General features: G+C 38.0%; 110 protein-coding genes and 2 pseudogenes (2 of these 112 cut by a window edge). 57 read left to right on the top strand and 55 right to left on the bottom strand.

Going from position 1 to position 115,343, the window contains the following annotated elements; translation table 11 throughout:
• From RF53_RS10790 to RF53_RS10775, 5 genes are all read right to left on the bottom strand, one after another.
• Positions 1-1,113, bottom strand: the beginning of a protein-coding gene (locus tag RF53_RS10790; protein ID WP_039037647.1) for a hypothetical protein. Its footprint begins 1,137 nt before the window's first position; the window shows 1,113 of its 2,250 coding nt (coding positions 1-1,113); its start codon is at positions 1,111-1,113; its stop codon lies off the left edge, out of view.
• A 98-nt stretch (positions 1,114-1,211) separates the two neighbouring features.
• On the bottom strand, positions 1,212-1,376 hold the full coding sequence (locus RF53_RS19450) for a hypothetical protein (RefSeq protein ID WP_160289074.1): 165 nt from the start codon (positions 1,374-1,376) through the stop codon (positions 1,212-1,214).
• Between the two features lie 421 nt (positions 1,377-1,797).
• Positions 1,798-1,989 carry a hypothetical protein gene (locus RF53_RS10780; protein WP_039037645.1) on the bottom strand — a complete coding sequence of 64 codons (192 nt, stop codon included), beginning with the start codon at positions 1,987-1,989 and terminating at the stop codon, positions 1,798-1,800.
• Positions 1,989-2,141: a hypothetical protein gene (locus RF53_RS19445; RefSeq protein WP_160289073.1), complete on the bottom strand. Its 153-nt coding sequence runs from the start codon at positions 2,139-2,141 to the stop codon at positions 1,989-1,991. Before RF53_RS19445 ends, RF53_RS10780 begins: the two co-directional genes overlap by 1 nt.
• Before the next feature lie 202 nt (positions 2,142-2,343).
• Positions 2,344-2,994: a hypothetical protein gene (locus tag RF53_RS10775; protein WP_039037644.1), complete on the bottom strand. Its 651-nt coding sequence runs from the start codon at positions 2,992-2,994 to the stop codon at positions 2,344-2,346.
• Between the two features lie 177 nt (positions 2,995-3,171).
• Here RF53_RS10775 and RF53_RS10770 point away from each other — a divergent pair, with 177 nt between their 5' ends.
• The 7 genes from RF53_RS10770 to RF53_RS10740 all read left to right on the top strand — a co-directional run bounded on the left by RF53_RS10770 (position 3,172) and on the right by RF53_RS10740 (position 5,255).
• The gene (locus RF53_RS10770) at positions 3,172-3,393 is read left to right on the top strand and encodes a hypothetical protein (RefSeq protein WP_039037643.1); all 222 of its coding nucleotides are present in this window, start codon (positions 3,172-3,174) and stop codon (positions 3,391-3,393) included.
• A 4-nt stretch (positions 3,394-3,397) separates the two neighbouring features.
• Positions 3,398-3,661, top strand: coding sequence for a hypothetical protein (locus RF53_RS10765; protein ID WP_039037642.1), 264 nt, complete (start codon positions 3,398-3,400; stop codon positions 3,659-3,661).
• Positions 3,662-3,982: a hypothetical protein gene (locus tag RF53_RS10760; RefSeq protein ID WP_039037641.1), complete on the top strand. Its 321-nt coding sequence runs from the start codon at positions 3,662-3,664 to the stop codon at positions 3,980-3,982.
• Positions 3,983-4,001: 19 nt separating this feature from the next.
• A complete protein-coding gene (locus RF53_RS19440) occupies positions 4,002-4,151 on the top strand; it encodes a hypothetical protein (RefSeq protein ID WP_160289072.1) in 150 nt (49 codons plus the stop codon).
• Positions 4,141-4,311 (top strand): hypothetical protein, encoded by a 171-nt coding sequence (locus RF53_RS19435; protein WP_160289071.1) that lies wholly within the window; start codon positions 4,141-4,143, stop codon positions 4,309-4,311. Before RF53_RS19440 ends, RF53_RS19435 begins: the two co-directional genes overlap by 11 nt.
• Entirely contained in the window at positions 4,301-4,540 is a 240-nt protein-coding gene (locus tag RF53_RS10750) for a hypothetical protein (RefSeq protein ID WP_039037639.1), read from the top strand. Before RF53_RS19435 ends, RF53_RS10750 begins: the two co-directional genes overlap by 11 nt.
• 268 nt (positions 4,541-4,808) lie before the next feature.
• The gene (locus RF53_RS10740) at positions 4,809-5,255 is read left to right on the top strand and encodes a hypothetical protein (RefSeq protein ID WP_039037637.1); all 447 of its coding nucleotides are present in this window, start codon (positions 4,809-4,811) and stop codon (positions 5,253-5,255) included.
• 303 nt (positions 5,256-5,558) lie between these two features.
• Here the strand turns inward: RF53_RS10740 and RF53_RS10735 are convergent, their stop codons facing one another.
• The 10 genes and pseudogenes from RF53_RS10735 to dnaK all read right to left on the bottom strand — a co-directional run bounded on the left by RF53_RS10735 (position 5,559) and on the right by dnaK (position 15,880).
• Positions 5,559-7,667 carry a hypothetical protein gene (locus RF53_RS10735; RefSeq protein WP_039037636.1) on the bottom strand — a complete coding sequence of 703 codons (2,109 nt, stop codon included), beginning with the start codon at positions 7,665-7,667 and terminating at the stop codon, positions 5,559-5,561.
• Between the two features lie 393 nt (positions 7,668-8,060).
• A complete protein-coding gene (locus tag RF53_RS10730; RefSeq protein WP_160289070.1) occupies positions 8,061-9,620 on the bottom strand; it encodes a recombinase family protein in 1,560 nt (519 codons plus the stop codon).
• A 69-nt stretch (positions 9,621-9,689) separates the two neighbouring features.
• A pseudogene (locus RF53_RS10725) lies at positions 9,690-10,151 on the bottom strand (SLC13 family permease); the annotation flags it as partial.
• Positions 10,152-10,355: 204 nt separating this feature from the next.
• Entirely contained in the window at positions 10,356-10,619 is a 264-nt protein-coding gene (locus tag RF53_RS10720; protein ID WP_008127470.1) for a CBU_0592 family membrane protein, read from the bottom strand.
• Between the two features lie 149 nt (positions 10,620-10,768).
• On the bottom strand, positions 10,769-11,020 hold the full coding sequence (locus RF53_RS19610) for a hypothetical protein (protein WP_008127468.1): 252 nt from the start codon (positions 11,018-11,020) through the stop codon (positions 10,769-10,771).
• 110 nt (positions 11,021-11,130) lie between these two features.
• On the bottom strand, positions 11,131-11,508 hold the full coding sequence (locus RF53_RS10710) for a response regulator (protein ID WP_006791700.1): 378 nt from the start codon (positions 11,506-11,508) through the stop codon (positions 11,131-11,133).
• A 56-nt stretch (positions 11,509-11,564) separates the two neighbouring features.
• Positions 11,565-11,969: a DUF1761 domain-containing protein gene (locus tag RF53_RS10705; RefSeq protein WP_039037633.1), complete on the bottom strand. Its 405-nt coding sequence runs from the start codon at positions 11,967-11,969 to the stop codon at positions 11,565-11,567.
• A 104-nt stretch (positions 11,970-12,073) separates the two neighbouring features.
• On the bottom strand, positions 12,074-12,535 hold the full coding sequence (ybaK, locus tag RF53_RS10700; protein WP_039037632.1) for a Cys-tRNA(Pro) deacylase: 462 nt from the start codon (positions 12,533-12,535) through the stop codon (positions 12,074-12,076).
• Between the two features lie 87 nt (positions 12,536-12,622).
• Positions 12,623-13,762, bottom strand: coding sequence for a molecular chaperone DnaJ (dnaJ, locus tag RF53_RS10695; RefSeq protein WP_006791697.1), 1,140 nt, complete (start codon positions 13,760-13,762; stop codon positions 12,623-12,625).
• 201 nt (positions 13,763-13,963) lie between these two features.
• Positions 13,964-15,880 carry a molecular chaperone DnaK gene (gene dnaK, locus RF53_RS10690; RefSeq protein ID WP_008126292.1) on the bottom strand — a complete coding sequence of 639 codons (1,917 nt, stop codon included), beginning with the start codon at positions 15,878-15,880 and terminating at the stop codon, positions 13,964-13,966.
• Between the two features lie 248 nt (positions 15,881-16,128).
• On the opposite strand from dnaK, the gene RF53_RS10685 reads away from it, so the two are divergent.
• The 4 genes from RF53_RS10685 (at position 16,129) to RF53_RS10670 (ending at position 20,883) form a co-directional block, all read left to right on the top strand.
• Positions 16,129-16,944 carry a thioesterase family protein gene (locus RF53_RS10685; protein ID WP_006791695.1) on the top strand — a complete coding sequence of 272 codons (816 nt, stop codon included), beginning with the start codon at positions 16,129-16,131 and terminating at the stop codon, positions 16,942-16,944.
• Between the two features lie 512 nt (positions 16,945-17,456).
• Positions 17,457-18,623: a paraquat-inducible protein A gene (locus tag RF53_RS10680; RefSeq protein WP_235420624.1), complete on the top strand. Its 1,167-nt coding sequence runs from the start codon at positions 17,457-17,459 to the stop codon at positions 18,621-18,623.
• Complete coding sequence (pqiB, locus tag RF53_RS10675) at positions 18,620-20,275, top strand: intermembrane transport protein PqiB (RefSeq protein WP_010556724.1); 1,656 nt, start codon at positions 18,620-18,622, stop codon at positions 20,273-20,275. The genes RF53_RS10680 and pqiB overlap by 4 nt, the downstream gene beginning before the upstream one ends.
• A complete protein-coding gene (locus RF53_RS10670; RefSeq protein ID WP_039037631.1) occupies positions 20,275-20,883 on the top strand; it encodes a PqiC family protein in 609 nt (202 codons plus the stop codon). The genes pqiB and RF53_RS10670 overlap by 1 nt, the downstream gene beginning before the upstream one ends.
• Before the next feature lie 342 nt (positions 20,884-21,225).
• On the opposite strand, the gene RF53_RS10665 is transcribed toward RF53_RS10670, so the two are convergent.
• Positions 21,226-24,111 (bottom strand): insulinase family protein, encoded by a 2,886-nt coding sequence (locus RF53_RS10665; protein ID WP_039037630.1) that lies wholly within the window; start codon positions 24,109-24,111, stop codon positions 21,226-21,228.
• A gap of 170 nt (positions 24,112-24,281) precedes the next feature.
• Here RF53_RS10665 and RF53_RS10660 point away from each other — a divergent pair, with 170 nt between their 5' ends.
• Positions 24,282-24,698: an MAPEG family protein gene (locus RF53_RS10660; protein WP_006791688.1), complete on the top strand. Its 417-nt coding sequence runs from the start codon at positions 24,282-24,284 to the stop codon at positions 24,696-24,698.
• Positions 24,699-24,750: 52 nt separating this feature from the next.
• Here the strand turns inward: RF53_RS10660 and RF53_RS10655 are convergent, their stop codons facing one another.
• Positions 24,751-25,500, bottom strand: a complete 750-nt coding sequence (locus RF53_RS10655; RefSeq protein ID WP_039037629.1) for a peptidylprolyl isomerase — start codon at positions 25,498-25,500, stop codon at positions 24,751-24,753.
• Positions 25,501-25,721: 221 nt separating this feature from the next.
• Between RF53_RS10655 and RF53_RS19515 the strand changes: the two genes are divergently transcribed.
• A complete protein-coding gene (locus RF53_RS19515) occupies positions 25,722-25,892 on the top strand; it encodes a hypothetical protein (protein ID WP_006791686.1) in 171 nt (56 codons plus the stop codon).
• 92 nt (positions 25,893-25,984) lie between these two features.
• Positions 25,985-27,610 (top strand): bifunctional UDP-sugar hydrolase/5'-nucleotidase UshA, encoded by a 1,626-nt coding sequence (gene ushA / locus RF53_RS10650; RefSeq protein WP_039037628.1) that lies wholly within the window; start codon positions 25,985-25,987, stop codon positions 27,608-27,610.
• 26 nt (positions 27,611-27,636) lie between these two features.
• Here the strand turns inward: ushA and RF53_RS10645 are convergent, their stop codons facing one another.
• Positions 27,637-28,581, bottom strand: coding sequence for a hypothetical protein (locus RF53_RS10645; protein WP_039037627.1), 945 nt, complete (start codon positions 28,579-28,581; stop codon positions 27,637-27,639).
• Entirely contained in the window at positions 28,574-29,470 is an 897-nt protein-coding gene (locus RF53_RS10640; RefSeq protein WP_039037626.1) for a hypothetical protein, read from the bottom strand. Before RF53_RS10640 ends, RF53_RS10645 begins: the two co-directional genes overlap by 8 nt.
• Before the next feature lie 219 nt (positions 29,471-29,689).
• On the opposite strand from RF53_RS10640, the gene RF53_RS10635 reads away from it, so the two are divergent.
• On the top strand, positions 29,690-30,541 hold the full coding sequence (locus tag RF53_RS10635) for a S1/P1 nuclease (RefSeq protein ID WP_039037625.1): 852 nt from the start codon (positions 29,690-29,692) through the stop codon (positions 30,539-30,541).
• Between the two features lie 303 nt (positions 30,542-30,844).
• A complete protein-coding gene (locus RF53_RS10630; protein WP_039037624.1) occupies positions 30,845-33,964 on the top strand; it encodes a TonB-dependent receptor in 3,120 nt (1,039 codons plus the stop codon).
• Between the two features lie 54 nt (positions 33,965-34,018).
• On the opposite strand, the gene RF53_RS10625 is transcribed toward RF53_RS10630, so the two are convergent.
• Complete coding sequence (locus tag RF53_RS10625; RefSeq protein WP_039037680.1) at positions 34,019-34,450, bottom strand: MarR family winged helix-turn-helix transcriptional regulator; 432 nt, start codon at positions 34,448-34,450, stop codon at positions 34,019-34,021.
• A 144-nt stretch (positions 34,451-34,594) separates the two neighbouring features.
• On the opposite strand from RF53_RS10625, the gene hmgA reads away from it, so the two are divergent.
• Together hmgA and maiA are read left to right on the top strand one after the other, a co-directional pair.
• The gene (hmgA, locus tag RF53_RS10620) at positions 34,595-35,896 is read left to right on the top strand and encodes a homogentisate 1,2-dioxygenase (protein WP_039037623.1); all 1,302 of its coding nucleotides are present in this window, start codon (positions 34,595-34,597) and stop codon (positions 35,894-35,896) included.
• Between the two features lie 2 nt (positions 35,897-35,898).
• Positions 35,899-36,525, top strand: coding sequence for a maleylacetoacetate isomerase (gene maiA / locus RF53_RS10615; RefSeq protein WP_039037622.1), 627 nt, complete (start codon positions 35,899-35,901; stop codon positions 36,523-36,525).
• Positions 36,526-36,537: 12 nt separating this feature from the next.
• Here the strand turns inward: maiA and RF53_RS10610 are convergent, their stop codons facing one another.
• Complete coding sequence (locus tag RF53_RS10610) at positions 36,538-36,771, bottom strand: TIGR02647 family protein (protein WP_006791677.1); 234 nt, start codon at positions 36,769-36,771, stop codon at positions 36,538-36,540.
• Positions 36,772-36,877: 106 nt separating this feature from the next.
• Here RF53_RS10610 and RF53_RS10605 point away from each other — a divergent pair, with 106 nt between their 5' ends.
• Together RF53_RS10605 and RF53_RS10600 are read left to right on the top strand one after the other, a co-directional pair.
• Positions 36,878-37,180: a DUF1496 domain-containing protein gene (locus RF53_RS10605; RefSeq protein ID WP_010556738.1), complete on the top strand. Its 303-nt coding sequence runs from the start codon at positions 36,878-36,880 to the stop codon at positions 37,178-37,180.
• Between the two features lie 54 nt (positions 37,181-37,234).
• The gene (locus RF53_RS10600) at positions 37,235-37,543 is read left to right on the top strand and encodes a VF530 family DNA-binding protein (RefSeq protein ID WP_039037621.1); all 309 of its coding nucleotides are present in this window, start codon (positions 37,235-37,237) and stop codon (positions 37,541-37,543) included.
• Between the two features lie 44 nt (positions 37,544-37,587).
• On the opposite strand, the gene RF53_RS10595 is transcribed toward RF53_RS10600, so the two are convergent.
• Complete coding sequence (locus RF53_RS10595; protein WP_039037620.1) at positions 37,588-39,207, bottom strand: diacylglycerol kinase family protein; 1,620 nt, start codon at positions 39,205-39,207, stop codon at positions 37,588-37,590.
• A 509-nt stretch (positions 39,208-39,716) separates the two neighbouring features.
• Between RF53_RS10595 and RF53_RS10590 the strand changes: the two genes are divergently transcribed.
• From RF53_RS10590 to RF53_RS10565, 6 genes are all read left to right on the top strand, one after another.
• Entirely contained in the window at positions 39,717-40,241 is a 525-nt protein-coding gene (locus RF53_RS10590; protein ID WP_006791673.1) for a sigma-70 family RNA polymerase sigma factor, read from the top strand.
• Entirely contained in the window at positions 40,238-40,921 is a 684-nt protein-coding gene (locus RF53_RS10585) for an anti-sigma factor (protein ID WP_039037619.1), read from the top strand. Before RF53_RS10590 ends, RF53_RS10585 begins: the two co-directional genes overlap by 4 nt.
• A 126-nt stretch (positions 40,922-41,047) precedes the next feature.
• Positions 41,048-42,640: a DUF4331 domain-containing protein gene (locus RF53_RS10580; RefSeq protein WP_039037618.1), complete on the top strand. Its 1,593-nt coding sequence runs from the start codon at positions 41,048-41,050 to the stop codon at positions 42,638-42,640.
• An 11-nt stretch (positions 42,641-42,651) separates the two neighbouring features.
• Entirely contained in the window at positions 42,652-43,155 is a 504-nt protein-coding gene (locus tag RF53_RS10575; protein WP_039037617.1) for an Ig-like domain-containing protein, read from the top strand.
• A 42-nt stretch (positions 43,156-43,197) separates the two neighbouring features.
• A complete protein-coding gene (locus RF53_RS10570) occupies positions 43,198-44,205 on the top strand; it encodes a tetratricopeptide repeat protein (RefSeq protein WP_039037616.1) in 1,008 nt (335 codons plus the stop codon).
• A 5-nt stretch (positions 44,206-44,210) separates the two neighbouring features.
• A complete protein-coding gene (locus RF53_RS10565) occupies positions 44,211-45,311 on the top strand; it encodes a HupE/UreJ family protein (protein WP_039037615.1) in 1,101 nt (366 codons plus the stop codon).
• A gap of 293 nt (positions 45,312-45,604) precedes the next feature.
• Here RF53_RS10565 and RF53_RS10560 read toward each other — a convergent pair whose 3' ends face one another.
• From RF53_RS10560 to RF53_RS10530, 7 genes are all read right to left on the bottom strand, one after another.
• Positions 45,605-46,219, bottom strand: coding sequence for a TetR/AcrR family transcriptional regulator (locus RF53_RS10560; protein WP_039037614.1), 615 nt, complete (start codon positions 46,217-46,219; stop codon positions 45,605-45,607).
• A gap of 149 nt (positions 46,220-46,368) precedes the next feature.
• Positions 46,369-47,775: an efflux transporter outer membrane subunit gene (locus RF53_RS10555; RefSeq protein ID WP_039037613.1), complete on the bottom strand. Its 1,407-nt coding sequence runs from the start codon at positions 47,773-47,775 to the stop codon at positions 46,369-46,371.
• Positions 47,775-50,906: an efflux RND transporter permease subunit gene (locus RF53_RS10550; RefSeq protein ID WP_039037612.1), complete on the bottom strand. Its 3,132-nt coding sequence runs from the start codon at positions 50,904-50,906 to the stop codon at positions 47,775-47,777. Before RF53_RS10550 ends, RF53_RS10555 begins: the two co-directional genes overlap by 1 nt.
• Before the next feature lie 12 nt (positions 50,907-50,918).
• Positions 50,919-52,076: an efflux RND transporter periplasmic adaptor subunit gene (locus RF53_RS10545; RefSeq protein ID WP_039037611.1), complete on the bottom strand. Its 1,158-nt coding sequence runs from the start codon at positions 52,074-52,076 to the stop codon at positions 50,919-50,921.
• Between the two features lie 459 nt (positions 52,077-52,535).
• On the bottom strand, positions 52,536-53,813 hold the full coding sequence (locus RF53_RS10540) for a hemolysin family protein (protein WP_039037610.1): 1,278 nt from the start codon (positions 53,811-53,813) through the stop codon (positions 52,536-52,538).
• Positions 53,814-53,946: 133 nt separating this feature from the next.
• Entirely contained in the window at positions 53,947-54,648 is a 702-nt protein-coding gene (locus RF53_RS10535; protein ID WP_039037609.1) for a transporter substrate-binding domain-containing protein, read from the bottom strand.
• 122 nt (positions 54,649-54,770) lie between these two features.
• Positions 54,771-55,880 carry an arginase family protein gene (locus tag RF53_RS10530; protein WP_039037608.1) on the bottom strand — a complete coding sequence of 370 codons (1,110 nt, stop codon included), beginning with the start codon at positions 55,878-55,880 and terminating at the stop codon, positions 54,771-54,773.
• Between the two features lie 445 nt (positions 55,881-56,325).
• Here RF53_RS10530 and udp point away from each other — a divergent pair, with 445 nt between their 5' ends.
• Positions 56,326-57,081, top strand: a complete 756-nt coding sequence (gene udp / locus RF53_RS10525; protein WP_010556752.1) for a uridine phosphorylase — start codon at positions 56,326-56,328, stop codon at positions 57,079-57,081.
• Between the two features lie 62 nt (positions 57,082-57,143).
• Here udp and cdd read toward each other — a convergent pair whose 3' ends face one another.
• Both cdd and ppc read right to left on the bottom strand, forming a co-directional pair.
• Positions 57,144-58,070, bottom strand: coding sequence for a cytidine deaminase (cdd, locus tag RF53_RS10520; protein ID WP_039037607.1), 927 nt, complete (start codon positions 58,068-58,070; stop codon positions 57,144-57,146).
• Positions 58,071-58,501: 431 nt separating this feature from the next.
• Positions 58,502-61,147 carry a phosphoenolpyruvate carboxylase gene (gene ppc / locus RF53_RS10515; protein ID WP_006791658.1) on the bottom strand — a complete coding sequence of 882 codons (2,646 nt, stop codon included), beginning with the start codon at positions 61,145-61,147 and terminating at the stop codon, positions 58,502-58,504.
• A 120-nt stretch (positions 61,148-61,267) separates the two neighbouring features.
• Here ppc and RF53_RS10510 point away from each other — a divergent pair, with 120 nt between their 5' ends.
• The 6 genes from RF53_RS10510 (at position 61,268) to RF53_RS10485 (ending at position 65,665) form a co-directional block, all read left to right on the top strand.
• Positions 61,268-61,666 (top strand): thiol-disulfide oxidoreductase DCC family protein, encoded by a 399-nt coding sequence (locus RF53_RS10510; protein ID WP_039037606.1) that lies wholly within the window; start codon positions 61,268-61,270, stop codon positions 61,664-61,666.
• On the top strand, positions 61,663-62,391 hold the full coding sequence (locus tag RF53_RS10505) for an SDR family NAD(P)-dependent oxidoreductase (RefSeq protein WP_039037605.1): 729 nt from the start codon (positions 61,663-61,665) through the stop codon (positions 62,389-62,391). Before RF53_RS10510 ends, RF53_RS10505 begins: the two co-directional genes overlap by 4 nt.
• Before the next feature lie 9 nt (positions 62,392-62,400).
• Positions 62,401-63,009 (top strand): flavin reductase family protein, encoded by a 609-nt coding sequence (locus tag RF53_RS10500; protein WP_006791655.1) that lies wholly within the window; start codon positions 62,401-62,403, stop codon positions 63,007-63,009.
• Between the two features lie 153 nt (positions 63,010-63,162).
• On the top strand, positions 63,163-64,383 hold the full coding sequence (locus tag RF53_RS10495) for a M24 family metallopeptidase (protein ID WP_039037604.1): 1,221 nt from the start codon (positions 63,163-63,165) through the stop codon (positions 64,381-64,383).
• A 107-nt stretch (positions 64,384-64,490) separates the two neighbouring features.
• Positions 64,491-65,150 carry a DsbA family oxidoreductase gene (locus tag RF53_RS10490; RefSeq protein WP_006791653.1) on the top strand — a complete coding sequence of 220 codons (660 nt, stop codon included), beginning with the start codon at positions 64,491-64,493 and terminating at the stop codon, positions 65,148-65,150.
• A 167-nt stretch (positions 65,151-65,317) separates the two neighbouring features.
• On the top strand, positions 65,318-65,665 hold the full coding sequence (locus RF53_RS10485) for an energy transducer TonB (RefSeq protein ID WP_006791652.1): 348 nt from the start codon (positions 65,318-65,320) through the stop codon (positions 65,663-65,665).
• Between the two features lie 79 nt (positions 65,666-65,744).
• Here the strand turns inward: RF53_RS10485 and RF53_RS10480 are convergent, their stop codons facing one another.
• From RF53_RS10480 to RF53_RS10455, 6 genes are all read right to left on the bottom strand, one after another.
• Positions 65,745-66,023, bottom strand: a complete 279-nt coding sequence (locus RF53_RS10480; RefSeq protein ID WP_004588770.1) for a peptidylprolyl isomerase — start codon at positions 66,021-66,023, stop codon at positions 65,745-65,747.
• 69 nt (positions 66,024-66,092) lie between these two features.
• Positions 66,093-66,515 carry a thiol-disulfide oxidoreductase DCC family protein gene (locus RF53_RS10475; RefSeq protein WP_039037603.1) on the bottom strand — a complete coding sequence of 141 codons (423 nt, stop codon included), beginning with the start codon at positions 66,513-66,515 and terminating at the stop codon, positions 66,093-66,095.
• A gap of 18 nt (positions 66,516-66,533) precedes the next feature.
• Complete coding sequence (locus RF53_RS10470) at positions 66,534-67,058, bottom strand: response regulator transcription factor (RefSeq protein ID WP_039037602.1); 525 nt, start codon at positions 67,056-67,058, stop codon at positions 66,534-66,536.
• Positions 67,055-68,293: an ATP-binding protein gene (locus RF53_RS10465; protein WP_200888048.1), complete on the bottom strand. Its 1,239-nt coding sequence runs from the start codon at positions 68,291-68,293 to the stop codon at positions 67,055-67,057. Before RF53_RS10465 ends, RF53_RS10470 begins: the two co-directional genes overlap by 4 nt.
• A gap of 54 nt (positions 68,294-68,347) precedes the next feature.
• Positions 68,348-68,755, bottom strand: coding sequence for a nuclear transport factor 2 family protein (locus RF53_RS10460; RefSeq protein ID WP_039037600.1), 408 nt, complete (start codon positions 68,753-68,755; stop codon positions 68,348-68,350).
• 8 nt (positions 68,756-68,763) lie between these two features.
• On the bottom strand, positions 68,764-70,068 hold the full coding sequence (locus tag RF53_RS10455) for a metal-dependent hydrolase family protein (protein WP_039037599.1): 1,305 nt from the start codon (positions 70,066-70,068) through the stop codon (positions 68,764-68,766).
• A gap of 153 nt (positions 70,069-70,221) precedes the next feature.
• On the opposite strand from RF53_RS10455, the gene RF53_RS10450 reads away from it, so the two are divergent.
• Both RF53_RS10450 and gloA2 read left to right on the top strand, forming a co-directional pair.
• Positions 70,222-71,295: a ketoacyl-ACP synthase III gene (locus RF53_RS10450; RefSeq protein WP_039037598.1), complete on the top strand. Its 1,074-nt coding sequence runs from the start codon at positions 70,222-70,224 to the stop codon at positions 71,293-71,295.
• A gap of 68 nt (positions 71,296-71,363) precedes the next feature.
• Entirely contained in the window at positions 71,364-71,750 is a 387-nt protein-coding gene (gloA2, locus tag RF53_RS10445) for an SMU1112c/YaeR family gloxylase I-like metalloprotein (RefSeq protein WP_039037597.1), read from the top strand.
• A 31-nt stretch (positions 71,751-71,781) separates the two neighbouring features.
• Here the strand turns inward: gloA2 and RF53_RS10440 are convergent, their stop codons facing one another.
• Positions 71,782-73,146, bottom strand: coding sequence for a leucyl aminopeptidase family protein (locus RF53_RS10440; protein WP_039037679.1), 1,365 nt, complete (start codon positions 73,144-73,146; stop codon positions 71,782-71,784).
• Positions 73,147-73,234: 88 nt separating this feature from the next.
• Complete coding sequence (locus RF53_RS10435) at positions 73,235-73,657, bottom strand: hypothetical protein (protein WP_033018928.1); 423 nt, start codon at positions 73,655-73,657, stop codon at positions 73,235-73,237.
• 102 nt (positions 73,658-73,759) lie between these two features.
• Here RF53_RS10435 and RF53_RS19250 point away from each other — a divergent pair, with 102 nt between their 5' ends.
• The 3 genes from RF53_RS19250 (at position 73,760) to RF53_RS10425 (ending at position 78,365) form a co-directional block, all read left to right on the top strand.
• On the top strand, positions 73,760-73,930 hold the full coding sequence (locus RF53_RS19250) for an oxidoreductase-like domain-containing protein (protein WP_006791642.1): 171 nt from the start codon (positions 73,760-73,762) through the stop codon (positions 73,928-73,930).
• Positions 73,931-74,260: 330 nt separating this feature from the next.
• Positions 74,261-76,843 carry a TonB-dependent receptor plug domain-containing protein gene (locus RF53_RS10430; protein WP_039037596.1) on the top strand — a complete coding sequence of 861 codons (2,583 nt, stop codon included), beginning with the start codon at positions 74,261-74,263 and terminating at the stop codon, positions 76,841-76,843.
• Between the two features lie 85 nt (positions 76,844-76,928).
• Positions 76,929-78,365: a tetratricopeptide repeat-containing sulfotransferase family protein gene (locus tag RF53_RS10425; RefSeq protein ID WP_039037595.1), complete on the top strand. Its 1,437-nt coding sequence runs from the start codon at positions 76,929-76,931 to the stop codon at positions 78,363-78,365.
• Here RF53_RS10425 and RF53_RS10420 read toward each other — a convergent pair.
• Complete coding sequence (locus RF53_RS10420; RefSeq protein WP_039037594.1) at positions 78,337-79,251, bottom strand: alpha/beta fold hydrolase; 915 nt, start codon at positions 79,249-79,251, stop codon at positions 78,337-78,339. The genes RF53_RS10425 and RF53_RS10420 overlap by 29 nt on opposite strands.
• Before the next feature lie 128 nt (positions 79,252-79,379).
• On the opposite strand from RF53_RS10420, the gene rlmF reads away from it, so the two are divergent.
• Both rlmF and ltaE read left to right on the top strand, forming a co-directional pair.
• The gene (gene rlmF, locus RF53_RS10415; protein WP_039037593.1) at positions 79,380-80,312 is read left to right on the top strand and encodes a 23S rRNA (adenine(1618)-N(6))-methyltransferase RlmF; all 933 of its coding nucleotides are present in this window, start codon (positions 79,380-79,382) and stop codon (positions 80,310-80,312) included.
• An 18-nt stretch (positions 80,313-80,330) separates the two neighbouring features.
• Positions 80,331-81,335, top strand: a complete 1,005-nt coding sequence (ltaE, locus tag RF53_RS10410; RefSeq protein WP_010556772.1) for a low-specificity L-threonine aldolase — start codon at positions 80,331-80,333, stop codon at positions 81,333-81,335.
• On the opposite strand, the gene RF53_RS10405 is transcribed toward ltaE, so the two are convergent.
• From RF53_RS10405 to RF53_RS10385, 5 genes are all read right to left on the bottom strand, one after another.
• Positions 81,318-81,902, bottom strand: a complete 585-nt coding sequence (locus tag RF53_RS10405) for a thymidine kinase (protein WP_006791636.1) — start codon at positions 81,900-81,902, stop codon at positions 81,318-81,320. The genes ltaE and RF53_RS10405 overlap by 18 nt on opposite strands.
• Positions 81,903-81,994: 92 nt before the next feature.
• Entirely contained in the window at positions 81,995-82,804 is an 810-nt protein-coding gene (locus RF53_RS10400) for a hypothetical protein (RefSeq protein WP_039037592.1), read from the bottom strand.
• A gap of 73 nt (positions 82,805-82,877) precedes the next feature.
• A complete protein-coding gene (locus RF53_RS10395) occupies positions 82,878-83,348 on the bottom strand; it encodes a methylated-DNA--[protein]-cysteine S-methyltransferase (protein ID WP_039037591.1) in 471 nt (156 codons plus the stop codon).
• Positions 83,345-84,700 carry a DNA-3-methyladenine glycosylase 2 family protein gene (locus RF53_RS10390; RefSeq protein ID WP_039037678.1) on the bottom strand — a complete coding sequence of 452 codons (1,356 nt, stop codon included), beginning with the start codon at positions 84,698-84,700 and terminating at the stop codon, positions 83,345-83,347. The genes RF53_RS10395 and RF53_RS10390 overlap by 4 nt, the downstream gene beginning before the upstream one ends.
• 77 nt (positions 84,701-84,777) lie before the next feature.
• Positions 84,778-85,260 carry a GNAT family N-acetyltransferase gene (locus RF53_RS10385; RefSeq protein WP_008126160.1) on the bottom strand — a complete coding sequence of 161 codons (483 nt, stop codon included), beginning with the start codon at positions 85,258-85,260 and terminating at the stop codon, positions 84,778-84,780.
• Positions 85,261-85,710: 450 nt separating this feature from the next.
• Between RF53_RS10385 and bfr (RF53_RS10380) the strand changes: the two genes are divergently transcribed.
• Both bfr (RF53_RS10380) and bfr (RF53_RS10375) read left to right on the top strand, forming a co-directional pair.
• Complete coding sequence (gene bfr, locus RF53_RS10380; protein WP_006791631.1) at positions 85,711-86,181, top strand: bacterioferritin; 471 nt, start codon at positions 85,711-85,713, stop codon at positions 86,179-86,181.
• Between the two features lie 14 nt (positions 86,182-86,195).
• Positions 86,196-86,660, top strand: a complete 465-nt coding sequence (gene bfr, locus RF53_RS10375; RefSeq protein ID WP_006791630.1) for a bacterioferritin — start codon at positions 86,196-86,198, stop codon at positions 86,658-86,660.
• 67 nt (positions 86,661-86,727) lie between these two features.
• Here the strand turns inward: bfr (RF53_RS10375) and RF53_RS19245 are convergent, their stop codons facing one another.
• The 4 genes from RF53_RS19245 to RF53_RS10360 form a co-directional block, all read right to left on the bottom strand.
• A complete protein-coding gene (locus RF53_RS19245; RefSeq protein ID WP_006791629.1) occupies positions 86,728-86,922 on the bottom strand; it encodes a (2Fe-2S)-binding protein in 195 nt (64 codons plus the stop codon).
• Positions 86,923-87,331: 409 nt separating this feature from the next.
• Positions 87,332-87,874 (bottom strand): DUF6436 domain-containing protein, encoded by a 543-nt coding sequence (locus RF53_RS10370; protein WP_052242890.1) that lies wholly within the window; start codon positions 87,872-87,874, stop codon positions 87,332-87,334.
• The gene (locus RF53_RS10365; RefSeq protein WP_039037590.1) at positions 87,840-89,306 is read right to left on the bottom strand and encodes a methyl-accepting chemotaxis protein; all 1,467 of its coding nucleotides are present in this window, start codon (positions 89,304-89,306) and stop codon (positions 87,840-87,842) included. The genes RF53_RS10370 and RF53_RS10365 overlap by 35 nt, the downstream gene beginning before the upstream one ends.
• 132 nt (positions 89,307-89,438) lie before the next feature.
• Positions 89,439-89,990: an isochorismatase family protein gene (locus tag RF53_RS10360; protein WP_006791626.1), complete on the bottom strand. Its 552-nt coding sequence runs from the start codon at positions 89,988-89,990 to the stop codon at positions 89,439-89,441.
• A 209-nt stretch (positions 89,991-90,199) separates the two neighbouring features.
• Here RF53_RS10360 and RF53_RS10355 point away from each other — a divergent pair, with 209 nt between their 5' ends.
• Positions 90,200-94,657: an EAL domain-containing protein gene (locus RF53_RS10355; protein ID WP_052242889.1), complete on the top strand. Its 4,458-nt coding sequence runs from the start codon at positions 90,200-90,202 to the stop codon at positions 94,655-94,657.
• 327 nt (positions 94,658-94,984) lie between these two features.
• On the opposite strand, the gene RF53_RS10350 is transcribed toward RF53_RS10355, so the two are convergent.
• Positions 94,985-95,878, bottom strand: a complete 894-nt coding sequence (locus RF53_RS10350; protein ID WP_006791624.1) for a cation diffusion facilitator family transporter — start codon at positions 95,876-95,878, stop codon at positions 94,985-94,987.
• 217 nt (positions 95,879-96,095) lie between these two features.
• On the opposite strand from RF53_RS10350, the gene RF53_RS10345 reads away from it, so the two are divergent.
• The 3 genes from RF53_RS10345 to RF53_RS10335 all read left to right on the top strand — a co-directional run bounded on the left by RF53_RS10345 (position 96,096) and on the right by RF53_RS10335 (position 99,087).
• A complete protein-coding gene (locus RF53_RS10345; RefSeq protein WP_039037588.1) occupies positions 96,096-97,538 on the top strand; it encodes a sensor domain-containing diguanylate cyclase in 1,443 nt (480 codons plus the stop codon).
• Positions 97,539-97,657: 119 nt separating this feature from the next.
• Positions 97,658-98,611 carry a slipin family protein gene (locus tag RF53_RS10340; protein ID WP_006791622.1) on the top strand — a complete coding sequence of 318 codons (954 nt, stop codon included), beginning with the start codon at positions 97,658-97,660 and terminating at the stop codon, positions 98,609-98,611.
• A gap of 17 nt (positions 98,612-98,628) precedes the next feature.
• Positions 98,629-99,087: an NfeD family protein gene (locus RF53_RS10335; protein WP_006791621.1), complete on the top strand. Its 459-nt coding sequence runs from the start codon at positions 98,629-98,631 to the stop codon at positions 99,085-99,087.
• Between the two features lie 12 nt (positions 99,088-99,099).
• On the opposite strand, the gene RF53_RS10330 is transcribed toward RF53_RS10335, so the two are convergent.
• On the bottom strand, positions 99,100-99,972 hold the full coding sequence (locus RF53_RS10330) for an SMP-30/gluconolactonase/LRE family protein (protein WP_039037587.1): 873 nt from the start codon (positions 99,970-99,972) through the stop codon (positions 99,100-99,102).
• Between the two features lie 484 nt (positions 99,973-100,456).
• Between RF53_RS10330 and RF53_RS10325 the strand changes: the two genes are divergently transcribed.
• From RF53_RS10325 to RF53_RS10310, 4 genes are all read left to right on the top strand, one after another.
• Positions 100,457-101,296 carry a patatin-like phospholipase family protein gene (locus RF53_RS10325; protein ID WP_039037586.1) on the top strand — a complete coding sequence of 280 codons (840 nt, stop codon included), beginning with the start codon at positions 100,457-100,459 and terminating at the stop codon, positions 101,294-101,296.
• 58 nt (positions 101,297-101,354) lie between these two features.
• Positions 101,355-101,576 (top strand): hypothetical protein, encoded by a 222-nt coding sequence (locus RF53_RS10320; RefSeq protein ID WP_006791618.1) that lies wholly within the window; start codon positions 101,355-101,357, stop codon positions 101,574-101,576.
• Between the two features lie 166 nt (positions 101,577-101,742).
• Positions 101,743-103,770 carry a hybrid sensor histidine kinase/response regulator gene (locus RF53_RS10315; RefSeq protein WP_039037585.1) on the top strand — a complete coding sequence of 676 codons (2,028 nt, stop codon included), beginning with the start codon at positions 101,743-101,745 and terminating at the stop codon, positions 103,768-103,770.
• A gap of 32 nt (positions 103,771-103,802) precedes the next feature.
• Positions 103,803-104,042: a hypothetical protein gene (locus tag RF53_RS10310; RefSeq protein WP_039037584.1), complete on the top strand. Its 240-nt coding sequence runs from the start codon at positions 103,803-103,805 to the stop codon at positions 104,040-104,042.
• A gap of 114 nt (positions 104,043-104,156) precedes the next feature.
• Here RF53_RS10310 and ahpF read toward each other — a convergent pair whose 3' ends face one another.
• Positions 104,157-105,740, bottom strand: a complete 1,584-nt coding sequence (gene ahpF / locus RF53_RS10305; RefSeq protein WP_039037583.1) for an alkyl hydroperoxide reductase subunit F — start codon at positions 105,738-105,740, stop codon at positions 104,157-104,159.
• 153 nt (positions 105,741-105,893) lie between these two features.
• Positions 105,894-106,463, bottom strand: coding sequence for an alkyl hydroperoxide reductase subunit C (gene ahpC, locus RF53_RS10300; protein ID WP_004587118.1), 570 nt, complete (start codon positions 106,461-106,463; stop codon positions 105,894-105,896).
• 264 nt (positions 106,464-106,727) lie between these two features.
• On the opposite strand from ahpC, the gene RF53_RS10295 reads away from it, so the two are divergent.
• The 3 genes from RF53_RS10295 (at position 106,728) to RF53_RS10285 (ending at position 108,417) form a co-directional block, all read left to right on the top strand.
• The gene (locus tag RF53_RS10295) at positions 106,728-107,147 is read left to right on the top strand and encodes a DUF3429 domain-containing protein (protein WP_006791614.1); all 420 of its coding nucleotides are present in this window, start codon (positions 106,728-106,730) and stop codon (positions 107,145-107,147) included.
• A 67-nt stretch (positions 107,148-107,214) separates the two neighbouring features.
• Complete coding sequence (locus tag RF53_RS10290; RefSeq protein WP_006791613.1) at positions 107,215-107,598, top strand: hypothetical protein; 384 nt, start codon at positions 107,215-107,217, stop codon at positions 107,596-107,598.
• Positions 107,599-107,604: 6 nt separating this feature from the next.
• A complete protein-coding gene (locus RF53_RS10285; RefSeq protein ID WP_039037582.1) occupies positions 107,605-108,417 on the top strand; it encodes a class I SAM-dependent methyltransferase in 813 nt (270 codons plus the stop codon).
• Here the strand turns inward: RF53_RS10285 and RF53_RS10280 are convergent.
• Positions 108,414-110,018, bottom strand: a complete 1,605-nt coding sequence (locus RF53_RS10280; RefSeq protein WP_039037581.1) for a GMC family oxidoreductase — start codon at positions 110,016-110,018, stop codon at positions 108,414-108,416. The genes RF53_RS10285 and RF53_RS10280 overlap by 4 nt on opposite strands.
• A gap of 94 nt (positions 110,019-110,112) precedes the next feature.
• On the opposite strand from RF53_RS10280, the pseudogene RF53_RS19690 reads away from it, so the two are divergent.
• From RF53_RS19690 to RF53_RS10260, 4 genes and pseudogenes are all read left to right on the top strand, one after another.
• Positions 110,113-111,144: pseudogene (locus RF53_RS19690) on the top strand (AraC family transcriptional regulator ligand-binding domain-containing protein).
• Positions 111,145-111,146: 2 nt separating this feature from the next.
• On the top strand, positions 111,147-112,142 hold the full coding sequence (locus tag RF53_RS10270) for a Gfo/Idh/MocA family protein (protein ID WP_039037580.1): 996 nt from the start codon (positions 111,147-111,149) through the stop codon (positions 112,140-112,142).
• A 470-nt stretch (positions 112,143-112,612) separates the two neighbouring features.
• Positions 112,613-113,356, top strand: a complete 744-nt coding sequence (locus RF53_RS10265) for a FadR/GntR family transcriptional regulator (RefSeq protein WP_006791608.1) — start codon at positions 112,613-112,615, stop codon at positions 113,354-113,356.
• Positions 113,357-113,562: 206 nt separating this feature from the next.
• Entirely contained in the window at positions 113,563-114,420 is an 858-nt protein-coding gene (locus RF53_RS10260; RefSeq protein WP_039037579.1) for an EamA family transporter, read from the top strand.
• A 37-nt stretch (positions 114,421-114,457) separates the two neighbouring features.
• Here the strand turns inward: RF53_RS10260 and RF53_RS10255 are convergent, their stop codons facing one another.
• Positions 114,458-115,343, bottom strand: partial view of an MFS transporter gene (locus tag RF53_RS10255; protein WP_006791606.1) — the 3' portion only. The gene runs 317 nt beyond the window's last position; the window shows 886 of its 1,203 coding nt (coding positions 318-1,203); the start codon falls outside the window, past its right edge — the gene reads right to left on this strand; its stop codon occupies positions 114,458-114,460.

Genomic DNA, 115,343 nt, shown 5'->3' with positions numbered 1-115,343 from the left:
ACCATCTTTACCATACATGAACTTTTTCCCACGATTTTCACTGTCATAAGTAAGCATGGTGTAATCGTATTTTACACCCTCTTTCAGCCAACAATAAACCGCGCTAGTATCCCCTTTCACATTTTCAGATAGTACATAAACGTGTTTAAAATTATCTAAAAGGTTTTTAGATAATTTTGTAAGTTGTTCGATTGTGTATAAACCTTTTTTATTTTTAACGATTCTTAAAAAAACATCATTGTTCACTTCTTTTTCAACTATGTTCGCCATTTTTTTAAGCTCATTATTAAACTTAGTGTTAGTGTTAGTAGCGTCTTGACATTCAATCATTTTAATTATCTGATCGAACTTTGGCGATTTATCATTCAATTTTAGTACTGTTCCATTTTCGTCATTTTTTACAAGTTCTGCATTGAAACATGACTTAACAAGTTCAATAGCTTTGATATGATGATCAACAAACGGTTTAGATATTAAATAAGGTGTAATATCATCGTCTAAAACTAGTAAGTCATTGTTGTTTGATAGTGCATCAAAGTTAATAAGTCTTACAGCAACGTTAGTAACCAATACACAAGCACCTGTGTTAGATTGTAGTTTCAATTCACCCATGACATTTTGAAACATTGAATCTACTGTTTCTCCTTTATCCGCACCTTTAGAACTAACCATTTTTACACGGTTTAATAGTGCTTTTAATTTTTCAACTTTTTCAGCCACTTTTTCACAATGTGCAACTTTAAGTTTATTTACACCAGCATTAATATAATTTTGGATCTCGTTTAATAATTCCTCTGAACGTTCAACCTGTGCTTCAATTGAATGTGTTCCGTAAACTACAACACCACCAGCAAGCATAGTTTTAATGGTTTCTTTGAGCATCATCGTGGTCTTGCCTACACCTACGCCACCATCAATTAATTGTAGTTTTTCGCGTTGGTTTTTTTCTACATAAATATTACTGTTAGCAGAAGTGTTAACAATAGTGTTTTGAAGAGAGCTTTTAACTACCTTGGCTGGGGCGTTAAGCTCTTTTTTTATGCCTTCAAAAAATACGTCCAGTTCTCCATTCTCATTTAATTTAAAGTATTCAATAGTGTTTACTAATTTCATTTGTGTTTACCTGTTTTTACCCTCCATCGGATAATTAATTATTATGCTGCCCCATCAAGGGATATTATTTTTAAATTCTCTTTTTTGTCGCTGGTGGTTTAGCCTAACGATTCAACCTTTTTTATTGCTCTTAAAATAGTTGGAACGCTTGTATTGAACTTTTTAGCAAGCTCTGTTTTATTATATTGTCCACTGTCCCAAAGCTGTTTAAGCTTCAATAAGTTGTTTAAATCCTTAAATAAATGTATTCTTTGCTTTGTCATTTTCGTTACCTATTAAGTAGTTTTTATTTTTTAAAAAAAGCACTTTTTTGTGCTGTTACTAATATATATAAGAGTTTTTTCGTGTTTTACAAAAACCCTTAGAATATTTTTAAATAAGCATTTAAATCAATAACTTAGAATCAAAAATATTTTCCCACTGTACAATTAATAGTCGACAAACGTTATTTAACCCTGTTTTTTGTGGAATCAACGCAAAATCAAACTGTAAAGGGGGTAAGTAAACACTAACATGCCCGTATTTACTGGGCTGTAGAGCGGTAAATAATCCCTTATAATTCATGCGCTTGCCATTTATTATACAGGAGATGTTGATACATAGGTGAATTATAACAGGTGTATATAACCAAAAGTTATAAAAACAACGAATACTTAATTTTAGACATAAAAAACCTGTGTAGTGTTACACAAGGTTTTTGAACCATTCATCAATTGTTTGTTCATCTTTGGTCACAGTCAATTTTTTATAAAGGTTTTGTAGTTTCTGTTTCTCATCATCCAGCAGCGTTTGTACATGGTCGCGTAGGGTTAAGGCAATCTTATTTTTAACATCGTGTGGTAAATCTAAATCGAATAGTTTATTTAAGTTCTTCATTATTCTGTAACCTCTATTAACTTAGCTATAAATGCTTGATTAATTTTATCTTTTTCAGTTTTAACAACCTCCTGAACCGCTTGATCAAACAGTTCAATAATGGTTTCTTTTTGTGTATGGTCTATCAATAATTCTTCTAGTTCTTTGTTCATTTTTACACCTTTTTAATTATAAAAAAAAACCCTGTGCATTATCACTACACAGGGGTTTTCATTTATTTTTTTCTTGGGACAATTCGCAATAAATCCAATAATATTTATCATAAATAATAATGAATTGGTTTCTTTCATTTTATCAATTTAACCTTATGCATAAAAAGCTTGTTTGATTATTCAGACAAGCTTTTTTTATGCATCATACAAACCCTAGTTTATTAATATTCTGTGCAGTTTCTAAAAATATTTTACATTTATCTTTATTGTCATGAAAATAATCAACGTCTTTATTATAAACTGTTGCTGGTGGTTTCAATTTAATATTCTTAATTATTAATTTATTATCCAGTAACTTATAATCAAAACTCGCAATATTGTACATCAAAATAGGGAATTTAGCCGATAGTAAAACACTATTCTTAGGTGCATCTATCATATTATTAATCGAATATTCACTTAATTTTTCAGCTATTCCATGAACAATAGATTCTAAAGCTTCTTGTAGTGTTACATGATGAATCATTGAATATTGCTTTGAACGTTTTATTAATGTTACTTTCTCTTTTTTATTAAACTCAACTTGAATAAACAGATCGTTAACTGGTTTAATCTCAGTCAATAATTTTTCTTTAATCTTCGTGTATTCGTTTAATACTTTTGAATTAACCTTGCTTTTATACTCTTTATTTTTCTTACAATAATTTTCAAGATAATGTAAAAACTGTCCACTATTCTTTGTTTTAATATTCGTATAATCGTGCTTTGCAATACTCAACATCATTAAATAATCATCAATTAATATTGTGTTTAAGTCTTCTTTTACTTGCTGGTTCTTATTCTTCTTAATCATTTTGTTACCTTTCTTTTTTGTGTGAGGGAAAATATTCCTTATACAACTATTTATATACTTTTTTATTGCTACTAACTGCTCCACTTATTCAACGTTAAAATAAAACTGACATAAATAATAATAAGAAGATTATTAATAAAGATAATCAAAGAATAATTAATAATAGGTAACAAAATTATGTTTATTGAAGATGAACAAGAAGTATTAGCAACACAAGCAACACCACAAAAAGAAGTTGAAAAAACTATTCATGCACGATTAAAACTAACAGATCGTGAACGTGAGATTTTACGGTTGTACATGGCAGACAATTTAATTACACGTTCAAACCTAGTGTACAACACGATTATTAAACGTGAACTAGAGAAGATTAATCAAGATTTACAATACGGGTTGTAAAATTATGGATTTATTAAAATTAAGAAGGGACATTGAAACAGGTTTATCGAATATTCTTGAGGGTGAAACACTTTCAAAATCATTGTTAGAGAAAACTATCAACACAATGTTTGAACGTGTTCTAGATACTCACGAACAAGAAAAATCAAAAGTTTTCAATGCTATGGCAGAAGATTCTAAAACCATTCAAAAACTAGATAGTGAGATTGCAGCACTAGAATTAATGATTAGTGAAGAAGAGAATTTATTAAACAAAATGGGTGAATAAATGAGTATTTTTACAGAAAGTGGAGAACTTACAAAAGATTTTAAAATCAAGTCTCAAGCACTCTTTAATCAACTATGTGAAGAACACGTACTACCCGCAATTAATGAAGACATTAAAAATATTCAACACGTTTTTATTAATGAAGATGTAGAAAGCCGCAAAGATAAAATTAAAGAGTTTAAGAAAAAACTTGACGATAAAATAAAAGCTAGACGTGTTTTAAAAACAAAAAATAAAGCTGGTGGCATTCCTACAGATCATGAAAAAACTATTCTACCTGAAAGTGTGAATGAAGGTAAAAAAGTGTGGTTTAAATTATAAAAAATATAAAGTTAGTATTATGGAAAATGAAAAATTAATAGAACTCTTACACCAATACAAAGAGAGTTTAAAGCAAAAGATTTTATTCTGTGAGAGTTCTAAAGAAACACTAGAACAACTACTCGAAGAATTAGAAAAATTATTAAATGGTGTTGAACATGAACGATAATAAATTAAAACAGATTTATGAATTTTTAAAAGCTGAACAAGAAAAATCAACTTTTCTTTCAAAGGAAGATTTACAAGAAGAGATTCAAAAAATACAGAAAATCAAAGAACAGATTTTAGAGAATAATAATAAATTAAATAGGTTTGGTTATGCAGAATAACAAAGGTAAAAAAGAATACGTTTTAAATAAGGTTTGTACTTATTTTCAACACGATCTACATAATAACGATGAAGCAACACGAGCAATTAAAGCTATCTTACTAGGTTTAAATACTAGTGTAACAGTTGAACAAGTTTGTGCAGATTATGAGAGACAATTCGGTAACGATCAACCATTCAGCTTTAACGTATTTAAACTGACTGACATTATTTTAACCCTTACAGAATAGGGTTAAGATAATGTACATGAACGCACAAAACAATAGATTACGATTCTATGCAAAAGATGAAACGAACCATGCCAATTTGAACAACCTATACGATCAGTACGTTCAAAGTTATTCAAAACAAGCGACTGTTACATTAATATTAAATCGCTATGGCCTGAGATTAGATCATACTGTATTGAACATTGCAATTGATCAAAAAACTTCAAAATACTTGATTTTAGAACATTTATTTTATTTTCTAAAAGCACAATTCCGATAGGTAAACAAAATGAACATACACACAAAACAACTTAATATTCCTATTAATGAATCTTTGCATTTGTTCACAGACCATTATTTAAACATGGTTCGATACAACATGCTTTATTCACTACCAGCTATTTTAGATTTAATGTTAAGCCATTATCAATTAATGAAGAAAACAGACGGTACTTATTACACCACCAGCGATATTTTTACACCAAGCGAACTAGAAATGATGATTCACAATTCGAAATTTGTTAATCATAAATCTACACATGATAAAATCGTTGCATTTTTTAACAAAGTGAACGATGAAGTTTTGAAAAATACTGCAAAGTTACCAGCAATACAGACATTGTATAAACTTGATGATGGTTCAACCACTTACGAACCTATGAGAAATGATAAGGGTGAATTATTAAACATGGTTGAATGGCATCTATGGAAGAAAGCAGAACCTAAAAAAGAATAAAAAAAATCCCCTTGATAACTATGTCAGCTATTATCAAGGGGATTCAAAACAAAAAAATCATACAACAATCAATATTGCATAGTATTATTTATGATAATAAATTTGCCATTAATTAGCATTCAATCAACGAATGGTTGAATGATTGGTGTATAAATGATGTATGATCGCACCAGTTACCAGCATTCAATCAACGAATGAAAGCACCATAAATAATAGTGTAGGGTTTTCCTTTCAATGTCCCTCGTTTTCTTATGCAACATTAACCATCATGACAGCTGAATCATGATGGTTTTTTTGTGCCTTTTAAAAAGGATTATTGCTAAGGTTGTTACGAATATAATAATCATCATTGTACACAATCGGCAATGGTGCAACGATTGTTTGATTATTGTTTGCAACGTTGATGTTACTAAACGAATTATTGCCACCAGCTTTAGTACTAGGATTAAGCACCTTTTTAGCTACTTTTTTATAATCCTGTTTGTTCATTGGTACTTCATTCACAAGATACACACTATTAATATTTTCTCTTAAACTCGTTCTACCACTATCAATTGATTGTAAATCATTATTTTTAATAGATTTTTTATCATTTTTAAGTGGTGTATTGTCGTCAGTCCAAGGCATTTTAAAATCAAGATCAAGAGATGGTAGTTTTAAACTATTCTTAAAACTGTTCATCATGTTGTCTAAACCTTTCATACTATCGTTAAAAATGTCTGTGATCTGTTCACCAATCCATTCAAAGGCTGTGATCAATCCGTCTGTTATTATTCCCACTGGATTTAATTCAAAGATAGCTTTTGCTATTCCTTCAAAATCTCCATTCATAACGTTAGTAACCAATTCTGTGAACTTTTCCAATGGATAGGTTAGAGCGTTGTATAATCCCTCTGAATAGTTCTTTAACTCGTCACCCATTTTTCTAAAACTGTCACCGTCCAGTAAACCGAATGTAAGAAAATCAACCATACCGCCAAAATAATCAATGACAGCTTCACGTATCGAACCAGTTTTATTAAATGTGTCTAACGCAGATTCAACACCACTGTATAATGTACCTACTATAAGCGCTGGTAGCGCAATTCTAGATAATAAACGTGGGATAGCCTTACCAACATGCTTTAATGCACCTGTGAGTGGTTTCACAAGGTTTTTTAATAGTTTCTTAGGGTTTAGAACACCATCAAACACTTTACCTAGTATTGATCCGTTATCATCGTCTGAACTACTTGAAGATTTACCTTTAAGATCTCTTAATGCACCTAGCAATTTATCGTTATAAATCTCGTCTTCTCTGCGCCTTTCTTCTAATCCATTTACTAACGGTTCTAACTTTGTATTAATATTAATCAACTGTTCATTAATTGTACTAAAATCATCGTTCAAAGCAACTTGAACAGGTTCTTGTGACCGTGTACCAATATTCTGTACGTTGTCTAAAAAGCTTTCAATAGTTGATTGAATATTAATCAATTCATAATTTGCTTCTTCAAGTAGGTTTGAAAGTGAATCTACATCAAAAGAGCTATAATCTAGTTCAGGAATGATTGATTGATTATCGTTTACATTTACAATAGATGGTTCTCTACTATCGCTGGTGGTTGGTGTAGTTTTCAGGTTTTTTAAGTTATCGTTAATTGAAACTAGTTCATCATTGTTTAACTCTAATTCATTGATAATGTTATCATTGTCAACCGTAATTGAGATTGATTTATCATCGTTGGTAATAGATTTATCATTCTTGCTCGCAATTTCAGCTAATAATGCGTCTTGTTTTTTAGCACTTTTTTCGCGTTGCTGTAATAGCTCGAATAATTGATCCTCCATTCCACTTTGTAAATTGTATTTTTGTTCACGTTTTTGAGAAAAGTTCTCTTTAATTTTTCCACCAAAATAAGCCGCACCCATTGCAAGTAATGGACTATCATTTAACCCAGCAATAACGGCTGTAACGTCACCAAAATTATCAACTGTCTTACTCATAAATGCACTGAACTTGTTAGTATTAGTTCTTATGGTTTGTTCAGTTGTATCAATGTATTTTTGTAATTCAACACGTTGTTCATTATTTTGAACGTTTTTTGATAGTTCCCGCAATACGTCCAACTGTTGTAAATTATCGCGTTGTTCGTGTTTGCTTTGCTGTCTACTATTAACGTTTATGTCTTCTAGTTGGTCGAACAATTTTGAAGTTTCACCTGACATTACATCGCGCATACTGTCAGAATATTTTTTAATATTTAAACGATTATCCGTAAACTTTGTTTCATTGTCAGAACGTGCATTATTCTTAGCTAGTGCCTTAATAGTTGCTTCAAGGTTTTTAGATGATTGTAAAGTTTGTTCGTGTTGTTTTCGTTCTTCATCAAGCCGTTTTTTCTCATCTTGTGTTAAGTCCTGTATTGCCATTTTATAAATTCTCTTTTTATTATTGTTTTTGTTTTCAATATTTATCGAAAATGGCACTGCATAAATATTATTGTGAGGGTGAAAGAGGGTTACAACACAACTTGGTCACTGTCTGTTATTCAAAGTATGTAGCGATTGTTATAACGGTAATGTGCTTATTTGCATTTGCACTACCTGTCTGTTTAAACAACGTGAAGAATAATGAAGTTATTATTTTAGGGAACTATCCGAAGATGAATAGTGACTTTTGACTGTTGTACATAGTTCGTTCAACACGTGTTGTAACCCTTCCTAGAAAAAATGCAAAAAAAAACCTTACCTGAATAATCAAGTAAGGTTCTAAAAATTACTAACAACAACGTTAACACTCAAAGTAACATTGTGTACTATTATTTATGGTTCATCAAAGATAGGTAATGTACAGTTACTAGCCGTTACCATTGCACTAAACGTGTTAAATCGTTCTTCATTGTGCTTCATGCTTGGCAAGTATAATTTAGTTGTTAAGCCCGACTTAAAAACGATAGTTGCATTGCAGCCAATTTTGCCATCCTTTTGTAAATGAATAGATTTTACAAACTTTTTCAATATTCCATTCACTTTTATTTTATCGTCCTTCGTTGTTAATGGATGATCCACCAGCGTTCGCCACTCTGAAACATCATGTTGTAAAGGTTGTTCATGTTCATTAATAATTGATTCTATTCGCTTAATAGTGGCTTTACACTCTGCAAGATCCGTTAATAATGATTCATCATCCTCAAGAACCATGAACATTTTTTTTAATTTTGATAAACGTTTCTTTTCATCGTCTAAACTACTTTTTAATGAATCTATGTTAACCGTGTCTTGATTATTGTTTAGAATTGTCTCTATTGACACATGATTAAAAAACAACTTCAAACATGGTTCTATTATACTTTTATACTTGATTGCACCGTTGAAACACTTCTTACTTTGTGTGGTTACTCCTTGTGTCTTATTCTTACACCTTAAATAATAATCCTCCCTTTGTGAATGGTAAGCCGTCATGGTTGAACCGCATGTACAATAAGTCAGACCATAAAACACGTTTGATATACTTGGGGTCTCTCTTGTTCTACTATCCTTGAACGATTCCGCTACTATTTTAAAATCATTTAATTCTATCGCTGGTGGAAAGTAATCATCTATACACTGTATGATTTTTGTTCTACTTGAATCATAACGTAAAAATTGGCCTATTGCTTGACCTCTTAATAGTAAATGTTTAATCCTGTTTGCACTCACGTTTGCACGTTGTTTTGCACCAAGCTTAATACCATTATCGTTAAGGTGTCTTGCTATTGATAATACTGAATAACCTTGTTTTCTTAGTTCAAAAATTAATCTTAAATTATCTACATAATTGTTTAAAATATATTCACCATCCCTGTAATCTATCCAAAATGGTAAATGATTCGAACATTTTATTTTCTTGTTTGTCAGATTATTTTTGAACGTTTCTTTAATACGTTTGCTTTTCTGTTCACTCTCCATGTTTGCAAGGTGAAGAAAAATAGAGATCGTTAAATCATTACTGAATGAGCTTTTACTTTTCTTGGTTAATAATTCACCTGACATTTTTTGAACAATTAAATCAATGCCAGCTTTGAACATTCGATTTATAAGATCCCTTGAATCGTCAACCTCCATTCGTGTAAGTCTGTCTATACTTTCTAATACTAGTATTGGATTATTAATTAAACCTACTTCACAATCTTTTATAAATTGGCCTAGATTACCCGTAACACTGTTTGCACCTGAAAATGCACTTACACCAGCGTCACTTATTAAGGCTTTAAACTCTGCATTGTATCTTGATTCATAATCTTGAACAGTTTCTAAAATCTTACTCTGTCGATTCAATCCATCTCCTGTAAGTTGTTTCTCTGAACTCACCCTCGTATACACGTATAATGGTCTTTTTTTCATTGTTTTCATTAGATTATGAATACTTAGTTAATATTGCGTGTATTATAACACGTGGTAGCACTAATTAAACACAGCCGTAGCCGTGTTTGACATCCACATAGATAAAAATGCTGTTACTAACATCATTGCTAAAATTTGTAAGCTCGGTTTTTTACCCGCATATAACATAGTGGTTAACGCAATTCGTTTATGTAACCCCCAACGTTCCATAGCTATTGAGATTAAAAAACCACCCAAAAATAAAAATATAAGTGGGTGTGCATAAGTCGCTGCCGTAATTTTGATAGGCGCAATGTTTACAAGTGGCGTTATGACGAGCGGTAACAATGAAGTTGCAGGAATAGGAACAACCTCAGTCACCCACCAAGAGGCCATCCAAAATGTTAAACCTGCGGTTTTAAAGGCGGTATCAGATAGGCCATTTGGTGGATCTAATAAACAGGTTAGCATCATTACAATGGGCCCAAGCCAAAGCCACACGCTTCGTATAATAGGATGTGTTTGATTAATATTATTTAGGTTGCTTACCATCATCGCGCCAAAAGCTATTTAACAGTCGACACAGTAAAGAAGATAGTAAGGACTTGTCAAATGGATATCAGCCATAACCAAATTTGCATAGAGTTAAAGGCTTAGAGCATTTAGTAAGAGTGATAAGTGTAAGGCATCAAAAAATTAAGAAGGGCAATTTATAGAAACGCCGTAAACAAGAGGTCTACGGCGAACATATCAAAATTAACTAGTCGCTAATGCTGATCTATTTTTTATGTACTTATATAAACCAATTAATGAAGCAGCTATCCAAAATATCTCTATCACAAAGCTTGCTAAATTAAAGTTATAACAAAGGCTTATTAATAATAAAATCGCCCCTGTTAGGTTCATCATGTTGTACGTCAAGCTGGTTGGTGTTGTTTTACCTAATTGAAGTAGAAAAAACGAGCCAACAACTAAAAATGTGCCTGTCATACCGATGATGTCAAATAAGAGTGCTATCACGAAACTATCCTTTATCCATTTTTAAATAACCCAAAAAACTGGCCCATTCCATGGGGAGGGTATTTTTCATTCATTGAAACAGCAAAACCGGGCGATCATAGCAACAAAGCAGTTTCAAACAAGGCCATATGTCCGCATATGTTTTTAGCTTATTTAAATGTAACTTTTCCACCTATCATTTTGTAGGCAGGCGCGCCGCGGATTAGAGCAGGTCTTGCAAAAGCCCGCTCACAACTTGGGCAAATACACGGAATTTTTGTGAAGTCTTGAGATATACGCTCTTTAAAACACTTAACAAGCGCCCCCTTCCCCCCTTTGCGATATTTAAAAAGTTGCGTTTTGCATGACGAGCAAAAAATATCAACGGTTTTTATAGGGCCTTTTTTGTTTGGTTGTGCCAAAACACCTCCGTAATTAATAATTATATTTAAGGTTAAATAAGATAAGTTTAATGAGGTAGCCCGTAAATTAAAACAGCCGTAGTGACTAGAAAGTATTTTAACCGCCCAGTTCATGACTTATTGGCAGTAGCTAAAACATGGTTTAAGTGATCAGCGAGGCATTTAAGGCTAAAGGGCTTAACAATAATGCCTGAAACTTTAGCTGCGATTACATTTTTTATAGTTTTAGAATTATCTTCGCATGTCACCATCAAGACAGGGGTTGAGGTAAGCTGTTCGTCATTTCTTATTCTATTTAGTAAATCTTTACCGTCCATTTTGGGCATATATAAATCAGTGATGACCAAATCAAAAGACTGCTTTTTTAACAGTGTGAACGCCTGAATACCATCGGTCGCTTCAACAATATCAAGATAGTTTAGATTTCTAAGCATGTTAATTAATACATGTCGCATCAGTGGTATGTCATCAACAACAAGTATTTTCATATTATTTAGTTACCTGAATAAATAAAGAGATAGGCAATTTTTTGTTTATAAATCAATTATGGCCACCCGCCTAAAATTAATCCCATCAACGAAAATTGGCTTACATAGTAACCACTGTTTATCAAAAAAAGTTTTACTGGACGCTGCTCATAAAGATAACTTAAACCCAAAGAGCTGCTCACCCAAAATAAACCAATAGCAAAACCAGTCCCTACACTCAAACCCAAGCTCGACTCGTTACCTAAAAATATCGACAGTACAAATGCAGCCAAAAATGAAAGTAAAAACGTGCCAACACATACGCGTTTTTTATTAGCACTTTGCAAGTCAAGCTCGGTCAAGCCGCAACTTTCAAGCCAAGCTTGTCTAAATAATAAGTTTGAATACCAAACACTACTTAACGTAAACGACGAAAGCGCAGCAACCAGTATCGAAATAAAATTAATATCCGAAAAATTCATACAACACTGAAATTTCCTGAATCGTAACGTCTTTTTAATGTAGTTAATATTAACTAAAGCAGCAAATACTAAAGTGTAACCGACACATAAATAACTACAAACTATTAGAACAATGCAAACGTTGCTTTTGTTAACTCAGCTACATCGTCTATGGCTAACTTTAACTCCAAACCACGCTTACCGGCACTGACATATATAATTTCAAACTCACTAGCACTGCTGTGAATATATGTTTTAAGACGTTTTTTTTGTCCTATTGGGCTCACACCTCCAAGTATATAACCGGTACTTACATTTACTTTTTGAGGCGCGGCCAAGGCCACTTTTTTTGTTTTTGCCACTTTAGCAAGCTGTTTAAGATTAACTTGTTGAGATACGGGGGTGATGGCAACGATTAATTCACCTTCATGCGTTTCTAGTACAAGTGTTTTAAATACTTGCTCACTATTTAAATTGAGTTTTTCAACTGCCTCTAAACCATAGTGACCATAGTTTGCATCGTGCTGATAGCTCAGTATTTCGAACTTTATTTTTTGTTTTTCGAGCAGTGCGATAGCGGGTGTCATTGGGTTCTCACTTTTTTAGAGGTGTTAGCAAATTTAAAGCAAAAAAAACGGCGCTGTAAAGCACCGTTTTTTTAAACAACATAATTTTTACTTTGTTAAGTCATCAAAAAACTTTTTAACACCATCAAAAAAGCCTTGCTCTTTAGGACGGTTTTTTGAGCTATCTGTGCCCATGCTTTCTTCTAACTCTTTAAGTAGTTCACGTTGGCGCTCGTTAAGATTGACAGGTGTTTCAATAACTACCTTACAAATTAAATCACCTTGTGCGCCACTTCGTACAGACTTAACGCCTTTGCCACGCATACGGAACATTTTGCCGGTTTGCGTCTCTGACGGTATTTTAAGTTTTGCACGACCATCCAGTGTAGGTACTTGAATTTCACCGCCTAAACCAGATGTAGTAAAGCTAATAGGTACTTCACAATATAAATTGTTACCTTCACGCACAAATATATCGTGTTCTCTTACAGACACTTGTACGTATAAGTCACCCGCTGGTGCGCCATGTACTCCGGCTTCACCCTCACCCGATAAACGAATACGATCGCCTGTATCAACACCCGCTGGTATTTTCACCGACAACGTTTTAGTTTTTTCTACACGGCCTTGACCATGACAGCTGTTACAAGGGTCTGAAATAATTTGACCTTGTCCCTGACACGTAGGACATGTTTGCTGAACAGCAAAGAAACCTTGGCGCATTTGTACCTGGCCTGCACCATGACAGGTAGTACATGTTTTAGGTTTAGAACCCGCTTTTGCACCGCTTCCATCACAAGGATCACAACTTACCCATGTTGGTACTTTAATTTCAACTTCTTTACCACGAACCGCTTCTTCAAGCGTTAAATCCATGTTGTAACGTAAATCAGAACCGCGTTGCTGGCGAGATTGACGTCGGCCACCGCCGCCACCAAAAATGTCGCCAAACACATCGCCAAATACGTCACCAAAATCGCCATGGCCGCCACCAAAGCCGCCATGACCACCGCCACCGCCTTGTTCAAAGGCCGCGTGACCGTATTGGTCGTACATCTGGCGTTTTTGATCGTCAGTTAGAATTTCGTATGCTTCTTTTACTTCTTTGAACTTGGTCTCAAGCTCTTTATCGCCTGCGGTACGATCTGGATGATATTTCATCGCTAAGCGTTTATACGCTTTTTTTATGTCTCGCTCACTCGCATCTTTGCTTACGCCGAGGACTTCGTAATAATCGCGTTTTGACATATCTATCACACTACTCTTTCTATTTTGCAGCGTAAGCTGCGGGATAAACCGATAAATCTAATCGATTTATCATTGAATTATGAACCTTAAATACATGCAAAAGGCGCGACAAGCTATTGCTCGCGCGCCTCATTTGTTCATCCTAACCTAAACACCTAACCGAGTTAAGTGTTTTTGGTCAGTTAGAAGCGTCGGCAACAATTACTTGTCGTCTTTTACTTCTTCAAACTCTGCATCAACAACGTCATCATCTTGCTTAGCTGATTGTTGTTGCTCACCTGCGTCTGCTTGACCTTGCTGTGCTTTAGCTTGAGCAATTTCCATTAACTTTTGAGACTTTTCAGCAAGTGCTTGCGTTTTAGCTTCAATTTCGTCTTTGTTGTCGCTCTTAATTGCAGCTTCTAAGTCTACAACTGCCGCTTCAATCGCTTCTTTATCTTCACTTGGTAAAGCATCGCCCGCTTCTTCAACTTGCTTACGTGTACCGTGAACCATTGCATCTGCTTGGTTACGAACAGCTACAAGCTCTTCAAACTTTTTGTCTTCTTCAGCGTGCGCTTCTGCATCACGTACCATTTTTTCAACTTCTTCATCGCTTAAACCTGAAGACGCTTGAATAGTAATTTTTTGCTCTTTACCTGTGTCTTTATCTTTAGCAGATACATGTAAGATACCGTCAGCATCTACATCAAATGTTACTTCGATCTGTGGTGTACCACGTTGAGCAGGACGAATACCTTCAAGGTTAAATTGACCTAAAGATTTGTTGTCGCTTGAACGTTTACGCTCACCTTGTAACACATGGATGGTTACCGCAGACTGGTTATCTTCTGCTGTTGAGAACGTTTGTGATTTCTTAGTAGGAATCGTCGTGTTCTTCTCAATAAGCGCTGTCATTACAGAACCCATTGTTTCAATACCTAGAGACAATGGAGAAACGTCTAGTAATAGTACGTCTTTAACATCACCTGCTAGTACACCACCTTGGATTGCCGCGCCTACAGCTACAGCTTCATCAGGGTTAACGTCTTTACGTGGCTCTTTACCGAAGAAATCAGCAACTGTTTTTTGTACTAAAGGCATACGTGTTTGTCCACCAACAAGAATAATGTCGTTGATGTCGCCTACTGATAAATCAGAATCAGCAAGTGCACGTTTAAGCGGCTCTAGAGATTTAGTTACTAAATCTTCAACAAGTGACTCAAGCTTAGCGCGTGTTAGTTTCACGTTCATGTGCTTAGGACCTGTTGCATCAGCAGTTACGTACGGAAGGTTAACTTCTGTAGATTGTGCTGAAGAAAGTTCAATTTTTGCTTTTTCTGCTGCTTCTTTAACACGTTGCATTGCAAGTGGATCTGTTTTTAGATCTAAGCCTTGGTCTTTCTTAAACTCTGCTACTAAGTAGTTGATAACGCGGTTATCGAAATCTTCACCACCTAAGTGAGTATCACCATTTGTAGCTAGTACTTCAAATGTGTGCTCGCCTTCAACTTCATCAATTTCAATGATTGATAAGTCGAACGTACCACCACCTAAATCGTATACAGCAACAATGTTTTCGCCTTTGTTTTTGTCCATGCCGTAAGCTAGGGCAGCAGCAGTTGGCTCATTGATGATACGTTTAACTTCAAGACCGGCAATACGACCGGCATCTTTAGTTGCTTGACGTTGTGAATCGTTAAAGTATGCAGGTACTGTAATTACCGCTTCAGTTACTTCTTCACCTAAGAAGTCCTCTGCAGTTTTTTTCATTTTTTTCAGTACTTCAGCAGAAATTTGTGGTGCAGCGCGTTTTTCGCCGCCCGCTTCTACCCATGCATCGCCGTTATCAGCTTTAATGATTTTAAATGGCATAATGCCGATATCGCGTTGTACTTCTTCGTCTTCAAAACGACGACCAATTAAACGCTTAATTGCAAATAATGTGTTAGTAGGGTTAGTAACCGCTTGACGCTTAGCAGATTGACCTACTAATGTTTCACCGTCTTGCGTGTAAGCAATGATAGACGGGGTTGTGCGATCGCCTTCCGCGTTTTCTATAACACGTGCTTTGTCACCATCAAGTACTGCAACACAAGAGTTTGTAGTACCTAAATCGATTCCGATAATTTTACCCATGAAACTTCTCCAACTTCAAAATTCGTTATACGTTAATTCGTTCGATGACTAGTAAATAGGGATGCCCTAAAACTAATTCAACTGTAAAAATGAAAAAAAATTCATTTTTTATGATTTATTTACAAAATAACCCCAATAATTGTAAGGAATGATGATTTTTAGAGCGTTTGACACACCTTTAAATACTGGCCTGACCAGTTTGGTTGTGTTATAAATTTATTAAATTGCACTTTTAAAGGATATTTCCCATGCATTTTGACCAACTACTTGAGCAAGCCGCTAAAATAGGTCAATCAGATAAAATCGAACAATCCGCACTTACCATGCAATTTCCTGAAAATTGGTGCCAAGGAAGAACCGCTTTTGGTGGTTTATCAGCTGCATTGTTATATCAGGCTATTAGAGGCAAAGTGAATAATGACCGCCGACTTCTTTCATTAAGTACTAATTTTGTTGGGCCTTTACTCGCCGACACCCCTTTTTCACTTTATGTTGAAGTATTACGTGAGGGTAAAAACAGTACACAAGTACTGGCTAAAGCAATTCAAAATGAGCAAGTAGCCGTAATCGTGCAGGCTTGTTTTGCTAAAAATAGAGAGTCAGCTATTAATGTTCCTGTTTCAAAGTCGTTAGGTTTAAGCCCTGTTAACGAGCGTTATACGTTACCCTTTATAAAGGGCCAAATGCCTGAATTTTTTCAGCATGTGGATTTGTGCCCACAGCAAGGCGCAATGCCTTTTACAGGTGCAGACACATCTCATTTAGGTGGGTGGATGCGACTTAAACATACACCTGAAACCATTACAGAAGCGCATGTAATTGCACTAACCGATGCATGGCCGCCAACATTATTACAAATGTTTAAACAACCCGGACCAGCAAGTAGTATGTCGTGGTATTTAGAGTTTGTTCAGTCTCCCAATTTAACGCCTGGCGAGTGGCTTGGCTTTGAAGCAATTACGCATCACTCTAAAGATGGATATGGTTTAGAGGACGGGTGTATTTGGTCACAGTCAGGTGAGCTTATTGCTCTTACCCGCCAAACTGTGGCTGTGTTTGATTAGGGTCGGTTGAACTTTGCGGATTAAAATTCGTTCAAACTAGGAGGGCTATATAATAGCGGCGCGAGATTTGCTTCACGAGATTTGCAACCTAGTGGGCTCGATAACTGCTCCTGCATTACTCTACTGGCTTACATTCATGTAAGAATAAGTAAAAACTGAGTAACAAAGAGTAAATAGCCCCTAGGAAGCCCCCTTGGGAAGCGCCTGCTTGGCATTAATGCTACGTTCTCACCAATTTATGAGGAATAACCATACTAAATAGGCTCTTCCTTAATACTAATACAGACTCCTGCAAATTTAACCTTGAAAGGTCAACAGACCTTAGTATATAAAATGCAGGCCAATCAGATACTTTCTGGCTTGGCCTGTATTCAAAATTAACAGTTCGCGTTGTATTACAGCTTCAAATATTGCAAAATCAACTAAATGCATTATTGTTTGGTACTAAATTGCAAACTGTTTGCCCCTGCTGTGACCTGATCATAGATATACCAAGAATTATCGCTAAGCAAATGGCGATATGCCCGCATTGCCATCATAAATTATGCGAAGCCAACGTAAACCACGATAATCGCATAGTGGCGTTGAGCTTTAGTGCTTTGCTAATGCTATTAAGTAGTATGTTTTATCCTTTTTTATCCTTTAGTAGTAATGGTATAACCCAAACTATCACCCTCCCCGACGCAGCCCGAATATTATTCAATTACGATAGTGAATTGTTAGGCCTTTTTATTGATTTAAGCATTATTGCTTTACCAATGAGTTTATTAATTATTTTAATACCCCTTCATTTAGGTGTTTTAAAAACATTGCCACAAGGCATTGCGCGTAGATTACTTAAGTTTACTTTGGCACTTGAGCCATGGATTATGTCTGAGATATTTTTAATTGGTGTTTTAGTCAGCATGGTTAAAATTATGTCTTTGGCTGATATAAGCTTTGGGGCAAGTTTTTGGGCTTATGCTGGCTTTGTTATTTTATACATTGCCGCTTTAGTACACTTAAATCGTCCAAGGTTATGGGCTCAAATAAAACCAGTAAAAGTGTTAGAAGGTGCCGAGCACGCTAAACGTGCTATTGATGAAAATATTAAAGCCTGTCATGTGTGTCATCAGCTTTGTACTGGTAAGGTCTGCCAGCGATGCCACACCAAAACACATGTACGTAATCCTCATAGTGTTCAAAAAGCAACAGCTTGGCTCATCACATCTATTGTTTGCTATATACCAGCCAACGTATTGCCTATCATGAATACAACAAGCTTGGGTGATGAAACCCCGTCCACACTTATTGGTGGGGTTATTTTACTTTGGAAAAGTGGTTCTTATCCCATTGCTGCTATCATTTTTTTTGCGAGTGTTGTTGTTCCTTTAGCTAAAGCATTTGTACTAAGCTTTTTGTGTATTATGGTAACAAAACCTGCAAACAGGCATACAAAAAGTTACACTAGAATTTACCAACTCACTGAGTTTATTGGTAAATGGTCAATGATTGACGTTTTTGTTGTCGCCATTTTAGTGGCTTTAGTACAGCTAGGTAATTTAATGTCAGTTACACCAGGCTTAGGCATTGCATTTTTTACCGTTATGGTAATATGCCAAATGATGGCTGCTCATTCATTTGATCCACGCCTTTTATGGGATTCACCTAAAAATAAATCATCAGAGACTAAAACATGACCGAAACTGCCCAAGTAACAGATGAACCAAGAATCTCTGCTATCTGGATTATTCCAGCCATAGCGCTTTTTGTCGGCGTGTGGATGCTTTATCAATATCAAGCAAATAAAGGCCCCACTATATATATTGAGATGCCGCAAGCCGAGGGCATTATTGCGGGTAAAACAGAAATAAAAGTGCGCAGTGTAAAAATAGGGCAAATAGACAGCGTTCGTTTATCCGACTCCCAAGATAGTGTGATTGCACGGGCTCAAATAGATAAAAGCTATGAAGACTTACTCACCGACGACGCTAAAATATGGGTAGTGAAACCACGTATAGATGAAACCGGCATAAGTGGAATGAGTACTTTACTCTCTGGGGTATATTTAGAATTTGCACCGGGCGAAAGTAATACACTTAAAGAAAATTTCACCCTGCAAGAAGAACCTGCATTAATAGGCAAAGACGTGCAAGGTGGTCGCTTTAAACTACTTAGCTATAACGCAGAAGTACTTGATGTTAGTACCGGAATATTTTTTAAGAATTATAAAATTGGCCAAATAGAAACCGCCACATTTGATTGGGAAAACCAAGCAATGAAGTACGGTATATTTATAAAAGCGCCGTACCAAAACTTAATTACCAACAACTCAATTTTTTGGGTCAACGCCGGTATAGAAATTGATTTATCTGCTGATGGCATAAATATTAATACAGGCTCTTTAAGTAAGCTTTTAAAAGGCGGAATTTCAGTTGGCTTACCCGATAACCAAACACCGGGGGAAATAGCTAACGATGGCCACAATTTCTCACTTAGCCAAAGCTATAAAGAAGCACTAGAAGAACGCTTTTACGACTTTGACTATTACATAATAGATTTTGAACAATCAATTCGAGGGCTCAGATCCGGTGCCCCTGTTGAATATCGTGGTATTCGCATTGGTACAGTAGTTGAAGCGCCTGCAAACATAATTGTTAATGGCAAACCTGCTCACTTTAAAAGTGCAAACACGTCAGTACCTGTTCTTATAAAAATAGAGTACGGGCGTATTTATCACCACAGCGCAACAGCTAAAGACTTTTGGAAAGAAAGCTTAAAAGGCTGGATAGAAATTGGCATGCGCGCCTCTTTAAAGCCCGGAAATCTTTTAACTGGTGCAGTTTATGTTGATTTTGATATGTACCCCGATGCCCCAGAAGCGGAGTTTGAAAAACTGGGCCAGTATACCGTTTTTCCTAGTATATCGAGCGGAATTACCGTACTTGCCGACCAGGTTTCTGATGTATTAAACAAAGTTAATAATTTAAAAGTTGAAGAAAGCTTAGCCCAAATACAAGTTGCCTTTGCCGACTATCAGTCTCTTGCAAATGAAATGCGCACACTATTAAATGAAAAAGATACTCAAAATTTACCCGGTGATATAAATCGTAACTTTGCAAAAATGACCAAAAGCATGGAGCAATTTGAAGTGACCATGCGACAATTTGATAAAACAATGGCGAGTTATCAGGCTGGATCTGAATTTCATCATCAATTACAACAAACACTGCGTGAATTTAAGCGCTTAAGCGAAGAAATACAACCTTTGACACGCGGCTTAAATGAGCAACCAAACATGCTAATTTTTGACAAATCACTGCCTGCAGATCCAATACCAAGGAAGCAATAATGAAAACCCTATTAATCATAACAAGTTTGCTTTTAGTATTGTCGGGCTGTAGCTCAGCAATACAAAATGCGACTCAGTATTACCAATTTGAACAGCCTATTGATTCATCATCACGAAATGTTAGTGAAACCAACGCACAGTTGAGAGTGCAAACAGTTGTTTTAAGAGGCGCATTAAACAACTTAGGCATAGCGATGAAAATTGATAATAATCAAATCCATGCTGCAAATTATCATTTATGGGGCGAGTCTCCTGACGTTATGCTTACTGCCACTGCCCAACAAACTTTATTTAAAAATATGCCCTCTTGGATGGTTATTAAAGGGCTACCTGTAATAACCGAGCTTGATCAGCAAACATTTTATGAGCTTGAGTACGAAATTCACCATTTTAATGGTGATATGCAAGGCAATGCTGATATCTCTGGACTATGGCGCTTATATTATACTCACCCAGAAACCGGCCGCAGCTTGATTAGTGTGCATAACTTCTCACGCCTAGTGCCCATAAAAGACGACGGCTACGACGGTTTAGTAGCCACGCTTGAACAAACGTGGCTAAACATAAACTTAGATGTAGCCAAAGCAATAGAACAAGCACGACTTTAATAACCATATATATCAATGGCGGTTTTATCATCACTAATAACCGCCTTGCCTACCCTGTTAAAATCTAACTTTAATAATAGACACTAATAAACATTGTTATTATCTGTATCACCATTTGCAGCAACGCGTTTTTTATTCAGACTTCACCATGCTTACAGCACTACGTTCTCGTTGTAACTTAATGAACTTTGGAGTTATCCAATTACCTTACACATTAATAGCAGCATCGCTGGCTGTTATGAGTTTTAAAGCATGAGATAAGTACTTTGTAGATATTGAAATAAATAAAAAACCCCAATGTATCAGTACATTGGGGTTTATTTTTTGACTTATTTATCAATCTTATTTTTGTAACTTAATGCCATTGTAATAAGCATCAAGCGTAGTGATTTTGGTTTGATTAGGTAAATCAGCAAAGTCACTTTCAATAAACTTAGTACCACGCAGCTGGACATTTAAACGCGCTGCTTGTGGGTTTAGCATAGTTTGCTTGTAGTACTGTTTTATATCTGCAAGCGTTACTTTTTCTACTTCATTGATCAACTTTTGTTTTGAGTCAAAACTAAAGTTTTCTCGGTACCAATCGTTAATTAAAGGACCCATTTCATCATTTAAGTTTTTAGGTTGCTCTTTAAGTGACACCAAAGTCGCATTTTTAAGCTGTAAAAATGTGTCTTCTGTCATGTTATCAAGCTCTACCGCGTACTCTTTTTTGAACTGGTCGAAGCGAGCTTGTACTTCTTTAGGCCCTTTTACAGGGGTTTGTATGAACAAACCAACAGCAGAATAATCTTCGATTGAGCTTGCAATAGCACCTACTGCATAAGCGAGTTGTTCTTCAGTTCGCATTTTGTCAAATGCGATCGTCCTAAAATGATCCCGTAAAACAGCAGCTTGAGCCTTTTGTTTGTAACCCGGTATTGGGTGAACGGTCATATCAACCACAGCAACATCGGCTACATCTATATCCTTTTGTAATACTAACGTTTCACCCGGTTGCGGCAACCACGCTTTACTACGAGCAAACTCGCTCACAGTATGATTTTTAGGTAAAACGGCTGTTAACTCACCAGCTATTGACTCTATATCTTGCTGGTTATAATTACCGTAACTAAATACACGCAAGTCATTATTAGAGAATGTGGCTTCTTTTAACTTTGTAAGATCAGCAACAGTTAATGTTTTTGCGGTTTTGATTAATTCATCAGTATCAAAACTGCCTGTACGTGTTAGCTTAGAATAAGCACCAAACGCTTGAGCATAAGGAAATTGCTTTTGTTGATTCAATAAGTCACGCGTGTAACGGTCAATAGCTTGCTCGAACGCTTGCGAAGTAACCTCAACGTTTAATCCACTCAAAGCCTGTTTAAGCAATACATCTTGCTTATCAGTGAACCCATTAAGTGATAATACAAGCCCATTACTTGGTGCAAGTCTAACGCCCATACCGGCTACAGCAGCTTCAGTGCTTAATTGACTTTGCTGAATGTTATATAAATCTGCCCAAACAGAGTAAAGCACTTCAGCACTTATGTCGCTCAGACCCGGTTGTGTATTTATGTAAACCTCAACGAGCCCTTTAGGTTGCTCAGCAAATTTTTGACTTGCTTGACGCCATACTTTTACGCCCTGCTTATCGAAAACAAGCTCTGGGTGTTTTTGCTCTTTAAATTCAGCCGTTTTAATTGCAAAACTTTCAGGTAATAGATTATTAACACTAGGAAGCGCTAATTTAAACTCACTTGGCTTATTCCAGCTTGCTATTTCATCATCACTAATGTCATTTATGCGGTATTTGCCGTCGTAAAAGTATAATTGAGAGTCTGTTTCTTCTTGTTGTGAAATGTACCAAATTCGCAGTGAATCTGCGTTGAGCTGGTTTAGCACATCATTAACGGCGTCAGCATCAAACTTTGCATAGTGGTAAGGCGCGTTAATCGTGTGATTAAGCGGGTAAACTTGCATGCTGCCTGTTAGAGCACTCACATAGTTAAACTCGTCGCCCTTTTCTAAAAATTTAAATTGGTTATTAAGCGAGGTACGTATTTCGTTAAAGTACTTGCTATTAACCCCTTCTTTTTTTATTAAATCAATGTATTGCATAACCACTGCAACAATTGCTTCGCGGTTTTGCATACCTAAATCAGTAAGCTCAATATCGACCGTTAAGGCACCATAGTTTGCATATTGTGTTGGAGAGGCTGATGCCCCTAGCTGCGAAACCCAGCCCTTATCTCTTAGTATTTGTGCTGGGCTACCCGGCATTTCATTGCTTAATAAATATGAAACAAAACGGTTAGGTTTAACAGCAAACTCATCACTGTTGTTGGTAATTGTAAAATCAAGTTTTAACTGTTTTACATCTTCATTTGGCGAGTAAAATACGCGTTTACCGCCCGCTTTATCAAAATCTAAATTAGCAGTAACACTTGGCTTTTCGATGTTTTTATTTTTAATGTCAGCGAAGTATTTTTGCGCTTTTTGTTCCATATCGGCGATTGGCAAATTAGAAATAAGTGCGACTTTCATAATATTTGAAGAATAATATTTATTGTAAAAATCAACGGTTTCTTGATGAAGCGAACTACCTTCTTTATCGCCTAGTGTTTCTAGGTTACCAATTAAAAAGCGATTAGCTGGATGCTCGCCCATCATTTTACGCGCTAATTTAAATTGGCCAAAGAAGTCAAGTTCGCGGCGCATAGACCACTCAGCATTCACTGCGTTTTTTTCTTTTTCTGTGTATTCTGGGTATAACTTAGGGGCTTTAAAAAAGTCAGAAAAACGGTCGAGTCCTTCGTCAAACGCATCGCTGTTTATTTTGAACATGTAGTTTGTAATTTCGAGCCACGTGTAGGCGTTGTGCGCTCCGCCATTTTTGGTCATAAAATCTGAATACCCTTTTGTATCAGGGTAACGTTCTGTGCCTAAAAACAGCATATGCTCTAAGTAATGCGCCATACCCTGCTGAGACATAGGATCATGCAGTAAACCCACACCTACACTTAGTGAAGCAGCAGATTTTTCTGCGCTTGGATCAGACACTAAAATAACCTCAATTTCGTTAGCAAGCTTTAGTGTTTTATATTCTCTATTATCATTTGGGCTAACCACTAAAGTATCTGATAGTAACGAGGCTTGTGGCGAGGTTGCTACTGATGAAGATGTATTCGAGCAACCGCTGAGAACAGCGAGTGCGATGGCACTGAGACAAATAATTTTTTTCATTTTATTTCCATTAAAAGCATGATGCAAAAAAGGTTATGCTAATTCAAAAGCAGGTTTGATAATATAAACTAACACTTTGTACTGAATACTTTCTAGCAGTTAACGCTTTTTTGTGTAACACATTGTGAAAAATGTCTGCATACTGACTAAAACAATAACAAGGAACTACAATGGAAAAAATAATAATACTTGCCATGTTTGTGCAAGTCACCCTGTCTTTGGCTGTAATGATTATTATGGGGAGAAGACGCTTTGCAGCAGCTAAAAATAAACAGTTAAACTTAAACGATTTTGCAACGATGCGATTAGATAACGCAGGTGACCATGTAAGGGTTGCGGATAGAAACTTTACTAACCAGTTTGAAATACCCGTTTTATTTTACGCTGGTTGCTTGTTAGCTTTGCAATTAAACAGTGCAAGCGTTGTGGTTGCAATTTTGGCCTGCGTATTTGTAATAACACGCATATTACATAGCATTATTCATTTAGGATCAAATAACGTAAGAGCTCGATTTAACGTGTTTTTAATTGGCTGCGTGTCTGTATTTGCGATGTGGCTTGCGATGATTTGGCGGCTATTTATTTAATATAGGGCGCAGCTATATACTAGCTGCGCAGTTTATATTGCTCTGAATGAGGTTACTTCTTCTTTTTAAGGCGTGGAACAGCTAGTAAAAAAGCACCCAGTAACCATATTAGCGCTCCACCCGAGCTACCATCTGAGCTACCAGAGTTATCGGCATCAATCAGTGTATTTTCAACAACGGTCAATCCGGCTGCCGAATTAGGATCGTCATCTAATACAATAACGCTCTGGATTGTCACTAAATTAGCACTACTAATAGACACATCACTGCTCGCACATTGCTCTGTTGTTATATCGACTACCGGTGTTTCACCGCAATGAACAAGGGCCGCAATTTTATCAAGCGTTTCCTGACTTCCTGCTGTGATTTGTCCAAACACTGTAAAACCACCATTTTGCGTATCAAGTGCCGCACTTCCCCCGCTATTATTAGCCATATTAAAAAACCACTGGCTAGTAGCACTATTAGGGTTGCCCCCTAACTTAGCCATGGCAATAGTACCTTTAACATTAGAAAATACAGGTTCATTGATAACAGCAGGTTTAGTTGTTATTGGGTCAAGCGTGTCTGAAAATGTAAAACCACCGCCTTGAATTACAAAATTGTCTATTGAACGATGAATAACTGTTTCATTGTATGAGTCGTCTTGCACATAACTTAAAAAGTTTTCTACGGTTTTTGGTGTTTGCTGGTCAAATAAATTAATCTCAATTGTGCCTTGGCTAGTTTGCATTTCGACTATGGTTGCATGGCTAGCAAAGCTTAATGAAGCGAGCAATGAACACAGTAAACGTTTTTTCATGTTAGATCCTATTATTATAGTTATTTAAAAATAAGTTTTGTTTAGGTTAATGCTACACATTAAGAAAATCGATAGCATTAAGATAGTTGATACAAATTAGACCGTTCTGGTAACATTTCAATTACACAATATTAATTTATATTTTCTATGAATATGTAAACCGAGTAAATGTTTAACTTTGCTCATTGTTAATTATTAAATAACAGAGATAACGGATACACATGACACACACACCACACACAATTTGCGACTTTGGCCTACACAAAGGCGAAGCATACACCAAACTCCCAGCAAGCTTTTTAAATTGGATGGTTGCTACAAAACACGAAAAGTCACATTACGCTAGCCAAGAACTCAAACGCAGGGAAAATGCGGCTACGAGTCGTAATTAGCCAAAAATATAAATATCTGCCTTTTTTATATTTCAAACTAGTTTAAACTAGCCACCTACAACATTAAGTACAACTTAATACACAGGTATTTTATGCGCATAATTTTTATTTTTTCGATCATTTTGGGTGTACTGGGATGCACATCTGCCACAACTAATGAAAAAACATCTTCTACACAATACTTAACCGTTCTTCATACTAACGATAATCATGGTCGCTTTTGGCATAACGAAAAAGGCGAATACGGTATGGCTGCTCGCAAAACACTACTGGATCAATTACGTACTGAAGCGAAAATAAAAGGTCATGCAGTTTTACTGCTATCAGGTGGCGACATAAATACAGGTATACCAGAATCTGATTTACAGCATGCAGAGCCTGACTTTAAAGGGATGTCTTTACTCGGCTACGATGCAATGGCATTAGGTAATCATGAATTTGATAACCCACTTAGTGTTTTAGCCAAGCAACAAAACTGGGCTAACTTCCCTCTCTTATCGGCTAATATAGTGGAAAAGTCGTCAGGTAAGAACGCTTTTGACGCCTATAAAATATTTGAAAAAAATGGCTTAACTATTGCCGTGATAGGTTTAACTACAACCGATACAGCAAAAATAGGAAACCCTCAGTACATTGGTCAGTTAGAATTTAAAGACCCTGTTCCAGTAACAGCCAACCTAGCTAAAGAGATAAAAGCAAAATACAACCCAGACATTACTATTGCTGTTACTCACATGGGTCATTTTATTGATGCTAAACATGGCATAAACGCACCGGGCGATGTAACACTTGCTCGCTCATTGCCTGCTAATACGCTTGATATGATCATAGGTGGCCACTCACAAGAGCCTGTGTGTATGGCATCAGAAAATGTAAACGATGATAGTTTTAAACCTGGCTTAGCTTGTAATCCTGATCAGCAAAATGGCACGTGGATAATGCAAGCCCACGAGTGGGGAAAGTACGTTGGTAAGGCTGAGTTCAAATTAGAAAATGGTGAATTGAGCCTACTTGATTATAAATTAATGCCAGTTAATTTATATGTAGAAAAAACACAAGCTGACGGCACATTAAAAGAGGTACTTGCGAACGAATATATTACGCCAGACCCGTCATTAAAAGCGTTTTTAGCTAAATACCAAGCGATTGGTGCTAAACAAATTGAGGGGACTATTGGCTCTGTTGATGCAAGATTAGAAGGTGATAGAAACAAAGTACGCTATCAACAAACAAACCTTGCTCGCGTTATCATCCAAGCACAAATGAATGTGGTAGGTGCAGATTTTGGCTTGATCAGTGGCGGTGGTATTCGCAGCTCAATTGATGCTGGTGAAATAAGCTATAAAGACATATTAAAAGTTCACCCTTTTAAAAACCGTATAACGTATATGGATTGGCAAGGTGATGAACTATGGGACTACTTAAATACAGTAACAAGCTTCCCGGCAGACGCTGGTGCTTACTTGCAATATCACAAGCTTTCGTTTGAACGCAAAGATGGTAAGCTTACAAACGTATTTATTAACGGTAAACCGTTCGATAAAAGTAAAACATACCGCATGAGTTTAAATAGCTATAACGCATCGGGCGGTGATGGTTACCCAACTATAAATACGCTAGAGGGTTTTGTTAGCACTGACGAAACTGACGCCCAAGCACTTAAAACATTTATATCGCGACATAGTCCAATAAAAGCGGCTGAGTTTGCTCCTAAATAATCACTGATAACAATAGGGAGGTAAAATTACTTCCCTATTATTTCAATATTTCCCTTTGCAATATTTATGAGCCCGTAGCTGTGCAGACGAGAGCGAGAGCCTTCTCCATATGCTTTTGGAGGGTAATAAATTTCTTTTTCTTCAGGATGTTCATTCAAAACGTCGTCAAGCGAAGCCCTTATTTCACTCAACGTTTTTTCAAGGCTGTTATTGAAGTTCGGCCGTTTCCTTATCGTGTGCCCTAGTTCTGTTAAACGGTAAAAATACTTGTTGGCAAGTTCAATAAGCTCATCGGGTACATTTTTATTATGATTTAAAATGACATCACTATTAGCTGAACAATATTCAACAAGGGCTAGGTAAAAACACAATGGTTTATTAGCTAATTGAACGCTGTGCTCTTTATTATAACTATGTGAAAGTGTTTTATTGCGTAAATCAATTACGACCGCCAAAGGCATTGGCATTGATGCAGCAGAGTTAATACTCTTGTTTAAACTTACATTGTTTTTCTTACTGTCTACCACTTTTAACCACACAGCAACAAAGAGACTGATAAGTAAAAAAAACAAAAAAAAGATTTTATTACTAGGTGTCAAGTAATGCTCATCTACACTAAAAATAATATTCACAGGGCCTTCACTCGTCGCTAAGCTACTGATAAATTGCTTTGCCTTTAAATCGCTGTGAGCAATCTCGCCTGTACTGATATCGATGACACGCAAGTTACTCATTCTTAGATAACTATTTAGTGAGTCAATATAGCCAACTAAAGCATCTTTATTACCTGCATGCTTATACAGTTCATTTGGCAAATCGAGTAATGGTAAATCTAGTGCAATTTGTTTTTCTATTTGAAACTTTTGCTGCTCGCTAACACGCTCTGTTTTATTAATCATAGATATATAAAACACTAAAGAAAGCATTAAAAAAATACATGAGGACACTGCAGAAAATTTAAGCCTACTCATTATCTTCACCTATCTTAAAAACAGCTGTATTATTCTCACATTGCCAAAAGGGCGAAACATTTTGATAATAATGAAGTTCTTGGTCTTTAGACATAGCCATTAGGTGTTCTTGTACGGCACATAACAAATCTGTGTTGTTTTGTTGCATTTTCAAGTACCAACGTGTGCCTGTTATATTATTGCTTAATGGGGTGATATAGTTTTTCGAGAAACGGTCTTTATCGTTTTCTTTCCAAAACGACGCAATAATATCTACTTTACCGTTGGCTAATAAGTCTCGTAGTTCATTATGAGAGCTTGCGTACAATATATTTAAGTTTGCAATATTTATATCGAGATCTTTAAAGACCTGTTTTGGAAGAATATGCCCTGAGCGACTCGTTGGGTAATCAAGCAGCCCTATTTTTTTGTCTAAAAAATAAGATTTTGAAATAATTGGCTTTTCTTTTGAAGATATAAAAAATGCAGTGTAATCAGAAAAACCAACAACGGGCATATAATCATAGGTAGATTCAGCTTTAAAAGCCGCCATAATGTTGTTTTTTGCGAGTATAAGGTCTGCAATTCCTTTACCTACAAACTCTAAACTGTCTGATGTTTTATACCCCCAATACCCTACAACCACCCCGTACTGTTTAGCAACGACGTTATCATCACACAACTTCTGTGTAAGTTGCACTGCAATATTTTTAGAGGGTGTAAATACAATAAGCTCATTATCGTTTGCGGTCGCTGTTGTACGACATGTTGTTGATGTTTCAATAAGTACAGGAAAAACGAGTTCATCGTTATTTACAATTAATTGACCACACACCCAAGCAAAAACCATTACTATAAACAAAAATGTAACAATTGAAGTTTTATGCAATACCGTATTTTTAATATTCAAGCTAAAGACATCCTAAAATACATTACTTATTCATTTGAACAATTTTAATTACTTATTACAACAAGTAATTTTACCTATAGATGCTAAAGCACTGATTTATATTAATTATGAATAAGAAATTATGAATTTCATTGAGTCCTTCCTAATTTCAACAAAAGTAAGGACAATTGACCTTATTACAACGCAGCAACACCACTCCAAATTAATTAGGGAACCTTAATGCGTAGCAATGTAAAATATTCGATAACGTCAGCGCTTTTAATTGGTGCCATTTTTACAAGTAGCGATTCACTTGCTTGGGGCCAAAACGGTCACCGGGTTGTAGGTAAAATTGCTGAATCTCATATAACAGACACCACAAAGTCAGCTATTCAACCATTCTTAGCTGGTGAATCACTTGCACAGGTTTCAACTTGGCCTGACGAAATGCGCTCAAACCCGGGTAAATTTTGGCAAAAGCAATCTTCTCGTTGGCACTATATTAATGCCGCACCTAATAAGTCCTTCTCAATCAATCACGACCATACAAACAATAAAGAATCAGTTAGCAATATTCTTGAAGGCATCCACTACTCTATAAATACACTTAAAGATGAAAACAGCAGCCTAGATTCAAAGCAATTTAGTTTACGTTTTTTAGTTCACTTGGTTGGTGATAGCCATCAACCCTTCCATGCAGGAAGAAGCGAAGATAGAGGCGGAAACCGAATTAAAGTGTCGTTTTTTGGTCAAGATACAAACTTACACAGCTTGTGGGATACTAAATTAGTTGAAAACGAAAACTTATCATTTACTGAGTACGCGCAGTTTATAAACACTAACAACAGTGAACTAATTTCAGAATATTTAGAAAGCACACCAACTACCTGGGTTGAAGAGTCTCACAATTTAGCAAATACACTTTATAAATCTACAAATGAAGAAGTTGGTTACAGCTATGTTTATAAAAATACACCTATCGTAAAAACACGTCTGCTACAAGCAGGTGTTCGATTGGCTGGTTTGTTAAACGCTATGTTTGACCCTTCAGCTAAAGAGCTAGAAACAGCGTTAAAAAAAGTATCTATGTAATTTGTGACACATAAAACCTACACACGGGGATTTTTTGTAAAAGCTTGTTTTACATTTCACAAGTTTGTCATAAAACATCGGTAGTATGAGCTCGCTAATAGAGTGATTACTCAAAAAAAGGTAAAAAATAGTCAAAATTTGTACTATTTATTAAAAAAACATTGCAGTTGTATTTTATTTGTAACAAACAATTGGGGTACAATGGCGATGGTTTTTAAAATATAAACCTGCATTTAGTTTATTTTTTGAAAACCGAAAAATAAAAATATAAAAATTTAATTATTAACTACACGGGAAAATTAAATGAAAACTCAAATACGCAAAACGGCCCTATCACTTGCTATTGCAGCATGTGTTGGTGTTAGTGGCGCTGCAATTGCAAATGAAACAACATCTGCAATTAAAGGTCAAATCACTGGTCCTAACGGCAACCCTGCTGCTGGCACTAAAATTACAATTTTACACGTTCCTTCAGGCTCAGTTAAAACAACTGAAACTAATGATGCTGGTTACTTTACAGCTAAAGGCCTGCGTGTTGGTGGTCCATACAGAGTAGTTGTAGATTCTGACACTTATGCAGACCAAGAGTTCAATAATATTATTCTTAACATTGGTAACGATTACCCGGTAAATGCTTCTTTAGAGAATATCTCTAACATCGAGCAAATTGTAGTTACGGGTGCTCCTATCAGTGCTATGTCTGGTGGTACAGGTCCTGCGTCTACTTTTACGCTAACGGATCTTGAAAACCAACCAGCCATCAACCGTGATTTAAAAGATATCATCCGTATTGACCCACGTATCACAATTGATGATAGCCGTGGTTCAATCAACTGTGGTGGTGGTAACCCACGTTACAACAGCTTAACGCTTGACGGCGTTCGCATGAACGATAACTTCGGCTTAAGCTCAAACGGTTACCCTACTATCCGTGCCCCTTTCTCTTTCGACTCTATTGAACAAGTTTCAGCTGAACTAGCACCTTTTGACGTTCAATACGGTGGCTTTACATCGTGTAACATTAACGCTGTAACTAAATCTGGTGGCAACGACGTCCACGGTGGTGTTTTCTTCGATTACACAAACGATTCAATGAAAGGCGACGAAATTGAAGGTAATGAAGTTGATAACGGTAACTACACTGAAAAACGTTACGGTTTCAACGTAGGCCTTCCGCTTGTTGAAGATACATTATTCTTGTTCACTTCATACGAAAAACTTGAAGGTGTTCGCCAGTTTAATTACGACGGTCTTAGCAGTGGTAGTGTTACAGCTGATGACGTATCTCGTATTCAAAGTATTTCTCAATCAGTTTACGGCTACGATGCAGGCGGTATGCCATCAAGCATGCCTGTTGAAGATGAAAAAATCTTAGTAAAACTAGATTGGAACATCAACGAAGATCACCGTGCAAACTTAATTTATAACTACAACGACGGTAACACAATTTCTCAGTCTGATACTGGTTCTAGCCGCGTTTCTTTATCAAACCACTTCTACAATCAAAGTGCTGAGTTTACCTCGATTATCGGTTCTGTATATTCTGATTGGTCAGACGATTTTTCTACTGAAATTCGTTTAGGTAAATCAGAGCTAGATGCAACGGTTCAATCATTAGATGCTGCAAGCAGCTTTGGTGAAATGCAAATCCGCACTGATAATGGTGGTACGGTTTACATTGGTCCTGATGATTCTCGTCAATCAAACGATTTAGACTACGACACAACTACATTTAAAGTTGCCGGTACGTACTACCTAGATCAACACACTATTACTGCTGGTTACGAGTTTGAAGAGTTATCAGTTTTCAACTTATTCGTACAGCACACTCAAGGTGAGTACCGTTTCGATTCAATTGAAGACTTTGAAGCAGGTCAAGCAGCACGTATTTATTACAACAATGCTGCAGGTACTAACAACCCGAATGATGCGGCTGCAAGCTTTAAATATGCTCAACACACATTTTATGTACAAGACGAATACGCGTTTACTGACTTAGATGCAACAATTCAGTTTGGTTTACGTTACGACAAGTACACAAGTGACGACGTACCTAATTTTAACCAAAACTTCACAAGCCGTTATGGTTTCAGCAACCAGTCTACATTCGACGGTATTGACTTACTGCAACCACGTGTTGGCTTCCAATGGTATGCAACTGACGAACTTGAAGTTCGTGCTGGCTTAGGCTTGTTCTCTGGTGGTAACCCGAACGTATGGCTATCTAATTCGTATTCTAACGACGGTATTACAAACATTAGTACGCAGTTCCGTGGTGTAGATTTATTTAACACAGCTAACGTAAACGGCGGTACTCCTGGTTTTGACGTACCTCAAGAAATGTTCGATATTGTTGCAAACACTGAAATTGGTGTAGGCGATGCAACTGTTAATGCTGTAGACCCTGATTTTGAAATTCCTTCAGAGTGGAAATATTCACTTGGTGCTACATACACAACTGAAGACGAATACGTAATCTCTGTAGATTACTTATACTCGAAGAAAAAAGACGCTGCATTAATGCGTGATATCGCACTTCAAGATAGCGGTGAAACTACGTTTGATGGTCGCCCAATTTACGAGTCTATCGAAGGCCGTGGTAACGAATATTTATTAACTAATGTTAGTGGCGATAGCGGCGATTCTTCAGTTATCTCTGCAGCAGTTAGCAAAATGTTTGATAACGGCGTTAACTTCAGTTTTGGTTATGCATACACAGATGCAGACGATGTAAACCCAATGACTAGCTCTGTAGCCGGTTCTAACTATGGTAACATCGCGCTTACTAATCCAGGTAACCCAGGTGTTGCGTCTTCAGATTATGAAATTCCGCATCGTTTTACTATGACGCTTGGTTACAAACATGAGTTTGTAGATGGCTTTGAAACACGCTTTAACCTTTACGGTGAAGCATACAAAGGCCTACCTTACAGCTTCACGTTTGACGGAAGTGACCGTAATGTATGGGGCGATAACAACTGGAATGGTAACCGTCAGTTATTATACGTTCCACTTGAAAACGATCCTAACGTTGTATACGACATGTCTGCAGCTGAAATCAATGAGTTCAACGACTTCATTGCTTCTGAAGGGCTTAAACGTGGTGAAATCGCAGGTCGTAACCAACAAAATGCTGACTGGTTTGTTAAGTTTAACTTTAAAGTTACACAAGAATTACCAGGCTTTATGGAAGGTCATAAAGGTGAAGCATTCTTTGTAATCGACAACCTTACAAACATGCTAAATGATGACTGGGGCGTTCTTAAGAAAGGTCCTTTCGTAGGTGCAAGCATGATCTCAACATCTTTAGATGACCAAGGTCGTTACGTTTACTCAGGCTTTAACGGTAATAACGCTAATACTTCAGTACAAACTGGTGCTTCAGTATGGGAAATGCGTGTAGGTGTACGTTACACTTTCTAATCTAAATTGTTAGATTAGTTAAAATTATAAAAGCCCATCATTTGATGGGCTTTTTTATGCCTGTAATTTATTTTTTAGCTTATTAAGTACACTTACTAATAAACCTTGTTCATGCGTATTTAACGAAGCCAATAGTTCTTTTTCCCACTTTAACGCCTCGGGTACTATTTTTTTATACATATCTTTTCCAGCTTCACTTAATGAAAGTATGGCTGCGCGCTTATCCTCTGAATTAATTTGAGTCATTAGCAACTTTTTTTCTACTAATATTTTTATTGCACGCGACACGGTCGATTTATCCATATTTGCCTGCGTACATAAATTTTTGGCATTACTTTGACCAAATTGCGCTAAATTCGCCAAAATTCGCCATTGAGGTATCGTTAAGTCAAATTTGCTCTGGTATACCTTAGCAAGGTCATTACTTACCAAACTTGCTACATTAATTAGTTGATATGCTAAAAAAGTGTCTAAATCCAGTTTCATTGTTATCCCGTTAAATAGGTTTACTAGCTGTTCATTTATATTTACATACACATTCATTGAGCAATTTGAAATTACTCTCACTTGAGAGTATCTTAACTTAAATAAATAAAACATAAAACTAGCCTTCTCTCACAGGAGTCAGTAATGGCAGAACAGTTAAAGTACATGACCGGTTTTGGTAATGAGTTTGAAACCGAAGCGCTACCCGGTGCCTTGCCTATAGGGCAATTTACTCCTCAAAAAGTTAAGTACGATCTTTACACTGAACAATTTAGCTCTACAGCATTTACAGCGCCCCGAGCCGCAAATCGCAGAACATGGCTGTATCGGTTACGCCCTTCGGTAGTGCAAGGTGATTACACCGCTGTTGATAACGGCTTGATTCGAACTGCGCCTATAACTGAAGCCGTAACACCTCCGACTATGCTTCGCTGGAACCCCGTTGAAATTCCTACAAAGCCAACTGATTTTCTAGATGGACTCATAACAATGGCTGCTAACGGCAGTGCTAATGGGCAATCTGGCATCGGTATTCATGTTTATGTTGCTAACAAGTCTATGGTCGATCGCTACTTTTACAACGCTGACGGTGAAATGCTATTTGTACCCCAACAAGGCGAGCTACTCCTGCATACAGAATGCGGTAAGCTCTGTGTAAAACCAGGTGAAGTTGCAGTCATACCCCGAGGGATGAAGTTTTCTGTTGATTTAATACAATCAACAGCCCGTGGTTATATCTGCGAAAACTATGGTCATGCTTTAGAACTTGCAGAGCGAGGCCCGGTTGGTGCAAACGGCTATGCCAACGACCGTGACTTTCAATACCCAGTTGCAGCTTTTGAAGATAAAGAAGGTGATTTTGAACTGGTGTCAAAATTTAATGGTAACTTATTCAGCTGTGATATTAAGCATTCCCCTTTCGATGTTGTTGCATGGACAGGTAATAGCGCCCCTTATAAATACGATTTGTCGCGATTTAATGTAATGAATACAGTAAGCTTTGACCATCCGGATCCTTCTATATTCACCGTTTTAACCTCGCCATCAGCTACTGAAGGGATGGCTAATGTTGATTTTGTTATTTTTCCACCGCGTTGGATGGTTGCTGAAAACACGTTTCGTCCGCCCTACTATCATCGTAATATCATGAGTGAATTTATGGGGTTAATTGAAGGTGTATATGATGCAAAAGAGCATGGCTTTGTGCCAGGTGGCGCAAGTTTACATAATTGTATGTCTCCGCATGGACCTGAAGCGGATGTATTTGAAAAAGCATCTAATGCGGAACTGGTTCCACAAAAATACGAAAATACCTTAGCGTTTATGTTTGAATCACGTTATGTCATTTCACCAACTAAATACGCATTAGAAGGTAATGAGCGCCAACCAAATTACACAGATTGTTGGCGAACAATTAAAAAACACTATTCAGCCAACAAGGATTAATTATGAAGCTATACAGTTATTTTCGCTCATCAGCTGCATACCGAGTGCGTATTGCGTTAAACCTAAAAAAAATTGACCATGAGCTGGCAATTGTAAATCTTTTAAAATCAGAGCAGCTTGAGGAGGGTTACCTAGCACTAAACCCACAAGGGCTTTTACCAGCTCTTGAAACAGATGAAGGTGTACTTGGTCAATCATTAGCTATTTTAGAATGGCTTGATGAAACATACCCACAGTCACCATTAATTAGCGGCTCTGCTTGGCAAAAAGCCCAAATAAGAAACTTAAGTTTTGCAATAGCGTGTGATATTCACCCAGTGAATAATTTGCGAGTACTTAAGTATTTGTCGAATGAATTAAAAGTAGACGATGATGCTAAAAACACCTGGTACAAACATTGGGTTGAAGTAGGTTTTGATAAAATAGAAATACTACTTGGAGACGACGATTACTGTGTTGGAAACAAGCCAAGCCTTGCTGATGTTTGCTTGGTACCTCAGGTATTTAATGCTATTCGTTTTAATGTAGATATGAGTCGTTATCCAAAAATTGCAGCTATTTATGAACGATGTAATAAATTAGCTGCGTTTAATGATGCCGCACCGCAAAATCAACCCGATGCGACCTAAATACTGCTGAGCTTAACTTTTGAGCGCGCTATGAATAATCGTAACGTGCTCAATTAAATCTAAACCCAAATCCGTTAAGTAACCGCCATCTGGGCTATCTATAACGCCTTTATCGAATAATCGTTGTGCTGCTTCTATCAAGCTTGCTTCTGCGTCAGAATGTAATTTGATACCCTGCATTTTGCTATCAAGCGGAAACTTTGCAAGTAATGTGAATTCATCTATCATCAGCTGATTAAATTTCATGTGTGTGTACCTTTTATTGTTCTGTTTATTTTTTAGTGTGTAATATTACACTAGCATGTTTTTTAATATTACGTACTATTTTTAAAGTCAATTGTAGGAGAATATTATGCGCCCATTAATAATTCTATCCGCCTGTTTTTTAAGCTTATCACTCTCGTTATTTTGTAATGCCGAGCCGCATAACAGCCGCACTTTTGTGAACGCAAGTCAGTTAAATCAGCACCAAACAATGTGTTGGTACGACGACAAACGCTATAGTGAAGGCGCATTAATTAGCGTTGATACGTTCAATTTACTGTGCGGCGCCAAAAACCCAAACCAAAGCAATAGCGCATTAATGTGGCTTAAGCTCAATGAGCAAGGGAAAGTTATTTACCCAAATCGACCTAAAAAGATTACAGTGAAATAGCCTGCTTATTGTATTTAAGCTACAATAAGCACAGTTTAAATAAGCAGTATGGCTATGGATAATCAACCTAAAAACCCACTACATGGGATCACACTAGAACAAATATTGCTCGAGTTAGAGCAGAGACTTGGCTGGAAAACGCTGGGCGAACAAGTAAAAATTAAGTGTTTTACCGATGCACCAAGCATAAAATCTAGCTTAAAATTTTTACGTAAAACCCCGTGGGCCAGAGACAAAGTTGAAGCGTTATATATTCATACAATAAATAACAAACCACTTCGTAAACCTAAAAGTGCGCCTCGTAAAACAACAAACAAGGATCCAGATACAACTGACTTTGTTTGGCCATCAATAAAAAAGTAAAAATATAAAGGCGCAGTTTAATGCGCCTTTATATTTTAGTTTTGCTAAATTTCTTTACTGATCACATTAAGCGATGCTGGCTGTATTTCAACCACAAGCCTATTAGCCGTTTTCACCTCGCCATCAATGACATACTTAATCCCATTATCTGAAGATATTTCGACTTTTTTAGCATTTGTGTGTTGAGAGTTAATGGCTAAATGACTTTGCGTTATACTGCTAAACATAAGCTCGGCAATACTCAGTACCGTGGTGGAATTTTCTTTATTGGGTATAAGCCAATTTATATCAAGTAGCCCATCACTATGATTAGGCTGCCCTCCCCCTTGAGCAAGTAGCGTTGTAAACGGTGCTGCATTAGCAACAACAAAACTACTTGTTGTGATCATCATTGGGTCGTTATCATCCAATTTAACGTTGAGCTGTTGCGATTTTTGTTCAGAAAACGCCTGAAAAAACCCCGTTAAATAAGCGAGTTGCCCAAATTTATTTTTAAACTCGCGGTCAGCTTTTTCAATCATTGCATGTTCAAAACCTATCCCGGCTAAAAGTAGCATTAAATCGTCATTACAATATGCTGTATCTATTAACGTAGATTGACCATCAATAATTAAATCACACGCTTGCTCTACAGGTATAAATTTTGAACTTATTCCCATTAAAACGTGAGCAAGCGCATTAGCAGTCCCGAGCGGAATAATACCTAACTTACAGGGTGTATTAACTAATACGCTCGCAACTTCCGCTACTGTTCCGTCACCACCGCAAGCAATAACAATATCAGGATTTTCACCAAGCGCTTGTTTGGCAAGCTCTATACCATTAATGTCTGGGCTTGTGGTCATTACGGTTAAATCGTAATAAGTTGACAGGCGTGCAATTATAAATTGCTCTTTTTCTTGCCATATTTTTGTACCCGACACGGGATTTGCAATTAAAAATGCACGATTTTTAATTACTAATTCGCCACTTTTATGTCGCTTTGCTAGGTGGCGCAGTTGGCGTTTATTTAGATTAGCGGTTTCACGTGTTTCTTTAATTTGGGCAAGCACATCATGCACATCGGCATGTTTATTTTGACTAAGTAAGTAAGCAGCCATTACAAACACTGAACGTCCGCGGCCCAACGCACAATGCACAACCACTTTATTGTTTTTTTGGATTTGATGATGAATCCAATTTATTGCTTGGTTAAGCTGAGAGTGTGTTGGCACGCTATGATCAAGTACTGGAATATTTAAGTAGTTAATACGCTCTTGTGTCGAGCTCCACTCTAAACCGTCAAACTCACAAGTAACATCTAATATAGCGGTAATATTATTGCTTTTTAACGTGTCTATATCCGAGGGAAATAAGCGGCATGCTAAAAAAAGGTTATCGTTAATTTGCTGAATTGGTGGCACTTTATCATGCTTACGCGACCACGCGTTGTACACTTGCGCCCCCAATAAAAAAGGAATAAACGCCCAGCGTATGTAAAATGGAATAACGCCGTTTTCTCGCTTTCTGAAAATTTTACCTATATTAAAAATGTATGCCCCACTGACCAATGACAGTGATAGCGCGGTCCAGTAAAAAAATAACGAAAAATAAATTGAATGTATTTCCCACCCTATAAAAATAAGTACACACGCTAATATCAAATAACTAATTGCAGCCCACATAAAATCTCCATTTATATTTATTGCTATTCATTAATTAACAAACAGCTTTTATAATTGTATTTGCAATTTACAAGCCACAAAACGGTAAAGCATATGGCACCACTTTTTATTTATGTTATTGATATTTAGTAGCTATTTAAATACCGTCTTTTTTGGGTTGTATGGACTTTGCTCTTTTTACACAATGGGTGTGTTAATTTTTCACACGTATCATAGTAGTATCTAACTAAGTCTTAGCTCCATATTAGTAAATCTGACTCACCAAGCTAATTTATTTTAAGTGTAACTTAGGGGGACGACTCTGCTATAAACAAAAATCGGCTCAACCATCACAGTTGTTTTCCTCTGACATAGTTTTTAAACTCACAGAATCATACCAAATAATAAACTACAGATAGCCATTGCAAAAAAGAGCAAAAAGTATACTGTTGCAAGCTACTTAACTTTTTTGCATCCAAGTTCTAACCTCATACGTTTTTAAAAAGAGAATAAAAATAAATAGGATATTTATGGAAAACGATAATTTACTGTCTTTGTTATACGATACGTCGCAAGGCGATAAGCATGCATTTTCAACCTTGTATCAACAAACAAGCGGAAAGCTTTTTGCCATTAGCTTAAATATGCTTTCTAACAGAGCGCACGCCGAAGAAGTGTTGCAAGACGCATTCATTAAAATATGGCATAACGCTTCAGAATACAATGCTTCTAAAGGCACTGTCATAAGCTGGATGATAAGTATAGTAAGGTATAGAAGTCTGGATGCGTTGCGTTACAACAAAGTAAGAAAAGAGCAAACAATGGGAGATGATGACTTTGATATTCAGAGCGTCGATGTCAACTATGACGAAAATACTAAATTAGTAAACTGTATAGAGCAGCTTGAACCCCAGCAAAAGCAGGCCATTCATTTAGCTTACTATAAGGGGCTTAGTCACAGCGAGCTAGTAGACCATATAGAGTCGCCATTAGGCACAGTTAAAAGCTGGATCAGACGCGGGCTTACACAACTTCAGAGGTGTTTAACATTATGAATTATACAAAACCCGATCTGTTAGACGCGCTAGCAGGACAATATGTACTTGGCACACTCAAGGGGCTGGCACGAAAACGTTTTCAGCGCTTGTTACTTAGCTCAAGCAAAGCACGTGAGGCAATTTTTATGTGGGAGCAAAACCTTAATAATCTAGCAAGTGCAATCACACCACAAGCACCTAGCGATTCTGTTTGGGAAAACATTTTGCAAGGTATTGAGTCAAAAACAGTGCCTAGTCAAACAGTGGTGCAAACTAAGCCGTCGATTTGGCAGACATGGTCGTTTATAGCCACCGCCGCGTGTATTGTGTTGGCATTTTTAGTCATTCAACCGGCCAAAGAAGTGTCGCAATATCAGCAAATTGCACTCGTGCAAAACCAAGATAAACAGTCTTTATGGTTTATTGAAGTAAACGAAGAAGCATTAACTATTAAAGCCAGTAGTCAATTAGTTGCCCAAAGAGATAAAGATTATCAACTATGGATGATTTTAAAAGGGCAAGATTTACCTGTTTCGTTGGGTATATTACCTAAACAAGGCGGTAAATTTTTGCTAAAAGATAAACGCTTTAACGCTGACGATATCTCACTACTAGCAGTCAGTTTAGAGCCTTTAGGTGGTTCGCCAAACGGCTTACCTACCGAGGTACTTTATACAACCGAACTCGTGCTTCTTTAATCCCTTGTATGGCTGCTTATATAAGCAGCCATTTTTTATTTAAATAAAATTTAACTTTTTTGCATCCAATCTAAATTCCCCCCCGTTATTAGCTATGACTTCTATTTAAAACTAAAGGAAAAAGTCATGAAAGCTTTAACACCATCAATACTCGCAGTAGTAATATGTAGCACTTTTATTAGCGCACCAAGTAACGCATCAAGTCACCGAGAAGCGCCAAGTATTAGTCGCTTTCCGACCTTAGATTCTACCGACTTTTATGTATTTAATAGCTATGAACAAGGAAAAGAAGAGTACGTCACACTAATTGCAAACTATATTCCATTACAGGATGCCTACGGCGGCCCTAATTATTTTGCAATGGACCCAGATGCAACTTACAGCATACACATAGATAACGATGGCGATGCCGTTGAAGACATTACTTTTGCATTTGATTTCCAAAGCATGCTACCAAACGATAATCAAGGTGTGCAATTAGCTGTAGGCCCAGAAGGCAACCAGCGTACTGTTTCTGTGCCACTTAAAAATGTGGGTGGTGTATCAGCCGGTGATAATAGCGCAACTAATTTCAGTGAATCATATACTCTGAGTATGATTAATGGGCCGCAGCGCACAGGTGTTGCAACCTCATTAAATAATACCACTACGGGCACATCTACATTCAGTAAGCCACTTGATTATATTGGTAATAAAACATTTACCTCTAAAGCTGACTATCAAACTTACGCAGATCAATTTGTATATAATGTGTCAATCCCAGGTTGTGAAAGCATGGCACAAGTATTTGTTGGCCAAAGAAAAGATGCGTTTGTCGTTAACCTTGGTAAAACGTTCGATTTAGTAAACTACGTACCAGTAGAGGGCGACAGCGCTCCGGGTGCTGGTGATGCAGGTGGCTTCCCTGGAGGTATTACCCAATCGGCTGACAATGACGACCTTGCAGATAAAAACGTGACATCAATTGCTATTGAAGTACCAAAAAGCTGTATTGTAGGCGAAGGTAATGGCGTTATTGGTTCGTGGACCACTGCAAGTTTACCTCAAGCTCGCATACTAAACCCGAATGCTAAATTTGCTAATAATGCAGTTAATGGTGGTGCTCTTACTCAAGTATCGCGTTTAGGAAATCCACTTGTTAATGAGCTTGTTATTGGCATAAAGGATAAGGATACTTTCTCGACAGCACACCCTAAAGACGATGGACAGTTTTTAGATTATGTATCTCACCCAGCCCTTCCTGAACTTTTAAATATTTTATTCAAGGATGCAGTTAATACGACACTTGGCGCTAACCTCGAAACATTAGCCCCAACAAACTTTCCTCGTACCGATTTAATTACTGCATTTTTAACTGGTTTTGCTGGTGTTAATCAACAAGCAACCGTCACTCCCTCTGAAATGCTTCGTTTAAACACAAACATCGCGGCAACAGCGCAAAGTGAGCAGTCTGCATTTGGTGTTGCAGGAAACGATTTAGCTGGCTTTCCAAACGGCCGACGCCCTGGCGATGATGTTGTTGATATTGCTCTGCGCGTAGTAATGGGTCGTTTATGTCATCCTATTCCTGTTGCAGGCGAAGATACTGACCTAGGCTTGTGTACTCCCGAAGATGCAAGCGTTGGTACAGTACCATTTACCGATGGCGCACCTGTTGATGCAACAATGATGGACTCAACCTTTCCGTACTTAGCTACCCCACTTGCGGGCTCTAAATAAGGAGTAAACTAATGCAACACTTAAAAATAACGCATATAGGTATTCTGCTTAGCGCATTAACGCTGGGAGCGTGTAGCAATGATGACGACAATAAAAAGCCGTTGCCTGTGGTTAATACAGCGCCTTCAGTTAGCGACATCATGTTAACAACGCAAACGGAGGTAAATATTACCGACTCACTTACAGCCACAGATAAAGAAGGTGATTCACTTACTTATTCATTGGTCAGTGAGCCTTCATTAGGCATGGTAAATATTGACGCTGATGGCAACTTTACTTACACACCAAATAAAGAGGTTACGGGCACAGATAGCTTTACTTTTGGCGTATCTGATGGCGTTAACAGCCAAGTAAGTGCAATGGTTAATATCACTATTGAAGCTTTGCAAGTCGACTTTGCTCAGTTTACTAGCGATGCATTTAACCAAGCACCGAATGCAGAGCCACTCTCTGTAAATGGAAGAGAGTTTACAAATAAAGACACAGATATTAATAATTTAATTAGTAATCAGTAAATAAGCTGACTGGCCATGGATGGCTATTTTAAGGATACAAATATGAAATCACCTCTAGTAAACCTGATGATTACATTAAGCTTAGTGTGCTCATTTGAGCTTTTTGCAGCGGCTTATACACCTAATGACAACGACGTAATAGCAGTCACTAAATCGGATTTAACTGCCTCACTATCGATAAATGAAATAGAAAATCTAGTCAATAAAAGTCAATTCGTTGGACAAACGGAGCATATGCAAGGGGTACTCAAAAACAGGCTCGCAGAAATATACTTAAATGAGCCAACGCCACAGGTAGGCTATTTATATGCACGCGTTTTACAAAAAGAGCATTTGTTTAATGATGCGATAAACATTGCTAATAGTGTTTTAAAAATAACGCCTGATCACAGCAACACTCATCTATTGCTGGCTAATTTGTACATGACACAAGGCCAGTTTGAACTTGCTAAACAGCATTGCTTAGCACTAATAACAAGGGTAAGCACATTAACGGCCAGTACTTGTGTACTAGACGTGCAAAGTCAGCACGGTAATTTATTAAGAAGTTATCAATCTTTAGTAAAGCTAACGAACAATAAGCCTATTGGACTCAATACAAAACATGTCCTAGCTGAAATGAGCTTTAGATTACAAAACTACACAAACGCATTAAAGCACCTTGAAAATATAAATTTAGTAAACTCTCCAGTAAGCCTAATTGCTTTATGGGCAGACATACAACTGGGCTTAAACAAGCCACAGCAAGTGATAACCAAATTAAGTAATTTATTAAAAGAATCGCACGATCTAGAAGACGCGCTTTTGCTGCGCTTAGCCATCGCAGAAAAAAAACTAAACACAACACAATACAAATGGCAAAACGCCATGAAGCAACGAGTAAAGCTCAGAGAAATTCGCCACGACAGCTTTCACGCAAGTGACCTCGCCAACTATTATATTCACGTGCAGCCAAACAAATCTAAAGCCTTGTATTGGGCCAATATTAACTGGCAACAAGCTAAAATGAATATCGACCAAGCGCTGATTGTTCAAGCAAAAAGGATGTAAATGTTATGAGAATATTAATACGCGTATTTTCTATTATGTTGTTAAGCTTATTATTTTCAACAGCAGCTTTTGCGCACCAGTTAAGCACCGGCTACATTACGCTCAATAGCAATAATACAGCTCAATACAGCGGCAATTGGGAAATCAATGTTGCAGATTTAGAGCACGTTATAGCCCTCGACTTAGACCAAAACGCCAACATTACCTGGTCTGAAATAAAAGCAAAACGCGACTCAATTAACGCATTTATAAAAAACAATCTTATCGCAGAACAAAACGAACAAACTTGCGCACTCACTGTAAATAACAATTACCAGCTAAGTGAGCACTTTAATCAGCCTTACTTGGTATTACCTGTGTCATTTTCGTGTTTAACAAATAACGAGATTACGCTTAAGTATTCAGCCTTTTTTCAAGATGACGCAAATCACAAGGTCATTGTTAATGTGAATAACATAGCACGTGTGTTTAGTATAAATGAGCCTAGCCAAACCTTTAATACTAAGCAGTCGAGCTATTTAGCTACCTTTACAGAATATGTGTATCAGGGCGTATTACACATTTGGATAGGCATCGATCATATTTTATTTTTAATTGCGCTATTACTAACTTGTGTTTTAACCCGTGATAAAAACACCTGGCAGCCCATTAGCTCTAAAAAACACATTATCAAACACACTGCCTGGATTGTTACAGCATTTACGCTTGCTCATTCTATAACGCTTACAGCAACAGCGCTTGATTTAATATCTCTCAATACTCGCTGGGTTGAACTAATTATTGCAATTTCTGTATTGTTTGCAGCCCTCAATAATGTTTGGCCCGTTGTTTTGCGTTTAGGCTGGCTGACATTTGCTTTTGGGTTGCTTCACGGAATGGGATTTGCGAGTGTACTTGGTGAATTAGGTTTGTCGAGTAACTATCAATTAATGAGCATATTGGCATTTAATTTAGGGGTAGAGATAGGCCAACTAAGTATTTTATTAGTAGCGTTGCCTTTATTAATTGCATTTAGAAAAACCGCTTGGTACGTAAAATGGTTAATGCCAGTAGGGTCTATAGGTATCGCCGTTGTGGCTCTAAACTGGTCTATTGAACGCTTTTGAACATAATTATACCCATTCGCCTAATTAAGTAATCTATTTTGAAGATGGAAAAACGTCTTGATAGCTAGGAAAAGAATTCGCTATTTAGTTGTTATCGGCAATTGCTCCTGCATTGCTCTACCTTCTGCATTCATGCAGTCGTAAATGAGAGTTTTTTAACGTAAATAGCGAGGCGTTTAGCCCCACAAAATGATTAAGTATTATTGCGGGTTGGTATTAATTTAAACGGTTGTTAATACTATAAACCCGCTAAAATAGCGGGCATATAGTTTATGCATTTTAATAGCACTATTTTAATCTTCAAACGGCATTAACAACGTTTTCATCGCTGGGCGAAGCGCAATTAAAACTGTCTCTTCGGTAAGTTCGGGGTAAAGCACTTTTCGCAAAAGTAAGCCTGCCATTACTGAAAAAATAACATTAATACGGCTTTCTAGCTCTACCTCATCTATGTCTTTTATCACACTGCGTTCACTTATTAGCAATTGGCGCATTCTATTTCGCGCTTGCGTATCAGCATCACGTAATAGTTTAGCTACCTTTACGTTTCTACCAGCTTCAGCGAGCATTTCTAAATCAACCGCACATTCACCGGTATCCATATGCCTTTGAACGCCAATATTTAAACCGTTCAATAATACTGTGAGCGTATCTTCTGGTTGCCCTTCAAAATGCTCAAATATAGAAAACATTTCTTCCATATCTTTTTCAATAATACTTTCTATAATGGCTTCTTTACTTTCAAAGTAGTTATAAATATGCCCGGCACTCATTCCTGCTGTTCTGGATATTTCAGCCATACCTGCAGCATGAAAGCCTTTACGACGAAAGCATTCAGCCGCCGCAGTTAAAACCTGATCACGACGCGCTTTGGCTATCGCTGGATCTGTCTGTCTTTTAGTTTTCATACAAAGCTCCACTGCCAAGTGATTAGACTCGACAATAAGGCAAATACTTAATCATTTTGAAATACGCCTTTCACTCATAAATAAGTATTTAGCCCTATATAAATCTAGTTAATTAGCTGCAAAAAGGTGTTTACAGCTAAAACCCTTACTTAGTTGGTTTGATCGCTTTTCTCCCAGCCACCGCCCACTACTTTATACAGGCTAATTTGGCTAGCTAACAAAGCCTGTTGACCCAAAATTTGCTGTTGCTGTGCAGCGTACCAGCTGCGTTGTGCATCAAGGACTTGTAAATAGCTATCAACACCTTTATCGTAACGCGCCTTTGATAGCGAAAACGTAGACTTTCGGCTTTGTAGTAACATATCAAGTGCGCTTAATTGCGCTTGATAGCCTTCGTTGTCTGCTAACGCATCGGCGACTTCGCGAAATGCTTGCTGAATTTTTTGCTGATAAGTAACTACAGCAATTTGTTGGTCGGCCTTAGCAACATCTAGCTGAGCTTGGTTTCTGCCCATATTAAAAATAGGTAAAGTAACTGATGGAATAAAACTCCACGTACCCGAACCTGCATCAAATAAATCACTTAAAGCGTTAGAGGCAGTACCCGCATTAGCCGTTAAGCTAATACTGGGGTAAAAAGCAGCACGCGCTACACCAATGTTGGCATTAGCGGCCAATAACTGATGTTCTGCTGCTTTAATATCTGGGCGTTGAGTTAATAAATCAGAAGGTAAACCAACCGGTATTTTAGGCAACGCTAATAACGAGTCCAGCACCTTATTTGGCAGAAGCTCAGGACTTACTGGTTTTCCTACTAATAAATCAAGTGCGTTTTTATCGCGCTTTAATAAACGTTTATACGTTGCAATATCAACCTTTGCGCTGGCAACGGTACTTTTCAGTTGCTCTAACGTAATTTTAGATGCTGCGCCTAAATCAAAACTTTTTTGAGTAAGCCCAAGCGACGCTTGTTGCGATTTTAACGTTTCCTTAGCAAGCCCAAGTAACTGTTGATCGGTTGCATAATTAAGCCACGCATTAGCCAGCTCTGCTGCCAGCGACACTTGCGTACTGTATTGAGTAAGCTCAGTAGAGTATAAATTTTGCAGTGCTTGTTGAGTTTGGTTACGAACCTTACCCCATATATCTAATTCGTAAGAGGTAATACCTACAGTAGCACTGTATTGCGAGCTTATACTCGCCTCATCAGTACTTGTTAAACTGGCAGGCAGACGCTGGCGAGTGCCCGAACCATTAACATTTAAGGACGGATACAATACTGAGTTTTCTATTTGATACAACCCACGTACCCGCTGCACATTGAGCATCGCAATTTGCAGATCTTTGTTGTGCTCAAGGCTTTGACCTATAAGCACCTGTAATTTTTTATCGCTAAAAAACTGCTGCCACTTTAATGTGTTAACTGTGGCTTGCTCTGTTTGAGCTGAATACGTTTCGGGTACTGGCAGCGCCAAATCTTGCTGTTCAGGTGCCAACTGGCATCCACTTAAAGCAGCCAACGTAAGCACACTCAACGAAAAAGTTTTTATATGCATTATGCTGTCTCCTCGTTAGTGTTTTTTTCTTTTGCAGGGAATACACGGCGTACTAATACAAAAAACAGCGGCACAAAAACAACAACCAAAATAGAAGATGCGAGTGTTCCACCAATAATTGAAATGCCTAATGCGTTTTGCGCACCAGAGCCTGCACTTGATGCAATGGCGAGTGGAATAACACCACAAATAAAGGCCATTGAAGTCATTAAAATTGGGCGTAAACGCAGTCTTACTGCAGCCACAGCCGCTTCAACTAAATCAAGCCCTTCGTCCATTTTATGGATAGCAAATTCCACAATTAATATGGCATTTTTAGACGCTAACCCTATCGTAGTTAATAAGCCCACTTGCAAGTAAATATCGTTTGATAATCCGCTACCCAATGCAGCCATAGCAGCACCAAATATACCTAACGGAACAATCATCATAACCGCAAACGGTACCGACCAACTTTCATAAAGGGCCGCTAAACATAAAAATACAAATAACAACGACAAACCATACAATAAAGGTGCTTGCCCGCTGCTAGAGCGTTCTTGAAATGAAATACCGGTCCATTCAGACGAAATACCATTTGGCAGCTGTTTTACCAAGCGCTCCATTTCATCCATTGCTTGTCCTGTGCTGTAACCAGGTGCAGCGGTTCCTTGTATTTCCATTGCCGAAAAGCCATTGTAACGCTCTAAACGCGGCGAACCATAAGTCCAATAGGCCGTTGCAAAAGCAGAAAACGGAACCATATCACCCTCATTATTACGTACATACCACTTATTTAAATCTTCAGGCACCATTCGAGATTCAGCATCGCCTTGCATATATACTTTTTTAACACGCCCACGGTCAATGAAGTCATTTACATAACTACTACCCCAAGCCGTAGCAAGGGTGTTATTAATATCGGTTTGCGACACACCCAATGCTTGTGCTTTAGCTAAATCGGTATCGAGTTGTATTTCTGGCATATCTTCTTGACCATTAGGGCGTACACCAGCCAATATCGGGCTTTGGCTTGCTAAACCTAATAGTTGATTACGTGCTGCTAAAAGCGCATCGTGGCCCAAACCTACACGGTCTTGTAAAAATATATTAAAACCATTTGCTGTTCCCAGTTCTACAATTGCTGGTGGTGGAAAAGCAAACACAAACGCTTCTTTAATACTGGAAAAGTACCCCATAGCTTTACCTGCTACACCTTGCACAGATAAATCATCACGTTGGCGTTCATCCCAATGCTTAAGATTAACAAACCCTATTGCTGAGTTTTGGCCAGAACCTGCAAAGCTAAACCCGGTAACAGTAAAAATACCGTTTACTGCTTCAGATTGTTCGTTCAAGTAGTGGTTTTCTACTTTTTTAACCACTTCAAGTGTTTGCTCGGTTGTAGAACCCGCAGGTAACGAAACTTGGTTAAATAATATGCCTTGGTCTTCATCTGGTAAGAATGCGGTTGGTAAATTTGAAAACACATAAGCCATTCCACCTACAATTAAAAAGTATATAACAAGGTAGCGTTTAGCATGTTTGATCATACGGCTCACAAAGCTTTGCGCACCCGAATTTGTTTTGTCGAACCCGCGGTTAAACCCTGTAAAAAATTTACCAAATAGCGACTTATCATTATGAACATGGCTAGGCTTCAAAAGCGTTGCACACAGTGCCGGCGTAAGTATAAGCGCCACAAGTACCGATAAACCCATAGCAGAAACAAGGGTAATTGAGAACTGACGATAGATTATGCCCGTCGAGCCGCTAAAAAAGGCCATCGGAATAAATACAGCAGAAAGCACCATTGCAATACCAACAAGCGCGCCTTTAATTTCGTCCATTGATTTGCGGGTTGCATCAAGCGCTGAGAGTTTTTCTTCGGTCATCAGTCGCTCTACGTTTTCTACAACAACAATGGCATCATCAACTAGTAAACCGATGGCAAGCACCATGGCAAACATGGTCAATGTATTAATTGAGTAACCAAAAGTGTATAAAATACCAAACGTACCCAGCAATACCACTGGCACTGCAATTGTTGGAATAAGCGTTGCTCTAAAGTTTTGTAAAAACAAGTACATAACAACAAACACCAACACAACCGCTTCTATAAGCGTATGAATTACTTTTTCAATTGAAAGCGCCACAAACGGTGTAGTGTCGTAAGGCACAACCGCTTCAAGTCCCTCAGGAAAAAATGGCTCTAATTCGGCAATGGCATCTTTTACACCCTGCGCAGTATCAAGCGCGTTGGCGCCACTGGCCAATTTAATCCCTAAGCCAGAAGCTGGTTTTCCGTCATAACGCGCGACAACCCGGTAGCTTTCACCACCTAGCTCAACACGGGCAACATCACTCAACTTTACAAAAGAGCCATCTGCATTGGTTTTAACTAAAATATCTCTAAATTGCTCAGGAGTTTGTAAGCGGCTTTGCGCAGTTACAGTCGCGTTGAGTTGCTGTCCCGCCACCGCAGGCATAGCACCTAATTGCCCAGCCGACACTTGTGCATTTTGAGCACTGATAGATGCACTTATATCTGCAGGCGTTAATTTATAGTTTTGAAGCTTAGCCGGATCTAACCAAATACGCATTGCATACTGCGAGCCAAATAACTGTACTTCACCCACACCTTCAACACGCGAAACAATATCTTGCACGTTTGATGACACGTAGTCGCCAATATCAATGTTGGTCATGCTGCCATCTTTAGACATAAACGCATAAACCATCAAAAAGTTACGGGCTGACTTTGCAACCACAACACCTTGGCGCTGCACGGCTTCAGATAATAGTGGCGTTGCAGTAGCTAACTTGTTTTGTACTTGAACCTGAGCAATATCAGGGTCGGTTTCAGCGCTAAACGACAGTGTGAGCGTTGCTGAACCGCTAGACTCTGACGTTGACGACATGTATAACAAGCCATCTAAGCCTTTCATTTTTTGCTCTATCACTTGTGTAACAGTATCTTCGAGCGTACGCGCCGATGCACCTGGGTAGGTAGCCGTAATACTTATTGCTGGCGGCGCGATAGACGGATACTGCGCAATAGGTAAACTTTTAATTGCTAATATACCTGCTAGCATCACTACTATGGCAAGTACCCAAGCAAATATAGGTCTATCGATAAAAAATCGTGACATGTAAATTCTCCGTTATTGCGCTTTAGCAGTTTGAACTTCAGATAGGCTAACTGGTGCGCCCGGGCGAATTTTTTGTAGCCCTTCTACAATCAGTTTATCGCCTTCCATTACGCCATCGGTTACAAGCCAATTAGATCCAATGGTGCGGTCTGTTTTCAAAACGCGGCTCTCTACAGTATTGTTTTTGCTAACAACCATTGCGGTAGGTTCACCTTTCGAATTTCGACTAACACCGCGCTGTGGAACTAAAATAGCATCGTTTTTAACACCTTCAACAATTGAGGCGCGAGCATACATCCCTGGAAGTAGTAACTTTTCAGGGTTAGGAAATTTAGCGCGTAATGTAACCGAGCCTGTACTTGGGTCAACTGTCACCTCAGAAAACTGTAAAGTGCCTTTATGAGAATATAAAGAGCCATCTTCCATAGTGAGTTCAACATCGGTTTGACTGGTTGAATCCACACTTAGGTCGCCCGAAACAATCGCTTTTTTAAGCTTGGTTAATTCGCTACTCGACTGCGTTAAATCAATATAGATAGGATCAAGTTGTGTAACTGTTGCCAAAGAAGTGGCTTGGTTGGCACTTACTAACGCACCTACGGTGACATTCGATTTACTAATTTGCCCACTAATAGGCGAAGATACATGACTGTATTCTAAATTAATTTTTGAGGTTTGCAGCTGCGCTTGAGCAGTAAGGAGTTCTGCTTTTGCTTGCTTGTAGGCTGCATCAGCCTCATCGTAATCTTGCTGGCTAACCGCTTTAATTTTTAATAATTCACTATAACGAGACGCTTTAGCTTTACTGCTTGCAATGCTTGCTTCAGCGCGTGCAACAGCAGCTTCACTTGCCGCTAAGTTAGCCTCAAATGTAGCAGGGTTAATTTGATAAAGCGCTTGGCCTTTTTCTACTTGAGACCCCTCGGTAAATAAACGTGATTGCACAATACCGCTTACTTGCGGGCGTATTTCTGCAATTTGAAATGCACTAATACGTCCAGGCAACTCTTGCCTTAAAGTTAGCGATTGTTTTTTAAGCGTAATAACCCCTACCGGCACAGCTTTAGGAGCAGCTGCCTGCGACTGCTCTGTCACTTGGTCACAACCAGTCAACGCAACTGAACCTATGAGAATTGAAAATACAAATAAAGCGGTGCTAGAACGCTGCATGTCAAATACCTTTAATTTAGAGTGAACGATCATTCTAAATTAAATGTTAGTGAGAATACATCTTAATAAGCTGATCTTTACACAAAATTACACTCAACTATGCGACCTCATACTTAATCACCAAGTAATGTTAATAAGGCTTTTATAATAAATATTTGCACCTACAAGCTAACTATAGTGCTCAGCGCACTGTATTTTTTAAAAATAGAAAAGTACTTACGCAAAAACCTTCTTTGTTTAAATTAAAGCCTAAAAGTAGATAGTGAAAAGATTTAAATATTATATTTCAGTTAATTAGAGGTATGAGCCATTTAGCCAGATACCCATTAGGCTATAGCCAAATACAATTGTTGTAACAAACAATTTGATAAACTTTCATTAACAAAAAAGCCAAGGCGAACTTGGCTTTTTTATTCATGACGTGGTTAAGCATTTATAAAGTGATTAGGATGGCAAGCTTTAAACTAATCTAGATACAAGCAATTGCTCTACACGAATACCTTCAACATCAACCACTTCAAATTTAAAGCCCGCATAACTTATATGCTCAGCACGTTTAGGTATACGTTTCATGGTGTAAATTAAAAAGCCTGCCACCGTCTCAAAATGTATTTGCTCTGGGAACTCCTCTATATCAAGCACTTTAGCTAAATCGGTAATTGGCGTCAGTCCGTCAACTAACCACGAGCTTTTATCTCGCTCGATTATTAGTTCATCCCCCTGGTGAGTTATTAAATCTCCCATAAAGCCTTTCATTAAATCTTTTACAGTAACAATACCAACAAGCAGCGCGTATTCGTTTACTACAATAGCAAATGGTTTAGCGGCGCTTTTAAATGCATTTAACGCCTCTGATAAACTTAAGGTTTCTGGTAAGTAAAATACATCGGTATCAACTAATTCGTCATTGATGTTAGCAGCTTCACCTTTGAGCACTTGGCGTAAAATATCTTTTGATTCAACAGAGCCATGTAATTTGTCTAAGTTACCCGTCACAACTAAAAAATGATTGTGCGGGTGATCAATAATTTTGGTCGCAATGTCATTACTGCTTTCGTTTAAATCGAAGTACACAATTTGGTCACGCGGGGTCATTACGCTTGATAAAAAACGAGCTTCTAAATCAAACACATTACCTATTAAGTCATACTCTTGCTTTTGCAAACTACCATACTCAGCGCCAGCTTCCATCATGGCAACAATGTCTTCTGTGGTTACATTATCTTCACGCTCTGCGGGAACTTTAAACAGTCGCAGTACAAAGTTAGTCACGCCATTAAAAAACATCACTAAAGGCGTTAATGCAAATGTAACCCAGCGCATTATGTTAACGACCTTAACGGCGACAGCTTCTGGCATGATCATCGCTAATCGCTTTGGCATTAAATCGGCGAATAAAATAAATAACGAGGTAATAGTAAAAAATGAGAATAAAAAGCTAATTTTTTCTACATATGCACCCTGATAAAATAAAACCAATACTTTTTCAACGTATGGCGATAATGCTTGTTCACCTACAATGCCGCCTAATATAGCGATAGCATTAAGTGCTATTTGTATCATGGCGAAAAACGCGCCCGGATTTTCTTGCAGTTTTAATACCGCAGCTGCATTTAAACTGCCTTCGTCTGCCATTACGCGAAGTTTTATTTTTCGTGACGCTGCAATTGCTATCTCCGACATAGCAAACAACGCACTGATCAAGATCAATAGACTAATCCCGATTAAATCACCCATTTAACGCTCCAAAAAGTTAGCGCTTTTTATATAAAAAGCAGCTGATTATAGTCGCTTTTTTAATCGCAGCAATTGATATTTTTACTTTATGTTTAAGTTTTTATTATTCAGTTAGTTAAATGATTTTTAGCCACTAATTAAGAGAGGAGGTTTGTCTAAATGCAAGCTGTAACTGTGTAATTAACGACTCATCCATATTTATGTTACATGCAAAGTATAATGGAGATTGAGCCGTATTTAAATCTAGCACTGGCTCGAGTAAATTTAACTTTGGTGATGTTTTGAGACGGTAATTAAATTGTTTTTTACTTAAAATGACAAAATCAAGAATGTCACGGCGTGCACTAATTAACTTATCTATTTTATCTAAGTTATCAATCAGCAACAGATGCCGGCTTTCGTTAAAACCGCGTTCAAGTAAATAATGATGGCTAAAGTTATCTCTTAATACTGCTATTTTATAGCGTTTGGCATCATGTAAAGTCTTTAACTTTATGCCTCGAGATTTCAGCCCATAAATCGCTGACTCAAACTCTTCAAGTTCAGCTATCCACACAAAGTTATTTTCTCTTGGTGGCAAACGAACAATTGAGAAAATACAGGTGTTTTTATCTCGAAGGGCTGCGTTATAAGACACACTCCAATTGTTAGCCGACATAGTGTAACTAATACCAGCAGCATCAAGGGCGTTTTTTACCTTTTCTACAGAGCGACCTGCCAATTGGTTGTTTGCATCGAGATATTGAAAGTCAGGAAACACTTCCGTAACTATATTAATTTCGTTAGCATGCGCAATAGGGTATAAAAAACAAAGTAAAAAAACGAATCCCTTCATTGGGTAAAAACCTCAACTAAATTAGTGCAATTATTCAATAAATATAGTTGAGGCTTTATAGACTGCTAGTTTTGAGTATTTAATAAGATAAGATTAAGTCAATAGTATTAGTTTTTAAGCACTTATTTATTCATCGCATTAATTAAAAACGCTGAAATTTTTGCGCCTTCTTTTAATGTTGTCTCAGAACTTGCTTGGCCCACTAGAGAACTATCGGTAAATGGTGCTATTTCCATCATATCAGCGCCCGTAATAGGAAACTCATCGGCAATGGCTGATAAAATGTCTAGCGCGTGCTTTGGTGTTAAACCGTTATCTTCCGGTGTACCGGTTGCAGAAGCAAATTCGGCATCGAGTGCGTCAATATCAAAACTTACATACACTTCATCAATCTTATCCGCTTTTAGTTGCGCGATAGTCTCTGCAGCAACAGCGGCTGCACCGCGTTCAATAATTTCATGCGCCCAATGTTGTTTAACCCCAAATGTGTTTTCCCAGTGTGATTTTGGTTTTCCACTTGAACGTATACCAAATTGAATTAAGTGATGGGGTGCAGGTAAAAACTCTAAAATATGTGTACACCAAGAGCCAAAACATAAATCTATACCCAAGCGCTCCACAAGCAAATCGGTGTGCGCATCAAAGTGAATAATAGCCGTACGCTTCCCTTGCTCGCGTTTTGCTTTTAAATACGCTTTGGTTAATGGATAACTAATAGAGTGATCGCCACCAATACCAAAAATACCTTTATCTTTAAACGTGGCATAAAAGCTGTCGCACACATCTTCAGTAATTGATAACGGACTTACGTAGTAGTCGTTATTTTCGTTTCCGTATAGCGCTTTTTGGCAATTAGAGATAGTTGCGTCGTTTAGGTATTTGTCATGTAACAAATGTGGAATAACACGCACATCGCCTAAGTCGAACGAATGACATTCAGGGTGCTGATCAATTAATGCTGAGCGAACAAACAAAGGCCCCCAATTAGCACCACGTAAAATACCGCCACCACAATCAGAACTAATTCCAAGCATGACCGCTTTATGGGGAGAGTGAGGCAACTCATTTAACGATTCGCGCCATAGCGTATCTACATTTTCGGTTTGACCATACAGTTTATTTCGAAGTGCCGCTTTTCGCTCTTTTGCAGTATTAACGGTAAAAACACCATCGCCAGGAGCACATAAGCAGTGCTCTACTTTACTATTAAATGCTTGAATTTCTTGACTCATAATAAATCCTTATGAATTGTTCAGTGCGTATTTTAGTGATTATTTATGCAAAACGATTAAACAGGTCTAAACTTTAAATAATTAAAAAATTAAAAATTTTCTTTGTCTGTATCATTAAAACCCCTTTCAAAACCAACTTAAAATATAAACATAAGCAACTGATATTTAAAAACTTTTAATTAATGCAGGCAATTATCATTTATGATTAACCACTTAGTTGAGTGATACTTATAATGCTTGCGCACACAAGTCAACCGCACAAGTAAACCAGCAATCCATGGGTGTGCTTGAATATTCATAGTTGATGAATAAAATACGCTAAAGCCCTATTTTACTGGCTTAAACAAGCACTCAATTATATTAATACGGACATACGTCCTGTACTTAAGAAAGGTTTCTAGCAATTATGCTAGATTGATAAAAATTATTTTAAAAAGGCTTAGATATGGAAAAGGTATTTCACTTAGGACTATGTATTGACGATCTACAAGGTGCAAAACTTGCGATTGTGCCCGGTGACCCAGATCGCGCTGCACGTATTTCTCAATTCCTAGACAACCCAACCTGCCTTGCTCAAACACGTGAGTTTCATGTTTATCTAGGTCAATTAAATGGCCACTCTGTGGTTATATGCTCAACCGGTATTGGCGGCCCATCTACATCGATTGCAGTAGAGGAACTTGCTCAATTGGGCGTGCGTCAATTTTTACGTATTGGTACTACGGGTGCTATTCAGCCGCACATTAATGAAGGTGAAATTTTAATTAGCCAAGCGTCTGTGCGTTTAGACGGTGCAAGCCAACACTTTGCACCACTAAGCTACCCTGCTGTGTCTGATTTTTATGCAACACAAGCCATGGTTGAAGCTTGTAAAAACTTAAACATTGACTTTCATATTGGTATTACTGCATCTAGCGATACATTTTACCCGGGCCAAGAGCGCTACGACACACACTCGGGTTATGTACCAAAAGCATTCCAAGGTAGCTGTGAAGAATGGCAAAAGCTGGGCGTAATGAACTACGAAATGGAGTCGGCCACATTATTCACTATGTGTGCAGCTCTTGGCTTGCAAGCTGCCTGTGTTGCCGGTGTATTAGTTAACCGTACTCGTCAAGAAATTCCTAACGTTGACCACGGTGAAATAGAAAGAAAATCAGTGGCTGTTGTATTAGAAGCCGCTAAAGTGTTACTAGATTAATTTTACTTAATAAGTAAAATTAATATGTAAAAGCACAGCTTATTAGCTGTGCTTTTTTGACTCTACTTAAGCGCTGCACTAATTATTTTTAGCTCTGGCAAATCAGTAAATCCCGATAGTACCGCCTTCGAAACACCCGCTTGATTTTCGTGCCCTTTAGTTTCTAAAAGTGTGATGCCTTTCACCGTCTCTTTATCAAAACTAAGGCCGGCTAAAAAGAACTGACTCAACGCACTTTGCAGAGGCGATAAACTTGGGCTATAGGCTGCGTTTTCTGCATAACTGCCGTAAAAATCCCCATTATCAAATGTACTTACCTTGACTGCACTAAAATTTTGACTGTACGGTACATATGCATTTAGCGCAAAGCCAGCAAAGGTCTCTTCAATCTGTTCGTCATCAAAAACCGCAAACTGAGGCTTTGGGTTAAACAAGCTAAATTCGTTACCTAAATCGGTTGGTCCAAACGAGTGAGGTAATAGCTCTGCCAATTTAAAATGTTGACTTGGAAGTAAAATATCAAATTCTTTCGCATCGGCTAATTCATTCATAAATTGGCGACAGTAGCCACACGGAGCGTCGCTTATAGCAATTTTAAGAATTTTTTTAGCACCATTTAACCAAGCATTATTAATGGCAGACTGTTCTGCATGAACAACGAGGCTCAGTGCTTGGTGATCAAACTCTACATTAGCGCCAAAATAAAAATTAACTTGTTGCTGATCATCTAGAGCTTTGACAATAGCACCCACATGAAAATGTGATACTGGAGCTACTGAAAACTCAGACGCTAAAGGTACTAAACCTTGTAACAATGAATCGACTGAAACATTAAACTCTTTGCAAAGCTGTTCAATGTTGTTTGCATTTAATATGCCGCGCTGCGACTTTAATTGGCTACGTAAGGACGCTGTTTGCGCTACGTTTAACGTGATATGAGAATTTGTAAGGGCTGTATCTTCTTGTACAGTAAAAGTTGCTGAAGCCATAATGTATTTTAATTATTCAATGGCTAAGTAGTTTAAAAGGTTAAGACCCAAATTGCTAGGGCCTGTTGACCTTTCAGGCTTAAAACTTGTTCAAACTAGAGACGATTTAATCGTGGCGCGAGGTTTGTACCTTAGTGGGCTAAGTAAAAACCGAGCAAAGCTTCCTCGCCCTGCTCATACCCCTTAACTTCATCCATGTAGGCAACAAAGAGCTAATCGCACCTAGGGCGAACCTTCGGGCAACGCGTGTTTGGTATTCATGCTGCGTTATCGCCTATTTAACGGGAATAAACACACTACATAGGCGCTGCCTTGCCTAAGCACCAAATACACTGCTGAAAATTTAACCCTGAAAGATAAACAGGCCTAGGTTATTAAACACAAAAAAGGGAACACGGCGTGTTCCCTTGCTAAATAACAAACGTTAACGATTAACCGGTATTACGCATACCCGCAGCAATACCTGTCATGGTGATCATTAATGCATTATCGATATCACCTTCATTGTGCTCCTCGTTAGAGCGAGCACGGCGAAGCAATTCAACCTGCAATACATTGAGCGGATCGGTGTATGGGTTTCGTAAACTAATCGACTCTTTTATCCAAGGCTGAGCAGCAAGTAAGCTTTTTTGCGGGCTTAACGACTGCACAAGCTCAATGGCTTCTTCAAGCTCTTTTCGCAACGTTACACCTAATGGCTTGTACATGTCTTCCACCAGCGCATTATCATAGTGCTCACTTAACCAGCTATCGGCTTTACTAAATACCATTTCAAGCATTTCTAAACGAGCTCTAAAAAATGGCCAATTGAGGCTCATTTCGTTTAGTGTTTCTAAGCCATATTGGTCTAGTGCCTTTTTTAAGCCTGTTAACGCACCTAACCAAGCAGGCAACATTAACCGGTTTTGACTCCATGCAAAAATCCATGGAATAGCACGTAAACTTTCAACGCCCCCATTAGGGTTGCGTTTTGCAGGGCGAGAGCCAAGCGGAAGTTTAGAGAGCTCTAATTCTGGCGTTGCCATTCTAAAGTAAGGAACAAAGTTTTCGTCGTGGCGAACAACATTGCGGTAATGCTCACACGACTGCTCACTAATAAGCTTCATAACTTCGCGCCATTGCGGCTTAGGCTCTGGCGGTGGTAATAAGTTACTTTGCAGTACTGCCCCTGCATATATATTTAAGCTTTGTAGTGCTACATCTGGCAAACCAAATTTAAAGCGTATCATTTCGCCTTGCTCTGTTACCCGTAAACCACCTTTAAGTGAGCCTGGCGGTTGCGAGTGCAGTGCTTGTGCAGCCGGTGCACCACCTCGACCAACAGTCCCTCCTCGGCCGTGGAATAACACAAGTTCAATGCCGCGCTCGTCTGCAAGCTGTACGAGTTTATCCATTGCTTCGTATTGGGCCCAACCTGCTGCCATCATACCGGCATCTTTAGCCGAGTCTGAATAACCAATCATTACATTTTGCGTATTTTGAATATGGCCGCGATACCACACATTATCGAGTAGCGTCGTGATCACGTCGCTTCCATTATTCAAATCGTCTAATGTTTCAAATAATGGGGCAACTGGCAATTCAAAACTACAGCCGCTTTCTTTAAGAAGTAACTGTACAGCTAAAATATCGGATGCAGTGCGTGCCATTGAAATAATATACAAACCAAATGTTTTTTCATCTTGCTTTGCAATTACATCGAAGGTGTCGAGCACTTCTTGTACATCAGGGCTTGGCTGCCAATGTTTAGGAATAAGCGGACGACGCGAATTAAGCTCTGCTAGTAAAAATGCTTGCTTGTCTTGCTCTTGCCACTGGTTGTAGTCCCCCAACCCTAAATAACGCGTAAGTTCAGAAAAAACATCGCTGTGGCGCGATGAATCTTGGCGCACATCTAATTTTGCCAAACGCAGGCCAAAGCTGTTTAAACGATGCATTAAATCAAGCAGTAAGCCATCGGCAACGACTTTCATGTTGCATTTTAATAATGAACGATAACATACCTCAATTGGGTGCTTGAGCTGGTTAATATCAGTAACAAGATCTTGTGCATCAGTGCGTTTGTGTTTAATTTTTGCACCTAAATGTGCCACTGTTTCAGACACTTCGCCTTTAAGCTTTTTAAGCACAGTGCGGTAGGGTTCAAAGTCTTGGCCTGCCAACTCAATGAGTTCGTCGCTAGCGTCAGACATAGATAGCTCAGCGCATAACGTATCAATATCTCGGCTATATAAATCAAGCGCCATCCAGCGACCATGGTCAAGAACTTGTGAAGTAACCTGTGCAGTAACAAATGGGTTACCGTCTCGGTCTCCACCCATCCAAGAAGTGAATTCAATAGGACTGTAGTCAATGGGTAGCTCTAGACTTAACTGCTCTTTAGCATGCTCCGAAAACTCACGTAAAAAACGCGGTACAGCATGCCAAAGGCTATTTTCAATAACTGCATACCCCCATTTAGCCTCATCAACAGGCGTTGGGCGCGAACGACGAATGTCGTCTGTATGCCACGCTTGGCTTATTAACTGAGCAATTCTATTTAAAATAGCTTCGCGCTCATGCTCCAAGTTATCTTTTCGCTCAAGCGATGCTAAACAATCGCTCAACTCTACGTGCTTGTTGATAATGGTACGGCGTGTAACCTCTGTGGGGTGGGCCGTTAGTACTAAATTAATGTGGAGTTTTGAGAGTGTGTCAGCAAGGTGGTTAGAGTCTAACTGACCTTCTTGTGCTTTAGCGGCTAACGTTTTTAATGTTTGAGTGAGAGGGTTTTGCTGGCCAAGACCAGCGTCATTAAAACGCGATACAGTATGAAACTGCTCTGCCACATTGGCTAAATTTAAAAAATGATTAAATGAACGGGCAACCGGTAAAAGCTCTTCATCACTAAGCGCATGTAATACTTCAATTAACGCCTTGCGATCGTCTTCATTACCACTGCGAGAAGATTTTGATAAAGCGCGAATTTCTTCTACTTTATCTAAAATTGCTTGGCCTTGGGCATCTTTTATAGTTTGACCTAATAATTGTCCAAGTAGACCTACATTACCTCGCAGGGCGGCATATTGTTCACTCATTTCTCAGTCTCCTTTGTTTCATGGAGGACTATTAATATCATTAAGAGCGCATATTTAATAGATCCATTTGCAATGTCATGTCGTAAAAAAGTATAGATAAAATAATCACAAAGCATTGGTATGATCATTTTTTACGACGGTAACTGCCCCCTTTGCAGCACTGAAATGCAACAGTTAAAACAAGCAGATAAACACAGCTTAATTACCCTCGAGGATTTAAATGCTGCTGATTTTAGCGAGCGCTACAGGCATATAAACAAAAACCAAGCACTTACATACCTACAAGCGCAACTAAAAAATGGCGAGATAATTTATGGGCTAGACGTAACGTATCAAGCGTGGAAAATAGTTGGAAAACACCGCTGGTTGAAAATTTTTCGCTTGCCTGTTATTCGTATTTTTGCAGATTGGGGCTATATTTTTTTTGCAAAACATAGGCACTCTATTAGTAGGTTTTTAATGCCAAATACCCAGTGCAACAACGGCCAGTGCGCCATAAAATCAAAAGGAAAAAAATGAAGACAATTATTCTTTTTGGCGCTAGTAGCGCGATTGCTAAAGCCTACGTAAAGCACCTTCAAAACCAAACAATTGAATTTAACATCATATGCGTCAGTTCAAGTAACCATGTTCCACAAGACAGTAACAACATTACTTTTTACAATACTGATTACTCTACTGACAGCTTATTTGGCCTTACTCAATATTTAAAAGATGAGCAAGCCGACATACACCAGGTAATAATGTTCAACGGTAAGTTACATAACTCCGAGCACATGCCAGAAAAAAAGCTTGAAGACATCAACTCTGATTATTTTAATTTATTACTAAACGCAAATACGCTTACCCCATTGCTCTGCTTACAAAGCGTTTTGCCTTTAATCAATCATAAAACGCACTGCACTATAACTGCCTTAAGTGCACGAGTAGGTAGTATTAACGACAACAAAATGGGAGGCTGGTACACTTATCGGGCATCTAAATCAGCCCTTAACATGTTATTTAAAACTGCCGCAGTAGAGCTTGCTCGTCGTGCAAAGAACACCAAACTTGTGCTATTTCATCCTGGTACAACTGACACAGACCTGTCTAAGCCTTTTCAAAAAAATGTACCCGAAGGCAAATTGTTTACACCTGAATTTGTAGCTCACCAACTTTTTGACTTAACAAATAACAACCCTGATTTAGAACTAAATGGCGAGCCAGCTTATTTAGATTGGCAAGGCTCAACTATACCGTGGTAAGGATTTAAAATGCATTTTACTAAAGCGCGTATCGACGCACTTGAAAAACGTACTCGTACACATTTAATAAACTCGTTATCTGGGTTTAAAAGTGCAAACCTAATAGGCACACAAGACCTACTAGGCAACACTAATTTATCGATTGTTAGTTCGGTTATTCATTTGGGTGCTCACCCTCCCCTCGTAGGTATGATAATGCGCCCACACAGTGTACCGCGCCATACGTTTGAAAATATATTACAAACAGGTGTTTACACTATCAATCAGGTAAATAAGTCTATTTATAAACAAGCGCATCAAACCTCAGCACGCTACGACAAAGACGAATCCGAATTTGAGGAAACAGGGTTAACACCTGAGTACTTAAATGAGTTTTCGGCTCCTTTTGTCAAAGAGAGTCGCTTAAAATACTCAGTAAAATTTGTTGAAAGTAAACATCTTGAAATTAACGGAACTGAACTAGTGATTGGTGAAATTGTCGATGTGTATTTAGATGAAACCGCTCTGCAAAGCGATGGATTTCTAGATTTACAAGCCATTGATACTGTCGCGGTTACAGGCCTTGACAGCTACCACACAGCAAATAAATTAACGCGCCTTCCCTACGCAAAAAAATAACTTTTAGGGGTGTATTTCACCCCTTTATCACGGCAAACACATAAGCCAACTCAACCCCAACGCACTCAAAATCTCAATCGATGTTGCTGATCGCAGAACATTGAATTTTAGAAATGCATTGCGCACAATAGCGAAAATTCCAAGGAGAATCCCATGAGCACAATCGGTATTGGCACGCAAACCCCAGAGCAAGCATTAGCCAGCTTAAGTAATATGACCCAATCGTTAACACCTATTCAGACTGACGAACACATTGAACGTATAGCAAAAGCACAAGCTTATATGACAGCTAATAACATTGATGCAATTTACCTAAATGCAGGGACCAACCTCACCTACTTTACGGGTATGAAGTGGTATGCGAGTGAACGTATGGTTGGCGCAATTTTACCTGCGATTGGTGAAGTACAGTACATTGCACCTTATTTTGAAATTGGTACTCTAGATGGCTTTAAAGTGGTTGAAGGGCCCATACACGGCTGGCAAGAGCACGAAAACCCTTATGCGCTATTTGTTAGCGTATTAAAGCAACTAAACATTAGTGACGACGCCACAATCGGCATCGATGAAAGCGCACAGTTTTTTATATTCGATGGTATTAACAAAGCGCAAAAAGGATTAAATATAATCAATGCGCAAGGCGTTACTGCACATTGCCGCATGCACAAATCAGTTAACGAATTAGCACTTATGCAGTGCGCAATGGACATGACCTTAGCCGTTCACCAAGCCACTGCGAGTATGCTTTACGAAGGTATTACCACCACAGAAGTAGAAGCCTTTATAAAAAAAGCGCATCAAAAAGTAGGTGCTCCGGGCAACTATTTTTGCATTGTACTGTTTGGTGTAGCAACGTCGTTTCCACATGGTGTTAAAGATGCGCAAGTGCTTAAAAAAGGCGATATGGTATTAATAGATACTGGCTGTAAAGTACACGATTACCTTTCAGATATAACCCGCACCTATGTATTTGGTGAACCAACACCGCGACAGCGCATGTTTTGGGATCACGAAAAAGCAGCACAACTGGCCGCATTTAACACCGCAAACATTGGTACTACATGCGAAGATGTTGACGCAGGTGCTCGTAACTATTTAGCGGCTCAAGGGCTGGGCCCGCAGTACCAAACACCGGGTTGCCCGCATCGCACTGGCCATGGTATTGGTTTAGATATTCACGAATGGCCATACTTAGTTGGCGGTGATAAAACCCCACTTGCCCCAGGCATGTGCTTTAGTAACGAGCCAATGCTAGTGATACCCGATGAATTTGGGGTGCGTTTAGAGGATCATTTTTATATGACCGACAACGGTCCGCATTGGTTTACAGAGCCTAGCCACACTATCGACGACCCATTTGGGCTTCACGCTTAATTCCTTCAAGAGCAGCTGTTTAGCTGCTCTTTTTATTTTATTCGTTGATAAAGTCCAGTTCATCCCAATATCCCTTTTATACAAAAGCAATCCACAGAAGGATGAATATGAAAAATTTTAAAATTGATATCGTGTCAGACGTAATGTGCCCATGGTGTGTAGTAGGTTATAAAAACCTTGAGACAGCACTTGGCCAACTTAAAGACGAAATGAGTGCAGATATTACATGGCATCCTTTTGAGCTAAATCCAGATATGCCAGTTGAGGGGCAAGACTTAAACGAACATTTAATGCAAAAGTACAACCTAACTGAAGAACAAGGCGATGAAAATCGTAAAAACATGTTCGAAGCAGGGAAGCGTGCTGGATTTACGTTTAACTTTGATGGCAAACGTATCATGATCAACAGCTTTGATTTGCATCGTTTATTAATGTGGGCACGTGAAGAAGGTAAGCAAACCGAGTTAAAACTCGCCTTTTTTGAAGCGCACTTCACTGATTTAAAATACTTAAACCAAGAAGACGCTCTGCTTGATGTTGTCGAAAGTGTTGGCCTTGATAAAGAAGAAGCCCGAAATATTTTGCACTCAGATAAATACGTTCAAGCTGTACGCCAAGAGCAAAATAACTTTAAACAAATGGGTATTACCTCAGTCCCTACGTTTATCATAAACGATAAATACGCACTCACTGGCGGACAACCAAGCGACTCATTTATTCAAGCACTAAAACAAATTAGCGAAGAAGAAGCCAAGCAAGACGCTTGATATACAAATAAATTTTAAAACAAAAAAAGGCTGCACATTGCAGCCTTTCTTATATATTTATGAGTTCAAAAATAATACAAACTTGTTATTTACCTTCGTTCTCTTTTGGTGTCATTATAGAAACTACATTTAACAAATCAATAATAGTACCTATAAAGGGATTTATAATGAAATATATAATTACAACACTAACTTCACTGTTTCTTTTAACTGCATGTTCGACAACACCTTTAGCTGATAGCCCTCACTCTACGCTTATAATGCCGAGTCCTCCGGAATATCCAATTAAAAACGCCCGTGAAAAGATAGAAGGTAGCGTGACAATGTCTTTTGATGTAGATACATCTGGTAAGCCAATTAATATTAAGGTGATCAAAGCTGAGCCTGTTAAAACTTTTGATAAAGCTGCAATTCGCTCTCTTTCTAAATGGCGTTACGCACCTAAAGTAGTTAATGGTATTGCAGTAGTTGATGAAGACTTAGAAATGACTATAGATTTCAATTTAGAAAAATAATAACTAACTAAAACTAAAAAAGGCTGCACATTGCAGCCTTATTTATATACCTAAAGTTACTTCTATACTTAAAAATAAACTAAGTACGATAAAGCACTTTAATAACATGCCAGCCAAATTTAGTTTTAACTAGGTGTGGCTCTAAAATAGCGCCATTAAAGGCTATTTTGTCAAACTGCGGAACCATTTGCCCGCGTCTAAACTCACCTAAGTCACCGCCTTTTTTACCCGATGGGCACGACGAATATTTTTTAGCTAAGGTTTGAAATTTTGCACCTTTACCTAATTGCTTAATAATGTCTTCTGCTATTTCTTTGTGCTTAACCAATATGTGGAGTGCGTGCGCTGTACTTGCCATTTCAAAGCCCTGATAATTTAAAACGCGGCGATTTTAGCACAGCTACTGTTTGAGGGCATCTAATTGGCTTTATAAATAGTGAAGTTCGTCACTTTTAGAAGGGATACGGCAATACTGATATTTTCCAAATAAAGTATAACGGTTTAATGCAATTTTATCGTACAGCCAATTATTAAAGGTATTAGGTAAAACACTAAAAATAGTGGCTAATTTGTAAGGGTAACCAAGCTGATTCACTACTTCAAAAAAAGCATGGCTTTGTGTGAACACTTTGCCGTTTTGTAAGTACACCATAGAGGCGTATTGTGTAGTTGAAAAACCAAAGTGAGTTAATAGCACTTCACCTTTTGGAGATTGCACGCTACATAATTTAAAAATGGCATTGGTATCGTTACTAATTATAAAATTACACCACGCACTGCATAATTTACACTGCGCATCGAATAATATAATTTTGCGATTACGCATTAGTGTGGCTGCATCATCACTCATTTTGTATCCCTTAAGCGGTTACTGCTGAACCGGCTTTTTTTGTAATTTACGTTGTAATGTGCGTCTATGCATATTTAATTGTCTAGCTGTGACCGATATATTGCCATCATTACTGTGTAGCACTTGCTGAATATGCTCCCATTCTAAGCGTTCAGGCGACATAACAGCATCATCAATACTCGTTTGAAGCTCACTTGTTTCGTTATTAAGTGCTTTTAATAATGTTGCCATATCAATAGGTTTAGTTAAATAATCGTTTGCCCCTAAGCGCATTGCTTCAACCGCAGTGGCAATGCTAGCAAACCCAGTTAATAAGACTATATGTGTATTTTCTAATAAGTTGCGCAGTGGCTTTATAAGCATTAAGCCATTGTCGTCCCCGAGTTTCATGTCTAATAAAATAGAGTCGGGTACTATTTGGCGCGCACGAAGTAACGCATCACTTTGATTATGCGCAACGTCACATATAAAGCCTTGCTTAGTTAAACGCCTAGCAAGCGTACTGGCTAAATTTATATCGTCTTCAATTATCAGTAACTTCATTGTGCTGCTTGCTCACTATTAATAATAGCTAATTGTACCTTTGCTACGGCACCGCCTTCTTTATGGTTAAATAAGGTTAGTGAGCCATTTAGTCGCTCAAACGTGACGTTAGATAACAACACGGCCAAACCCATGCCTTGTTCGCTAGGCATTACCTGCCCCCCTAGTTCAGCTAGTTGTGAGGGCGTAAACCCATAGCCAAAATCACGGATTAATAAGTCTATACATTGATCTTGCTGGTTAAGCTCCCAGCTTAACTCAAGCTCTGTTTTACCTTGTTTTTGATTTGCTATAGCCGCATTTTGCAACAAATTTAATATAGCTGGTAACAACATTGCGTCACTTAAAAGAATCGCATTAATGGAAGGTGTAGACCATTTAATATGTTGACCGGGGTACTGTAATACAAAGGTATCGTTAATAGCTGTTTGTAATTGCGTTATGGTTATTTGATCTTTAGCGTTGTTAACTCGTATTTGCTCCGATAGCGCTCTAAAACTATTAAGTTGCTCTCGACATTGCTCAAGTGGGGTTTGCATCTGTTTAACTATAATATTGTTTGGTTGCTCCTCTAATAGCTCTTCAAACAACAGTTTTAAGTTAGCTATCGGTGTTGCTAACTGATGAGTTATTTGTGCTGCTGCGCCATCAAGTGATACTAACTGCTCATTTCGTAATTGTTTTTCTCGTGCTTTAGCAATGACACGTTCGCGTTCTTTTAGTGCACGGCTCATAGCCCCTATAACAAGCGCTATTACACTAGTACTTAAAACAAAATTAACCCACATGCCAACAAAATGACCGCTCATGTTCATTTGATGCATACTGTGATCGGGCATGTTTATTAACAAAAAGCTGTATGCAGCAATGGCAAGCAAAGCAATATAGGCTAAGCCTTTTTCACGTAGTGTTACCGCTGCTATCATGATGGGCAGTAATAATAACGACACAAATGCATTAGTTGCGCCGCCACTTAAAGAAAGCAAAATAGTTAAAAACAAAACGTCAGCAGTGAGTTGCATCAGCATAACCGAGGGCTTAGCGTGACTAACATTTCGGTAAGCAAATAGACTGACTAATTGAAACGCAGCTTCTAAAGTAATAACACCAAGTAAGGGCAGTAATGCCAATTGGTAATCAAGTAAAAAATAAACACTTAATACTGCAATTAATTGTACTGCAATAGCGCCGCTTCGAAGCATAAGTAAACGGCTAATAGTTGGATCAGTTTGCATTAACAAAACAATGATTTTCCAATTTAATATATAAAAATGAGTTGAGTTAAAACGTTACTCGTCGTCCATTGAAATTGTAAAAGCAGCGCACGGTGTGCCTTGATGAAACACCATTTGCCATTCCTGCGCGCTATTTTTACGCCATAACGACATGCGAAGTGAATAATTAAATTCGGCACGTGCCGAACGTCTATACGCTGCTTGATAACTTATTTGCGCCACATCTATACTCAACATTCGGCCTTTAAAATGCTGATTATAAAACTGCGGCACCACCTCTGTGGGTAGGCGTGTGAGTACTTGGTATTTATTAAACGACGTGCCATTAGCAGCAATTTCGATAAACTCATCGTCGAGTAAAGCGTCGAGTGCACGTTCTGATTGGCGAACTTCAGGCTCAAGTAATTGACGCTCAGCCTCAATTAAATGATTAAACAACGACGCTTTAATTTTGCTGCTCATGTGCTTCCCTATTGCTTGTAAATTTGCCCTGCTTTCATAACAAATTGCACGTTTTTAAGTACGTTTATGTCTTCAAGTGGCGAACCATTTACGCTGATAATATCTGCTTGCTTACCAACACTCAAGTCGCCTAACTGATGGCTTTGCCCTAACAATTTAGCAGCATACACTGTGGCTGACTTTATTGCATGCGCCTCACTCATTCCATTATCAACCATTAAACCAAACTCGTTTGCATTAAGACCATGACGCGATACACCCGAGTCGGTACCAAAGGCAATGTTTACCTTGTTTTTAAGCGCTAACTTAAACGATGCCTGCATTTTAGGCGTTACTTCTCGCACTTTATTCGCAATTGCCGCTGGCATATTAGGATTAGTAAGTACCTCTTCACTTACCGTGGCACCAGCAAGCAGTGTGGGAACTAAATAGGCCTGCGTTTTATTGAATAAATCGACTGTTTTTTTATCTAAATAAGACCCGTGCTCTATTGAATCAACCCCAGCTCTAAGTGCTGCTTTAATTCCTTCTGTTCCGTGGGCATGCGCTGTTACCATACGCCCTAAATGATGCGCTGTATCTACAATAGCTGACAGCTCATCATCAGTGAGTTGTTGATTCACTCCCGCTGCGGTATTACTCAACACACCACCCGTTGCAGTAATTTTAATTACATCAGCACCACTTTTAATAACTTCTCTCACAGCACGGCGGCAATCGTCAGCGCCATTACAAATGCCTAATGTCGTTTTAAAAACATCGGTTATGTCTTTTCTGTAGCCATGCATATCAGCATGACCGCCGCTTGGCGATATTGTATTACCCGCTGCAAAAATACGAGGTCCTGCAATGTCTTGTCGTTCAATTGCGCGTTTTAACGGAAAAATAACTTGATAGTCGCTGCCTAAATCACGCACCGACGTAAAGCCGGCATCAAGCGTACGCTGTAAATATTTAATAGAACGAAGCGCATAATCGGCTTCATATTCTGTAGCCCAACGGTGTGGGTTTGCTTTAGCGTCACGTTCAAAAGTTACATGCACATGCATATCAATCAAACCTGGCATAACAAACTGGTTTTTTAAATTAACTATTTCAGCATCGGGTAAATTAAGTACTGACTTTGATACATAACCTTCTTTAATAGCCGTTATTTTGTCATTGGTAACAACTAAGGTTTGTTCTTTTTTTAATGCCTGCTCAGGTGCTACAAGTAAACTACCTGCGTAAATGATTTTAGATTGTGCTGCGTTTACATTATTAACGAACATTGCCAATACAATTGACGATAATGTTGTGAGTGCTGTTTTCATACATGCTCCTTTTTTATACTAGCTTTACTCTAAAAAACCTTTAATAGCGAATATTTACGATACAAAGCATGCTATAAACTAGTCTTATAAGTCGAATTTTGGTATAACTTGCCGGTAATAAATTGAAGTTATACCACCTTAAGAGAACACACTATGCCATACGCACATATCACTGGTTGGGGCAAATGCATACCACCAGCAAGTATTAGCAACGATGAAATTAGCGAAATAGTTGATACCACCGACGAGTGGATCACCACGCGTACTGGCATCAAATCTCGCCGTGTAAGCCATGTAAGCACGGCAGAGCTGGCAACTGTTGCAGCAAAACACGCACTTGCTTGCGCAGGTATTGACGCAAAAGACATTGATCTTGTCATACTTGCAACCTGTACGCCTTCAACAGTTGTTGCAAATACGGCATCCCAAGTGCAAAAAAATATTGGCGCAACAGGCGCAGCCGCCATGGATACGAATGCTGCGTGTTCTGGCTTTTTATACGCATTACAAGCTGCTACTGCGCAAATTCAAGCAGGCATGATCAAAAAAGCGGTCGTTATTGCTGCTGAACGAATGACTTGGTATGTAAACTGGGCGCGCCGCGACAGTGCAGTACTATTTGGTGATGGCGCTGGTGCTGTTGTACTAGAAGCTGCAGAAACTCCGGCAGGTTTACTTGGCACTAAAACAGGGTGCGATAGTGAAGACCGCGACATTCTTCATATTACTAACTTTGGTAGTGATTTGAACAAATATGAACCCATTGGCCCGTCTGATCTGCTATTTGAAGGCAGAGAGATATTCAAGCGTGCCGTAAAAGGTATGAGTGAAGCCTGTGACGACGTTCTCGAGCAAGCTAATTTAAGCCTAGACGACATAAACGTACTAGTACCACATCAGGCTAATTTACGCATAATTCAGGCAATCCAGCACCGTTTAAAAGTACCTGATGAAAAAGTAATGGTTAACATTGCAGATTATGGCAACACATCAGCTGCAACCATTGCTATTGCGCTATGTGAAGCAGTTGAACAAGGGTTAATAAAGCCTCATTCAAATATTATGTCTGCGGCTTTTGGCGCGGGTTTAACATGGGCTGCAAGCTACATAAAATGGGGCGTACGTGTAACTCCAATTAGCGTTAGCGACGCACAATTAGCACCTTGCACCCAAACAGGTTTAGAGCTTGTGGCGCCAGCTGTAAAAGCATGTAAAGACGCTGAATAAGCTTGCTTTAAAAACGTATAATTAAAACGCACTTTTTAGTGCGTTTTTTATTTAAGGAAAATAAGTTTATGGAGCTTTTAGGTATTCATCATGCTGCAATTATTTGCAGTAATTATCCTCGCTCTAAGTATTTTTATAGTGAAATTTTAAAACTCAACATTATTAACGAGCATCATAGGGAAAAGCGTAATTCGTATAAGTTAGACTTAGCAATGCCTGATGGTAGTCAAGTTGAGTTGTTTTCGTTTGAGGGTGCGCCCTCAAGGCCTAGTTACCCGGAAGCACAAGGCTTACGCCATTTAGCGTTTAAAGTCGACAATGTAACTAAAGCAAAAGAATATTTAGAAAGTAAAAGTGTGGCAGTTGAAGAGATTAGAATTGATGAAATTACAGGTAAAAAATTTACTTTTTTTGCCGACCCAGATGATTTACCGCTAGAGCTATATGAAGTTTAAGCTTCATATAGCGCTAATGTTTTACGGGTAATTAATGATTAAAGCGGTTTTGCAAATAGTTAAACACGGCTCTAATGCCAAGTGCTTCACCGCCAGCAGGGCGACCTGGCAGCGCACGTAAATTCCATGCCATCACATCAAAATGCACCCAAGGCGTGGTTGGCTCTACAAATTCTTTTAAGTAAAGTGCGGCGGTAATTGCGCCACCAAATGGTGTGCTTGCACTATTAGCCATATCTGCAACATCACTTTTCAAAAATCCACGATACTGCTCAAATAAAGGCAACTGCCAAACAGGGTCATTCACACTGAGTCCTGCATCAATTATACCATTTGCTATATCTCGCTCTGTAGAAAAGAAACCAGGTAACTCAGTACCTAACGCTACACGACATGCCCCTGTTAATGTTGCAAAGTCAATAATAAGCTCCGGATTATCGTTTTGTGCTTCACTTAACGCGTCACACAAAACTAAACGCCCTTCAGCATCCGTGTTATCTATTTCAACCATAATACCTTTGCGGGTTTTTACAACATCGCCCGGGCGAAATGCATTTCGCGACACCGCATTTTCAACTGCCGGTACTAATACTCTCAAACGGACAGGCAATTTAGCAGCCATAATCAGCTGAGCTAATGCAATAACATGCGCAGCACCGCCCATGTCTTTTTTCATATTACGCATACCATTGCTTGGCTTTAAGTCGAGCCCGCCAGAGTCAAAACAAACACCTTTGCCAACAAGCGTTATTAGTGGCGCATCATCTGCTCCCCACTTTAAATCAAGCAAACGCGGTTTATTCTCGCTTGCACGACCTACCATATGAATAGTTGGGTAGTTTTGCTCTAACAATTCATCGCCTATCCATTGTGAAAAATCACCGCCATGAGTTGAAGCCAAATCTTCCATCACTTGCGATAAATGTTGCGGCATCATATCGACGGCAGGCGTGTTTACTAAATCACGCGCTAAAAAAATAGCTTCCGCTTGCTGTTTGATACGCGTGTAAAGCTGTTCATCGCCAATACACAACTCGGCTTTAACAGTCGGTTTTTCTTTGTATTCACTAAATTCGTAGCCACCAAGAACAAATCCTAATGCCACAAACTCTATAAACGTATCGTCACCTTGAATTTGATAACTACCCACTGGTAGCGTATTGGCCAAATTGCCAGCAGCCCAAAAGTCGTTTGGGCTTTGCATTAAACAAATTACTTGGGACAACTCCCCGGAATTGCTATCGGGAATTAACGCTAAACCTTGCTTTTCAAAGCCTGTATTGTTTAGCCAATTTTGAATAAATGTAGGCTGCTTTGCTTGCCAATCAGAGAGTTCGCTTTTAAGAATAAATGATAAAGGAATACCAGAAGATGTATTGCGAAGTAATGCACTCATTAAATAGCTCATAATTTGTAAAAATTGTTCTTATGAGGATATCAATAAGCACTATTAAAAGGTATCGCTAATTGTCGGGTTTTTAGTGTTATTTATTGTGTATATTTTTTTTAACTGATTCTTGATGCGATTGTTCTATTTCGTTATCAAGTTCTTTTATTGATTTATTAATGCTAAACGAGCTGGGCAATACATCCACCCCCACTAACCGCCCTAACTTAACAACAAGTGGAATAGTAACAGGTGAAAAAGGAAGCACAGCAAATACGCCCAATCCAAGGCCTTTTAAAATATCGACAAACTGCTCATTCGCTCGTTTAAGCTCTGCACTATTTGTTTGCCCTTGTGTGTAACGCTTGTATATGGCCAACATCTCTTTAGTTTCTTGTTTTTCTTGTGCAAGTGCAATTTTAAGCGCCACCATAGCGCGACGAAAACGAAGCTGCTGACGCTTTTTACTAATTTTTACTACACGCCAAGGGGCACGGTGAATAACTTTATATAATCGCATTTCTATATTTTCACACATGCTGTTGGGTTAACAAAGAATAATTTACTTGATTATGACTATACTTTATCCTTTGCACCAAACTAGTGCCAAAAAGTATTAACTATGACTGATTTAACAACTCAAATTCCACAAAAACCTGAAAAACCAAAATCTGATGAATGTTGCGGCAGTGGCAATTGTTATTCATGTGTGTGGGATGAATATAGAGAAAAATTAGCAACATGGAAATTAACAAATTTGCAAACTAAAACAAAAAAACAGGATGGCATTTAAAAAGCCAACCTCGAAAATCCCTCCCCCACCTGCATTAATATTCCCAATTATATCTTAACCTGCACACAAATGGTTATAAGTAGCACTAAAATGCACCACCTTTGGATTTTTTACCTAATTAAAGTTTTGTTATTTAATAGTTAATTAATAATTGCTCTTGTTGTTTTTTATGTATAGTCTGTATTCAGGAGTTAACAGAAGGTGAGTATTTACGCTCTTTTGATTCGATATTTCAATCGCGTAAAACCACTCTGTTCGTTCCACAATTATGATTAAGGCGTGCTTTAAAGTACGACTAAAACAAAATTATTCTAACTGGGGAAATTTAGAATGAAATTAAAAAATAATACGCTAAACCAAGCGATTAAATTTGCATTAGCAACAACCACCGCCGGATTATTCATCTCGGGCTCTGCAATAGCAGCAGATGAACAAAGCGAAGTTAAAGTTAATAAGAATGTAGAGAAAATTGCTGTAGTAGGTACGCGTTCAGCTCCACGTTCAATTGGTGATTCACCCGTTCCTATTGATATCATAGGTGGCGAAGAGCTAGAGAAGTCAGGTAACACTGACATGCTAGAACTTCTTAAAGGCTCAGTTCCTTCTTTCAACGTTCATCAAAACCCTATTAGTGATGCAGCATCACTAGTTCGCCCTGCTAACCTTCGTGGTTTGCCATCAGACAGCACTTTAATACTTTTAAACGGCAAACGTCGTCACCGTGCATCTGTAATCGCCTTTTTAGGTGGTGGTATTAACGATGGTGCACAAGGCGCCGATATTTCAGTTATTCCTAGCATTGCAATTAAACAAGTAGAAGTACTTCGTGACGGTGCAGCCGCTCAGTATGGTTCTGATGCTATTGCAGGTGTAATGAACTTCCAATTAAAAGACGCTTCAGAAGGCGGTAAGTTTGAAGTTCGTAAAGGTCAATATTTTGAAGGCGACGGCGATACAACTCAAATTTCTGGTAACGTAGGTTTACCGTTTACAGACAGTGGTTTTGCAAACTTAAGCTTTCAATATAAAACAGCAGATGCAACGAGTCGTTCAGTTCAGCGACCAGATGCGGCAGGTTTTGCAGCAGCAGGCGTACCAGATGTTTCGTCTCTTGCTCAAGTTTGGGGTGCACCAGAAGTTGATGACGACATCTCACTTTTCGGTAATATAGGCCTAGACTTAACAAACAACTCACAATTTTACATGTTTGGTAACTACTCTGAGCGCGATGTACGTGGTGGCTTTTACTACCGTAACCCGCATACTCGCTCTGGTGTATATTCAAACGATGATGGCGCAACACTTCTTGTTGCAGACTTAACTGACGACATGAGCGCCAACTGTCCTACTATTTCAATTACAGACGGTAATGTTTTAGACGACCCTGCTTACATTAACGGTGTAGCTAACAATCCAGATTGTTTTGCATTTAACGAAATGATCCCGGGTGGTTTTACACCAAACTTTGGTGGCAACATTACTGATACCTCTTTAACCATTGGTACAAAAGGTGAATTTACAGACGGCTTCATGAAGGACGTATTGTATGACCTGAGTGGTACTGTGGGTTTAAATGAATCACGTTACTTTATTTACAACACGGTGAATGCATCTTTAGGTCCAGATACACCACGCGACTTTAGCCCTGGTAAATATGAGCAGTTAGAGAAAAACTTTAATTTAGATCTATCTAAAGGCTACGACTTTGGCCTAGCTTACGATGTGAACGTAGCCGGTGGTTTAGAATGGCATGAAGAAACATTTACAATCATCTCAGGTGATGAAGCATCATACACTGCGGGCCCATTAACAGCGCAAGGTTTTGGCATTGGTTCAAACGGCTTCCCTGGATTCAAACCGTCGCAAGCAGGTGAGTTTACACGCCGTAACTACGCAGCATTTGTCGACGTTGAAGCACCATTTACAGAAGACTTCTTAATGGGCTTAGCGCTTCGCTTTGAAGACTACGACTCGTTTGGTAGCACAACAAACTACAAATTAATGGCTCAGTATCATGTAACTGAAGATCTAAATATTCGTGGTTCAATTAGCACAGGTTTCCGTGCACCAACCGTTGGTCAAGCAAACGTTAGTAACGTTCAAACAAACTTAAGTGACGGTGTGTTAAGAGATTCTGCATTATTACCACCAACTAACCCAGTCGCTGTTCAACTAGGTGGTACAGAACTTGAGCCTGAAGAATCGCAAAGTTATACATTTGGTGCAGTTTATACACTTGGCGATTTGTTCCTAACAGTTGATTACTACAACATTCAAGTTGAAGACCGTATCAGTCAATCTGAAAAAATTACGCTTAGCCAAGCTGACAAAGATACACTTTCAGCTGCGGGTGTACCTAATGTTGAAGGTCTTGCGCAAGTTAGTTTCTTCACTAATGACTTTGATACTACAACTCAAGGTGTTGATGTTGTAGCTAACTATACAGCAGATATTTTAGGCGGCAGCTCTACGTTTAGCCTTGCTTACAACTGGAATGAAACTGAAGTAACTAAGTTCAGTGATATTACGGGTGAGTTTAAAGTTAAACGCCTAGAGGAAGACTTACCTAACCACCGTGCAACACTTACGTGGGCACAACAGTGGGAGTCAATCTCTGCGTTTACTCGTCTTAACTATTATGGCGAATATCAAGGTGTTCACGTAGATTACGATGCAACAGCTAAAACTGCAGACGCGTCTGTAACGCTTGATGCAGAAATTACGTACTTTGTGAACGATTCAATCAGCCTCTCTGTAGGTGCACAAAACTTACTTGACCAAGATGCTGAAAAACTTGATTTCCAAGATGCAACGGGTATCCCAAATAATAACTGGGGTGGTAAATACTACGAAACATCTCCTTACGGTATTAACGGTGGTTTCTACTACGCTAAGGCCACGTATACTTTCTAATTTTTAGAATGAAAGCATTAAGGCGAAATGTTAAGACATTTCGCCTTTTTTATTTTATAGTAAATAAAAAATAAAATGCCCCACTATGCTACTAGATAAAGCCAACAAACTACTCGAACAAAACAAGCTCAAAGAAGCAGAGTTTCATTACAAAACGATACTTGCTACTGAGCCCGAAAATGGCGAAGCCTTATTTGGTTTAGGTAAAATAGCACTAAGACTAGAAAAGTTTGATGCCGCAGTTTATTTACTACAAAAAGCCTGCGAACGTTTACCGCACATGTTAGAACCGCTTCACGCATTGGCAGACGCTTTTAATGGTGTTAATTCACCACAGGACGCACTTACCGTATTAGAATATGCAAAAAGCCTAGCAAGCCATAACCCTGAACCACATTATTACTTAGCCCAGCATTATTTAACACATGGTGATTTGGATAAAGCGCACACAACATTTGCACACGCATTGAGTATGGGCTTATACCCTGTCACAGCCTATATTTTGTTTGAATTAGTACAACTTGGCCGTTTTAATAAAGAACACAATTACATTAGTAATTTGCATCACTTAGTAACTCAAACTAACAACCTACGTCTTAAAATGGTGTGTTACTACGCATTAGGCAAAAGTTACGATAAACTAAACGATAGAGATCAAGCTTTTAACTATTTTGAGCTAGCAAATACGCTACAATATAAATTAAGTACGTTTACAACCAAAGAGCTTGACCCTTTTTATGATCAGATAATTAAATACAGTACTCTAGATTTATTAGCTTCACGTGAAGAAGACTTTTCCGCAACAATCACGCCTGTATTTATAATTGGCATGCCAAGAAGCGGTTCAACTCTACTAGAGCAAATGCTTATAAGTCATAGCGAATGTTCAAGCCTAGGCGAAAACACGAGTATTAGTAATAATGTTGTTGCCTTTCTAGAGCAAAAAACCAAAACTTCGTATCCTCAGTGCTTAGCAAATTTAACGCCTAGCCTAATTAATCAAGCTCGTAATATTTATATTGATACACTAAAAACAGCGACACCGTTAAAGCCGATTATTATTAATAAGCTACCAAGCAATTATCAATCGCTCGGGCTGATTTATATTTTATTTCCAAACGCTAAATTTATTAATTTATCACGTAACGTTAATGCCACAGCATTTTCTGTATTTAGTAATTATTTTGCTGAGAACGAGCCGTACTTTTGCTCTTTAACTGAATTTAAGCACTACCATGGCTTATATGAAAAACTAATGACACATTGGAATACTTTAAGATTACCTGTGTTTAATTTAGCCTATGAAGACTTAGTAAATAATCCTGAAGACCAATTAAATACTCTTTTTGAGTTTTTAGGGTGTAAATATGAGCAAAACTGCTTATCGTTTTACAATCAAAAAAGAGCCGTCACAACACTGAGCAAACAAGCTGTTCGCCAGCCAGTGAATACAAATGCCGTTAGTAAATGGGAACGATACCAAGTCCCCTTGCTCAAGCTAATGAACAAGGGTGACTCTTAAACCATTGAAGTAAATCGTTAAATTGCTCTTTGCGGGCTATTGGATGAGTTAACATATTTATGTGGTCGTAATCTATACGGTGTCCATGGCGACGACCATAAATACGCATTTGTTGGATACCAGGGCCAGATTCATCAATAAACCTTTGAATATCAACTGGCTGCGCTAATGCTTTATCTTTAACCGCTGCAATATGTAGCGTAGGTGGCAAATGAAGTGAACGTAGTGCTTTTGCGTAATCAAAATTATCATCTGAATCAACCCAAGGCTTTTTTTTAGCCCACTGCATGCTTTGATAATGCGACTTTTGGGTTTCGTCGTCACTTCCCCACTTTAAGCGCTTTGCAGGTAAATACCCGTGCTTTTTAGTAAGTAATGGCGCCATAAAATACCAAATAAAATTAGCTTGAAGTAATTTTTTTGGATGATTATTAAACAGTGAGCGTTTTGAACCAAAGTAAACACATGCTTGTACATCATCAATATAATGTGGAAAGCGTGCAAATACGCTATTCATTAAAACGCCACCCCACGAATGGGCCACCCAGTAATCTGGTTTAGAACCTTCGAGCTGCTCAATTTTATTAATAAACGCGGGAATATCTTCTAATATAGCTTCGGTTTGCCCATAGGCAGCAGATTTAGATATAACAGGCTTACTTTCTCCGCGCCCACGCAGATCAGCGACATAGCAACGATATCCGTGCTCAGCTAAAAATGGAGCAAGACCTTTATTACTATGTGTATAAAAAATTTTGCCATTTTCGACTGCACCATGCATAAAGAATACGATGGGACCATTTTGTTGTTCATCGAATATTTTGCGTAAATGCAGTGTTTGTTTATCTGCTAAGTTTATAGTTATTGATTGTTGAGAAATGGCCACGCTTAATCCTTATTGTTACCCTCAACTCATCGTACCAGTATTTTTAAATATGCCAAAGTAATTGTCTGCACTTTAATTACGAGGATTTGTTACAATTAACTATTGATATAGATTGCTAAAATAAATTCATGACTAAAAATACACCACGTACAAAACTACACCCACGCAATCAGCATAATAATGGTTACGATTTTAACTTACTAACAGCTGCGCTGCCGGCTTTAAGCCCTTATATAGTTAACACGCCTGCAGGTACTAAAAGTATTGACTTTGCAAATAATAAAGCAGTAAAAACACTCAACCAAGCGCTACTCAAAGCGCACTATAAGATTGAATTTTGGGATATTCCCGAGCATAACTTATGCCCACCAATACCAGGGCGAGTAGACTATATCCATCACTTGGCCGATCTATTAAGCGAAGATAATAAACAAACAATCCCTCAGGGTAAGCAGGTTAAAGTACTTGATATAGGTACTGGTGCAAATTTAGTTTATCCATTAACAGGGACGAGTGAATATAACTGGCACTTCACTGGCTCAGATATAGACCCTGTCTCGGTTAAAATAGCCAAGCAAATTGCACAATTTAATGCCTTAAAAATAACGGTTAAGCTGCAAAAAAAACCGGCTAATATATTTAAAGGTGTTATAAACCAAAAAGATTTATATCACTTAACGCTTTGTAACCCGCCATTTCATGCAAGCGAACAAGAGGCAAAAAAAGGAAGTGAACGAAAATGGAAAAACTTAGGAAAAGCGCCCAGTAAAACGCTTAACTTTGGTGGTAACAACAACGAGCTTTGGTGCGAAGGTGGTGAAGTACAATTTATTACAACAATGATTGCAGAAAGTGAAGAATTTGCACAACAAGTGTTGTGGTTTACATCTTTAGTCTCAAAAAAAGACTCACTTAGTGCACTTGAAGCAAAACTAAAAACATACCCAATTGCGGAATATAAAATTATTGATATGGCTCAAGGGCAAAAAGTTAGCCGATTTCTTGCTTGGAGTTACTTTGATAAAGAGACGCGTGAACAAATTTGTAATGAACTTGATTAAATAAGAAAAAGGAAAAATATGATAGATTTTCGTTCAGATACGGTCACCAAGCCAACAAAAGAAATGCGCGATATCATGTACAGTGCACCAGTCGGTGATGATGTTTATGGCGACGATGAAAGTGTAAATAACCTAGAAAACTTCGCTTCTACTCGTTTTAATTTTGAAGCCGCACTTTTTTGCAGCTCTGGAACACAAGCAAATTTACTTGGTTTAATGGCACATTGTGAACGTGGGGACGAATATATTTGTGGCCAAAATGCGCATAATTATAAATTTGAAGGTGGTGGTGCAGCAGTTCTAGGCTCTATACAGCCACAACCGATAGAAAACGAACAAAACGGTTCCATTAACTTCAATAAAATAGCCGCTGCAATTAAACCAGACGATAGTCACTTTGCAAAAACGCGATTACTAAGCCTAGAAAATACCATTGGCGGTAAAGTACTTAGCCTAGAGTACCTCGCCCAAGCACGAGATTTTGTTAATGAGCATAATTTAGCTCTGCATTTAGATGGCGCACGTGCGTTTAATGCATCAGTTGAGTTAGAAGTTGATATTAAACAAATAACGAAACATTTTGACTCTGTGTCTATTTGCTTATCTAAAGGGTTAGGTGCACCGGTTGGATCTTTATTATTGGGGTCATCTTCGTTGGTAAATAAAGCTAGGCGCTGGCGTAAAGTACTTGGTGGTGGTATGCGACAAGCCGGAATGCTCGCTGCTGCGGGGCAATATGCGCTTGAAAATAACATAAGTCGCTTAAAAGACGATCATGCTAATGCGCGCTACCTAGCTGAATGTTTAAGCTCACTTGAAGGCTTTAACGTAGATATGAGTAATACGACCAATATGGTGTATGCATCTTGTGATGAAGATTTTAATATTGTAGATATAGCTGCGAAGCTAAAACAGCAAGGTGTTTTAATAAGCCCAAGTAAACAACTCAGGCTAGTTACGCATTTAGGGATAACTCGAAAAGATATAGACACCTTTATTAACGCGTTATCGGCCCATATTTAAAGCGGCTTTGTAATGTTTGCGGCATACCGATACATAACGATCGTTGCCGCCAATTTCAACTTGATTACCATCGGCAATCGCATCACCATTTTCATCTGTACGTAATACGTGATTGGCTTTGCGCCCACAATGGCACACCGTTTTAAGCTCAATTAATTTATCAGCCCAAGCTAGTAGGTATTGAGAGCCAACAAACAACTCACCTCTAAAGTCGTTTCGTAAACCGTAGCAAAGCACAGGAATGCCTAACTCATCTACTACATCAGTTAACTGCATGACTTGCTCTTTGGATAAAAACTGACATTCATCGACTAATATACAATGGCGCTTTTTCTCATTGTTAAGTAATTGAATCAACTCATACACATCTTTACTTGCATCAAATACATGTGCATCTGCTTGCAAACCTATTCGAGAGGAAACCTTGCCAACACCTTCTCTATCGTCAATAGCTGCAGTGAGGATAACTGGCTCCATACCTCGCTCTTTATAATTAAAAGCCGATTGTAATAAGGTGGTAGATTTTCCCGCATTCATTGCAGAATAGTAAAAGTATAATTGAGCCATGATGGTGCCAAGTTACAAAAAGTGCGCTTATGCTACCCTAATATGCACTGAATACCAATTTCAAACGCCAAATAAGCTTATGATTTAAAGTATTAGTTTTTAGGTTGTTTGGCAGAATTTAAATAATCAATGTAGATAGGAGCCGTATCAAATTCACTAACCCACTGCCACATTTTATGACTAAGCGTCGGATGATTTTCATAAAATTGATGCGAAAAAACTAAATAACCAAGCGTAAATTCGTATGGGGGAAATAGTGCTTTTACATCGGTGTCACTATATGGGTAACTAGACGCTTTAATTTTATCAACTTGGCAAATATCTATGCTTGAGTCCACAACCCCTTTGTTAAGTAGTTCAAATGCATTTTCTTTAGACACCGTCTCGTGAACAAAAAGAGGTTCTTTTTTTAAAACAGCGCTCAAGCCATAACCGCTTGGCACAGCAATTGTAAATGTTTTGGTATTAAACTTATCGCGTGATTGCCATTGCGATCGAAATTTATCACGACCTAACAAGCAGCTGCCAAACTTGCTAATAGCAAACTGAGCATTAGGTTTTGCATCTTCATCCATTGGGTAAACGGCTATTTGCTCTCTGCCTTCTCTGAAGCTAGCAATAACTGCATTTACTTTATTTGATTCAAGATCCTTCAAGCACCTTCGCCAAGGTTTTCTCACAAACTCAATATCAACGCCATCAACTGCGTCGTCCAATAACCGGAGCACGTCTGCCGAAGCTCCGGGCCTTTGAATCGGGATCTCTTGCCCTGTACCTAAAAACATTGGCGCAATTTCCTTGTCTTCATAGCAAAAAAGCAACTTTTTAGCAGCGGCGTTTGCAACATTAATAGGTACGATGCATAAAAAGATAAATATATAAAATAGTGTATTAAATTGCATGGCTATTTTTTATTCGAGTATTTTCTATAGTGTAACCTTTATAATATATGATACAAAACTTAAGGCTACTAATTCACAAAACCCCTTCGTGTTTTAGGAGCCAGCGTTTTCTTTCGAGTCCACCAGCGTATCCTGTGAGCGTTGCATTTGCGCCAATAATTCTATGACAAGGCACGATAATGCTAATTGGGTTTTTACCGTTAGCTGCCCCCACCGCTCTTACCGCTTTTGGGTTATTTAATGCGTGAGCAATATCACCATACGTATTGGTTTTACCGTAAGGGACATCCAGAAGTGCGTTCCATACACTTTTTTGAAATTCAGTCCCTTTAGTATCCAATGGAACATTAAATGTTTTACGCTTTTTATTAAAATACTCTTTTAATTGCAGCGCACAGCTTAATATCGGCTCATTAGTTACTTTAGCAAGAGGCACATGTGGGTAGGTTTCAAGCGGATAAAAGCCAACGTAACTCACCCCTTTTTCAGTTGCTTGAATTATTATATTGTCTATGGGACTTGTTATGTATGTTTGAATAATCATGATAGTTGCTGCCAAAGTTGAAACGTTAAATAGGAACGAAATGGGGTGCACTTTTCACTGTTAAACGAACTTGCCGCAGCTTGTGCTTTTTTAATTCCTAAATCACCATCAAGTAATATATCGGGTTGGCTTTGCCCTCTTAATTTTGCATAGTTCACAGTCCATGGGCCTATTCCTTTTAAGTCAAGCCATAAATCTAAGTCACTATTGCCAGGGTTATTGGCGCAAAACAAAGCTAAATTATGTAGCGCATTTTTGCGCGCTTGTGGCATTTTAAAAAAATCAAAGCTGCTTTGTGCTACCTGTTCGGCACTCGGAAAATACACATGGTTTACGTCTTTTTCTCCGAGCTCATCAACTAGTTTAGTGACTAAGCTATGCGCTGCGGCTACGCTTACTTGTTGTCCTAGCACAGCCCTAATACCAGCCTCAAACTCTGACCAAATACCTGGCAACCTAAGTCCGTTACACAGTGTGAATGCATTGTTTATGTTTGTATTTAAATGAGTTTCTATTAAATTAATATCAGCATCTAAGTCTAGAACCCGCCGTATGTTATTTATAACTGTTTGCAAATATTGCGTGTCGTCTATCTCTACCTTTACTTTAAACTGATGTTTACTTTCGATAAATTCGGCAGTGAAACATCCTTTATAAAGCGTATTTGAAAACGTACGCCCGTAGCTATTTTCCGAAATCCATTCAACAGGTTTAATTAAACGTTTTTCTATAAACGAGCGTAAAGCAAGCCAATTATAAGGAGGCCTAAAAGGAAGGGTTAAGGTAAGTGACGTACTTTGAATTTTGGTATTTTGACGCAGTGCTGATGGTGTCATATTTAATTGTTTGAAAAAAGCATCGTTAAATCGCCTTGTACTTTTAAAACCTGCCGCGTATGCAATGTCGGTTAGCGATAAATGCGTTTCTTGTATCAGCTTTTTTGCAAAATGACATTGCTTAAATAAACGATATTGCGTAAGCGACAAACCAAAATGTTGTTTAAACAAACGTCTTAAATATCGGCTACTCACTCCTAACCTTTCAGCTAACTTTTCGCAATCATGTTCATCGTATTGGTCAATGAGCTGCTTTGCCCTCAAAGCGGTTGTTTTGACCCCTTGCCAAGCCGCACTTCCCGGTGCACTGTCAGGCCTACAACGAATGCAAGGCCTAAAACCGTCTTGCGCTGCATTATGAGCAAACTCATAATAAATAACATTTTTTTCAAGCGCAGTAGGCGCTGGACAAATAGGCCTGCAGTAAATACCCGTACTTTTTACCGCAACATAAAAAAGACCATCAAATCGGTGATCGCGACTTTGACGTGCTTTTTGCCAGTAAGATGAAATCATAAATAGCTCTTTTAATGAGTGACCAGCACAAAGTTTAAATAAATTTTTAACCATTGCTAGCCACAATCGGAACTTTACTATTTAGCAAAATCTATTAACTCTTGACCCGTTAAACGATAAATAATCCATTCAGTTTGGGGCTTTGCACCTATACTGTCATAAAAATCTATTGCAGGCTTATTCCAATCCAAAACAACCCACTCAAAACGACCACAATTATTGCTCAACGCCTTATTAGCTAAATGCTTCATTATGGCTTTACCAGCACCTTTACCACGGCTATCTGGACTTACGTATAAATCTTCAAGATACAAACCGTTTTTACCTAGCCAAGTAGAATAATTGTAAAAATAAACTGCAAAGCCTATAGGTTCATCGCCATCTAAACATATAATACTGTGCGCTGTGGCGCCTTCGCTAAATAATGTATCTAAAATAGCTTGCTCATTTGTTTTGACCGCATCTGGCTCTTTTTCATATATCGCAAGCTCTGTAATAAAATTTAAGATAATTTTGGCATCGCTTGGCTTCGCATCGCGAATTATAATTGACTTGCTCATAGTAGTGACCCTAAGTGTGCTGCACTATTGTTAAATTAAAATATGTGTTCAGTAAGTATTTATGGTGCTGATAATGTATTACACACCATGAAATTAATGTGTGTTTGAGTATGCCATACATTAATTAGCCTAATTGATTAATAAACAAAAAATATAATTGAATTAAAAACTATTAATGTGGTTTGCTATTTTTTGCACCTGAGTTCAGCGCTATAAAGTTAATTACGACACCCGTATTACCTAAGCTGTTTTAAATATATTTAAGCTACTCTTATTCAAGCAAAAATTGATTATGCGCCCAAAACGCAGAGAGCCTATAAAGCAAGCAACAATGCAAACTTAAATAAGAATCAAAACCAATAGTAACACAATGATTTTTATAGAGAAAACTTGCAATTACTTGGTTTTACACTACACTAGCCATAATTAACAAAGCTATGGTGACATATCATGAAAGGTAATCAAAAAGTAATCGACGCATTTAATGCGCTACTCGCCAACGAGTTAGCTGCAATCGATCAGTATTTTATACACTCTCGCATGTATGATGATTGGGGTTTAAATAAACTTTATGAGCGCCTTAATCATGAAATGGAAGAAGAAAAAGACCATGCTGACTGGTTAATCAAACGTATTTTATTTTTAGAAGGTGTCCCAAACCTTACCAAGCGTCGTGATTTGCTTATCGGAAACGATGTTAAAAGCATGATGCAAAATGATTTAACACTCGAACTAGAAGTTGTTGCCTGCGTAAAAGATGTAATTGCCATCTGTGAAGAACAGCAAGACTACCAATCTCGTGCAATACTCCAAAAGCTATTGTTCGATACAGAAGAAGACCACGTTTACTGGTTAGAACAACAACTCGGCCTAATTGAAAAAATTGGCTCAGAAAATTACCATCAATCTCAAATGGGTTAGCAGGAGCTAAAGTTATGAAAGGCGACTTAGAGGTAATTAAAGCGTTAAATAGCGTACTTGCTAATGAACTTGTCGGAATTAATCAATACTTTTTACATGCACGTATGTTTAAAGACTTTGGTTTTAGCCAGCTTGATAAAGCAGACTACAAAGTGTCAATTCAAAAAATGAAAAACGCCGATCGTTTAATTGAGCGCATTTTATTTTTAGAGGGTTTACCAAACCTACAAGACTTAGGCCGTTTACGTATTGGTGAAAACAGCGAAGAAATGATTGCTGCTAACATGAGCTTTGAGCTTGATACTATAGACGAACTTCGCGCTGCGGTTAAATTAGCTGAAAGTAAAAAAGACTACATTAGCCGAGAAGCACTCGACCATATTTTAAACGAGCAAGAAGAGCAAATGGACTGGCTAGAAACACAACAACAGCTTATTGAGAATGTAGGTATAGAAAACTATCTTCAATCTCAACTTTAACAACACGTTATAAGCATAAAAAAAGCAGCCATATGGCTGCTTTTTTTATGTAATTTTTTTAAAATAATTAAGCTACTTGATCTGTTATGTCTGCAATTTGAATCAGCTTGCGATTCAAAATCTTCTTCGTACAACCACAGCATTTTCCGCATTGGCTGCCGACGTTAAGCTCTTTTGCCAACTCACGCATAGTTGTTGCACCATCATCAATTGTTTGTTCAATTTTTTTATCTGTGACACCGTGACATAGACAAATGTACATGATTACAAACCACTCTAATTACTTTCGATATAGTTATATTAATCTAAATAGTAATAGTTATCAATAATTTTTAGAGCGTTATTTGAATTTTATTTTTAAACCCAATTATAACTTTAGGGTAACCTTTCATACAAAAATTGGTAACTCATTGTTCCCCTAATCTTTTGTCAATTTGATTTAGTATCGCCATTGATCCAAATTAATAGATTGATCATTAAAATCTAATAATTAGTGAATATAGATTAGTTTATTTGAGAGTGACTAATAAAACTTTCACTCAAAAGTGTGCACTAACACAAATATAAATCACTTGCATAAAACTACTGACTACTCAGTTAGGCTCTTTTTGAAAAAATAGAGTGTGATTTAACACTCAACAAATTTACTTTAAGGAAGCGGCCCTCTGAAGCTAAACCCTATTTTTGCAATAACAGCCTTTAGTATCTGCTACGAGTAATTTTGAGTTAAACCCAGCAACTAAGTTAGTCATAGCCGTTTCTACAAAACCACTGCCCTGTGAGCAAGCCAATCCTTCGGATAATGGCCCCGCATAAACAAACTCGCCATTCTTATCAATAATTACAGCGGCTGGCGTAGCTGGAATAACATGATGTAACTCAGCTGAATAAGGATGCTCGATAATATTAAAGCCTTTTTCGTCAGCAAACCGTTTTAGTGCGGTAATATGTGCTTTAGCCTGCTTCGCGCAACCACAGTTTTGCTCTATGACAAGAACTAAAGATGCCTCGTGTATTTGCGTATTCAACCCTAGCTGCTTTTTAAAACTTAAAAACCAACCATCCTGTAATAGTACTCGGTCACTATCAAACGATTTTAGCTGGCCAACCTGAAAATAAACTAAGCCTGATATAACGAATCCTAACCAGGCTAATATTATAAACTTTAAAAGGTGATCGTTACTTAAATTTAGCAATTGATTGCTCAAGTACATCAATACTGACGTCGATTAACTGTACTTTGTCGGTGAGCTGCTTAACAATATTGGAATCTTCGTACTGGTTTTGGCGCATTTGGTCTGTGCTATTAGCAATTTGTTCTGTATTACCAGCTTGCTCTGAAACAACTTGTGCAACCGAACTAGTACTACTCGACACCGCTTTTATCTGTTCACTCATTGCTGAAATATTCTCTTTCATTGCAGTGCTTATTTCAGTTAAATCAACAACAAAGCTCACGCACTGAGTCATTGATTGAGTAGATTTTTTACTATTTGTAACAAGGTCTTTAAGAGTCAGGCCTATCTTGTCTGTAGTTGCTTTACTATGGTTTGCCAATGATCGTACTTCATCCGCTACAACTGCAAAGCCCCTTCCGTGCTCGCCAGCCCTGGCGGCTTCAATGGCTGCGTTAAGCGCAAGTAAATTTGTTTGCTCAGCAATCCCAGATATTTCGTTTAATAAGCTTGAGATGACATCGCCGGCAGCAACGAGTTGATTAATTTGCTCTTCTGTATGATTTAACAAATTCAGTAGCTCTCTGCTTTTACTATCGGTCTGCAATACGTCGTCTAAAGCCCCTTTAGCAGATTGTGTGATGCTATCTACTTGTGTTTTCAACACTTCGCTTTCTTGCTCTACTAATTTGAAACCATGCGCAACTTGAGCACCCGAATTAGCTATATCATCTGTTTGCTGAGTTCGCTGCTGTGCACCATTCGCTAGTTGATCATGAACTTGAATTAATTCACCGGAATTGGTTTTTAGAGAATACGATTGAGTTTTAACTTGTTTAATAACGTCCGATAAGTAATCGAGCAAGGTGTTAAAACCAACAACGGCTTCACTTTGCGTGTAATCGGCTCTAAGAGATAATTTAATGTGCTCAGAGTTTTCCATGATTTGCTCAGTTGCTGAGCTAAGTGATGTTCCAGCCCGGCGCTCTCTCTCTAAAGTAATTGCTATGTAACCTACAACAAGCACTTCAACTATTGCATAAGCTGCATGAATAATCACAGTGCTAAAAGCAAGCCTATCAGGGTCAAAAACATAAAAGCCCGTATTTTGGGTTTGTAAGTAGTAGAAAGAAAGGTGATGGACCGCGACAAACAATATAGCTGTAATAAAAACGCGCCACTGAACAAAAACAATTAAAATAGGCATTAATATAAAAATTTCAAAATGCACTTCAATTAAGCCAAATGCTTGCTGTATATGCAGAAAAGAAAACATCATAATTGCAGCAGCGACTATGTGGGGTGTAATAGGGTTATTTTCTTGAGTTTTAAGTAGCCATATTGGTAATAAACACAACGGCAAACCGACTATAAATGCTTGAGTTAACGTACCAAAATAAAGGCCTAATCCTATAGATTCGACGAATAAGATGACAAAAATTACTGTTAATAAACGGCTAACACTAGACATAAAGACCCTAACTTTTAATTTTACTAATACATTTAGCTTAGTACAAATACAACCAAATAGTACCAATATTATCAATGAATGATTTAAAATTTAATATTAATAAACATTTAATTTACACTATATACAACTAACCTATTTAATTATAGGTAATATTTTCTTAAACGTAGGCGTAGCTGCAGTTTTTGTCCATTGAAATATAATAATTTCTGCACATGAAATTACCGCTCCGCCAAGCTTTAGCTGTTCTATTGCGATACTTTTATGCTCAGCATTACGAGAGCCTATTGCATCTATTACTAAAACCACTTCAAATCCATTTTTTAATAAATCAATACACGTTTGTAAAACACACACGTGCGCCTCAGTGCCCACTACAACAATCGTTTTTTTGTTAAAACTAATTAACTTATCTAAGAAGCCAGCTTCTTCACAAGCACTAAAATGCACCTTACTAAAATACGAAGCACGCGGTAAAACAGATTTAATTTTGTTGTCGGTTTCTCCTAATCCTTGGACGTACTGCTCTGAGATAAGTGTTGGTATATCGTGCACACAAGATGCCTGCGCTAATTTTAGTGTATTTTTTAAAAGACTTTGAAAATCACTAATCATGGGGGAAAGTCGCTCTTGAATATCTATGATCAGTAAAAGACTATCTTTAGCTTGTATGTTTGTTAAAACCATTTTAAGACCTCCCTAAAGCTCTTAAATAATAATAAACATTAGTTCATTGCATTAAATTTACATTGTTTTACCCAGTATTTTATTTGTAAAAAAAAATAAAAGTTGTGCTATATTTAACACTTAGCTTTACAAAGCAATACATGTTTGGAGATCGGTCATCAGTGCCAATAAGTAAATTATCCCTTTTTGTTTTATTGATAATGTTGTGTATGACCAATGCATTTGCATCGCAAAATTATGCCCAACAGTTACAACGCCTTTCTACCGATGAAGGCCTCTCACAAAATTACGTTGTAAAAATACAAGAAGATGAGATTGGCTACATTTGGATTGCTACGCAACAAGGACTAAATAGGTTTGATGGCTATAACGTTGAAACATTCGACGGTGGTTTTGAGTTAGACAAACACTATATTTCTACGGTGTTAAAAACACAAGACGGTAAGTTACTTGTTTCTACTGATATAGCTGGGGCATACCTAATAGACCCACTAACCCTTAAAACAGAAAAAATTTACTCTGGTCAACTCGATAAAGAAAAACAGATTTATTCACCTGTTGAAGCAATGGCTGAAAAAAACGAACTTTATTACTTAGCAATTGATAACCAAATAGTCACTTACAACAAAGTCACTGGAGCTTTTACACAAACAGCCGCTTTAGCTGAAAAAACTTCGTTTATTCGCGCTTTAACACTACACAATAATACACTTTTCATTGGTGCCAATAATGGGCTATATAAGTTCAACCTTGTAAGTAATCAGCTTACAGAAATACCACTTCACCCTGCCGAAAAAACAACAATAGACAACATTAATGTAAAGTTTTTGCAGGTAGATAAAGAGCTTGGCCTTCTAGTTGGCACGGTAGAAGGGCTTTATAAATTCGCATTTTCAGAAGATAACCTTGTACTCAGTTCTAAAATAACGACGCTTATTCCCGATCTTAATATCTGGGATTACATTAATTCTGACCAGGGTGAGTTTGTAGCAACAGAAAAAGGGTTATATAGTTTTAGCCGGGTAAACGGCGAAATAAAGTTCATTTTAAATTATGAAAAAAGTAAATTTAATATAAACGATAACTCAATTGACGATTTAACAATTAGCCAAACAGGAGTACTTTGGTTATCATCAAGAAGCCAAGGGGTATTCACGTGGCCCATTAATACAAGACGATTTAAAAATATTAAGTTGCCCGTCAATAATACGATAAACAAAATTCACGAAGACGAAGATAATACTATATGGTTTGGCACAAACGATGGCCTAGCTCAATACAACCCTAAAACAAAAACTACGCGTACTTTTTTAAACTCAACTGACGCAAAAGCAGTGTTTGGTTCGTCAGCAGTCTATGATATTTTTGCTTCCTCCCTTGGAAACAACCAATATTTATGGCTGTCTACATACAATGGGTTTGAATTGTTTGATAAAAGTAGTAAGCAATTAGTATCAAATTTAAGTACTAATAACGATTTACTTACTCAACCAACTGTTTTTGGTTTTGCCAAAATTGGCACTCATCAATATGCATTTGCAAACGACAAAAACTTTTACCTATTTAACGAAAAAACGGGTGATATAAGGGTTGTTAAAGGACTTAAAAACTTTCTAGACCCGGTATATGCTTATGTGTTCCTTCCGCCAATAGAAACACACCCAAATGAACTTTTAATTAGTATGACCAACAGCCTATATAGGTATAACGAGTCAACACAAAGCTTAACCCAAATATTTGAGTCATCAAAGAATAGAGACGACATCTATTACACTGTAGATAGTTATTACCTTGACTTAAAAAGAAATGTTTTATGGCTTGCAACTACTTTTGAAGGCTTAATTGGCATAGACCCACAAAGCTATGAACGTAAACATTCTCTGGGGCTTAAAAGTTCTTTAAATTCAAATTCAATTTTGTCTTTAGTGCCTGATGAAAATGATTACCTGTGGGCAAGCTCTGAGAATGGGCTCTACAAGGTAAACCTCAACACACTTAATGTTACAAGTTTTTCTGTTAAAGATGGTTTAAGCACCAATAAATTTACAGACTACACACAAAGAAAATTGAATAATGGGCACATAATATTAGGTAGTAATGCTGGCGCGCTGCTTTTTAATCCTGCTGATTTCAATACAAAAGCAACAACTAAAAAAGATAAATTAGCAATTACAGATGTCAGTCTATTGACAAGAGAATTACCTTTTTCACCTCTTGCATACAGTAATCAACCACTCAAATTGAGCCATGATGATATGGGGTTAACGGTAAGCTTTTCTGACTTTTCTTACCCAGATACAAATAAAACGTTATATGATGTGGTTCTTGATGGCCCAACATCACTTACCTATGACAACTTAAAATCAAATCAGGTGTTTTTTACTAAACTTCAACCAGGAAGCTACTCTCTCACTATCAACGCTCATTTTAAAGATGGTGTAATTAAAGCCCAACCAGTTAAGCTGAGCATGAATGTAGCCTATGCTCCTTGGAAGTCACCCTTTGCGATATTCACCTATATTATAGTTATGTTAAGCCTCTTCGCTTTATTTTTCTGGCAATACCGTAACCGCCAAAATGTTATTCAACAAGCGCATACAGACACTATAAATTCGAAAAAACAAACAGAGCTCGCTCTTAAAAATAATAAAAGTGGAATATGGGATTTTCGATTTAAAGATGGTTCTGTAAATACCTTACGCGGCATAGAACTGGGTTATGAGAACCTTGAAGAACGAGTATCGATAGAGCTGTTTTATTCTATTATACACCCTGACGATAAGCGTCGATTTGAAACCAAATGGCAAGGCTTTATAAGCAAAAAAAGTAAAAGTAAAAATTGGCAATTAACATATCGTCTCCGCCATAAAAATGGGCAGTGGTTGTGGTATCAAGACACTGGCCAAATAATTTTTGACACTCAAACAGGCAAACCTTTGTATGTATCTGGTATTTATACCAATATTACAGAGCAGCGTGCCAATGAAGAACAAGCCAAAATACTAGGTGAAGCATTTAGCCAAATAAACGATTGGTTACTGATTTTAGACGATCATTTAATGCCATTTTCAGCAAATAATAGTTTTATAAGAACGTTCTCTGATTCAGAGGAATTTACAAATATTAGCCCGAAACTATTTATAAAGTCTATTGGTAAAGAAAACTGTAAAGAGTTCGCAAAAATACTTAAAAAATTGCAACCAACTGAAAACTGGCATATTGATACGTTAATAAAAACAGCTAAAAGCAGTAAGCACCCAGTGCATATTAATGTGACTGCTGTAGCAAAAAGTACAACAGAAGTAAGCTACTATGTAATTGTTATTTCTGACCTAACAGAGCAAAAAAGAGCTGAAAATGAGCTGCGTTATTTAGCCAATTACGACGCACTAACAAAACTGCCAAATCGTAGTTTAATGTATCAAGAAATTGAGGAAGCCATTAAACAAGCCGAAAGTTCAAATACACATTGCGCACTCTTATTTATAGATTTAGATAAGTTTAAGCCAGTAAATGACTCTTTTGGTCATGCTGTAGGTGACAAGCTTCTTTGTAATATTACTGAACGGGTGAGTAATATTCTTAACGAAAATGCACAGCTTGGCCGCCAAAGTGGAGATGAGTTTTTAGTTCTTATTAAAAATGTAGAATCTCAGGACTCATTAAAAGAAACAGTTATGCTAATTAGTAAAGAATTAGCAAATAAAGTGATGATTGAAGACTTTGCGATTAATATTTCTGCCAGTATAGGCGTTGCTTTGTACCCATTTGATGCAATAACAACCGACATTTTAATTCGTAACGCAGACGTCGCTATGATGCAAGCAAAGCAAAATGGCAGGAATGGTTTTAGCTTCTTTAGCGATGAAATGAACGAACAAATAAAACAAAAGCTAATGCTCGAAAATGATTTAAAAGATGCAGTAAAAGCCGACTTATTTTTTAATCATTATCAGCCAATTGTTGATATTGAAGCAAGAACAATAAATGGTGTAGAGCTACTAATGCGCTGGAAAAACAAAGAGCAATTTGTTTCACCCGCAGTGTTTATTCCAATTTCAGAAGAAACCGGTTTAATCGAGCGCTTAACTGAGTTAGCCCTTAAACGCGCACTTATTGAATTAGCGCCACTACTGAATGACAATCCATTATTTTATATTTCCTTAAACCTATCACCAAAACATATTTTAAAGGAGAACATAACCGAACGTTTACAATGCATACTAGCAGACGCGGGTATTCTGCCAAAGCAACTGAGGCTCGAAATTACAGAGACTATATTGCTTGAAGATAAACTGAAAGCTGCTAAGCAGTTACAAAAATTAAAAGCAGCAGGATTTAAATTATTGCTTGATGACTTTGGTACAGGCTATTCATCGCTGACTTACTTGAGCCAATTCCCAATTAACGTCATAAAGATAGATCAAAGTTTTGTAAATAGTATTGGTGAGGACAAAGGAGACGAGTCAATTATTAAAACTATTATTTCTTTAGCTGAAAATTTAAACTTATATTGTATTGCTGAAGGCGTTGAAAATCGTGACCAAATGGAGTTTTTAGTTAACGCTGGTTGCCATGTGCTTCAAGGTTATTACTTTGCAAAACCAATGAGCGCCGAAGCACTTAATGAAAATAGTTGTTTTAGAAAAATTATTGAGCTTATTTGAAGCAACTAGCAAGGCATTAGAACCCCCATCCACTAACACACAGTTATAATGACCTTTGTGGGTTAGTGTTTGTTAAAACTTACAGCGGTTTAATCGCAGCACCAGGTTGGCTACTACTCCTGCACTACTCTTCGGCCTTTACACTCTGTAACAGAAAACCAAAGCCAAGCAACAAGAAGTAAACTGCCCCGGTAGCCCCCTTCGGGACTCGTTTGTTTGGCTCTAATATGCACTCTTACCTTTTAGGGCGTACACAACTCGCAGGCTCTAGGTTGAATAGATATCATACATACAGTTTAAAATTCAACCTTGAATGATTATTAACCCCTAATGAATATGATGGCATTCATGGCTTTCAATTTGCAGTACGCTACTCGTTACTCTAAACCTTTCAGCAAGCAGATTCTCTACCTTTAAGCGACATGCTTCGTCATGCTTTTCAATAGTACAGTGCTTTTTGAGTACCACATGAGCCCCCACCACTAAGCCATCGTAATTACGTGTTACAGTTACATTATGTACGTTATGTACGTGTTCTATGCTTGTGATTTCGCTTTCAATATCTGCTACCTTAGGAAGTTTTGCTTTATTTAAACGCAAACCTTTAATACAACTTATAATTACTTTAATGCCCGTAAACAATACAAACGACGCTATAAGCATACTCGATAAAATATCGATGACCGCAAGGCCTGTGAAATATATTAGTACACCAGCAACAAAAGTGGACACAGTAGAAATCAAATCAAAAAACGAATGTAAGAACACGGCATAAACATTAATGCTTGCTTTTCGTCCCTTGTATAACACCCAAGCAGCGGCACCGTGGAACAAAAAGCCCAGCCCCGCAATTACCGACATTAAGTAACTATTTATCTCAAGTTCGTTACCTTCATGCTGATGAATAAATCGCTCCCCACCTTCATATAGAATCACCAAACTAATTGCGAGATATAAAATGCCATTAATAAGCCCACCCATTAACTCAGCCCGTTGATAGCCATCATTGAAAGTTTTAGCTAAGTGAATAGCAAAACTTGAAGCAATTAAGGCAATAAATAGCGAACTATTATGCACAAACAAATGTCCTGCATCAGCTAATACAGCAAGCGAATTAGCATAATACGCGCCAATTACTTGTATGATCATAAATGAGCATGTTATTGCAAGCGCAATGAGTAAGCGCCTACGAGAAGCTTGGTGTGTTGTAATTTCGGTCATGAAATACTTGGGTTACCTATACTTAGAATGCAAGTAAGCCGCTAAAGGCTCACTGAAGAAAGGAGTAATGATATACAGTATCAATTATAATGCGTGACTCACATAAACGCACTAAAAAAGTTAGTAATATCAACAAAACTGTACTAAAACTATATTATAAGAATAAAAATCAATCGGATATGTCCTATCTTTTATAGAAAATGAGGTAACTTAAACGTTGAACTCGATTAAAGAGATCTGGAGTACATTAAAGTGTCTCCCTTTTGCTGTTTTGGTCCACGACTCAAAAACACGCAACTACAAAGCGAACGAATCCGCGTTAAACCTGTTTAATTTAAAGCAGCATTCTGACTTGAATGAAAATCACTTTGGTCACATAAAGCTAACAAGCCCTTTAAGTAAAAAAACTTTATTATTACAGAACCTTTTTGATGTTTATCTTATACCTAATGTTCAAAATAAAGTGGTGCTTGAAGTAGATCAAACAGCCTTCTTACTGAACATTAAATTTGCCAATATTACCGAGACCGTTTCAATGATCACCTTTGAAATAGAAAAACAAAAAGTCGATGAACAATATAATTTTGATGTTGTTATATCGAATATATCAGCCGATCTCATTGATATTCAAAACGATGATGTAGATAAACATATTAATTATGCATTAAAAGCAATTGGCACTGTATGCCATGCAGATCGCAGCTATTTATTTAAATTTAACGACGCAAACACACAAATGAGTAATACACATGAATGGGTAAATAAAGGCATAATGCCTTTTAAGGATTCGTTGCAAAATGTACCTAAAAGTGAACTACCCTACTTTTTTAAATTAATGAACGACACTTACCTTTTTAAAGTAAATGATGTTGCGGATTTACCAGCCTCTGCAGGTGGTGAAAAAAAAGAATTTGAACTACAAAAAATCAAATCAGTAATGTGCATTGGCTTAAGCTACGAAAAAGAGCTTGTTGGTTTTATTGGTTGCGATTGTGTAGCAGTAAAACGTGAATGGACAAACCTTGATTTAATCAGAATAAAATTAGTGGGTGAAATACTAACCAACGCGTTCAAAAATATAAACTATAAACAAAAATTAGAACTTACTCAGCAGCAACTTATCACAGCCAATCAACAATTAAGTGAGCTGGTAAATACAGACGGCTTGACTAACATAGCTAATCGTCGATGCTTTGATCAAACTATAGATGACGAAATACAAAGATGCGTTCGTTACCAACAACCCATTAGTTTACTTATTTGCGACATCGACTTTTTTAAAAAATACAACGATAGTTATGGTCATCAAAAAGGGGATGAGGCATTAAAACAAGTTGCTGAAACACTGCAAAATTTATGTAAGCGCCCCGGCGATCTAGCAGCTCGATATGGTGGTGAAGAATTTGCACTTATTTTACCCTGTACCAATACTGATAATGCATATTGCTTTTCCACTCTAATTCAAAAAGAAATAGCCAAGTTGGGCATAGAGCATAAATATTCAGAAGTAAGTGATATGCTTACTTTAAGTATTGGTTTTTATAGCCTAATTCCTAACACAAAAACAATAGCAGAAGACATTATTGCAAAAGCAGACGCTGCTCTTTATAACGCTAAAGAAACTGGTCGAAATAAAATTTCCGAGAGCCCCCCTCGATAATATGTACTTCTTAAGTGCCCATTTTTTGTAGGTAATTACATTGAAAAGTGGTAGTCTTTATTAGTTTATAATTAAAACAACACACCATTTTATGATTAATTATTATAAGGAATATTTAAATGGATCCAGTGTCACAAATCCTCGATGTCGTATTTACTGTTGAGGCATTTTTACTCATATTTGTTATTGTGCTTCTAAAAAGCAGTGTTAAATTTGTCCCTCAAAATAGAGCTTGGCTAATTGAACGTTTTGGTAAATACCAATCAACCAAAGAAGCCGGCCTTAATTTTATTATTCCGTTTATCGATAGAATATCTGCCGACCGCAGCTTAAAAGAACAGGCGCAAGATGTACCATCTCAATCAGCTATAACAAAAGACAACATCTCGTTAATTGTAGATGGCGTATTATACTTTCGAGTATTAGACCCGTACAAAGCTACCTATGGTGTTGACGATTATACATTTGCGGTTGTTCAGCTTTCGCAAACAACAATGCGTTCAGAGCTTGGTAAAATGGAGCTAGATAAAACTTTTGAAGAGCGTGACCTACTAAACACAAATATCGTAGCTGCAATAAACCAGGCATCTGAGCCATGGGGTATTCAAGTACTGCGTTACGAAATTAAAGATATTGTGCCACCGAACTCGATTATGGAAGCTATGGAAGCACAAATGAAGGCTGAGCGTGTAAAACGTGCTCAAATTTTAGAGTCTGAAGGTGACCGTCAAGCAAATATAAATGTCGCTGAAGGTAAAAAGCAAGCACAAGTGCTTGCTGCAGAAGCAGATAAAGCTGAGCAAATTTTACGTGCGGAAGGTGAAGCTACCGCAATTACAACCGTCGCTGAAGCACAAGCCAATGCACTATTAAAAGTCGGTGAAGCCGCTGATACAGAGCAAGGGCAAAAAGCGATTCAACTTGATTTAGCAACTAAAGCCATTTCGGCTAAAGAAGCCATTGCACGTGAATCATCTGTTGTTCTTCTCCCTGACAACGCAACAGATGCAAGCTCAATGGTTGCGCAAGGCATGGCAATCATTAATAGTTTAAACAAGCAAAATAAAGGTTAACACCTAAAGAGGTTTGTATGGATTTTATTATGCAAAATTTACCACAAGCACTTATGGTGCTTGGTATAATTGCCTTAATAATAGAAGTAGCCGTGCTGGGTCTCTCTACTATTATTCTATTATTTTTTGGCTTATCACTACTGATAACTGGTTTTTCAATGAGCATAGGAATATTGCCTGACTCATTAACAACTGCACTATGGAGTAACACAGTGGTAACGGCTATTTTAGCCATTGGCCTGTGGAAACCTCTAAAAAAAATGCAAAACCGTGTGGATACAAAGCCCGTAACAAACGATTTTGCAGAGCTTACGTTTACCCTAGATGACGACGTTACCGATCAAGGGTTAACTACGTATAATTATTCAGGTATTAGCTGGAAATTAAAAAGTGAGCAAACAATTACTGCAGGCACTCGCGTATACGTTATGAAAAAAGATGTTGGCGTTATGTGGGTCAAACCAGTCTCACAGTAACCTGTAAACAAATTATAAAATAACGGGTGGCTCTAGTTGCCCGTTTTTTATCCCGCTAATTTGAATTGTCGTCCCTTGTATATTTTGTAAGTCCTTATTAGACTCGCACACTGCTGAAGTCACAAATAGCAGCTCACCTTGTTTGCCGCCAAATGCTGTACATGTAGGATTGAGGTTATTTACTTTTATTGTATGAATTACTTCTGCATCAGGCGATAAACACATAATACAGCCCATTCCCCATACCGCTAACCACAAGTTACCAATACTGTCGATAACGCAACCATCGGGATCTACATCGGTGTTATTAAATTGATAGAATACCTTCGCCGTGCCAGCAACTTCACCTGTATTAATATCAAGTTCAAGAACATAAATACAGCTTGTAAAAGAGTCACAATAGTAACCACGAGAGCGAGCTTTATCAAAACACAAACCATTAGGAATGGTTAAATCAGTCACAATGCAATCTAGCTTTTTATTGTAATAGCGGTATATCTTGCCCTGCCCTTTTTCGGCAGTCTTATCCATTGTACTTAACCAAAAGCCACCCCAGGGATCGGCACGCCCATCGTTTGAGCGCCTATTCGAGTCACCACTTTCAAGTTCCGTAATTAACTGAGGTATTTTACGCTTTATATTATAACGATAAATCCCAGATTCAGTTCCTAAAATTAAATGCTCTTTATCTTGCCAAGCTATAGCTGTCACTATAAAAGGCATTTCAACCGAGTAGGCATTTGCTGGTTCATCGAGTGAGCAACAAAATAACAGTTTTTCATTGATATCAACCCAAAAGAGTTTTGCCAACATTGGGTGCCATAGCGGACTTTCGCCAAGCTGATTTTGCGTATTATTAAATAAGGTGATTTTAAAATCGCTCATTTTAGAGTTTATTTACCTTGTGGGAGCAAACTATGACCTTAGTACAATTAATCGCAGCACAAGGTTCTTAAATAACGGGCTCGATAGCGACAACGGCTAAATCATACTGACTTACATTCGCGATATAATAACTATAAATTTGTCAATTTATGTAAAAGCATTGACGCGTTTTATCCATCTTAATGTTGCAGTATCAGTAACCCTTTTAAGCTTTATTATTAACATAAGCTTAAAGCCTAACATTAACAAAAAATATAACTCAGTGCGATGTAATTACAGCCATAAAATTTCTAAAAATAGTATGCCGATTAATTAATATATTAACTACCAACATATTTATTAAATTAAATGTCTGATTTTTTTGCTTTTTTATTATTGAATTAACTTTTAATAGGAATGCAACTTATTGATAATATGTGTTTTATAAGTCGCCCTCACTCGCCATAGTTGGTAACATAAAGTCAGATTAAAAGGAGTTACAATTATGGCTAAAAATATAAAACATGCACTTGTAGTCGAAGGTGGCGCAATGCGCGGTATATTTGCTGCAGGCGTCCTTGATGAATTTTTATCACAAAATCATCAGCCCTTTGATTGTTACTTTGGCGTTTCTGCAGGAGCAACAAATGTAGCTGCATTCTTATGTAAGCAACCCATGCGAAACTACAAAGTAATAACCGATTATTCATGTAGGCCGGAGTATATTAATCTGGCTCGGTTTTTAAAAGGTGGTCACTTATTTGACCTTGATTGGTTATGGGAAGAAACTATTCGTGAAATTCGTCTACAAACCGAAATATTTGAGCAAAACCCGCAACCGTTTTATATTGTTACTACCGCTATAGATTCAGGTAAAGCCTATTATTTAGAAGCAACAAACGACAATATGGTTGAGCAATTAAAAGCATCCTGCGCAATTCCTATTGCATATCGTGATTACCCGATTATAAATAACACACCTATGACGGATGGTGGAGTTGCAGACTCTATTCCTGTTATCAAGGCGTATGAAATGGGGGCGCGCGAAATAACGGTTATCTTGTCACGTTCACGAGGGTACAAAAAAAAAGCGACAAAAACGTCTTGGCTCACTAAACAAATTTATAAGGGCTATCCTGCACTCATAAATGCAGCATTAAATAGAGCTGACGTTTATAATAAAAGTATCGATTTTATAGAAAACCCACCCAGCGATTGTATAGTTAATATTATTGCACCACCAAAGCACTTTAAAGTGGGCAGAACCACCAAATCGTTTAATATTTTAAATAACGGATACCAAATGGGCATAGCTGAGGCACGTGCATACTTGCAAGCAGTCTAAAATAAACAATTAAAGAAAATACTTTAACCGCCGATATTAATTTAGTCAGGAGAAAAATATGAGTGAAAAAATAAATGACGATGCACTTCATGCTCTTAAAATAGCGTTTACATATATGCCAAAAGCTATTGAAGTGACTAAATATGAATATGGTGAGCGTTATCAAACGGTCCTTGACCATATAGAAGCCGTAAGAGAAACACTGCTGATAAACGATGTTGATCCAGAAGAAGTTGATGGAGATATCAACCCAGAGTACACACCTAACTCAACATACTAAATTAAAAATTAGATAACGTGCACACAGGTACGCTAAATCTATATTTTAATCAAATCGTTTTTTTGTATTTAGTTGCCGAGATAGTAATAGCTTTTTATCACTTTTTAACGTTATTCTAAGCTTGCTAAATAAAGTTTTAAAAAATTAATACCATAGGGTTTTTCTATTGAATTTTCTTAGGCAATTTCACGACATAGTCTCTGATCAAAGTTTATCATTTGACAACAAAACGCAAAAGCTATTAACGTTTGGGCTTAACGTTTTTAATCTTGATTTAGCTATCATCAGTAAAGTTGAAGACCAGTGTTACACTGTTTTATATGCGGTTACCCCCAACAATGATCTTGCTATAGGTACACAATTTGACCTACAAGGTACTTACTGCACACACACCCTCAAAGCAGGCTCAGCCCTCGCTTTTCACAATGTATCTCAGAGCGAAATTGCAGACCACCCTTGCTTTGCTAATTTCCAACTGGAATCCTACATTGGTGCTCCTATTAAAGTAGGTAATAAAGTGTTTGGAACCGTTAACTTTTCTTCTGCTGCTTCATCGCCTGTTTTTACAGACCAAGCCTATGACTATATAGAATTATTTGCACAATGGTTAGGTGCGGAATTTGCCAGAAGCCAAACAAAAGATCGACTAATAAAAAATAGTAATAGCCTTATTAAACTTGAAAGCGTTGCGAATATAGGAACTTGGGAAGTCGATATTGCCCACAATAAAATTTATTGGAGCAAGCAAACCAAACTAATTCATGAAGTTGATGAAAACTATCAACCTATTATGGAAACAGCAATTAACTTCTATAAAGAGGGATCTAGCCGAGAAAACATTGCCAAAGCTGTAGAGTTAGCCGTTAGCAAAGGTGAAAAATGGAATCTAGACCTTGAAATTGTTACTGCAAAAAATAATAACATTTGGGTATCGACCTTTGGAGAAGCTGAATTTGAAGGCGACACCTGCGTAAGGTTATTTGGCACGTTTCAAGATGTAACAGAGTCGATGACACTTCGTGAAGAACTTAAAAGCAAAAAAGCAGAGGCTGAACGCTTACTTTTTGATAGAAGCATGCTTTTTGCAAAAATTAGCCATGAACTTAGAACGCCACTCAATGGTATTACAGGCATGCTCACCACCTTGATAGATGAGCATGATGAAGAAAAAAGAACAGAAAAAATTAAAGTTGCGCTACGCAGCTCAGACATATTATTGAATATTATTAATGAGGTTCTTGATTTCTCAAAAATTAATCATGGCGAGCTTAAGCTTGAACCAAATAATATTTTATTAAAAACTGTCTTCACCGACCTTTTCTCTCTCTATACCCCTTTATTTAATGATAAAAACATAGTGTTCGAAGTTAATAATGAGATAGCAGATGACTGCTGGGCCTATTGCGATAACACCCGATTAAGCCAAATCACCTCTAATTTATTAAGCAATGCGTTAAAATTTACAGAGCAAGGTTTTGTAAACTTAGACACGTTTTTAACAAAAAAAAATAATGCGCTTGCCCTTAATATAAATGTAACCGATTCTGGCAGAGGGATGACAGCGGCCTTTCTAGAATCACTATTCTCTCCTTTTACGCAAGAAGTCGATGCTAAAAATACAAAAGGCGGCACAGGTCTAGGCCTAGCAATTGTAAAAGAACTTGTGGAGTACATGGGCGGAAAAATTGAAGTTACTAGCGAAGTTAATAAAGGCACTACATTTTCAGTTTATATTCCAATACCCCGAGGTGAAGAGCAAGCACTTGAAAATAAACCGCTCGCTAACATTGATTTAAACACAAGCGAGTTATCTGTGCTTGTTGTTGATGACAACGACATCAATAGATTAGTGCTTAACGCATCCCTAAATAAGCTTAATATACACCCCGACTTTGCGGTTGATGGTCAAGACGCTGTTTTAAAGTGTAAGCATAAGCCGTATGACCTTATTTTTATGGATTGTATTATGCCTATTTTGGACGGTTTTGAAGCAACTAAGCAGTTAAGAGAACAAAAAATTTGCCCTACTAATAAAACGTATATTGTTGCATTAACTGCTAATACATCGTCTCAAGACAAACTTGCCTGTAAACAAGCCGGCATGGATATGTTTATATCAAAACCTTTTAAAATGTACTCACTTGAGCTCGCTGTCGCATCAGCAATAAAAACCGTTAAACCAGAATTACATTAAATGTACCTGACAATAAGTTAAAGGAAATAACAATGAAATTAATAGCTCGGACCATTTTGATTACTATTTTAGCTTTGTCACTTTATACCGGTTATTCGTCACAGGATTGGCAGTCAATCATGGTAATTTTAATTGTTAGTGGCTTTTTGCTACTACTTACCTTTGTCACTGCAAACTCAAAACAAGGTGCAACCACATACAATACTAGTACAAGTTACTCTGATAATAATTGCAGCGGTTCAGATTCTGGCTGTGGTGGCGGTGGCGATTAACCTATTTATATATGATTAATTACGCCATAAAAAAGCCGCCTTTGGAGAGGGCGGCTTGGGTTAACAAACAGCGATGGGTGTACCTTGCTGTTATATCAAGAGAGGTTTTGCACGTTAAGCAGCTGTTTTGTCTTGCTCGCTTTCTTCGCTGTTGCGAATTAAGTAATCAAAAGCACCTAAACTTGCTGTTGCACCGCTGCCCATGGCAATAATAATTTGCTTAAATGGGGTATTTGTTGCATCACCTGCGCCATAAACACCTGGTAATGACGTAGCACCTTTTGCATCAATTAATATTTCACCAAATTTACTTAGCGCTAAGTCACTAATTTTTAACCACTCAGTGTTAGGAATTAAGCCTATTTGTACAAAAATACCCGCTAGAGTAAGTGCCTTGCTATCACCTGATACTCGGTCTGTGTAAGTGAGTCCTGTTACCTTTTTACCATCGCCAAGTACTTCTGTAGTTTGGGCGTTTTTAATAATAGTAATATTATTTAAGCTTTTCGCTTTGCGAATAAGTACTTCATCGGCGCGAAGTGTATCTGCAAATTCAAGCACTGTTACGTGCTCAACAATGTTTGCTAAATCAATTGCTGCTTCAATACCTGAGTTGCCACCACCAATTACAGCTACAGGCTTACCTTTAAATAAAGGACCGTCACAATGTGGGCAGTATGCTACACCATGTCCGCGGTACTCTTGCTCACCGGGTACGTTCATTTCACGCCAGCGTGCACCGGTTGCTAAAACTAAAGATTTAGCTTTTAAAGTAGCCCCGTTTTCAAGCGTAATTTCGTATTTGTTATTAACGCGTTCAAGTCCTGCAGCACGTTGGTTATGCATTACATCAACATCGTACTCTTTAACATGCTCTTCAAGCTGTGCAACAAGTTTTGGCCCTTCAGTGGCTTTAACAGATATAAAGTTTTCAATCGCTAATGTGTCAGCAACTTGCCCACCAAAACGTTCAGCTACTACACCTGTATTTAAGCCTTTACGTGCAGAGTAAATAGCAGCTGAGGCACCCGCAGGCCCACCACCAACTACTAGTACGTCAAATTCATCTTTTTCACTCAGTGCCGCAGCTTGGCGTTCTGCACCCTTACTATCTACCTTGTTTAAAATGTCAGTTAGGCTTAATGCACCTTGGCTAAATGGTTCGCCATTTAAATAAACAGCCGGTACGGCTAAAATGTTGCGCTCTTCTACTTCCTCTTGAAATAGTGCGCCATCAATCATTGTTGCTTTAATTTTGCTATTAGTCGCGGCCATTGTATTTAGCGCCTGCACTACTTGAGGGCACGTTTGGCAGCTCAAGCTAATGTAAATTTCAAAATTAAGTTCTTGATCAAGTGATTGTATTTGTTCAATGTCTTCGCTTTTTGCTTTACTTGCGTGTCCGCCAGTGTGTAAAAGCGCCAACACTAAACTTGTAAATTCGTGTCCCATCGGTACGCCTGCAAACGTAATGTGGGTATTTTTAACTGGTGAATGTACAACCATAGACGGGCGTCGTGCGCTGGTATCTGGGTTGTTAACTACCGTAAACTTATCGCTTAATGATGCTAAATCATTTGCTAAGCCTTCTACTTCTGTTGATTTTTTGCTGTCATCCAAGGCAATAAGCAGCTCAACAGGTTGAGTAAGCGATTCGAAATGGCTTTTTAATTGATTTTTAATGTTGTTATCTAACATGGCTTAACCCTTTTTAGGAAAATTTAAACAGCAAGCCTCCCATGCCAATTAATGCATGTGCTTAATCATCAAATTGAGATAGGAGGCACCAATAAACGAATATTTATTGGTTTAAGGGCAGTTACCTGCCCTTACAGTTGAGGTAATCTATACTTAGATTTTACCAACTAGGTCTAGTGAAGGAGCAAGTGTGTCTTCACCTGGCTGCCAAGATGCTGGACAAACTTCACCGTCATGAGTTGCAATGTATTGTGCGGCTTGTACTTTACGCACTAGCTCTTTAGCGCTACGGCCAATACCTAAATCGTGAGTTTCAATTACTTTAATTTCACCTTCAGGGTTCATTACAAACGTACCACGAAGTGCTAGGCCATCATCTTCAATCATAACGCCAAAGCTGCGAGTAATACGGCCTGTTGGGTCGCCAATCATCGGGAATTTAATTTTACCGATTGTGTCTGACGTATCGTGCCATGCTTTATGAGTAAAATGAGTATCAGTTGATACTGAGTAAACTTCTACACCCATTTCTTGTAGTTGCTCGTAGTAATCAGCAACATCGCCAAGTTCAGTAGGACATACAAATGTGAAATCTGCTGGGTAAAAGAAGAAGATTGACCACTTACCAAGTACATCTTTTTCAGATACTTCTACAAAATCACCATTGTGGTATGCAGTTGCGTTAAAAGGTTGAATTTTTGTGTTGATTAATGAAGTGCTCATAGTATTCCTCATTTATATTTAATGTTTTAATTTAAGTTACCAAGCAAAGCGAAATTTATTGGCTAACCTTGCTGGCTTGATTAATACAATAAGCCCATCGATAAATTAAATAAAATTGATTGTTTAGATTAAAACAATCGATTTTTAGGATGAAACTAAATAATAACTAGATTCGTAGTTAATTTATTGCAACTTATCGGTTTGCGCGCGTAAGGCTGATACAATTGCCTCGCTTACTATTAAAAATACTCAGGGCACACTGTTATGAACAAGTTTATCAATCACATCCAATTAGGCTATCTTGGCCTAATACCATTTCTAGCCTGTTTAGCGTGGCCGCTGATGCTCGGTAGTAACAATGTTAACTTAGAGTTTTTTACGTTTTATAGCATTGCTATTCTTGCTTTTATGGCAGGTAATATTTGGCATGCCGGCCAGCAAAGCTATGCTGATGCAATAAAAGCGGTACTACCTGTTATTCCGGTACCATTTTTAGCATTTTTACCTGTTGAATGGGTTTTAGGGTGGTTATCGCTGAGTTTTTGGCTTGTTCTACTTTTTGAAAAATCAACACCTCAGTGGCAAACCTACGACAAAGACTATCAAAAAATGCGCTTTGTGCTGACGTCGGTCGTGTTTGTATGCCACATATTTATCATTGGTATGAGTATTTACCCAAAATAGTAGCTATTGCCTTAAATATTGCGCGGTAATAATGTACCATCCGCGCACAGCTATTTGAGGACTCACCATGATTGACCAATTACGCCAGCAGCTTGACGAGCTTGGCGAAAACTATGTAGAAAAAAACGCCGCTTTCAAAATCAAGGTCATTCCATTTTTTTGCGCTATTAGCATTAAAAAAGATCACAAAAATGAAAACCGCCTCAACTTTTATTCAAATCAACTTATTGAGATATTTTTAGTTGTTTTGCTCATATTATTTGGCGTAACGTTATATAAAGCGGACGGTGGGTTTACAGATGGCCCACTGCATTTTGCATTTGCAATTGTAATCACTTTTAACTTAATTATTAAACAAATAGCCATCGAAGGCCTAAAAACAAGGCTTGCTTTTGAGCGTTTAAATACGGCGAATAAGCAACTTCAAAACGTTAATAAGCAAAACACATAGCAAAGTATGTACTTAAATCCTAATTGGCGAATACTTACTGTTGGCGATGGCGACTTATCGTTTTCTCATGCGATTTTTGAGCACGTAAAACCAAATAAATTAGTCGCCTCAACTTACGATAGCGCACAAACCATAGAACAAAAATACCCTGATAACGCTTTAAAAAAATTGCGTGAATGCAGTGTTGACGTTCTTAATAATTTTGATGTAACGAGCAAAGCGTGTTGGCAAACACTAAAAAGTAACAACCAATGCTTTGACGTAGTCATTTTTCAGTTCCCACTTATTCCTGCATTTGTAGGTAAAGAGGCGTTTGAAGCTAGCACTCGTCAATCAAGTATGAACGTTTTAAACAGAGCCCTATTACATCAATTTATTAAATATGCCACTGAGTTTGCGTTAAACCCAAATGGCCCAATGCTTTGCTTTATAACCTCTAAAGATGTAAAACCTTATCGTGAATGGAACATAGAAGGCAGTTTAAACGAACGTTTAAGCAGCAAATATTGTGGCCAAATGCCATTTGATATAACACGTTTTTCGGGCTATAAAATTCGTAATGTTGACCGTGACAAACACGTCAAAGACACAAGCGGGATCACGTATGTATTTAGCCCAAAAAGTAGCACCTTAGAACCCCAACTAGCCAAACAATTAACCAAACCCAGCTACTTAACATCAAACCATTGCGCGCTTTGCCGAGTTGGACCCTTCATAGCAGAAGAAGACCAAGCAAAACATCTTAAAGCTAAAAAGCACTTGCAAATGTTACGCCTAGAATCTGATTGGCAACACTGGTTAAACACCTTTTACAGCTAACTATTGGCTGCTTTAATTAAGTCAGCCGCCTTTTCTGCAATCGCTATAACGGGGGCATTAGTGTTACCTGTGACAATTGTGGGCATTATTGACGCGTCAACAACACGTAAATTATTAACGCCATGCACTTTTAACTTGCTGTCAACAACCGACATCTCGTCCTTACCCATTTTACATGTCCCAACGGGATGATATTCAGTGTCAGCTGTTTCACGAATAAACTCTATTAACTGCTGATCATTATTTATATCGAGTGGATAAACCATATCTGCACGTATTTCATCAAAGGCTGGGCTATTCATTATTGCGAGTGTTTTTTTCAAACCCAACAACATTATGTTTAAGTCATCTTGATGGCTTAAATAATTAGGATCAATCAGTGGTGCTGCATAGGGGTCATTGTTTGCAAGCTTGATAGTCCCTCTACTTTTAGGTCGCATAATACTGCTATGAATACTGTACCCATGCCCATAATGCAACTTGCGACTATGATCGTCTACTAGCCCAATTACAAATTCGAGTTGAACATCAGGTGCCGGCGAATCTTTAAATAATTTAATAAACGCATGAGACTCCGCAAAGTTACTTGTTAAACATCCGTTTCGTTTACTAAACCAATCTGCAACCCCTTTGGTAACTTGAAGCGCACCTTTTGGGCTTATACCAAACGTACCGGCACTATTATTGGCTTTAAAAAGTGGAACCACTGTTAGATGGTCTTGTAAATTTTCACCAACGCCTTCTAACACAACCTTCACATCAATATTATGTAATTTTAAATGCTCTTTTGGTCCAATCCCCGACAACATTAAAATTTGCGGCGAATTAATAGCCCCCGCACTCAAAATCACCTCTTTATTAGCCGTTAACTCTATTTGCTGTTTGTTACGTGTTATTTGCACTCCTTGCGCAGTTTTATTTTTTATATTTATTTTTTTAACGTGGCAATGTGTGAATACGGTTAGGTTATCCCTATTTAAATTAGGTGTTAAATACGCTTTCGCTGCACTACAACGCTCTCCTTTATGCTGTGTAACCTGCGACAAACGTGCACCACTTTGTTCTTTACCGTTAATATCATCATTTAGCGGTACCCCTTGTTCAGCGCAAGCATTTAAAAAATACTGATTAACAGAACTTGGCGTATTTAGCTCTTGTACATAAAGCGGTCCATCAACTCCATGCAAAGAGTTATTTATAAATGCACTGTTGTTTTCAGCTTTTATAAAATAGGGCAACATGCTTTTATAATCCCAGCCCATGTTCCCCTGCTTTTCCCACTCATCATAATCGTGTTTATTACCTCGAATATAAACCATTGCATTGATTGAGCTTGAACCACCGAGCACTTTACCCCTTGGCATAAAACCGCACCGATTGTTAAGTGCTTTTTGGGGTACTGTATTATAGTGCCAACTGTTAATACCATAAGGTACGCTGGCAGCAACTGCAGCTGGCATTTGAACAAGAGCGCTTTTATCTCCCCCGCCGGCTTCAATTAAACATACACTCACATTTTTATCTTCAGATAAACGCGAAGCAATAACACACCCAGCACTACCTGCCCCTATAACAATGTAATCAAATGTTGTGCTCTGCATGTGAGCCCTTATGAAAATTAATACCTTATTAATACTGCATAGAAAAACACATCAAAACTTGATATTTTTAGACACCAAGTTGCTGGAGTAATGCATGAAAAATTTTATTAAGGCCACATCACTACAAGGGATAGACTCGCTTGTTAAGAGCTTAGGCGCTGACATATCACAAATAATGACACAGCTTGGCCTTAACATTTGCTTTAATAACTTAGAGCAACAATACTTGCCCTATAGTACTTACGCCTAACTCCTTGAACATTGTGCACATACGCTCAACTGCCCAAGCTTTGGGCTGCAACTAGCCAATAAGCAGAGCTTTGATATACTTGGCCCTATTGCTATAGCAGCAAAAAGTAGCACTAATTTAGGTGACGCCCTCAACTGGGTTATTAAATATTTGCACCTACACACTCCCGCTTTAAGCTTAACTATTCATCCGTTAGAGGCTGATAAAACACTCTTTTTATCATTTCAAATAAACTTAACCCCATTACCTAAAACAACCCAGGTTTTAGAACTAACTATCGGCCTCGCCATGGGAGTAATAAAAAAATTAAGTAATAACACCTGTAAACCACAAGCGGTATTTTTACCTCAAAAGCAACTTACTAATACCCGCGCATACAACACTTACTTTGGCTGCAAAGTCACGCACAATAGAAATAGTGCCGGTATTGTTATTTTAAAAACAGATTTAGCATTATCAATTGCACAACCCCAGTACGATAAAATACCTGCCGCGCTGCAGTTTTTAGCTCAAAGCGAACAGCAAAATCAATCCCTGCCAACTCAAGTAAGCGCGTTAATTAGGCCCATGTTGCCAATATATCAATGCACAAACGAAACCATTGCTGCAGCGCTGGGTATGCACCCAAGAACATTGCACAGAGAGTTAAATAAACACAACACAAGCTTTGTAAAACTAAAAGACTCAACCCGGCGCTCATTAGCTGCGCACTATTTGGCGCAAAACCATTACAGTATTTCAACCATCTCAGAGCTATTAGGTTATCAAGAACAAGCAACACTTAGCGCCAGTGTAAAACGTTGGTTTGGTTATTCTCCGCGAGCATACAGAGCTAAAAAAATGATAAACTTAAATAAACATAATTCTAAGGAATGAGTATGAACTTTGTAATTGTAGGTACTAATTTTATCAGCGACACGTTACTTAACGCTGCTAATACCCTCGCTGATTTTAATTTATACGGAGTTTGCTCTCGCGCGCTTTCAAGCGGCGAAGCATTTTTAGCAAAACACCCGCAAAATGCACATGCAAAAACGTTTACCAACATTGAACAAGTTTGCCAAGACGAATGCGTTGACGCAGTTTATATAGCCGCGCCCAACAGCTTGCATAAACAGTATGCGGTTATGTGTTTAAACGCAGGAAAACATGTACTCGGTGAAAAGCCGTCTGCAGCCAATAGCCAAGAACTAAAAGAAATCATTGCCACCGCTAAGCAAAACCAGTGCTTATACATGGAAGCAATGATGACCACCCATTTACCTAACTTCATATTGTTAAAGCAAGCACTTAGCAGAATAGGCACTCCTCGAAAGTACATTGGTCAATACAGTCAATATTCATCTCGTTACGATAAGTACAAAAATGGGGAGCGCCCTAACACCTTTTTACCTGAATTTGCCAACGGTGCTTTGGTCGATTTAGGTATATACCCTCTTTACTTGTTAATTGCACTTTGGGGCGCGCCGCATAGTGTAAATGCAAGTGGCGTATTACTAGATACCGGTGTTGATGGCGCAGGCGATGTACTGCTTAATTATTCAAATAAGCAAGCTGTGATTAGCTACTCAAAAATATCGCAAGGTGACAACATAACAGAAATACAAGGTGAACTTGGCAGAATGCGTATTGAAGCCGTATCGCAACTCAAAAAAGTAGAGTTTATTGCTAACAATGGCGAATCAGAAATTATATCTGAACAATTTGATAAGCATTTTATGAAGTTTGAAGTTGCTCACTTTATGCAACTCATAGAAAAAAAACAGTGGGAATCTGATGTAAACACCTTCGCGTTGTCATTAGATGTTATGAATGTACTTGACGAAGCTCGTAAACAATTAGGTGTGATTTATCCAAACGATAAAACACATTAATTAAGACCATAACTGAGTTAGCTGTATATGGGCGTTAACCAACGACAGTTAACGCCCATGGGGAAATGCAAATCACTATACCAACTACACACTGTTTACTTATATACATTTAGGTAACGATCCCCATCCGTGGGCAATCAGTTTGATATAATGACCTAAAGTATTTACCAATTACTGACTGACAATAGAGCTATAACTCAATCTTAATCAGAAAACAGCCATTGCTCATTTTAACGGCGTAAATCAAAACTAACACACAAAAACATAACCAATCAAGCTGGCCAATTGTTTAATTTTAAACTAAATTGGTATTACACAAATTAAACCAACAAACAATATTGTTTTATAACCAAATCATAGCGCTAGAATTTTGACATATTAGTGAGGTTTGGGGTAACCTTGTCGGTTAATAAATGATATAAATTTTTAGACCTAAATGGTCAATATTCCTTAGGGTATGAAGGTACAATATGGGTAATCGTCGCTTATTTTGGCGCATTGTTGATAAAATAGAGTCTTTAATAAATCAAGGTGAGTTTACTGCTGGGAGTCGTTTACCCCCTGAGCGTGAACTTGCAGAAATGTTTGACGTAAGTCGCCCAACAATTCGAGAAGCAATTATTGCATTAGAAGTACGTGGACGGGTTGAAGTTAAAACCGGTTCGGGTGTTTATGTTGTTGAACAAAAAAATGCCTCTATAAAATCAAAAGAGATCAGCGCATTTGAATTAACTCAGGCCCGCGCACTCATCGAAGGCGAAATTGCAGCACTTGCCGCTCAAAGCATTACAGAAGAAGAACTTGAGCAGCTAAATCAAACGCTAATAGTAATGGAAAAAGGGCTTTATGTAGAGCAAGCAGACCGAGAATTCCATGAAATAATTGCCAGAGCAACACGCAATAAAGCGCTTGAATTTGCTGTTTCTAACTTGTGGGATTTACGATTAAAAAACCCACAAATTGTTGCTGATTACAGTAGTGTTTGTACTAATAACAACGAATGTGTGATGGATGAGCACACCGCCATTTACACGGCACTAAAAGCACATGACGCTAGTGCAGCCCGTGCGGCCATGCATAAACACTTCAACCGGTTAATAAATGCATTGTTTGACGCTGTAGAAGCGCGTGCTCTTGAAGAAATAAAACGTAAAAATGACGAAAAACGCGGTCTTTACTCTTTGGACGGTCTCGTTAATAAAAGCGCTCACTAAGTTTAAACATACTAGCAAACACCTGTTTGCTAGTATGTTGCCCTTCATTAGATCTTACTCTAAACAGCCACACCTATTTTTTAATCGCAAACACTTACCAATCGTACTAAAAGCAGATATTATCCCGCCACAAAATATAGCCATTGCATCTTAAATAGTGGAAATTTATTAACCCCTATTAACAGTGCTTTAAATTAGGGACAACAATGCAATCAAGTACCAAAGATTTCATATTAGCAACTGTTTGCTTATTAATTGCCATGATGACCATTCAATCGGGTGCGTCGTTTGCAAAGCAACTATTCCCCATTGTTGGCCCCGAAGGGACGACCGCGCTTAGGCTTGGTTTTTCTGCGCTTTTGTTATGTTTAGTATTTAAACCATGGAAACATATACCTGCCAGAGGAAACCGCTTAGCTATTGTGGTTTATGGTTTAAGCTTAGGTGGAATGAACATTCTGTTTTACTACGCTATTGAGCGCATACCCTTGGGTATTGGTGTCGCACTGGAGTTTACTGGCCCCCTTGCCGTTGCTTTATTTAGCTCTCGCCGTAAACGCGATTTATTTTGGGTTGCCTGCGCCATTGCCGGTATATTACTTTTATTGCCCGATATGAGCGGTGAAGAGAGCCTAGATCCTGTTGGTGTTATTTTAGCTTTAGCAGCAGGTGCATGTTGGGCTGGCTATATATTGTTTGGTAAAAAAACCGGAATGCAAAGCTCAGGTGGTGCAACGGTTGCCCTAGGTATGACCGTTGCGGCCATTGTGCTTGTGCCCTACGGAGGCATTATGCAAGCGAGCGCATTCACATGGGAAGTTATTCCTCTGGGGATTGGTATTGCAGTTTTATCAAGTGCGTTACCTTATACGCTTGAAATGGTGGCACTGCGTAATATGCCTTCTCAAGGCTTTAGCATAATGATGAGCCTTGAACCTGCCATTGCATCACTTGCTGCCTTTGTTATTTTAGGCGAGCTACTCACACTCTGGCAGTGGTTAGCCATTTTATTAGTAATAATAGCCTCGACAGGAAGCTCTTTTTCTGGTGAATCAAAAAAGTAGCCTAAACCAAAAGCCATCAACCACGATGGCTTTTTTGTTAAGCTGTATGTGCTTTTTGTTTTTCTTTTTTAGCAGAATAAACAAATCCTATTAACGCAATAAGCGGCATTGCAGCCGCAACTAAAGCTATACTTTCCCACCCGCCAAACTCATATAATGAGCTAGCAATTAATGACCCAACAGCACCGCCCAAAAATATACTGGTCATGTAAATGGCGTTAAGCCGAGCACGACTTTGTGGCTCTAGCGAATAGATTACCCGTTGGCCAAGTACCATATTGGCTTGCACTGCAAAATCAATTAAAACACCGGTTAGCGCCAATATGATAATGCCGTTTGGTAAATCAAATAAGCTGGGTAAAAAACACAATAATGCAATCACTTTGGCTAATAACGACATTTCGTAGGTATAGCCTTTGTCAGCTAAACGCCCAACAATAGGCGCTGCAACAGCACCGGCTGCGCCTACTAAAGCAAACAATGCTATTTGAGTTTGCGAAAAACCATATTCTCTGGCAAGCACAACAGGCACTGTCGTCCAAAACAAGCTAAATGACGCAAACATTAGCCCCTGGTAAAAAGCACGTTGACGAAGCACAGGTTGACTTATTACCAGCGACTTTAACGATCGTAATAAAGCAAAGTAACGTGTTTTATGCGTTGGCAACCTTGTGGGTATAGCAAAGTAAATAACTAAAGCAATAAATACCATGCATCCCGCGGCAAAAAAGAACACGGCACGCCAGCCAAAATGATCAGCAATTATGCTGGCTACTGGTCTTGCTAGCAAAATACCCAACAACAGCCCCGCCATAATATTACCTAAAACTTGCCCCCGCTTTTCGTCTGACGATAAATGCGCCGCCAACGGAATAAGTACCTGCACCGATACCGAGCTTGCCCCCACTAGCAAACATAAAAAC

It is taken from the genome of Pseudoalteromonas sp. ECSMB14103 (assembly GCF_000813065.1).
Classification (GTDB): Bacteria; Pseudomonadota; Gammaproteobacteria; order Enterobacterales; family Alteromonadaceae; genus Pseudoalteromonas; species Pseudoalteromonas marina.
The sequence above is the reverse complement of the archived record's forward strand: the minus strand, read 5'-3'. Positions and strand labels throughout refer to the sequence as shown.

What these genes read in the sequence shown, in the direction of transcription:
- RF53_RS19450 (WP_160289074.1), bottom strand. Translation starts at nt 1,376, where the DNA reads ATGACAAAGCAAAGAATACATTTATTTAAGGATTTAAACAACTTATTG.
- RF53_RS10780 (WP_039037645.1), bottom strand. Translation starts at nt 1,989, where the DNA reads ATGAAGAACTTAAATAAACTATTCGATTTAGATTTACCACACGATGTT.
- RF53_RS19445 (WP_160289073.1), bottom strand. Translation starts at nt 2,141, where the DNA reads ATGAACAAAGAACTAGAAGAATTATTGATAGACCATACACAAAAAGAA.
- RF53_RS10775 (WP_039037644.1), bottom strand. Translation starts at nt 2,994, where the DNA reads ATGATTAAGAAGAATAAGAACCAGCAAGTAAAAGAAGACTTAAACACA.
- RF53_RS10770 (WP_039037643.1), top strand. Translation starts at nt 3,172, where the DNA reads ATGTTTATTGAAGATGAACAAGAAGTATTAGCAACACAAGCAACACCA.
- RF53_RS10765 (WP_039037642.1), top strand. Translation starts at nt 3,398, where the DNA reads ATGGATTTATTAAAATTAAGAAGGGACATTGAAACAGGTTTATCGAAT.
- RF53_RS10760 (WP_039037641.1), top strand. Translation starts at nt 3,662, where the DNA reads ATGAGTATTTTTACAGAAAGTGGAGAACTTACAAAAGATTTTAAAATC.
- RF53_RS19440 (WP_160289072.1), top strand. Translation starts at nt 4,002, where the DNA reads ATGGAAAATGAAAAATTAATAGAACTCTTACACCAATACAAAGAGAGT.
- RF53_RS19435 (WP_160289071.1), top strand. Translation starts at nt 4,141, where the DNA reads ATGAACGATAATAAATTAAAACAGATTTATGAATTTTTAAAAGCTGAA.
- RF53_RS10750 (WP_039037639.1), top strand. Translation starts at nt 4,301, where the DNA reads ATGCAGAATAACAAAGGTAAAAAAGAATACGTTTTAAATAAGGTTTGT.
- RF53_RS10740 (WP_039037637.1), top strand. Translation starts at nt 4,809, where the DNA reads ATGAACATACACACAAAACAACTTAATATTCCTATTAATGAATCTTTG.
- RF53_RS10735 (WP_039037636.1), bottom strand. Translation starts at nt 7,667, where the DNA reads ATGGCAATACAGGACTTAACACAAGATGAGAAAAAACGGCTTGATGAA.
- RF53_RS10730 (WP_160289070.1), bottom strand. Translation starts at nt 9,620, where the DNA reads ATGAAAAAAAGACCATTATACGTGTATACGAGGGTGAGTTCAGAGAAA.
- RF53_RS10710 (WP_006791700.1), bottom strand. Translation starts at nt 11,508, where the DNA reads ATGAAAATACTTGTTGTTGATGACATACCACTGATGCGACATGTATTA.
- RF53_RS10705 (WP_039037633.1), bottom strand. Translation starts at nt 11,969, where the DNA reads ATGAATTTTTCGGATATTAATTTTATTTCGATACTGGTTGCTGCGCTT.
- ybaK (WP_039037632.1), bottom strand. Translation starts at nt 12,535, where the DNA reads ATGACACCCGCTATCGCACTGCTCGAAAAACAAAAAATAAAGTTCGAA.
- dnaJ (WP_006791697.1), bottom strand. Translation starts at nt 13,762, where the DNA reads ATGTCAAAACGCGATTATTACGAAGTCCTCGGCGTAAGCAAAGATGCG.
- dnaK (WP_008126292.1), bottom strand. Translation starts at nt 15,880, where the DNA reads ATGGGTAAAATTATCGGAATCGATTTAGGTACTACAAACTCTTGTGTT.
- RF53_RS10685 (WP_006791695.1), top strand. Translation starts at nt 16,129, where the DNA reads ATGCATTTTGACCAACTACTTGAGCAAGCCGCTAAAATAGGTCAATCA.
- RF53_RS10680 (WP_235420624.1), top strand. Translation starts at nt 17,457, where the DNA reads ATGGCGATATGCCCGCATTGCCATCATAAATTATGCGAAGCCAACGTA.
- pqiB (WP_010556724.1), top strand. Translation starts at nt 18,620, where the DNA reads ATGACCGAAACTGCCCAAGTAACAGATGAACCAAGAATCTCTGCTATC.
- RF53_RS10670 (WP_039037631.1), top strand. Translation starts at nt 20,275, where the DNA reads ATGAAAACCCTATTAATCATAACAAGTTTGCTTTTAGTATTGTCGGGC.
- RF53_RS10665 (WP_039037630.1), bottom strand. Translation starts at nt 24,111, where the DNA reads ATGAAAAAAATTATTTGTCTCAGTGCCATCGCACTCGCTGTTCTCAGC.
- RF53_RS10660 (WP_006791688.1), top strand. Translation starts at nt 24,282, where the DNA reads ATGGAAAAAATAATAATACTTGCCATGTTTGTGCAAGTCACCCTGTCT.
- RF53_RS10655 (WP_039037629.1), bottom strand. Translation starts at nt 25,500, where the DNA reads ATGAAAAAACGTTTACTGTGTTCATTGCTCGCTTCATTAAGCTTTGCT.
- RF53_RS19515 (WP_006791686.1), top strand. Translation starts at nt 25,722, where the DNA reads ATGACACACACACCACACACAATTTGCGACTTTGGCCTACACAAAGGC.
- ushA (WP_039037628.1), top strand. Translation starts at nt 25,985, where the DNA reads ATGCGCATAATTTTTATTTTTTCGATCATTTTGGGTGTACTGGGATGC.
- RF53_RS10645 (WP_039037627.1), bottom strand. Translation starts at nt 28,581, where the DNA reads ATGAGTAGGCTTAAATTTTCTGCAGTGTCCTCATGTATTTTTTTAATG.
- RF53_RS10635 (WP_039037625.1), top strand. Translation starts at nt 29,690, where the DNA reads ATGCGTAGCAATGTAAAATATTCGATAACGTCAGCGCTTTTAATTGGT.
- RF53_RS10630 (WP_039037624.1), top strand. Translation starts at nt 30,845, where the DNA reads ATGAAAACTCAAATACGCAAAACGGCCCTATCACTTGCTATTGCAGCA.
- RF53_RS10625 (WP_039037680.1), bottom strand. Translation starts at nt 34,450, where the DNA reads ATGAAACTGGATTTAGACACTTTTTTAGCATATCAACTAATTAATGTA.
- hmgA (WP_039037623.1), top strand. Translation starts at nt 34,595, where the DNA reads ATGGCAGAACAGTTAAAGTACATGACCGGTTTTGGTAATGAGTTTGAA.
- maiA (WP_039037622.1), top strand. Translation starts at nt 35,899, where the DNA reads ATGAAGCTATACAGTTATTTTCGCTCATCAGCTGCATACCGAGTGCGT.
- RF53_RS10610 (WP_006791677.1), bottom strand. Translation starts at nt 36,771, where the DNA reads ATGAAATTTAATCAGCTGATGATAGATGAATTCACATTACTTGCAAAG.
- RF53_RS10605 (WP_010556738.1), top strand. Translation starts at nt 36,878, where the DNA reads ATGCGCCCATTAATAATTCTATCCGCCTGTTTTTTAAGCTTATCACTC.
- RF53_RS10600 (WP_039037621.1), top strand. Translation starts at nt 37,235, where the DNA reads ATGGATAATCAACCTAAAAACCCACTACATGGGATCACACTAGAACAA.
- RF53_RS10595 (WP_039037620.1), bottom strand. Translation starts at nt 39,207, where the DNA reads ATGTGGGCTGCAATTAGTTATTTGATATTAGCGTGTGTACTTATTTTT.
- RF53_RS10590 (WP_006791673.1), top strand. Translation starts at nt 39,717, where the DNA reads ATGGAAAACGATAATTTACTGTCTTTGTTATACGATACGTCGCAAGGC.
- RF53_RS10585 (WP_039037619.1), top strand. Translation starts at nt 40,238, where the DNA reads ATGAATTATACAAAACCCGATCTGTTAGACGCGCTAGCAGGACAATAT.
- RF53_RS10580 (WP_039037618.1), top strand. Translation starts at nt 41,048, where the DNA reads ATGAAAGCTTTAACACCATCAATACTCGCAGTAGTAATATGTAGCACT.
- RF53_RS10575 (WP_039037617.1), top strand. Translation starts at nt 42,652, where the DNA reads ATGCAACACTTAAAAATAACGCATATAGGTATTCTGCTTAGCGCATTA.
- RF53_RS10570 (WP_039037616.1), top strand. Translation starts at nt 43,198, where the DNA reads ATGAAATCACCTCTAGTAAACCTGATGATTACATTAAGCTTAGTGTGC.
- RF53_RS10565 (WP_039037615.1), top strand. Translation starts at nt 44,211, where the DNA reads ATGAGAATATTAATACGCGTATTTTCTATTATGTTGTTAAGCTTATTA.
- RF53_RS10560 (WP_039037614.1), bottom strand. Translation starts at nt 46,219, where the DNA reads ATGAAAACTAAAAGACAGACAGATCCAGCGATAGCCAAAGCGCGTCGT.
- RF53_RS10555 (WP_039037613.1), bottom strand. Translation starts at nt 47,775, where the DNA reads ATGCATATAAAAACTTTTTCGTTGAGTGTGCTTACGTTGGCTGCTTTA.
- RF53_RS10550 (WP_039037612.1), bottom strand. Translation starts at nt 50,906, where the DNA reads ATGTCACGATTTTTTATCGATAGACCTATATTTGCTTGGGTACTTGCC.
- RF53_RS10545 (WP_039037611.1), bottom strand. Translation starts at nt 52,076, where the DNA reads ATGCAGCGTTCTAGCACCGCTTTATTTGTATTTTCAATTCTCATAGGT.
- RF53_RS10540 (WP_039037610.1), bottom strand. Translation starts at nt 53,813, where the DNA reads ATGGGTGATTTAATCGGGATTAGTCTATTGATCTTGATCAGTGCGTTG.
- RF53_RS10535 (WP_039037609.1), bottom strand. Translation starts at nt 54,648, where the DNA reads ATGAAGGGATTCGTTTTTTTACTTTGTTTTTTATACCCTATTGCGCAT.
- RF53_RS10530 (WP_039037608.1), bottom strand. Translation starts at nt 55,880, where the DNA reads ATGAGTCAAGAAATTCAAGCATTTAATAGTAAAGTAGAGCACTGCTTA.
- udp (WP_010556752.1), top strand. Translation starts at nt 56,326, where the DNA reads ATGGAAAAGGTATTTCACTTAGGACTATGTATTGACGATCTACAAGGT.
- cdd (WP_039037607.1), bottom strand. Translation starts at nt 58,070, where the DNA reads ATGGCTTCAGCAACTTTTACTGTACAAGAAGATACAGCCCTTACAAAT.
- ppc (WP_006791658.1), bottom strand. Translation starts at nt 61,147, where the DNA reads ATGAGTGAACAATATGCCGCCCTGCGAGGTAATGTAGGTCTACTTGGA.
- RF53_RS10510 (WP_039037606.1), top strand. Translation starts at nt 61,268, where the DNA reads ATGATCATTTTTTACGACGGTAACTGCCCCCTTTGCAGCACTGAAATG.
- RF53_RS10505 (WP_039037605.1), top strand. Translation starts at nt 61,663, where the DNA reads ATGAAGACAATTATTCTTTTTGGCGCTAGTAGCGCGATTGCTAAAGCC.
- RF53_RS10500 (WP_006791655.1), top strand. Translation starts at nt 62,401, where the DNA reads ATGCATTTTACTAAAGCGCGTATCGACGCACTTGAAAAACGTACTCGT.
- RF53_RS10495 (WP_039037604.1), top strand. Translation starts at nt 63,163, where the DNA reads ATGAGCACAATCGGTATTGGCACGCAAACCCCAGAGCAAGCATTAGCC.
- RF53_RS10490 (WP_006791653.1), top strand. Translation starts at nt 64,491, where the DNA reads ATGAAAAATTTTAAAATTGATATCGTGTCAGACGTAATGTGCCCATGG.
- RF53_RS10485 (WP_006791652.1), top strand. Translation starts at nt 65,318, where the DNA reads ATGAAATATATAATTACAACACTAACTTCACTGTTTCTTTTAACTGCA.
- RF53_RS10480 (WP_004588770.1), bottom strand. Translation starts at nt 66,023, where the DNA reads ATGGCAAGTACAGCGCACGCACTCCACATATTGGTTAAGCACAAAGAA.
- RF53_RS10475 (WP_039037603.1), bottom strand. Translation starts at nt 66,515, where the DNA reads ATGAGTGATGATGCAGCCACACTAATGCGTAATCGCAAAATTATATTA.
- RF53_RS10470 (WP_039037602.1), bottom strand. Translation starts at nt 67,058, where the DNA reads ATGAAGTTACTGATAATTGAAGACGATATAAATTTAGCCAGTACGCTT.
- RF53_RS10465 (WP_200888048.1), bottom strand. Translation starts at nt 68,293, where the DNA reads ATGCAAACTGATCCAACTATTAGCCGTTTACTTATGCTTCGAAGCGGC.
- RF53_RS10460 (WP_039037600.1), bottom strand. Translation starts at nt 68,755, where the DNA reads ATGAGCAGCAAAATTAAAGCGTCGTTGTTTAATCATTTAATTGAGGCT.
- RF53_RS10455 (WP_039037599.1), bottom strand. Translation starts at nt 70,068, where the DNA reads ATGAAAACAGCACTCACAACATTATCGTCAATTGTATTGGCAATGTTC.
- RF53_RS10450 (WP_039037598.1), top strand. Translation starts at nt 70,222, where the DNA reads ATGCCATACGCACATATCACTGGTTGGGGCAAATGCATACCACCAGCA.
- gloA2 (WP_039037597.1), top strand. Translation starts at nt 71,364, where the DNA reads ATGGAGCTTTTAGGTATTCATCATGCTGCAATTATTTGCAGTAATTAT.
- RF53_RS10440 (WP_039037679.1), bottom strand. Translation starts at nt 73,146, where the DNA reads ATGAGTGCATTACTTCGCAATACATCTTCTGGTATTCCTTTATCATTT.
- RF53_RS10435 (WP_033018928.1), bottom strand. Translation starts at nt 73,657, where the DNA reads ATGCGATTATATAAAGTTATTCACCGTGCCCCTTGGCGTGTAGTAAAA.
- RF53_RS19250 (WP_006791642.1), top strand. Translation starts at nt 73,760, where the DNA reads ATGACTGATTTAACAACTCAAATTCCACAAAAACCTGAAAAACCAAAA.
- RF53_RS10430 (WP_039037596.1), top strand. Translation starts at nt 74,261, where the DNA reads ATGAAATTAAAAAATAATACGCTAAACCAAGCGATTAAATTTGCATTA.
- RF53_RS10425 (WP_039037595.1), top strand. Translation starts at nt 76,929, where the DNA reads ATGCTACTAGATAAAGCCAACAAACTACTCGAACAAAACAAGCTCAAA.
- rlmF (WP_039037593.1), top strand. Translation starts at nt 79,380, where the DNA reads ATGACTAAAAATACACCACGTACAAAACTACACCCACGCAATCAGCAT.
- ltaE (WP_010556772.1), top strand. Translation starts at nt 80,331, where the DNA reads ATGATAGATTTTCGTTCAGATACGGTCACCAAGCCAACAAAAGAAATG.
- RF53_RS10405 (WP_006791636.1), bottom strand. Translation starts at nt 81,902, where the DNA reads ATGGCTCAATTATACTTTTACTATTCTGCAATGAATGCGGGAAAATCT.
- RF53_RS10400 (WP_039037592.1), bottom strand. Translation starts at nt 82,804, where the DNA reads ATGCAATTTAATACACTATTTTATATATTTATCTTTTTATGCATCGTA.
- RF53_RS10395 (WP_039037591.1), bottom strand. Translation starts at nt 83,348, where the DNA reads ATGATTATTCAAACATACATAACAAGTCCCATAGACAATATAATAATT.
- RF53_RS10390 (WP_039037678.1), bottom strand. Translation starts at nt 84,700, where the DNA reads ATGATTTCATCTTACTGGCAAAAAGCACGTCAAAGTCGCGATCACCGA.
- RF53_RS10385 (WP_008126160.1), bottom strand. Translation starts at nt 85,260, where the DNA reads ATGAGCAAGTCAATTATAATTCGCGATGCGAAGCCAAGCGATGCCAAA.
- bfr (WP_006791631.1), top strand. Translation starts at nt 85,711, where the DNA reads ATGAAAGGTAATCAAAAAGTAATCGACGCATTTAATGCGCTACTCGCC.
- bfr (WP_006791630.1), top strand. Translation starts at nt 86,196, where the DNA reads ATGAAAGGCGACTTAGAGGTAATTAAAGCGTTAAATAGCGTACTTGCT.
- RF53_RS19245 (WP_006791629.1), bottom strand. Translation starts at nt 86,922, where the DNA reads ATGTACATTTGTCTATGTCACGGTGTCACAGATAAAAAAATTGAACAA.
- RF53_RS10370 (WP_052242890.1), bottom strand. Translation starts at nt 87,874, where the DNA reads ATGTACTTGAGCAATCAATTGCTAAATTTAAGTAACGATCACCTTTTA.
- RF53_RS10365 (WP_039037590.1), bottom strand. Translation starts at nt 89,306, where the DNA reads ATGTCTAGTGTTAGCCGTTTATTAACAGTAATTTTTGTCATCTTATTC.
- RF53_RS10360 (WP_006791626.1), bottom strand. Translation starts at nt 89,990, where the DNA reads ATGGTTTTAACAAACATACAAGCTAAAGATAGTCTTTTACTGATCATA.
- RF53_RS10355 (WP_052242889.1), top strand. Translation starts at nt 90,200, where the DNA reads ATGACCAATGCATTTGCATCGCAAAATTATGCCCAACAGTTACAACGC.
- RF53_RS10350 (WP_006791624.1), bottom strand. Translation starts at nt 95,878, where the DNA reads ATGACCGAAATTACAACACACCAAGCTTCTCGTAGGCGCTTACTCATT.
- RF53_RS10340 (WP_006791622.1), top strand. Translation starts at nt 97,658, where the DNA reads ATGGATCCAGTGTCACAAATCCTCGATGTCGTATTTACTGTTGAGGCA.
- RF53_RS10335 (WP_006791621.1), top strand. Translation starts at nt 98,629, where the DNA reads ATGGATTTTATTATGCAAAATTTACCACAAGCACTTATGGTGCTTGGT.
- RF53_RS10330 (WP_039037587.1), bottom strand. Translation starts at nt 99,972, where the DNA reads ATGAGCGATTTTAAAATCACCTTATTTAATAATACGCAAAATCAGCTT.
- RF53_RS10325 (WP_039037586.1), top strand. Translation starts at nt 100,457, where the DNA reads ATGGCTAAAAATATAAAACATGCACTTGTAGTCGAAGGTGGCGCAATG.
- RF53_RS10320 (WP_006791618.1), top strand. Translation starts at nt 101,355, where the DNA reads ATGAGTGAAAAAATAAATGACGATGCACTTCATGCTCTTAAAATAGCG.
- RF53_RS10310 (WP_039037584.1), top strand. Translation starts at nt 103,803, where the DNA reads ATGAAATTAATAGCTCGGACCATTTTGATTACTATTTTAGCTTTGTCA.
- ahpF (WP_039037583.1), bottom strand. Translation starts at nt 105,740, where the DNA reads ATGTTAGATAACAACATTAAAAATCAATTAAAAAGCCATTTCGAATCG.
- ahpC (WP_004587118.1), bottom strand. Translation starts at nt 106,463, where the DNA reads ATGAGCACTTCATTAATCAACACAAAAATTCAACCTTTTAACGCAACT.
- RF53_RS10295 (WP_006791614.1), top strand. Translation starts at nt 106,728, where the DNA reads ATGAACAAGTTTATCAATCACATCCAATTAGGCTATCTTGGCCTAATA.
- RF53_RS10290 (WP_006791613.1), top strand. Translation starts at nt 107,215, where the DNA reads ATGATTGACCAATTACGCCAGCAGCTTGACGAGCTTGGCGAAAACTAT.
- RF53_RS10285 (WP_039037582.1), top strand. Translation starts at nt 107,605, where the DNA reads ATGTACTTAAATCCTAATTGGCGAATACTTACTGTTGGCGATGGCGAC.
- RF53_RS10280 (WP_039037581.1), bottom strand. Translation starts at nt 110,018, where the DNA reads ATGCAGAGCACAACATTTGATTACATTGTTATAGGGGCAGGTAGTGCT.
- RF53_RS10270 (WP_039037580.1), top strand. Translation starts at nt 111,147, where the DNA reads ATGAACTTTGTAATTGTAGGTACTAATTTTATCAGCGACACGTTACTT.
- RF53_RS10265 (WP_006791608.1), top strand. Translation starts at nt 112,613, where the DNA reads ATGGGTAATCGTCGCTTATTTTGGCGCATTGTTGATAAAATAGAGTCT.
- RF53_RS10260 (WP_039037579.1), top strand. Translation starts at nt 113,563, where the DNA reads ATGCAATCAAGTACCAAAGATTTCATATTAGCAACTGTTTGCTTATTA.